The 110,274-nt window shown below is 66.9% G+C and carries 107 protein-coding genes, 6 tRNA genes and 1 pseudogene (2 of these 114 only partly in view); 41 read left to right on the forward strand and 73 right to left on the reverse strand.

Annotation, left to right across the window (positions count from 1 at the left end; translation table 11 throughout):
* From Q1A36_RS03140 to Q1A36_RS03150, 3 genes are all read right to left on the reverse strand, one after another.
* Positions 1 to 97 carry the beginning of a protease modulator HflC gene (locus Q1A36_RS03140; RefSeq protein WP_299839651.1) on the reverse strand. 1,118 nt of this gene lie to the left of the window's left edge, so 97 of the gene's 1,215 nt are visible here — the first part of the coding sequence; it begins with the start codon at positions 95 to 97; its stop codon lies off the left edge, out of view.
* Positions 97 to 1,350: an FtsH protease activity modulator HflK gene (gene hflK / locus Q1A36_RS03145; RefSeq protein ID WP_299839653.1), complete on the reverse strand. Its 1,254-nt coding sequence runs from the start codon at positions 1,348 to 1,350 to the stop codon at positions 97 to 99. Before hflK ends, Q1A36_RS03140 begins: the two co-directional genes overlap by 1 nt.
* A gap of 149 nt (positions 1,351 to 1,499) precedes the next feature.
* Entirely contained in the window at positions 1,500 to 2,765 is a 1,266-nt protein-coding gene (locus Q1A36_RS03150) for a glutamate-5-semialdehyde dehydrogenase (RefSeq protein ID WP_299839656.1), read from the reverse strand.
* A 95-nt stretch (positions 2,766 to 2,860) separates the two neighbouring features.
* On the opposite strand from Q1A36_RS03150, the gene Q1A36_RS03155 reads away from it, so the two are divergent.
* Positions 2,861 to 3,325, forward strand: coding sequence for a DUF1203 domain-containing protein (locus Q1A36_RS03155; protein WP_299839659.1), 465 nt, complete (start codon positions 2,861 to 2,863; stop codon positions 3,323 to 3,325).
* A gap of 95 nt (positions 3,326 to 3,420) precedes the next feature.
* Here the strand turns inward: Q1A36_RS03155 and Q1A36_RS03160 are convergent.
* The 4 genes from Q1A36_RS03160 to Q1A36_RS03175 all read right to left on the reverse strand — a co-directional run bounded on the left by Q1A36_RS03160 (position 3,421) and on the right by Q1A36_RS03175 (position 5,879).
* Positions 3,421 to 3,497, reverse strand: a tRNA-Asp gene (locus tag Q1A36_RS03160).
* Between the two features lie 27 nt (positions 3,498 to 3,524).
* Positions 3,525 to 3,601: transfer RNA gene (locus Q1A36_RS03165), tRNA-Asp, on the reverse strand.
* Between the two features lie 192 nt (positions 3,602 to 3,793).
* Entirely contained in the window at positions 3,794 to 4,633 is an 840-nt protein-coding gene (locus tag Q1A36_RS03170) for a hypothetical protein (protein WP_299839661.1), read from the reverse strand.
* Between the two features lie 148 nt (positions 4,634 to 4,781).
* Positions 4,782 to 5,879 carry an anhydro-N-acetylmuramic acid kinase gene (locus Q1A36_RS03175; RefSeq protein WP_299839664.1) on the reverse strand — a complete coding sequence of 366 codons (1,098 nt, stop codon included), beginning with the start codon at positions 5,877 to 5,879 and terminating at the stop codon, positions 4,782 to 4,784.
* Positions 5,880 to 5,940: 61 nt separating this feature from the next.
* Here Q1A36_RS03175 and tyrS point away from each other — a divergent pair, with 61 nt between their 5' ends.
* From tyrS to Q1A36_RS03195, 4 genes are all read left to right on the forward strand, one after another.
* Positions 5,941 to 7,185: a tyrosine--tRNA ligase gene (gene tyrS / locus Q1A36_RS03180; protein ID WP_299839667.1), complete on the forward strand. Its 1,245-nt coding sequence runs from the start codon at positions 5,941 to 5,943 to the stop codon at positions 7,183 to 7,185.
* 90 nt (positions 7,186 to 7,275) lie between these two features.
* Positions 7,276 to 7,494 carry a hypothetical protein gene (locus tag Q1A36_RS03185; protein WP_299839670.1) on the forward strand — a complete coding sequence of 73 codons (219 nt, stop codon included), beginning with the start codon at positions 7,276 to 7,278 and terminating at the stop codon, positions 7,492 to 7,494.
* A gap of 132 nt (positions 7,495 to 7,626) precedes the next feature.
* Positions 7,627 to 8,469, forward strand: coding sequence for a DUF1989 domain-containing protein (locus Q1A36_RS03190; protein WP_299839673.1), 843 nt, complete (start codon positions 7,627 to 7,629; stop codon positions 8,467 to 8,469).
* A gap of 70 nt (positions 8,470 to 8,539) precedes the next feature.
* The gene (locus tag Q1A36_RS03195) at positions 8,540 to 9,991 is read left to right on the forward strand and encodes a TrkH family potassium uptake protein (RefSeq protein ID WP_299839676.1); all 1,452 of its coding nucleotides are present in this window, start codon (positions 8,540 to 8,542) and stop codon (positions 9,989 to 9,991) included.
* An 18-nt stretch (positions 9,992 to 10,009) separates the two neighbouring features.
* Here Q1A36_RS03195 and Q1A36_RS03200 read toward each other — a convergent pair whose 3' ends face one another.
* Positions 10,010 to 10,987 (reverse strand): quinone oxidoreductase, encoded by a 978-nt coding sequence (locus tag Q1A36_RS03200; RefSeq protein WP_299839678.1) that lies wholly within the window; start codon positions 10,985 to 10,987, stop codon positions 10,010 to 10,012.
* A 63-nt stretch (positions 10,988 to 11,050) separates the two neighbouring features.
* A complete protein-coding gene (locus Q1A36_RS03205; protein ID WP_299839681.1) occupies positions 11,051 to 12,460 on the reverse strand; it encodes a peptidoglycan-binding domain-containing protein in 1,410 nt (469 codons plus the stop codon).
* 108 nt (positions 12,461 to 12,568) lie between these two features.
* On the opposite strand from Q1A36_RS03205, the gene Q1A36_RS03210 reads away from it, so the two are divergent.
* Positions 12,569 to 13,498 (forward strand): glycine--tRNA ligase subunit alpha, encoded by a 930-nt coding sequence (locus tag Q1A36_RS03210; protein WP_299839683.1) that lies wholly within the window; start codon positions 12,569 to 12,571, stop codon positions 13,496 to 13,498.
* Positions 13,499 to 13,518: 20 nt separating this feature from the next.
* Here the strand turns inward: Q1A36_RS03210 and Q1A36_RS03215 are convergent, their stop codons facing one another.
* Positions 13,519 to 14,181: a MarC family protein gene (locus Q1A36_RS03215; RefSeq protein WP_299839686.1), complete on the reverse strand. Its 663-nt coding sequence runs from the start codon at positions 14,179 to 14,181 to the stop codon at positions 13,519 to 13,521.
* A gap of 26 nt (positions 14,182 to 14,207) precedes the next feature.
* Between Q1A36_RS03215 and Q1A36_RS03220 the strand changes: the two genes are divergently transcribed.
* Together Q1A36_RS03220 and glyS are read left to right on the forward strand one after the other, a co-directional pair.
* On the forward strand, positions 14,208 to 14,693 hold the full coding sequence (locus tag Q1A36_RS03220) for a DUF6446 family protein (RefSeq protein WP_299839688.1): 486 nt from the start codon (positions 14,208 to 14,210) through the stop codon (positions 14,691 to 14,693).
* The gene (gene glyS, locus Q1A36_RS03225; RefSeq protein ID WP_299839690.1) at positions 14,693 to 16,987 is read left to right on the forward strand and encodes a glycine--tRNA ligase subunit beta; all 2,295 of its coding nucleotides are present in this window, start codon (positions 14,693 to 14,695) and stop codon (positions 16,985 to 16,987) included. Before Q1A36_RS03220 ends, glyS begins: the two co-directional genes overlap by 1 nt.
* A gap of 144 nt (positions 16,988 to 17,131) precedes the next feature.
* Here the strand turns inward: glyS and Q1A36_RS03230 are convergent, their stop codons facing one another.
* The 13 genes from Q1A36_RS03230 to Q1A36_RS03290 all read right to left on the reverse strand — a co-directional run bounded on the left by Q1A36_RS03230 (position 17,132) and on the right by Q1A36_RS03290 (position 27,429).
* Positions 17,132 to 18,439 carry a GH1 family beta-glucosidase gene (locus Q1A36_RS03230; protein ID WP_299839693.1) on the reverse strand — a complete coding sequence of 436 codons (1,308 nt, stop codon included), beginning with the start codon at positions 18,437 to 18,439 and terminating at the stop codon, positions 17,132 to 17,134.
* Between the two features lie 216 nt (positions 18,440 to 18,655).
* On the reverse strand, positions 18,656 to 19,435 hold the full coding sequence (locus Q1A36_RS03235) for a succinate dehydrogenase iron-sulfur subunit (RefSeq protein WP_299839696.1): 780 nt from the start codon (positions 19,433 to 19,435) through the stop codon (positions 18,656 to 18,658).
* 13 nt (positions 19,436 to 19,448) lie between these two features.
* Positions 19,449 to 20,291: a hypothetical protein gene (locus tag Q1A36_RS03240; RefSeq protein WP_299839699.1), complete on the reverse strand. Its 843-nt coding sequence runs from the start codon at positions 20,289 to 20,291 to the stop codon at positions 19,449 to 19,451.
* A 3-nt stretch (positions 20,292 to 20,294) separates the two neighbouring features.
* A complete protein-coding gene (locus Q1A36_RS03245; RefSeq protein WP_299839702.1) occupies positions 20,295 to 20,633 on the reverse strand; it encodes a hypothetical protein in 339 nt (112 codons plus the stop codon).
* A gap of 8 nt (positions 20,634 to 20,641) precedes the next feature.
* On the reverse strand, positions 20,642 to 21,019 hold the full coding sequence (locus tag Q1A36_RS03250; RefSeq protein WP_299839705.1) for a hypothetical protein: 378 nt from the start codon (positions 21,017 to 21,019) through the stop codon (positions 20,642 to 20,644).
* Complete coding sequence (gene sdhA, locus Q1A36_RS03255) at positions 21,019 to 22,821, reverse strand: succinate dehydrogenase flavoprotein subunit (protein ID WP_299839708.1); 1,803 nt, start codon at positions 22,819 to 22,821, stop codon at positions 21,019 to 21,021. Before sdhA ends, Q1A36_RS03250 begins: the two co-directional genes overlap by 1 nt.
* Before the next feature lie 14 nt (positions 22,822 to 22,835).
* The gene (locus Q1A36_RS03260; RefSeq protein WP_101751725.1) at positions 22,836 to 23,213 is read right to left on the reverse strand and encodes a succinate dehydrogenase, hydrophobic membrane anchor protein; all 378 of its coding nucleotides are present in this window, start codon (positions 23,211 to 23,213) and stop codon (positions 22,836 to 22,838) included.
* 14 nt (positions 23,214 to 23,227) lie between these two features.
* Positions 23,228 to 23,620 (reverse strand): succinate dehydrogenase, cytochrome b556 subunit, encoded by a 393-nt coding sequence (sdhC, locus tag Q1A36_RS03265; RefSeq protein WP_299839711.1) that lies wholly within the window; start codon positions 23,618 to 23,620, stop codon positions 23,228 to 23,230.
* A gap of 266 nt (positions 23,621 to 23,886) precedes the next feature.
* Entirely contained in the window at positions 23,887 to 24,921 is a 1,035-nt protein-coding gene (locus tag Q1A36_RS03270) for a MaoC family dehydratase (RefSeq protein ID WP_299839714.1), read from the reverse strand.
* Positions 24,918 to 25,124 (reverse strand): DUF1737 domain-containing protein, encoded by a 207-nt coding sequence (locus Q1A36_RS03275; RefSeq protein ID WP_299839717.1) that lies wholly within the window; start codon positions 25,122 to 25,124, stop codon positions 24,918 to 24,920. The genes Q1A36_RS03270 and Q1A36_RS03275 overlap by 4 nt, the downstream gene beginning before the upstream one ends.
* Position 25,125: 1 nt before the next feature.
* Positions 25,126 to 25,674 carry an NnrU family protein gene (locus Q1A36_RS03280; RefSeq protein ID WP_299839720.1) on the reverse strand — a complete coding sequence of 183 codons (549 nt, stop codon included), beginning with the start codon at positions 25,672 to 25,674 and terminating at the stop codon, positions 25,126 to 25,128.
* Between the two features lie 42 nt (positions 25,675 to 25,716).
* Positions 25,717 to 26,565 (reverse strand): CoA ester lyase, encoded by an 849-nt coding sequence (locus Q1A36_RS03285; RefSeq protein ID WP_299839723.1) that lies wholly within the window; start codon positions 26,563 to 26,565, stop codon positions 25,717 to 25,719.
* 102 nt (positions 26,566 to 26,667) lie between these two features.
* On the reverse strand, positions 26,668 to 27,429 hold the full coding sequence (locus tag Q1A36_RS03290) for a sulfite exporter TauE/SafE family protein (protein WP_299839725.1): 762 nt from the start codon (positions 27,427 to 27,429) through the stop codon (positions 26,668 to 26,670).
* A gap of 156 nt (positions 27,430 to 27,585) precedes the next feature.
* On the opposite strand from Q1A36_RS03290, the gene mdh reads away from it, so the two are divergent.
* The gene (gene mdh, locus Q1A36_RS03295) at positions 27,586 to 28,548 is read left to right on the forward strand and encodes a malate dehydrogenase (protein ID WP_101751731.1); all 963 of its coding nucleotides are present in this window, start codon (positions 27,586 to 27,588) and stop codon (positions 28,546 to 28,548) included.
* A gap of 109 nt (positions 28,549 to 28,657) precedes the next feature.
* On the opposite strand, the gene Q1A36_RS03300 is transcribed toward mdh, so the two are convergent.
* From Q1A36_RS03300 to Q1A36_RS03370, 15 genes are all read right to left on the reverse strand, one after another.
* Positions 28,658 to 29,440, reverse strand: coding sequence for a crotonase/enoyl-CoA hydratase family protein (locus tag Q1A36_RS03300; protein ID WP_299839729.1), 783 nt, complete (start codon positions 29,438 to 29,440; stop codon positions 28,658 to 28,660).
* Between the two features lie 9 nt (positions 29,441 to 29,449).
* Positions 29,450 to 29,998, reverse strand: coding sequence for a hypothetical protein (locus Q1A36_RS03305; RefSeq protein WP_299839731.1), 549 nt, complete (start codon positions 29,996 to 29,998; stop codon positions 29,450 to 29,452).
* Positions 29,995 to 30,852, reverse strand: coding sequence for a hydroxymethylglutaryl-CoA lyase (locus tag Q1A36_RS03310; protein WP_299839734.1), 858 nt, complete (start codon positions 30,850 to 30,852; stop codon positions 29,995 to 29,997). Before Q1A36_RS03310 ends, Q1A36_RS03305 begins: the two co-directional genes overlap by 4 nt.
* Complete coding sequence (locus Q1A36_RS03315) at positions 30,845 to 31,513, reverse strand: glutathione S-transferase family protein (protein ID WP_299839736.1); 669 nt, start codon at positions 31,511 to 31,513, stop codon at positions 30,845 to 30,847. Before Q1A36_RS03315 ends, Q1A36_RS03310 begins: the two co-directional genes overlap by 8 nt.
* Positions 31,510 to 33,450: an acetyl/propionyl/methylcrotonyl-CoA carboxylase subunit alpha gene (locus tag Q1A36_RS03320; RefSeq protein WP_299839739.1), complete on the reverse strand. Its 1,941-nt coding sequence runs from the start codon at positions 33,448 to 33,450 to the stop codon at positions 31,510 to 31,512. The genes Q1A36_RS03315 and Q1A36_RS03320 overlap by 4 nt, the downstream gene beginning before the upstream one ends.
* A 76-nt stretch (positions 33,451 to 33,526) precedes the next feature.
* A complete protein-coding gene (locus Q1A36_RS03325) occupies positions 33,527 to 34,012 on the reverse strand; it encodes an O-acetyl-ADP-ribose deacetylase (protein WP_299839741.1) in 486 nt (161 codons plus the stop codon).
* Complete coding sequence (locus tag Q1A36_RS03330) at positions 34,009 to 34,662, reverse strand: ankyrin repeat domain-containing protein (protein WP_299839742.1); 654 nt, start codon at positions 34,660 to 34,662, stop codon at positions 34,009 to 34,011. The genes Q1A36_RS03325 and Q1A36_RS03330 overlap by 4 nt, the downstream gene beginning before the upstream one ends.
* Positions 34,659 to 35,066: an ASCH domain-containing protein gene (locus Q1A36_RS03335; protein ID WP_299839743.1), complete on the reverse strand. Its 408-nt coding sequence runs from the start codon at positions 35,064 to 35,066 to the stop codon at positions 34,659 to 34,661. The genes Q1A36_RS03330 and Q1A36_RS03335 overlap by 4 nt, the downstream gene beginning before the upstream one ends.
* Before the next feature lie 9 nt (positions 35,067 to 35,075).
* The gene (locus tag Q1A36_RS03340; protein WP_299839744.1) at positions 35,076 to 36,680 is read right to left on the reverse strand and encodes a carboxyl transferase domain-containing protein; all 1,605 of its coding nucleotides are present in this window, start codon (positions 36,678 to 36,680) and stop codon (positions 35,076 to 35,078) included.
* A gap of 1 nt (position 36,681) precedes the next feature.
* Positions 36,682 to 37,146 (reverse strand): lysozyme inhibitor LprI family protein, encoded by a 465-nt coding sequence (locus Q1A36_RS03345; protein WP_299839745.1) that lies wholly within the window; start codon positions 37,144 to 37,146, stop codon positions 36,682 to 36,684.
* Positions 37,143 to 38,672 carry an AMP-binding protein gene (locus Q1A36_RS03350; RefSeq protein ID WP_299840484.1) on the reverse strand — a complete coding sequence of 510 codons (1,530 nt, stop codon included), beginning with the start codon at positions 38,670 to 38,672 and terminating at the stop codon, positions 37,143 to 37,145. Before Q1A36_RS03350 ends, Q1A36_RS03345 begins: the two co-directional genes overlap by 4 nt.
* 30 nt (positions 38,673 to 38,702) lie before the next feature.
* Entirely contained in the window at positions 38,703 to 39,197 is a 495-nt protein-coding gene (locus Q1A36_RS03355) for a lysozyme inhibitor LprI family protein (RefSeq protein ID WP_299839746.1), read from the reverse strand.
* Positions 39,197 to 39,703: a lysozyme inhibitor LprI family protein gene (locus Q1A36_RS03360; RefSeq protein WP_299839747.1), complete on the reverse strand. Its 507-nt coding sequence runs from the start codon at positions 39,701 to 39,703 to the stop codon at positions 39,197 to 39,199. The genes Q1A36_RS03355 and Q1A36_RS03360 overlap by 1 nt, the downstream gene beginning before the upstream one ends.
* Complete coding sequence (locus Q1A36_RS03365; RefSeq protein WP_299839748.1) at positions 39,703 to 40,863, reverse strand: isovaleryl-CoA dehydrogenase; 1,161 nt, start codon at positions 40,861 to 40,863, stop codon at positions 39,703 to 39,705. Before Q1A36_RS03365 ends, Q1A36_RS03360 begins: the two co-directional genes overlap by 1 nt.
* A 105-nt stretch (positions 40,864 to 40,968) precedes the next feature.
* The gene (locus tag Q1A36_RS03370; RefSeq protein WP_299839749.1) at positions 40,969 to 42,042 is read right to left on the reverse strand and encodes a CaiB/BaiF CoA-transferase family protein; all 1,074 of its coding nucleotides are present in this window, start codon (positions 42,040 to 42,042) and stop codon (positions 40,969 to 40,971) included.
* A 120-nt stretch (positions 42,043 to 42,162) separates the two neighbouring features.
* Between Q1A36_RS03370 and Q1A36_RS03375 the strand changes: the two genes are divergently transcribed.
* The 5 genes from Q1A36_RS03375 to cbiB are packed head-to-tail and all read left to right on the forward strand — an operon-like array spanning position 42,163 to position 46,484.
* Positions 42,163 to 43,143 carry a TRAP transporter substrate-binding protein gene (locus Q1A36_RS03375; RefSeq protein ID WP_299839750.1) on the forward strand — a complete coding sequence of 327 codons (981 nt, stop codon included), beginning with the start codon at positions 42,163 to 42,165 and terminating at the stop codon, positions 43,141 to 43,143.
* Positions 43,140 to 43,694, forward strand: a complete 555-nt coding sequence (locus tag Q1A36_RS03380; RefSeq protein ID WP_299839751.1) for a TRAP transporter small permease subunit — start codon at positions 43,140 to 43,142, stop codon at positions 43,692 to 43,694. Before Q1A36_RS03375 ends, Q1A36_RS03380 begins: the two co-directional genes overlap by 4 nt.
* Positions 43,695 to 44,999: a TRAP transporter large permease subunit gene (locus tag Q1A36_RS03385; RefSeq protein WP_299839752.1), complete on the forward strand. Its 1,305-nt coding sequence runs from the start codon at positions 43,695 to 43,697 to the stop codon at positions 44,997 to 44,999.
* A gap of 34 nt (positions 45,000 to 45,033) precedes the next feature.
* A complete protein-coding gene (locus tag Q1A36_RS03390) occupies positions 45,034 to 45,573 on the forward strand; it encodes a histidine phosphatase family protein (protein ID WP_299839753.1) in 540 nt (179 codons plus the stop codon).
* A complete protein-coding gene (cbiB, locus tag Q1A36_RS03395) occupies positions 45,570 to 46,484 on the forward strand; it encodes an adenosylcobinamide-phosphate synthase CbiB (protein WP_299839754.1) in 915 nt (304 codons plus the stop codon). The genes Q1A36_RS03390 and cbiB overlap by 4 nt, the downstream gene beginning before the upstream one ends.
* A gap of 24 nt (positions 46,485 to 46,508) precedes the next feature.
* Here the strand turns inward: cbiB and Q1A36_RS03400 are convergent.
* The 6 genes from Q1A36_RS03400 to Q1A36_RS03425 all read right to left on the reverse strand — a co-directional run bounded on the left by Q1A36_RS03400 (position 46,509) and on the right by Q1A36_RS03425 (position 52,075).
* Positions 46,509 to 46,584: transfer RNA gene (locus tag Q1A36_RS03400), tRNA-Val, on the reverse strand.
* Positions 46,585 to 46,633: 49 nt separating this feature from the next.
* Entirely contained in the window at positions 46,634 to 47,191 is a 558-nt protein-coding gene (locus tag Q1A36_RS03405; RefSeq protein WP_299839756.1) for a histidine phosphatase family protein, read from the reverse strand.
* 243 nt (positions 47,192 to 47,434) lie between these two features.
* A tRNA-Val gene (locus tag Q1A36_RS03410) sits at positions 47,435 to 47,509 on the reverse strand.
* Between the two features lie 97 nt (positions 47,510 to 47,606).
* Positions 47,607 to 47,927, reverse strand: a complete 321-nt coding sequence (locus Q1A36_RS03415; protein ID WP_299839758.1) for an HU family DNA-binding protein — start codon at positions 47,925 to 47,927, stop codon at positions 47,607 to 47,609.
* Positions 47,928 to 48,098: 171 nt separating this feature from the next.
* Entirely contained in the window at positions 48,099 to 50,522 is a 2,424-nt protein-coding gene (lon, locus tag Q1A36_RS03420) for an endopeptidase La (RefSeq protein WP_299839760.1), read from the reverse strand.
* Between the two features lie 197 nt (positions 50,523 to 50,719).
* Entirely contained in the window at positions 50,720 to 52,075 is a 1,356-nt protein-coding gene (locus Q1A36_RS03425) for an ATP-binding protein (protein WP_299839762.1), read from the reverse strand.
* Positions 52,076 to 52,109: 34 nt separating this feature from the next.
* Here Q1A36_RS03425 and Q1A36_RS03430 point away from each other — a divergent pair, with 34 nt between their 5' ends.
* The 3 genes from Q1A36_RS03430 (at position 52,110) to Q1A36_RS03440 (ending at position 53,814) form a co-directional block, all read left to right on the forward strand.
* Positions 52,110 to 53,042 carry an MBL fold metallo-hydrolase gene (locus Q1A36_RS03430; RefSeq protein WP_299839764.1) on the forward strand — a complete coding sequence of 311 codons (933 nt, stop codon included), beginning with the start codon at positions 52,110 to 52,112 and terminating at the stop codon, positions 53,040 to 53,042.
* Between the two features lie 59 nt (positions 53,043 to 53,101).
* Positions 53,102 to 53,176, forward strand: a tRNA-Asn gene (locus Q1A36_RS03435).
* A gap of 68 nt (positions 53,177 to 53,244) precedes the next feature.
* A complete protein-coding gene (locus tag Q1A36_RS03440) occupies positions 53,245 to 53,814 on the forward strand; it encodes a 3-keto-5-aminohexanoate cleavage protein (RefSeq protein WP_366141543.1) in 570 nt (189 codons plus the stop codon).
* Positions 53,815 to 54,290: 476 nt separating this feature from the next.
* On the opposite strand, the gene Q1A36_RS03445 is transcribed toward Q1A36_RS03440, so the two are convergent.
* The gene (locus Q1A36_RS03445) at positions 54,291 to 54,674 is read right to left on the reverse strand and encodes a hypothetical protein (RefSeq protein ID WP_299839766.1); all 384 of its coding nucleotides are present in this window, start codon (positions 54,672 to 54,674) and stop codon (positions 54,291 to 54,293) included.
* A gap of 75 nt (positions 54,675 to 54,749) precedes the next feature.
* Between Q1A36_RS03445 and Q1A36_RS03450 the strand changes: the two genes are divergently transcribed.
* From Q1A36_RS03450 to Q1A36_RS03465, 4 genes are read left to right on the forward strand one after another with little or no spacing between them, the layout of a single operon-like run.
* On the forward strand, positions 54,750 to 55,139 hold the full coding sequence (locus Q1A36_RS03450; RefSeq protein ID WP_299839768.1) for a hypothetical protein: 390 nt from the start codon (positions 54,750 to 54,752) through the stop codon (positions 55,137 to 55,139).
* A 2-nt stretch (positions 55,140 to 55,141) separates the two neighbouring features.
* Entirely contained in the window at positions 55,142 to 55,774 is a 633-nt protein-coding gene (locus Q1A36_RS03455; RefSeq protein WP_299839770.1) for a Mu-like prophage major head subunit gpT family protein, read from the forward strand.
* On the forward strand, positions 55,771 to 56,040 hold the full coding sequence (locus Q1A36_RS03460) for a Mu-like prophage major head subunit gpT family protein (RefSeq protein WP_299839772.1): 270 nt from the start codon (positions 55,771 to 55,773) through the stop codon (positions 56,038 to 56,040). Before Q1A36_RS03455 ends, Q1A36_RS03460 begins: the two co-directional genes overlap by 4 nt.
* Before the next feature lie 23 nt (positions 56,041 to 56,063).
* Positions 56,064 to 56,960 carry a phage protease gene (locus tag Q1A36_RS03465; protein WP_299839774.1) on the forward strand — a complete coding sequence of 299 codons (897 nt, stop codon included), beginning with the start codon at positions 56,064 to 56,066 and terminating at the stop codon, positions 56,958 to 56,960.
* A 9-nt stretch (positions 56,961 to 56,969) separates the two neighbouring features.
* Here Q1A36_RS03465 and Q1A36_RS21440 read toward each other — a convergent pair.
* Positions 56,970 to 57,230, reverse strand: a pseudogene (locus Q1A36_RS21440) (MarR family transcriptional regulator); the annotation flags it as partial.
* Positions 57,231 to 57,313: 83 nt separating this feature from the next.
* Here Q1A36_RS21440 and Q1A36_RS03470 point away from each other — a divergent pair.
* The gene (locus Q1A36_RS03470; RefSeq protein ID WP_299839776.1) at positions 57,314 to 58,207 is read left to right on the forward strand and encodes an alpha/beta fold hydrolase; all 894 of its coding nucleotides are present in this window, start codon (positions 57,314 to 57,316) and stop codon (positions 58,205 to 58,207) included.
* 39 nt (positions 58,208 to 58,246) lie between these two features.
* Here Q1A36_RS03470 and Q1A36_RS03475 read toward each other — a convergent pair whose 3' ends face one another.
* From Q1A36_RS03475 to Q1A36_RS03495, 5 genes are all read right to left on the reverse strand, one after another.
* On the reverse strand, positions 58,247 to 58,900 hold the full coding sequence (locus Q1A36_RS03475; RefSeq protein ID WP_299839778.1) for a 4-phosphopantetheinyl transferase: 654 nt from the start codon (positions 58,898 to 58,900) through the stop codon (positions 58,247 to 58,249).
* On the reverse strand, positions 58,897 to 63,489 hold the full coding sequence (locus Q1A36_RS03480) for a MupA/Atu3671 family FMN-dependent luciferase-like monooxygenase (RefSeq protein WP_299839780.1): 4,593 nt from the start codon (positions 63,487 to 63,489) through the stop codon (positions 58,897 to 58,899). Before Q1A36_RS03480 ends, Q1A36_RS03475 begins: the two co-directional genes overlap by 4 nt.
* Positions 63,486 to 64,463 carry a glycosyltransferase family 2 protein gene (locus Q1A36_RS03485; RefSeq protein ID WP_299839783.1) on the reverse strand — a complete coding sequence of 326 codons (978 nt, stop codon included), beginning with the start codon at positions 64,461 to 64,463 and terminating at the stop codon, positions 63,486 to 63,488. The genes Q1A36_RS03480 and Q1A36_RS03485 overlap by 4 nt, the downstream gene beginning before the upstream one ends.
* Before the next feature lie 5 nt (positions 64,464 to 64,468).
* Positions 64,469 to 70,852, reverse strand: a complete 6,384-nt coding sequence (locus Q1A36_RS03490) for a type I polyketide synthase (RefSeq protein ID WP_299839785.1) — start codon at positions 70,850 to 70,852, stop codon at positions 64,469 to 64,471.
* Positions 70,853 to 70,941: 89 nt separating this feature from the next.
* Complete coding sequence (locus tag Q1A36_RS03495; protein WP_299839788.1) at positions 70,942 to 72,456, reverse strand: hypothetical protein; 1,515 nt, start codon at positions 72,454 to 72,456, stop codon at positions 70,942 to 70,944.
* 36 nt (positions 72,457 to 72,492) lie between these two features.
* Between Q1A36_RS03495 and Q1A36_RS03500 the strand changes: the two genes are divergently transcribed.
* Positions 72,493 to 73,251, forward strand: coding sequence for a WecB/TagA/CpsF family glycosyltransferase (locus Q1A36_RS03500; protein WP_299839791.1), 759 nt, complete (start codon positions 72,493 to 72,495; stop codon positions 73,249 to 73,251).
* Between the two features lie 58 nt (positions 73,252 to 73,309).
* Here the strand turns inward: Q1A36_RS03500 and Q1A36_RS03505 are convergent.
* The 4 genes from Q1A36_RS03505 to pdxH form a co-directional block, all read right to left on the reverse strand.
* Positions 73,310 to 73,386 (reverse strand) — tRNA-Pro (locus Q1A36_RS03505).
* Between the two features lie 42 nt (positions 73,387 to 73,428).
* Positions 73,429 to 73,962, reverse strand: coding sequence for a DUF192 domain-containing protein (locus tag Q1A36_RS03510; protein WP_299839794.1), 534 nt, complete (start codon positions 73,960 to 73,962; stop codon positions 73,429 to 73,431).
* Positions 73,963 to 73,977: 15 nt separating this feature from the next.
* Positions 73,978 to 74,607 carry a cold-shock protein gene (locus tag Q1A36_RS03515; protein ID WP_299839797.1) on the reverse strand — a complete coding sequence of 210 codons (630 nt, stop codon included), beginning with the start codon at positions 74,605 to 74,607 and terminating at the stop codon, positions 73,978 to 73,980.
* Between the two features lie 176 nt (positions 74,608 to 74,783).
* Positions 74,784 to 75,389 (reverse strand): pyridoxamine 5'-phosphate oxidase, encoded by a 606-nt coding sequence (gene pdxH / locus Q1A36_RS03520; RefSeq protein ID WP_299839800.1) that lies wholly within the window; start codon positions 75,387 to 75,389, stop codon positions 74,784 to 74,786.
* Between the two features lie 81 nt (positions 75,390 to 75,470).
* Between pdxH and fabI the strand changes: the two genes are divergently transcribed.
* Genes fabI through Q1A36_RS03540 form a run of 4 tightly spaced genes read left to right on the forward strand, consistent with a single transcriptional unit; the run spans position 75,471 to position 77,953 of the window.
* Positions 75,471 to 76,301 (forward strand): enoyl-ACP reductase FabI, encoded by an 831-nt coding sequence (fabI, locus tag Q1A36_RS03525; RefSeq protein ID WP_299839802.1) that lies wholly within the window; start codon positions 75,471 to 75,473, stop codon positions 76,299 to 76,301.
* A gap of 52 nt (positions 76,302 to 76,353) precedes the next feature.
* Complete coding sequence (locus Q1A36_RS03530; protein ID WP_299839806.1) at positions 76,354 to 76,965, forward strand: LysE family transporter; 612 nt, start codon at positions 76,354 to 76,356, stop codon at positions 76,963 to 76,965.
* An 11-nt stretch (positions 76,966 to 76,976) separates the two neighbouring features.
* The gene (gene gpt / locus Q1A36_RS03535; RefSeq protein ID WP_299839809.1) at positions 76,977 to 77,477 is read left to right on the forward strand and encodes a xanthine phosphoribosyltransferase; all 501 of its coding nucleotides are present in this window, start codon (positions 76,977 to 76,979) and stop codon (positions 77,475 to 77,477) included.
* Positions 77,474 to 77,953, forward strand: a complete 480-nt coding sequence (locus Q1A36_RS03540; RefSeq protein ID WP_299839812.1) for a DUF2127 domain-containing protein — start codon at positions 77,474 to 77,476, stop codon at positions 77,951 to 77,953. Before gpt ends, Q1A36_RS03540 begins: the two co-directional genes overlap by 4 nt.
* On the opposite strand, the gene trpE is transcribed toward Q1A36_RS03540, so the two are convergent.
* The 4 genes from trpE to Q1A36_RS03560 all read right to left on the reverse strand — a co-directional run bounded on the left by trpE (position 77,950) and on the right by Q1A36_RS03560 (position 83,576).
* The gene (trpE, locus tag Q1A36_RS03545; protein ID WP_299839813.1) at positions 77,950 to 79,452 is read right to left on the reverse strand and encodes an anthranilate synthase component I; all 1,503 of its coding nucleotides are present in this window, start codon (positions 79,450 to 79,452) and stop codon (positions 77,950 to 77,952) included. The genes Q1A36_RS03540 and trpE overlap by 4 nt on opposite strands.
* A complete protein-coding gene (locus Q1A36_RS03550) occupies positions 79,452 to 81,413 on the reverse strand; it encodes a peptidylprolyl isomerase (RefSeq protein ID WP_299839816.1) in 1,962 nt (653 codons plus the stop codon). The genes trpE and Q1A36_RS03550 overlap by 1 nt, the downstream gene beginning before the upstream one ends.
* Positions 81,414 to 81,520: 107 nt before the next feature.
* Positions 81,521 to 82,699 (reverse strand): aminotransferase, encoded by a 1,179-nt coding sequence (locus tag Q1A36_RS03555; RefSeq protein WP_299839819.1) that lies wholly within the window; start codon positions 82,697 to 82,699, stop codon positions 81,521 to 81,523.
* A gap of 1 nt (position 82,700) precedes the next feature.
* Entirely contained in the window at positions 82,701 to 83,576 is an 876-nt protein-coding gene (locus tag Q1A36_RS03560) for a hypothetical protein (RefSeq protein WP_299839822.1), read from the reverse strand.
* A 113-nt stretch (positions 83,577 to 83,689) separates the two neighbouring features.
* On the opposite strand from Q1A36_RS03560, the gene Q1A36_RS03565 reads away from it, so the two are divergent.
* The 7 genes from Q1A36_RS03565 to lexA all read left to right on the forward strand — a co-directional run bounded on the left by Q1A36_RS03565 (position 83,690) and on the right by lexA (position 89,318).
* On the forward strand, positions 83,690 to 84,292 hold the full coding sequence (locus tag Q1A36_RS03565) for an aminodeoxychorismate/anthranilate synthase component II (protein WP_299839825.1): 603 nt from the start codon (positions 83,690 to 83,692) through the stop codon (positions 84,290 to 84,292).
* On the forward strand, positions 84,292 to 85,314 hold the full coding sequence (gene trpD / locus Q1A36_RS03570) for an anthranilate phosphoribosyltransferase (RefSeq protein WP_299840487.1): 1,023 nt from the start codon (positions 84,292 to 84,294) through the stop codon (positions 85,312 to 85,314). The genes Q1A36_RS03565 and trpD overlap by 1 nt, the downstream gene beginning before the upstream one ends.
* Positions 85,311 to 85,949: a uracil-DNA glycosylase gene (locus tag Q1A36_RS03575; RefSeq protein WP_299839828.1), complete on the forward strand. Its 639-nt coding sequence runs from the start codon at positions 85,311 to 85,313 to the stop codon at positions 85,947 to 85,949. Before trpD ends, Q1A36_RS03575 begins: the two co-directional genes overlap by 4 nt.
* Positions 85,950 to 86,043: 94 nt before the next feature.
* Positions 86,044 to 86,835, forward strand: a complete 792-nt coding sequence (gene trpC / locus Q1A36_RS03580; RefSeq protein WP_299839831.1) for an indole-3-glycerol phosphate synthase TrpC — start codon at positions 86,044 to 86,046, stop codon at positions 86,833 to 86,835.
* Positions 86,832 to 87,305 (forward strand): cyclic pyranopterin monophosphate synthase MoaC, encoded by a 474-nt coding sequence (moaC, locus tag Q1A36_RS03585; protein ID WP_299839870.1) that lies wholly within the window; start codon positions 86,832 to 86,834, stop codon positions 87,303 to 87,305. The genes trpC and moaC overlap by 4 nt, the downstream gene beginning before the upstream one ends.
* Complete coding sequence (gene glp, locus Q1A36_RS03590; RefSeq protein WP_299839873.1) at positions 87,302 to 88,480, forward strand: gephyrin-like molybdotransferase Glp; 1,179 nt, start codon at positions 87,302 to 87,304, stop codon at positions 88,478 to 88,480. The genes moaC and glp overlap by 4 nt, the downstream gene beginning before the upstream one ends.
* Positions 88,481 to 88,592: 112 nt before the next feature.
* Positions 88,593 to 89,318 carry a transcriptional repressor LexA gene (lexA, locus tag Q1A36_RS03595; protein WP_299839876.1) on the forward strand — a complete coding sequence of 242 codons (726 nt, stop codon included), beginning with the start codon at positions 88,593 to 88,595 and terminating at the stop codon, positions 89,316 to 89,318.
* 24 nt (positions 89,319 to 89,342) lie between these two features.
* On the opposite strand, the gene hemC is transcribed toward lexA, so the two are convergent.
* Positions 89,343 to 90,269 carry a hydroxymethylbilane synthase gene (hemC, locus tag Q1A36_RS03600; RefSeq protein WP_299840491.1) on the reverse strand — a complete coding sequence of 309 codons (927 nt, stop codon included), beginning with the start codon at positions 90,267 to 90,269 and terminating at the stop codon, positions 89,343 to 89,345.
* An 85-nt stretch (positions 90,270 to 90,354) separates the two neighbouring features.
* Between hemC and hemE the strand changes: the two genes are divergently transcribed.
* On the forward strand, positions 90,355 to 91,383 hold the full coding sequence (hemE, locus tag Q1A36_RS03605; RefSeq protein WP_299839879.1) for a uroporphyrinogen decarboxylase: 1,029 nt from the start codon (positions 90,355 to 90,357) through the stop codon (positions 91,381 to 91,383).
* Position 91,384: 1 nt separating this feature from the next.
* A complete protein-coding gene (locus Q1A36_RS03610; protein WP_299839881.1) occupies positions 91,385 to 92,260 on the forward strand; it encodes a DMT family transporter in 876 nt (291 codons plus the stop codon).
* A gap of 12 nt (positions 92,261 to 92,272) precedes the next feature.
* On the opposite strand, the gene Q1A36_RS03615 is transcribed toward Q1A36_RS03610, so the two are convergent.
* The gene (locus Q1A36_RS03615; RefSeq protein WP_299839884.1) at positions 92,273 to 92,863 is read right to left on the reverse strand and encodes a LysE family translocator; all 591 of its coding nucleotides are present in this window, start codon (positions 92,861 to 92,863) and stop codon (positions 92,273 to 92,275) included.
* A gap of 93 nt (positions 92,864 to 92,956) precedes the next feature.
* Between Q1A36_RS03615 and Q1A36_RS03620 the strand changes: the two genes are divergently transcribed.
* Positions 92,957 to 93,409, forward strand: a complete 453-nt coding sequence (locus Q1A36_RS03620; RefSeq protein WP_299839886.1) for an Lrp/AsnC family transcriptional regulator — start codon at positions 92,957 to 92,959, stop codon at positions 93,407 to 93,409.
* A gap of 21 nt (positions 93,410 to 93,430) precedes the next feature.
* Here the strand turns inward: Q1A36_RS03620 and Q1A36_RS03625 are convergent, their stop codons facing one another.
* From Q1A36_RS03625 to hutI, 8 genes are read right to left on the reverse strand one after another with little or no spacing between them, the layout of a single operon-like run.
* Complete coding sequence (locus Q1A36_RS03625) at positions 93,431 to 94,204, reverse strand: amino acid ABC transporter ATP-binding protein (RefSeq protein ID WP_299839889.1); 774 nt, start codon at positions 94,202 to 94,204, stop codon at positions 93,431 to 93,433.
* A 1-nt stretch (position 94,205) separates the two neighbouring features.
* A complete protein-coding gene (locus Q1A36_RS03630; protein WP_299839892.1) occupies positions 94,206 to 94,868 on the reverse strand; it encodes an amino acid ABC transporter permease in 663 nt (220 codons plus the stop codon).
* Positions 94,868 to 95,515, reverse strand: a complete 648-nt coding sequence (locus tag Q1A36_RS03635) for an amino acid ABC transporter permease (RefSeq protein ID WP_101751903.1) — start codon at positions 95,513 to 95,515, stop codon at positions 94,868 to 94,870. The genes Q1A36_RS03630 and Q1A36_RS03635 overlap by 1 nt, the downstream gene beginning before the upstream one ends.
* A 51-nt stretch (positions 95,516 to 95,566) precedes the next feature.
* Positions 95,567 to 96,382, reverse strand: coding sequence for a transporter substrate-binding domain-containing protein (locus Q1A36_RS03640; protein ID WP_299839899.1), 816 nt, complete (start codon positions 96,380 to 96,382; stop codon positions 95,567 to 95,569).
* Between the two features lie 38 nt (positions 96,383 to 96,420).
* Positions 96,421 to 98,109 (reverse strand): urocanate hydratase, encoded by a 1,689-nt coding sequence (gene hutU / locus Q1A36_RS03645; RefSeq protein WP_299839901.1) that lies wholly within the window; start codon positions 98,107 to 98,109, stop codon positions 96,421 to 96,423.
* 4 nt (positions 98,110 to 98,113) lie between these two features.
* A complete protein-coding gene (hutG, locus tag Q1A36_RS03650) occupies positions 98,114 to 98,905 on the reverse strand; it encodes an N-formylglutamate deformylase (RefSeq protein WP_299839904.1) in 792 nt (263 codons plus the stop codon).
* The gene (hutH, locus tag Q1A36_RS03655) at positions 98,902 to 100,467 is read right to left on the reverse strand and encodes a histidine ammonia-lyase (protein WP_299839907.1); all 1,566 of its coding nucleotides are present in this window, start codon (positions 100,465 to 100,467) and stop codon (positions 98,902 to 98,904) included. The genes hutG and hutH overlap by 4 nt, the downstream gene beginning before the upstream one ends.
* Positions 100,436 to 101,638: an imidazolonepropionase gene (gene hutI / locus Q1A36_RS03660; protein WP_299839910.1), complete on the reverse strand. Its 1,203-nt coding sequence runs from the start codon at positions 101,636 to 101,638 to the stop codon at positions 100,436 to 100,438. Before hutI ends, hutH begins: the two co-directional genes overlap by 32 nt.
* Positions 101,639 to 101,734: 96 nt before the next feature.
* On the opposite strand from hutI, the gene Q1A36_RS03665 reads away from it, so the two are divergent.
* Together Q1A36_RS03665 and Q1A36_RS03670 are read left to right on the forward strand one after the other, a co-directional pair.
* The gene (locus tag Q1A36_RS03665) at positions 101,735 to 103,099 is read left to right on the forward strand and encodes a formimidoylglutamate deiminase (RefSeq protein ID WP_299839912.1); all 1,365 of its coding nucleotides are present in this window, start codon (positions 101,735 to 101,737) and stop codon (positions 103,097 to 103,099) included.
* Positions 103,096 to 103,800, forward strand: a complete 705-nt coding sequence (locus Q1A36_RS03670) for a UTRA domain-containing protein (RefSeq protein WP_299839915.1) — start codon at positions 103,096 to 103,098, stop codon at positions 103,798 to 103,800. The genes Q1A36_RS03665 and Q1A36_RS03670 overlap by 4 nt, the downstream gene beginning before the upstream one ends.
* A gap of 6 nt (positions 103,801 to 103,806) precedes the next feature.
* Here Q1A36_RS03670 and Q1A36_RS03675 read toward each other — a convergent pair whose 3' ends face one another.
* Positions 103,807 to 104,739 carry a LysR family transcriptional regulator gene (locus Q1A36_RS03675; protein ID WP_299839919.1) on the reverse strand — a complete coding sequence of 311 codons (933 nt, stop codon included), beginning with the start codon at positions 104,737 to 104,739 and terminating at the stop codon, positions 103,807 to 103,809.
* Between the two features lie 89 nt (positions 104,740 to 104,828).
* Here Q1A36_RS03675 and Q1A36_RS03680 point away from each other — a divergent pair, with 89 nt between their 5' ends.
* Positions 104,829 to 105,833, forward strand: coding sequence for a class 1 fructose-bisphosphatase (locus Q1A36_RS03680; RefSeq protein WP_299839922.1), 1,005 nt, complete (start codon positions 104,829 to 104,831; stop codon positions 105,831 to 105,833).
* Between the two features lie 18 nt (positions 105,834 to 105,851).
* Complete coding sequence (locus tag Q1A36_RS03685; RefSeq protein WP_299839925.1) at positions 105,852 to 106,727, forward strand: phosphoribulokinase; 876 nt, start codon at positions 105,852 to 105,854, stop codon at positions 106,725 to 106,727.
* 6 nt (positions 106,728 to 106,733) lie between these two features.
* Here the strand turns inward: Q1A36_RS03685 and Q1A36_RS03690 are convergent, their stop codons facing one another.
* The 3 genes in view from Q1A36_RS03690 to Q1A36_RS03700 are tightly spaced (at most 11 nt apart) and all read right to left on the reverse strand, a layout consistent with a single transcriptional unit that may run on beyond the window.
* The gene (locus tag Q1A36_RS03690; RefSeq protein WP_299839928.1) at positions 106,734 to 108,128 is read right to left on the reverse strand and encodes a S8/S53 family peptidase; all 1,395 of its coding nucleotides are present in this window, start codon (positions 108,126 to 108,128) and stop codon (positions 106,734 to 106,736) included.
* Positions 108,128 to 109,018 carry a phosphatase PAP2 family protein gene (locus Q1A36_RS03695; protein ID WP_299839931.1) on the reverse strand — a complete coding sequence of 297 codons (891 nt, stop codon included), beginning with the start codon at positions 109,016 to 109,018 and terminating at the stop codon, positions 108,128 to 108,130. Before Q1A36_RS03695 ends, Q1A36_RS03690 begins: the two co-directional genes overlap by 1 nt.
* An 11-nt stretch (positions 109,019 to 109,029) precedes the next feature.
* A protein-coding gene (locus Q1A36_RS03700; RefSeq protein WP_299839934.1) for a transcriptional regulator crosses the window boundary here: on the reverse strand, positions 109,030 to 110,274 show its 3' portion. The gene runs 480 nt beyond the window's last position; the window shows 1,245 of its 1,725 coding nt (coding positions 481-1,725); the start codon falls outside the window, past its right edge — the gene reads right to left on this strand; the stop codon is at positions 109,030 to 109,032.

Here is a 110,274-nt window from a genome sequence, read left to right on the forward strand (position 1 = left end):
GCTCGTCCACGATGAACAGCGAGGACATGACCACCACGGCCACGACGATCAGCGCCGGAATGGCGATGACGGAGAGAAAGGATCTGGGCGTGGCCATCAGTTGGTCCCCCCGCTGGTCGTGGCATTGTTGGTTGCTGCGGTGTTCCCGCCGGTGTTGCTGGTGTTGCTGGCAGGCCGGTCACGGCGCAGCTGGTCCAGCGGCAGATAGGGCACCACGCCCTGCCCGCCAGCGGCCGACTGGTCGATGATGACCTTGTCCACGTCGCCCAGAACCTTTTCCATCGTTTCCAGATACATCCGGCGCCGGGTCACGTCGGGCGCCTTCACATATTCCTCGTAGACCGAGTTGAAGCGCGCGGCCTCACCCTCGGCGACGTTCACGGCCTGGGCGCGATAGGCCTCGGCCTGTTCCAGCTGCGATGCGGCCTCGCCTCGGGCATTCGCCAGCACGCGGTTGGCATAGGCATCGGCCTCTTTCTCCAGCCGGTCGCGTTCCTGCTGCGCGGCCTGCACCTCGCGGAAGGCGTCGATCACCTCTTGCGGCGGGTCGGCGCGGTCAAGGTTGACCCGGACCACGTTGATCCCCGATTCATAGGCGTTCAGGGTCTGCTGCACCTGGGTCTGCAGATCCTCGGCAATGGCACCCCGGTCGCGGTTCAGGATCGGCGCCAGTTCCGACCGCGCGATAATGTCGCGCATGGCGGATTCAGCCACGGCGCGGATGGTGTCGCGCGGATCGGCCAGGTTGAACAGGTACTTGGCCGGATCGTTGATGTTCCAGACCACCTGATATTCCATGTCCACGATGTTCTGGTCGCGGGTCAGCATCAGCCCGCTATCCATCGGCCCGGCACCGGTGCCGATCTCGGTCACGCGCTCGCCGGTGACCTGCACGATCTCGGCGGTGACGAACGGCCAGGGGGCAAAGTTCAGACCCGGCTCACCGACACCTACCGCGTCACCGAACAGGAACTCGACGCTGCGCTCTTCGGGCTTGACGGTGTAGAAGCTCATGAACCCCCAGAAGGCCAGCGCGCCAAGCGCGATCAGCCCGATGGTCGAGCGGTTCATGCTGAAATTCGGCCGGCGCGGCCCCGAGCCGCCACCGCCGCCATTGGGGCGATTGCCGCCACGGCCGCCGCCCATTAGCACGCGCAGCCGTTCCTGGCCCTTCTTCATCAGCTCCTCGATCTCGGGGATCTGGTCGCCGCCCTGACCGGGTCGCTCGGGACGTTGCGGGTCGCGCGGGGGGCGTTGATCCCCCCATGGACGGTTCGAGGGACGCTTGCCGTCCTCATCGTCGCCGCCATTATTGCCGCCTCCGCCGCCCCAGGGGCCCTGATTAGCCATGCAAATGCCCTTTTGCCTGTTGGTTTTCTTTGTCTGCAAACTGGGGCTGAGGGGGGGAATGTCAAGGCTTCGCCGCCCCTTTCCCCCGTGCCCCGCATCTGCGCTGCTCGGGGCCGCGACCGATCGTCGCAGCCCCTGCCCGGCCCCGATCAGGGCCGGACGGTGCCGTCGCCCGTCACCAGGTACTTGAAGCTGGTCAGCTGTTCCGCACCCACCGGCCCGCGCGCATGCAGCTTGCCGGTGGCGATGCCGATCTCGGCCCCCATGCCAAACTCGCCGCCATCGGCGAACTGGGTCGAGGCGTTGCGCATCAGGATGGCGCTGTCGAGCCCGTTGAAGAACCGTTGCGCGGTCGCATCGTTCTCGGTCAGGATCGATTCCGTGTGCTGGCTGCCATGGTGGCGGATATGCGCGATGGCCCCCTCGACGCCATCGACCAGTTTGGCGGCGATGATCATGTCGAGAAACTCATGGCCGAAATCATCGGGCGCGGCCTGAACCGTGCCCGCGATCTGCGCCAGTTCACCCTCGGCCCGGACCTCGACGCCGGCCTTGACCAGCGCGGTGATCAACTGCTCGCGCAGGGCGGGATCGGCGGCGCGGTCGATCAGCAGGCATTCCGCCGAACCGCAGATGCCGGTGCGCCGCGTCTTGGCGTTCAGCACGACCCGCAATGCCTTCTCCGCATCGGCGTCGCGGTCGGCATAGACATGGCAGATGCCCTCCAGATGGGCAAAGACCGGCACCCGCGCCTCGCGCTGCACCAGCCCGACCAAGCCCTTGCCGCCGCGCGGGATGATCACGTCGATCAACCCCTGCGCCTGCAGCATGGCCGAGACCGCCGCCCGGTCACGGGTCGGCACCAGCTGGATCGCCTCGGCCGGCAAACCCGCCGAAATCAAACCCTTGACCATGCAGTCATGAATGGCTTTCGAGGAGTGCAGGCTTTCCGATCCGCCGCGCAGGATCACCGCATTGCCGGATTTCAGCGCCAGCGCGCCGGCATCTGCGGTGACGTTCGGGCGGCTTTCATAGATCACCCCGATCACCCCGATGGGCGTGCGCACGCGCTGGATATGCAGCCCGTTCGGCCGGTCCCATTCGGTGATGACACTGCCCACCGGATCGGGCTGCTCGGCCACCGCGCGCAGCCCGTCCTCGATACCACGGATTCGGTCCTCGGTCAGCTTCAGCCGGTCCATCATCGCGTCCGACAGGCCCTTCTCGCGGCCGAAGTCGAGGTCAAGGGCATTGGCGGCAAGGATCTCTGGCACCGACAGCCGGATCGCCTCGGCCGCGCCGATCAGGGCCGCGTGCTTGCGTTCGGCGCTGGCCTCGCGCAGGGCCGCTGTGGCCTCCTGCGCGGCGGCGCCCATGCGCTGGATCAGCTGCTCGGCGTTGTCCATGTCCTTCATCCCCGGCCCCCTTGCGAATGAAACGCCCGAATTCTGCGCCCGTTCAACGGGCCTGCCCGTCATACCGGAGCGGAACCCAAAACAGGAGTCCCGAAATGATCATCCGTTTCCTGCCGATCAAGAGCGAGACCGCAAACGCCCTGAGGCACGGCACCGACAGCTATGGCCTGTTGCCCGAAATGGTCGCCGCCTCGACCGGCAGCGGCACACCCTGCCGCCACTGCCTGGGTCAAGTGCCCGAAGGCAGGCCCTACCTGATCGTCGCCTATCGGCCCTTCGACGACCTGAACCCCTATACCGAAACCGGCCCCGTCTTTCTGTGCTCGGACTATTGCGCCGCCGGCGGGCCGGATTTCCCCGCCGCGATGCTGACCAGCCCCGCCTATATCGTTCGGGGCTATTCGCGTGACGAGCGCATCATCTATGGCACCGGCGCGGTGGTCCCGACTGCTGAAATCGAGGCGCGTTGCGAGGAGTTGCTGACCCGACCCGAGATCGCCTTTCTCCACATCCGCAGCGCCAGCAACAACTGCTATCACTGCCGCGTCGAGCGCGGGTGAGGCGGGATGATCATGCCATGAGGATCGCGCACGGGCGACGATATCGCCCCTTTCGGGCAGAAACTCTCTGACGGATCGGGGGAAGGGCAAGACAATGGCGCGGTTGACGGGGCTCGAACCCGCGACCCCCGGCGTGACAGGCCGGTACTCTAACCAACTGAGCTACAACCGCGCATATCTTGTCGGGCGAAGGTGTGTGTGGCGCGGTTGACGGGGCTCGAACCCGCGACCCCCGGCGTGACAGGCCGGTACTCTAACCAACTGAGCTACAACCGCACACTCACCTCCCCGGTCGATCGCCCGCCGGGGTGAGGGGCGGTTTACGCAGAGCTTGCGCAGAGGTCAAGGGCGGATCGCGCGAAAATCCGACCTTCCGGACAACAAGTTCAGATCCATGGAAAAAGGGGCAGCCGAAGCTGCCCCTTGGAGCCGGCGCGGAACAGGCCGCGCCGGAAGGTCGTCAGACCCTTAGTTGCTGGCCGGAGCCGGCTCGCCTTCGGCCGGAGCCGCAGCCGGGTCCGCCGGGGCGGCAGCCGGGTCAGCCGGAGCCGCAGCCGCGTCGGCAGCCGGAGCCAGGGTGGCGGGCAGCATCATCGAATCGTCGAAGTCCGGCAGCGCGCCAAGCTCGTCGCGGGTGTAGTTGGTGGCGAAGATCACATCGTTGCCGAAGGTCGCCATCTTCATCGCGTCGGTGCTGATCAGCACTTCCTTGGCGCCAATGCCGAGGAAACCACCGATGTCGACCACATAGCCGGCGACGACATATTTGCCATCGACTTCGTCGATCACGATGTCGCCGATGTCAGCGATCGAATCCCACTCTTCGGGAACCGCGTCGCCTTCCAGCACGCTCCATTCGCTGTCCGAGGGCTGGTTCGTGGTGTAGACCTGCAGGCCTTCAACCCAGCTCCCGAGCATGCTCGGCGTGCTGGCGTCCAGCGTCGGCTGAGCCTCGGTCGGCGCAACCACGGTCTCTTCGGCAGCTTCTTCGGTCATTTCTTCGGTCGCAGCGGCGTCAGCAGCGGCATCGGCCTCGACTTCTGCCTCGGCAGCAGCACCGGCATCGGCAGCAGCGTCCGCAGCGGCATCGGCAGCCTCACCGGCCGCATCAGCAGCCTCGCCCGCTGCATCGGCAGCGGCATCGGCCGAAGCGTCGGCAGCGGCATCAGCCGCATCGGTCGCGGCGTCAGCAGCGTTCTCGGTGGCCTGCACGGCCTCTTCGGTGGCCGTCTCCGGCGTGTTGCCGTCCTGCGCAAAGGCCGGCACGGCCAGGGCAGCAATCGCAGCACTCATCAGCAAGCGTTTCATCGATGTTACTCCTCTTCGAAGCTATTGCTTGCGGGCGTCTTTTGCCCGTCACAGCCCCAACGCGACAACTTCGAAGCGCGTTCCGCAGAAGATCGCAACTGGCGGAAATCCGCCAATTGTTGCCAATAAACATTTGATAAGTCTTGCTTTAACGCGGGTGACTGATGCGGCCGCCGCAGACTGGACCGGGTGCGCCGGTGGTCGATGGCCCCGACGTGGGCAGACCGCGCATCACCCGCACGGCCAGCCAGCCAAAGGCCTGCGCTTCCAGCATGTCGCCATCTAGCCCTGCGGTTTCGACCGGCTGCACCGCGCAAGGCAGGACGGCCTGAAGCGCCGCCATGATGGTCGCATTGTGCCGGCCACCGCCGCAGACCAGCACCATTTCGGGCGGGCTCGGCAACCAGCGGAACCCTGCCGCGACCGAAGCGGCCAGCGCCCCCACCAGCGTCGCCGCCGCATCGGCATCGGGCAGAGGCTCGACAGCGGCAACCAGCCCGGCAAAGGCATCGCGGTCCAGCGATTTCGGCGGCACGCGCTCGAAATAGGGATGGGTAAGAAACGCCGAGACAATTGCGTCGTCCGCGCGACCCGAGGCCGCCAGCGCCCCGCCCTCATCCCGCATCTGCCGGAGGCGGCTGCGCACCAGGTCATTGATCGGGGCATTGGCCGGCCCGGTGTCGAAGGCGAGGCAGGCCCCCACGGCCTCGGGCGCGGCGGCGGCGGGATCGACCCAGGTGATATTGCCGACGCCGCCAAGGTTCAGGAAGGCGACGGGCCGGGGCGGCAGATGCCCCGCCGCAACCGCCCATTCGGCGCAGGCCCAGTGAAAGAAGGGCGCCAGCGGCGCGCCCTCGCCCCCTTGCCGCACATCCTCGCTGCGGAAATCCCAGACCACCGGCCGCCCGATCTTGCGGGCCAGTTGCCCGCCATCGCCGGCCTGATGCGTCCGACCGCCCGCCGGGTCATGCGCCAGCGTCTGGCCGTGATAGCCGACGATCTCGGCCTCGGGGAAACCTTCCGCCAGCGCCGCATGGCTCGCCACCGAAATCTCGGCCGCATCCTCCACGCCCTCGCCGCCCGGCCATTGCCCCAGCGCGCCATGCAGCGCCGAGGCCTCATTGTCCGAATAGGCGCGATAGGCGCTGCGCCCGAAGCCGCCGATCCTCTGGCCGTCGGTCTCGATCAGCGCCGCATCCACCCCGTCAAGCGAGGTGCCCGACATCATCCCCAAAGCCCGGATCATCGCGCCTTTTCCTTTGTTGCCGTGGCAGGTATATCCGCAGCACTGAGAAGGAAAAACCCCGATGACCTATCACGCCAAATCCGACTTCATGCGCATCATGATCGAGCGCGGCTTCATGGCCGACTGCACTGATTATCAGGCGCTGGACGATGCCCTCAGCGCGGGGCCGGTGACGGCGTATATCGGCTATGACGCCACTGCGGCCTCGCTGCATGTGGGACATTTGCTGAATGTGATGATGCTGCGCTGGTTCCAGAAGACCGGCAACCGCCCGATCACGCTGATGGGTGGCGGCACCACCAAGGTCGGCGACCCGAGCTTCCGCTCGGACGAACGCCCGCTTTTGGGGCCGGATCAGATCCAGGCCAATATCGACGGGATGCAGAAGGTTTTCGCGCGCTATATCGATTACAGCGATGACCGGGCGCTGATGCTGAACAACGCCGAATGGCTGGACGGGCTGAACTATCTCGACTTCCTGCGCGATATCGGGCGGCATTTCAGCGTCAACCGGATGCTCAGCTTTGAATCGGTGAAATCGCGGCTCGACCGCGAGCAGTCGCTGTCCTTCCTCGAATTCAACTACATGATCCTGCAGGCCTATGACTTCCTCGAGCTCTACCGGCGCTATGACTGCCGGCTGCAGATGGGCGGGTCGGACCAGTGGGGCAATATCATCAACGGCATCGACCTGACCCGCCGGGTGCTCGACCGCGAGATCTGGGGCCTTACCTCGCCGCTGTTGACCACCTCGGACGGGCGCAAGATGGGCAAGTCGCAGGGCGGTGCGGTCTGGCTGAACGGCGAGATGCTGTCGCCCTACGAGTTCTGGCAGTTCTGGCGCAACACCACCGATGCCGATGTGGGCCGGTTCCTGAAGCTTTATACCGAGCTGCCGCTGGAGGAATGCGACCGCCTTGGCGCGCTGGAGGGGGCCGAGATCAACGACGCCAAGATCAGGCTGGCCAACGAGGTGACGACGCTGCTGCACGGGGCCGAGGCAGCGGCTAGCGCCGAAGCGACCGCGCGCGAGGTCTTTGAGCAGGGCGGTGCCGGTGGCGATCTGGAAGTGGCGATCCTGCCGGCCTCGGCCTTCGAGGGCGGGCTGTCGGTGGCGCAGATGCTGGTCCAGACCGGCATCACCGGCAGCGGCAAGGAGGCCAAGCGCCTGATCGCCGAGGGCGGTCTCAGGCTGAACAACGACGCCGTGACCGACCCGCAGATGCCGGTCGATGCGGCGCTGGTGGGCGACGGGCTGAAGGTCTCGGTCGGCAAGAAGAAGCACCGCATGGTGCAGATCGGCTGATCTGACCCTGACGCATGGCAGCCATGCGGCGCGGCGGTGACGCCGCGTCGCAGCATTGAACGCCCCGGTTCAATTGCCTATTTCGCCGGCATGGGAGAACACCTCCACATGACCGGAGACAAGACCATGGCGAAACACATGACCGCCTCGCCCCGCACCGACCGCCTCGCCGACGAAGCGATCGACCAGATGTTCGGCTATTACAGCCGCGAGACCCAGTTCCTCCTGCGCGCCGCCAATGACGGCAACCGCGTCATCAGCGAGTTGGATGCCGCCGGCGCGATCCTCGCGGCCAAGCGCGCCGCCTGAGGCCGCGCCACATCACGAGTTTTCCAAGGGGACCATCCGGTCCCCTTTTTGTTTGCGACGGGCACAGAGGGCGCCACCGCCACCGCTGCATTTCCCCTTCCCAACGCCCCGCCTCCTGCGCATCATGCACCCATGAGCAGCCACCCCGCCCCCAAGGATGCCGAGCAGCGCCGGGCCGTCCGGCCGGTGATCTGCTATGACCCGGCCACCCTGCCCGATCCCGGCCTTGCCGCCCTGCGCGCGGCGCGGGCAAGCGCGCGGAAGGTTGGCGAGCTGCGGGTGCCGCCGCGCGAGGGGCGCTGTTTCGGGGTGCCGCAGGGCCAGTTCTTCCGCATCACCAGCATCGAGGGGCCGCAGGTCGGCGACCTGAACCTGTGGAGCGCCGTCGATCCCTCCGAACGCTTCTATTCCGGCAAGACCCGCGCGCTGCACGGCACGCATCTGGGCCCCGGCGACCGCATGTGGTCCTCGTTTCCGCATTTGCGTCCGATTGCCACCGTGACCGAGGATACGCTCGACTGGTACGGCATCGATGCCTTCGGCGGATCGGTCCATGACGTGATCGGCACGCGCTGCGATCCCTATACCCATCACCTGCTGTCGGGTGGTGACAATTATCACCATTGTTGCCATTCCAACCTGACGAATGCCCTTGCGAAACATCTGGGACAATCCCCAGGCGAGGCCGAGCCGCTGGTCCATGACGTGCTGAACGTCTTCATGTGCACCGGCTTCACCCGCGACACCGGCCAGTATTTCATGAAGGCAAGCCCGGTCCGCCCCGGCGATTACATCGAGTTCTTCGCCGAGATCGACCTGATCGGCGGACTGTCGGCCTGCCCCGGCGGCGATTGCAGCGATCAGCATTCCTCGGATGCGGCCGCCTGCCATCCGCTTCTGGTCGAGATTTTCGCCCCGACCGAGCCTGCCCCAAACCGCCCGCCACCCACGCCCAACGGCTATGCCTGGCCGTGAGCGGCGGGCGCTGCGCCTCGGCCGCGCCCGGTCTCTTGACGGGCCGGACGGCGCGCGGCAATCAGGGCGGATGATCGACTTTCGACCCGTCGTCCACACCATCGGCAGACTCGTCACCGTGATGGGCGTGGGCATGCTGTTCCCCATGCTCGTCGACTGGTGGCATGGCGACCCGCATTATCAGGTCTTCCTGCAAACCTCGCTCTTGACCGTTCTGGCCGGGCTGATGGCGACCATCGCCACGCGCGGCCAGATGGAGGGGTTGAACATCCAGCAGGCCTTCCTGCTGACCGCGGGGCTGTGGGCGGTGCTGCCGCTGTTCGGGGCCCTGCCCTTCATGCTGGGCGCACCGCATTCCAGCTTTACCGATGCCTATTTCGAGGCCATGTCGGGGGTCAGCACAACCGGCACCACCGCCTTTCCCGCGCTCGACGCGCTGCCCAAGGGCACGCATCTGTGGCGGGCGATCCTGCAATGGTCGGGCGGCCTGGGGATCGTGGTCGTGGCCATGGTGTTCCTGCCGGTGATGAAGGTCGGGGGCATGCAGTTCTTCCGCTCGGAAGGCTTCGACACGCTTGGCAAGATCCTGCCCCGCGCCGGCGAGATCGCGGCCGAGATGACCCGCGTCTATTTCATCCTGACCGGGGCCTGCATCCTGACCTATATCCTGCTGGGGATGACCGGCTTCGACGCGGTGATCCATGCGCTGACCACCATCTCGACCGGCGGGTTCTCGAATTACGATGCCAGTTTCGGCGCCTATCTGGGCGGGCCGGAATGGGCGGCCTCGGTCTTCATGGTGCTGGCTTCGGTGCCCTTCATCCGCATGGTGCAGGTGATGCGCGGCCAGTTCGTGCCCTTCTGGCAGGATGTGCAGATCCGCGCCTACCTGCGCTGGATCACCTATGCCTGCGGGCTGATCGTCGCCTATCGGCTGATGTACATGCAGCAGGATCAGCACCCGCTGGAGCTGGTGCGGGAAACCGTCTTCAACACCATCTCGACCTTTTCCGGTACCGGCTATGCCTCGACCAACATGCTGGAATGGGGGCATCTGCCCTTCAGCATCCTGATCATCGTCGGGCTGATCGGCGGCTGCACCGGCTCGACCGGCTGCTCGGTCAAGATCTTCCGCTATCTGGTGCTGTTGCAGGCGGTGCGGGTGCAGATCCGCCGGATGCACAGCCCGCACCGGATCTATCCGCTGCGGCTGGAGGGCCGGCCGCTGGACCAGGACGTGGTGAATTCGGTCATGGCCTTCTTCACCCTGTTCATGCTGACCTTCGGCCTGCTGATCGTCGGCTTGTCGCTGACCGGGCTGCATACGCGGACGGCCTTGACTGCCGCCTGGACCGCGATCGCCAATGTCGGCCCGGCCTGGGGGCCCGAGATCACCGCCAATGGTTCGGTCTCGAACTTCCCGGCCAGTGCGAAATGGTTGATGACGCTTGGCATGTATCTGGGCCGGCTCGAGCTGATCGCCGTGCTGGTCCTGTTGCTGCCGCGCTTCTGGCGGGCCTGAGGCCCGCCGTTCAGCAGATCAGGGGATCAGCACCGTCGCGCCAGTCGTCTCGCGGTTTTCCAGCGCGGTATGGGCGCGGCCGACCTCGGCCAGCGGCACACGCTGCGACACCTCGGCGCGGATGATCCCGGATTTCAGCGCCGCAAACATCTCTGCCGCGCGTTGCTGCAGTTCCGCCGGATCGGCGATGTGCTGGAACAGCGTTGGCCGGGTCAGGAACAGCGACTTCGCCCCCAGTTCCGACATCGGCACCGGCGGCACCATCCCCGAGGACTGCCCAAAGCTGACCATCATCCCGCGCACCGCCAGACTGTCCATCGAGCCGCGCCATGTCGCTTTACCCACGCCGTCATAGACCACGTTCACGCCCTTGCCGCCGGTGATCTCGGCCACCCGGGCGGCGACATCCTCGCTGTTGTAGTCGATGACATGGGCATAGCCGAGCGAGCGCGCCAGCGCGACCTTCCCGGCCCCGCCAGCCGTGCCGATGGCAGTCGCGCCCTTGGCGGCGATCCACGGCCCCAGCAATTGCCCGACACCGCCAGCCGCCGCCTGCACCAGCGCGACCATGCCCGGCTCGATGCGGAAGGTCGAATGGATCAGGTAATGCGCGGTCATGCCCTTCAGCATCAGCGTCGCCGCCTGCTCGCTGGTCACGCCCTCGGGCACCCGGACCAGCCGGTCGGCGGCAATGAGGCGCGCCGAGGCATAGGCGTTCAGGGGCTGGGTATAGGCCACCCGGTCGCCGGGCTGCCAATCGGTGACGCCCGGCCCCACCGCCTCGACCACGCCCGCCCCTTCCGAGCCCGGGACCAGATCGCGCTCGACCGCCCAAGGATAGGTGGCGTTGCGGTGATAGACATCCAGGAAGTTCAGCCCGATGGCATCCTGCCGGATCAGCACCTGCCCCGCACCCGGAACCGGCGTGGCGATCTCGCGCCGCTGGAACTCGTCGGCGGTGCCGGGTTTCGGCATGGACATGACATAATCGCTCATCGCGCATCCTCCGTTTTCGGGCAGTCTGGCGACAGTCCGGGGGAAGGGCAACCGCCTGCGCGATCAGTTCCCTGCGGGGGCTTCGGGTTCCGTTTCTGGCGCAACCGGCTGCGGGGTCATGTCGGGCAGTGCGGGCTGGGCCGGCGCGGCCACAGCCGCATCATTCGCCGCCGGGGCGAAGCGGGCAAAGCTGTCCGACAGTTCCGCCGCCAGCCGCTGCTGGTTCTCGGCATCGCTGACCGGCCAGATCAGCACAAAACCCTCGGCCCGGCCATCGCGCACCTGTCCCTCGGCATGGCCGATATGGGTGTCGTTGCGACCGTCAAGCGTGATCGACCCCGGCTGCACGTCGCGCACGGGCTGCGGCACCCAGCCAAGGGCGATGACCAGGCCCGAGAGATCCAGCAGGTCCTGCTGACCGCCCGGCTGCGAGAACAGGATCAGCGCCGCGCCCGAGCCGTCCTTCGGGCCATAGATCGCCAGCGCGCGTTCGTTGCGGTCAAAGGCCAGCTTGTCCATCGGCACCGTCGCCGACAGGCCGGTATGGGCATCCTGCAACTGCGACAGCCCCATCTCGCTGCGCCATGCGGCGCGACGCTCGATCAGCTTCTGCATGGCGGTGCCAGCGTCGGGCGACAGGCGCTCGGCCAGGATCTCGGCATTGATGGCGGCCTCGGTCTTGGGACCGCCCTTGCCGTCGATCTTGCCATCATAGAAGCCGGCCCACCGCAGCGCCCGCTGCACCTCGTCCAGAGGCGGCATTTCGGCGGCGGCCTCGGGTGGGGCGGGCAGATCGGGGGCAGCGCCGGCGACGACCTGCGTGCCCAGTTCCTCGCCGGTGGCAAGGAAGGCGTCGCGCGGGGCGGCGCCCGCGGATTTGAAGGCGGCGAGCCAGGCGTTTGCCGTCGCTTCCGTCAGCGGGCCAAGCGCCACGGCAAAGCGGTCATTCGGCAATTGCCAGAGGCCCGCATCGGCAAAATTCTCGCGCCATTTTTCCAGCGCGCCATCGGCATCGGTGCGGTCCGCCAGCGCCTCGAGGCGCAGGTAATGGTTCGGCGCATCGGGGGCGGGTGCCGGGGTCTCGGCGGGGGCGGGATCGGTTACGGCAACGGTCTCGGCGGTCAAAGCCTCAGCCGCAGGAGCCTCGGCGGGGGTCTCGGCCACGGGCGCAGCGGCAGCCGGCGTCACCGCCGTCAGCGTCACGTTCGATCCGGGTTCGGCCACAAAGCTGTCCGCCGGGATCTTGCCCTCGGCCTTCAGGCTCTCCAGCCGCGCCGCGGCCTCGGCAGGGGTCTGCGGGCCAAGGCCGATGGCGGTCCAGCCGCCCGGCACCCGGAAGGTCACGACATCGGGAAATTGCGCGCTCCAGCTGGCCGCTGCCTCGGCGGTCGCCGCCTCGCCGCGCTTGGCCTCGATACGGATCACCGCGCCGCCGTCCTGCGCCCAGACCGCGCCCGGCAGCCAGGCCGCCATCAGTAACCAGTGAAAGCGCCGCATCAGCCGACCCCGCAATTGACCCTGTCCCATCCCACGCCTAGAAGGCGCGGAGCTTCGCATGATCTATGCAAAAGGATGGCCCGGATGACCAGCCCCAACCGACCCCGCAGCTTTCAGGAGATCATCCTGCGCCTGCAAAACTACTGGGCCGCGACCGGCTGCGCCGTGCTGCAACCCTATGACATGGAGGTCGGCGCCGGCACCTTCCACCCGGCGACCACGCTGCGCAGCCTTGGCAGCCGTCCCTGGGCCGCCGCCTATGTCCAGCCCTCGCGCCGCCCGACCGATGGGCGTTACGGCGAGAACCCGAACCGGCTGCAGCACTATTATCAATATCAGGTGATCATCAAACCATCGCCCCCTGACCTGCAGGATCTCTATCTCGGCAGCCTCAAGGCCATCGGGCTTGACCCGCTGATCCACGATGTCCGTTTCGTCGAGGATGACTGGGAAAGCCCGACGCTTGGCGCCTGGGGTCTGGGCTGGGAGGTCTGGTGCGACGGCATGGAGGTGAGCCAGTTCACCTATTTCCAGCAGGTCGGCGGCCATGACTGCCGCCCGGTCTCGGGCGAGCTGACCTATGGGCTGGAACGTCTGGCCATGTATGTTCTGGGGATCGAGCATGTGATGGACATGCCGTTCAATGACCCGCAGAGCCCGATCCCGCTCAGCTATGGCGACATCTTCCGCCAGACCGAGCGCGAATATTCCCGCTGGAACTTCGATCAGGCCGATACGGCGATGCTGTTCCAGCACTTCAAGGATGCCGAGGAGGAATGCGCCCGCATCCTCGCCGCGCCCGAGAAAGACAGCGCCGGCCGCCGCATCCCGATGGCCCATCCCGCCTATGACCAGGCGATCAAGGCCAGCCATATATTCAACCTCTTGGACGCGCGCGGCGTGATCTCGGTCACTGAGCGGCAGGCCTATATCGGCCGGGTGCGGGCGCTGGCCAAGGCCTGTGCCGACCTGTTCCTGACGACCGATGCCGCGCGGGTGGACGAGACCGCCTGATGCAGCCCTGTCCGACGACCCTAGCCGGCCAGACCGGGCAAGATCGCTTTCAGCCCGGCGGCGATCATCTGCACGCCCATGGCCGCGACGATCATGCCCATCAGACGGGTCATGATCACGCGCAGGGTCTGGGACATGTGCCGACCGATGGTCGAGGCAAAGAACAGCACCACCGCCAGCACGGCGAGCACCAGACCGAAGGCCGCGGCCACCGCGCTCTTGTCGGCCATGGTGCTGGCCTGCCCCATATAGACGATGATCGCCGTGATCGTCCCCGGCCCCACCACCATCGGGAAGGCCAGTGGATAGAAGCTGACATCGGCGCGGGGCGGTTCCTGCACGGCCATGGCCTGAGCCTTGGCCGGGGCCTCGTGGGCGGGACTGCCCGAGCCGCTGAGCATCCCCATGGCAATGGTCATCAGGACCAGACCACCGGCCACGCGGAAATCATCGACGCTGATGCCGAAGAATTTCAGGATCGCCGCGCCGCTGACCGCCACGGTCGCGCACAGGACGGCGCTGAAGAAGGCCACGCGCAGGCCCGCGCGGCGTTGCAGCGCCGGGTCCATGCCATGAGTGACCGCCAGAAACAGCGGCAGCACCACGAAGGGGTTCATGATGGCGAAGGCGCCGCCCAGTGTGGTGATGAAAAACGCGTGGTCCACGGCCTGCCCCATATCCATCCGAATCAGCGCGTGAAGGTGACAGCATGAACGGCAAATGGCCAGCCATTGTCCTTGTCCTTGCCGGCCTCGGCACCGGGGGCGGCGTGTGGTACGCGCAGGAATACGGCTTCTATGACCGCATCGACCCCGCCGGTCCGGGGGCGGCTGTCACCGCCGTTTCTGCCGCCGATGGCGGTGCGCTGGACCTGCCCGTCGCCGATTTTCAGGGCATCGACGCCACATCCTCGCCGCTGCGCTGGCGCGCCTGCTTTCGCCTGACCGAGCCGCCGCTGCCCGACAGCCTGACGCCGTTCGAGGGTGCCACGCCGCTGAACGGACCGGGCTGGTTCGACTGCTATGACGCCGACCAGATCACCCATGACCTCGAATCCGGCGCGGCAGTGGCGGTGCTCGGCACCTCCGAGATCCGCCCCGATGTCGACCGGGTGCTGGCGATCTATCCCGATGGCCGCGCCTTTGGCTGGCACCAATATAATGACAAGACACCCGAACGCGGAGTGATGGACTGATGGCCGACCTGCTGATCGAACTCTTCTCGGAAGAAATCCCCGCCCGGATGCAGTCCCGCGCCCGCGAGGATCTGAAGAAGCTGGTCACCGACGGGCTGGTCGAGGCCGGGCTGACCTATGCCAGCGCCGGGGCCTTCTCGACCCCGCGCCGGCTGACCCTGGCGATCGAGGGCCTCAGCGCCCACAGCCCGACCACGCGCGAGGAACGCAAGGGCCCGCGCACCGACGCGCCCGAGGCGGCACTGCAGGGCTTCCTGCGCGCGACCGGGCTGACGAAGGACCAGCTTGAGGCCCGCGACGACAAGAAGGGCCAGGTCTGGTTCGCGACGCTGGAAAAACCCGGCCGACCGGCGGCCGAGATCGTGGCCGAGGTGCTGGAGACGACCATCCGCAACTTCCCCTGGCCCAAGTCGATGCGCTGGGGCGCGGGCAATCTGCGCTGGGTCCGGCCGCTGCATTCGATCCTTTGCCTCCTGACCGACGAGGCCGGGGCACAGATCGTGCCGCTGACAGTCGAGGGCATCGCCTCGGGCAACCAGACCCGCGGCCACCGCTTCCTGTCGCCCGAACCCTTCACGGTGACGGGTTTCGACGATTATGCCGCGAAACTGCGCCGCGCCCATGTCATCCTTGACGCCAGCGAGCGCGAAGCCGCCATCCGCCAGCAGGCCGACAACCTCGCCTTCGCCCGCAGCTGGGAGATCGTTGCCGATGCCGGGCTTCTGACCGAGGTGGCAGGCCTCGTCGAATGGCCGGTGCCGCTGATGGGGGTGATCGAGGACCGTTTTCTGGACCTGCCGCCCGAGGTGCTGCAAACCTCGATGAAGGAGCATCAGAAGTTCTTCTCGGCCCGGAACCCGAAGACCGGCCGGATCGAGGGTTTTGTCACCGTCGCCAATATCGAGACGCCCGACGATGGCGCGACCATTCTGGCGGGCAACCAGCGCGTGCTGGCCGCGCGGCTCTCGGACGCGGCCTTCTTCTACGAGAACGATCTGCGCGAAGCCAAGTCCGGCATGGGTCACTGGGCCGAAGGTCTCAAATCGGTGACCTTCCACAACAAGCTCGGCAGCCAGTCCGACCGCATCGCCCGCATCGCCGCACTGGCCCGCGAGATCGCGCCGCTGGTCAGCGCCGATGCCGATGAGGCCGGGGAAGCCGCGACGCTGGCCAAGCTCGACCTGCGTTCATCGATGGTCGGCGAATTCCCCGAATTGCAGGGGATCATGGGCCGCTATTACATCGCCGCCGCCGGCAAGCCGCAAGCCGTCGCCGACGCCGCCCGCGACCATTACTCGCCGCTCGGCCCGAGCGACGACGTGCCGACCGCGCCGGTCTCGGTCGCCGTGGCACTGGCCGACAAGATCGATACGCTGACCGGGTTCTGGGCGATCGATGAGAAGCCCACGGGGTCGAAGGATCCGTTTGCGCTGCGCCGGGCGGCGTTGGGGGTGATCAGGTTGGTGCTGGGGAATAAGCTGTCCGGGAAGCTACGTCCAATAATCGAAAGCAGCGCAGGTGAAGCATACTGGGCCCGCTACCAGCGCCCGTGGATGCTTGGCCATTTACTCAATATGGAAGATGGACGCTCGCGTTGGACCAGCGGATATATTTTGCACGCAGATGAAGCTGTTGGATTGCAGATGCCAAAGGATATATTTCTTCTCAAGCTCAACGATCATCGGATCGCACCCGAGTACGAGATAGATACCTCAATCGATCAGCTTGGCCGCGATCCTCAGGCGGTTCCGACGGTTAGCGAGCTAACAACCGAACTCCTCTCCTTCCTCCATGACCGCCTCAAAGTCTACCTCCGCGACCAAGGCATCCGTCACGACATCATCGATGCCGTGCTGGCGCAGCCCGGCAATGACGATCTCGTGCTGGTGGTGAACCGGGCCACGGCGCTGAATGACATGCTGAGGACCGAGGACGGGAAGAACCTCACTCAGGGTCTGAAACGCGCCGGGAATATCCTTGCGCAGGCCGAGGAGAAGGACGGGGTCGAATACAGCTTTGGCGCCGACGAGAAATTCGCCGAGACCGATCAGGAACGCGCGCTTTTCGCCGCGCTCGACACCGCCGAACCGGCGATCCGCCAGGCGACCAAGGCCGAGGATTTCCCCGCCGCCATGTCGGCCATCGCCGCGCTGCGCGCGCCCATCGACGCCTTCTTCGAGGCGGTTCAGGTGAACAGCGACAACCAGATCCTGCGCCGCAACCGGCTGAACCTCTTGAGCCGCATCCGCGAGGCCGGCCGCCAGATCGCGGATTTCACCAAGATCGAGGGGTGAGGCGCGCCCGGAAAAAGGTCCAGTGGACCTTTTTCAGCGCCGAACGCGCGGAGCGCCGGACTTAGAAGGGCCGGTCAACTCCGGCCCTTTCTTCTTCACGAAAAATATCCCGGGGGAGGCCCGCAGGGCCGGGGGCAGCGCCCCCTACCCGGCCAGCGCCTCGCGCAGCGCGTGCCAGCTGGCCTTGGGGGTGCGTTCCATCGTCGCGTAATCCACATGGACCAGCCCGAAGCGCGGCTGATAGCCAAGCGACCATTCGTAATTGTCCAGCAGCGACCAGTAGAAGAAGCTGCGCACGTCGACGCCCTCGGCCAGTGCCGCCTGCGCCGCCTGAAGATGCGCGGCGATATAGGCGATGCGGTTTTGGTCCTCGATCTCATCGGCAAAGGCCACGCCGCTTTCGGTGATGTAGAGCGGCAGATCGCCGGTATGGTCGCGCTTCAGCCGGACCAGGAACTCGGTCAGCCCTTCGGGACGGATTTCCCAATCGATCTGGGTCTTGGGCAAGGGGCCGGGAACCTCGGCCGTGTGCGGCCAGAGTCCCGGCGCAGGAGCGTAATTCTTCCGCGTGTAGTAATTCACCCCCAGCCAGTCCAGCGGCTGCGCGATCATGGCCAGATCGTCCTGCCAGCCCTTCGGCAGATGCGGTTCCAGCCCCTCCATCGCCTCGGCCGGATAGCCCTGCCCCATCGCCGCCTGCACGAACCAGCGGTTGTAGATCGCATCCTGCCGCGCCGCCGCCGCGCGGGCCTCGGCGCTGTCATCCGCCGGATGCGCGGTTTCGAAATTCAAGACCAGCCCCAGATGGTCGCGCGCACCGTCGGCCCGCAGCGCGGCAATGGCCGTACCATGGGCCAGCATCACGTGATGGATCGCGTGCCCCGTCGCCCGGATGTCGCGCAGGCCCGGCGCGTGAAAGCCCATGAAATGCGACAGCCACGAGATGCACCAGGGCTCGTTCAGCGTTGCCGCCGTCTCGACCCTATCGCCGATCCGCGCATAGACGGTCTGGCAGAAGCGGGCGAAGTGATCCACGATCTCGCGGTTCTGCCAGCCGCCGCGCGTGGCCAGTGCCGAGGGCATGTCCCAGTGGTGGAAGGTCAGGAAGGGTTTCAGCCCCCGCGCCAGCATGCCGTCGACCAGCCGGTCATAGAAATCGAGGCCCTCGGGATGGACGGTCTGCCCGTCCGGCAGCACCCGCGCCCAGGAGGTCGAGAAGCGATAGGCATCGAACCCCGCGTCCCTAAGCAGATCCAGATCGCTCTCCCACCGCAGATAATGCTCGCAGGCACGCGATCCATCCTGTCCCTGGAAGGTATTGCCCGGTGTTGCTGCAAAGGTGTCCCAATGCGAGGGTCCGGTGCCGCCGAAGCGCGTGCCCTCGATCTGATAGGCCGAGGTCGCGGCGCCGAAGAGGAATCCGGGCGGAAATGTGGAACGCTTGGGGATCATCTTGGGCCTCGAAGGAGAAGACGACTGTTAGCGGAAACACTGCCCGCTTCCTCGCCCCCCGTCAATCGGCCGGACTCGCGCCAAAAGAAAAAGGGCGACCCGGAGGCCGCCCTTTCACCTTGTCCAAATATCCTCGGGGGGGGGGCGCAGGCTGGTTCGCCACTGGTCCGAGGACCAGTCGGCAACGGGGGCGAAGCGCCCCCGGCGACCGCCCGATCAGACGATGCGCTCGACCATCATGTGCTTGATCTCGGCGATGGCCTTCGCCGGGTTCAACCCCTTGGGGCAGGTATTGGTGCAGTTCATGATGGTGTGGCAGCGATAGAGCTTGAACGGATCTTCGAGGTTGTCCAGCCGCTCGCCGGTGGCCTCGTCGCGCGAGTCGATGATCCAGCGATAGGCCGCCAGCAGCGCGGCCGGGCCCAGGTACTTGTCGCCGTTCCACCAATAGCTCGGGCAGGAGGTCGAGCAGGAGGCGCAGAGGATGCATTCGTAGAGGCCATCCAGCTTCTTGCGGTCCTCGATCGACTGCTTCCACTCGATGCCGGGCTCGGGCGACTTGGTGATCAGGTAGGGGTTGATGCTGGCGTGCTGGGCATAGAAATGCGTCAGGTCCGGCACCAGGTCCTTGACCACATGCATATGCGGCAGCGGATAGATCGAGATGTCGCCCTTGACCTCGTCGATGCCGTAGATGCAGGCCAGGTGATTGCCGCCGCCGATGTTCATCGCGCAGGAGCCGCAGATGCCCTCGCGGCAGGAGCGGCGGAAGGTCAGGGTCGGGTCGATCTCGTTCTTGATCTTGATCAGCGCGTCCAGAACCATCGGCCCGGTCTTGTCGAGATCCAGCGTATAGGTGTCCAGCCGCGGGTTCTCGCCGCTGTCGGGGTCCCACCGATAGATCTTGAACACCTTGGTCCGGGTCGCCCCCTGCGGCGCGGGCCAGGTCTTGCCGACCGTGATCTTGCTGTTCTTGGGAAGGGTGAACTGGACCATGGGGTGCCTCTTCTTACAGGGTGCCGTCGGGCCGGTGATCGGCGTCAAACAGGTTCTGGGTGCTGGCGACAAGATTGGCCACCTTGGCCCGCGCCTGCGGATTGAGCGGCAGGCCGTTGAGCTGCCGCAGGAATTCGGTTGCGCCCGCGTTCAGGCGCTGCATCGAGCTGCCGGTCAGCGGCTCAAGCGCGGCGTGTTCTTCGGCGCTGATGCCGGCCAGCGCCAGCAGCTGGCGGCCCGGACGCATCCGGTCGCGCTCGTCGACCAGCTCGAAGTGGTGCAGGCGACCGGGTGCCGCGTCCTCGAGCCGGTCCAGCAGATCGTCCCAGCCCGGCAGGTCGCGGGTCTCGGACAGGAATTCGTCATAGCTGCCGCCATAGCCATCGGTGCGCACCGCCTGCGCCCAGACACTGGCCTTCCACGCCTCCATCCGCCGGCTGTAGACGGCATAGACGGGGACCAGCGGCGCAAAGGCACGGTCCAAGAGCGCGATGATGCGCGGCAGCGCCGGGTAAAGCCGGGTCTCGCCGCCATTGCCCGGCATGGCGCCGGCCAGGTTCTCGTGGCTGATCAGGACGGTGCGCCCGTCCTGCGGCAAGCCCTCGCAGACCGTCGCCACCGCCTCCATCAACCGCGCCTCGTCGCCACGCTCGCCATCGAGGCTATAGGCGATGGCCGCGCGGCCTAGCGGACGCATGGGCGTTCCGGCCTCGGGCGTGCGGATCACCAGCCGGTCGGCCAGCGCCGCCGCGTTCTTTTGCAGGAAATGATGCAGCGAAGTGCTGCCGGTCTTCTGCACGCCCAGGTGAACGATCACCCGGGGGTCGCTGCCTGCGGCTGACGAGGATTCCGCCATGGTCTAGCCCTGCCAGCGCGGCTGGTCATAGAGCGACACGGTGGGCGGCTGGCCCGAGCGGCGCATGACGCATTGGGCAAAGACATCCGAGGGGTCGCGCCCCATCAGCCGGTCGCTGCTGATCTCGAAGGAGACCGAGCCATAGGGCCGAACGCCGCCATCGAAATCCGAGGCCACGCCGATGCCCACCTCGGTGCGCGGCGGCTGGTTCGCCGCCTGCACGTCGCGCAGGCAACTGCGCTCGGCCTGGTCGACCGGCACCGGCGCGCACGCCCCCAGCACTGCCGCCAGGGGCAGCAGCGCCAGAAGGGACAGGCGTGATCCGGTGCGGGTCAGGGTCATGGTCGGTCTCAGGCCGAGGCCGCAGCCGCGGCGATGCACTGGGTTGTGGCCGGACGCTTGACGATGGCCGCGACGCTGTCACCCGCGCCCGAGGCGCCGGCATTGGTCATCTGGGCGATGTCGATCAGCTCGGCCGTGGTGGCGTTGTTGACCACGCAATCCGTATAGGGCGCGGTATTCGCCCCCGGCAGACGCTTCGACATCTCGGCATTGATGGTGGTGCGGGCGATGGCGCGCGAGCTGGCGTCAAGCACGGTCGGCGTCGTTGCCACCGGCGGCGGGGCAGCGGTCACCGGCGGCTGCCCGGTCATCGGCGTGACGGGAACGCAGGCCGTCACCGCGACAGCGGCGGCGGCAAGCAGGATCGGAAGGCGGAAGGAACGCATCAATATACCCTTTTCTTCGGCGCGATCTTTTTCAGGTCGATCCCGCCCTCGTCCGCCTTGGTCAGCGGATCGAGATGGACGGGGCGATAGGCCAGTTTAACCGTGTTTCCGTCCACCCATGCAAGCGAGTGCTTGCGCCAGTTGGCGTCATCCCGCTCGGGCCAGTCCTCATGCGCATGGGCGCCGCGGCTTTCCTTGCGCGCCTCGGCGGCAACGATGGTCGCCATCGCGTTGGGCATGAGGTTTTCCAGTTCCAGCGTTTCCATCAGGTCGCTGTTCCAGATCAGACTGCGGTCGGTGACCTTTACATCGCGCAGCTTGCCGGCGATCGCTTCCATCTTCTCGACGCCCTCGGCCAGGGTCTTGTCGGTGCGGAACACCGCCGCATCGGCCTGCATGGTGCGCTGCATCTCGTCGCGCAGCACCGCCGTCGGCACCGAACCATTGGCATTCCGGAGGCTGTCGAAGCGGACCATGATCTTGTCCACGGCCTCGGTGTTCGTCGCCGGGATCGGCGCGGCGCGGTCGATGATCTCGCCCGCGCGAATGGCAGCGGCGCGGCCAAAGACCACGAGGTCGATGAGGCTGTTCGAGCCAAGCCGGTTCGCGCCATGCACCGAGGCACAGCCCGCCTCGCCCACCGCCATCAGGCCCGGAAAGATGCGGTCCGGGTGTTCCTCGGTCGGGTTCAGCACCTCGCCCCAGTAGTTCGTCGGAATGCCGCCCATGTTGTAATGCACCGTCGGCAGGATCGGGATCGGCTCGCGCGTCACGTCGACGCCGGCGAAGATCTTGGCCGATTCCGAGATGCCCGGCAGGCGCTCATGCAGGCTTTCCGGCGGCAGGTGCATGAGGTTCAGGAACATGTGGTCCTTCTTCTCGCCCACGCCGCGACCCTCGCGGATCTCGATGGTGATGCAGCGGGAAACCACGTCGCGGGACGCCAGATCCTTGTAGGTCGGTGCATAACGCTCCATGAAGCGTTCGCCCTCGCTGTTGGTCAGATACCCGCCCTCGCCGCGCGCGCCCTCGGTGATCAGACAGCCCGAGCCATAGATGCCGGTCGGGTGGAACTGCACGAATTCCATGTCCTGCAGCGGCAGGCCCGCACGCGCGACCATGCCGCCACCGTCGCCGGTGCAGGTATGGGCCGAGGTGGCGCTGAAATAGGCGCGGCCATAGCCGCCGGTCGCCAGCACCACCATCTTGGCGTTGAAGACGTGGATGGTGCCGTCGTCCAGCTTCCAGCAGACGACGCCAGTGCATTTGCCGTCGGTGATGATCAGGTCGAGGGCGAAATACTCGATGAAGAATTCCGCATTATGCTTGAGGCTCTGGCCGTAGAGCGTGTGCAGGATGGCGTGGCCGGTGCGGTCGGCGGCGGCGCAGGTGCGCTGAACCGGGGGGCCTTCGCCGAATTCGGTCGTGTGACCGCCGAAGGGACGCTGATAGATCTTGCCCTCTTCGGTGCGCGAGAACGGCACGCCGTAATGTTCCAGTTCGTAGACGGCCTTCGGCGCTTCGCGCGCGAGATATTCCATCGCATCGGTGTCGCCCAGCCAGTCAGAGCCCTTCACCGTGTCGTACATGTGCCATTGCCAGCTGTCCGGGCCCATATTGCCCAGAGAGGCGGCGATGCCGCCCTGCGCCGCAACCGTGTGCGAGCGGGTCGGGAAAACCTTGGTCACGCAGGCGGTGCGCAGCCCCTGCTCGGCCATGCCAAGCGTGGCGCGCAGGCCAGCGCCGCCGGCACCGACGACAACCACGTCGTAATCATGCGTGTGGATTTCGTATTGGTCCATTGTGCTCTCAGCCCTCAGCCCGTGAATGCCATTTTCGCCAAGGCGAAGACCGCGGCGGCGATGACGCCCCAGCCGAAGATGACGGAAAAGATGATCGCGACCTTGCGCTCGGTCTCGTCGAGGTAATCGTCGATCATGATCCGCGTGCCCTTGATGAAGTGGATCATGCCCACGACGATGAACAGCGCGGTAACGATGGCCGGATAGGGACGGCCGAAATAGGCGATGACGCCTTCGCGCGGCAGGCCGATGGCATTGCCGACGACCATCAGGAAGGCCGGCGTCAGGATGGCCAGCGCCACGGCGCTGACGGTCATGTGCCAGTGATGCAGCGTGCCGGTATGGCTGGCGCCCAGGCCTTCGGCTGCTTTCAAGGGGGTGATATAGCGCATCCGCTTGGCCTTTCTCAGAGGAAGAACAGGATCAGGCTGATCAGCGTCAGCACCACGGACCCGATGATGATCGCCCAGCTGGATTTCCTGGCGGTCTCGATCTCCATACCCTTGCCGGCATCGTAGAAGAGGTGCCGGATGCCCGCGAGCGTGTGGTACCACAGCGCCCAGGCCGAGCCGAGCATGACAAGGAAGCCGAACCAGCTGCGCAGGATGCCATCGACGAAGGCGAAATAGCCCGGGCTGGAGACGGCGGCGATCAGCCACCAGACCAACAGCAGGATGCCCGCGACCAGCGCATGGCCGGTGATCCGCGTCAGGATCGAGGTCACTGCCGCGATGGGCAGCTTATAGACCTGCAAATGCGGGGAAAGCGGGCGGTTGTTGCCCCGGTTCACATCAGCCATGCGTGGCCCTCCTGTGTCGCGTCTGGCGCGGGCCCACGACCGGTCCAGCACAACGGGCTGGCCGCGCGGGCTGGCGAATTGCGTTGCTTCTGTCGATCTTTCTGCCAAGTGTCACGGTCTTATGCCATACCCGATCACGATTTTCGCGGAATTTCGCCGCTTGTGATCACGCCCGCCCCGCTCGTGATCACAGAAGCCATCGCCACCTCGACCCTGCGGAATTACCGTCGGGCGGTCCGGGGGCGCGATGCCCCCGGAGCAGCGATTCACAGCGGCATCAGCGCCCAGTAATCCAGATCCAACAGCACCTCGGGCAGGTATTTCCCGTCCTCGCCCTTCAACGGGAAGCTGGCACTGTCGCTGGTTGTGGCAACAAGTCGCAGCCGGATCGCGCCGACGCCCGGCGCATCGGTCTCGGCCTTGTCAAGCACCTCGGACCAGGCGCGGATGGTCTTGCCGGCAAAACAGGGATTGGCATGGGCGCCGGCATTCAGCGCCACGATCATCTGCGCATTGGCCAGCCCGTTGAAGCTGAGCGCGCGTGCCATGCTGATGACATGGCCGCCATAGATCAGCCGCTTGCCATCCTCGCGGTTGGTGGCGTCGAAATGCACCTTGGCGGTGTTCTGCCACAGCCGCGTGGCCAGCATATGCTCGGCCTCCTCGACGGTGACGCCATCGACATGGTCGATTTTCTCGCCGATGGCATAATCGCCCCAGCGATGCGGCTCGCCGGCAAGCTCGAAATCATAATCGCTGAAATCCAGCCCCTCGGGAATCACCAGATCGGCAGGATCGACGACCTTGGCGAGGTCCGGCACAACGGGTTCAGGCGCGGGCGCGGCGGAGTCACGCTTCCGGACCATCACCCAACGCACGTATTCCAGCACCGGCTGGTCCATCTGGTTCAGCCCGCGGGTGCGGACATAGACGACGCCCGACTTGCCGTTGCTGTTTTCCTTCAGCCCGATCACCTCGGATTCCGAGCGCAGCGTATCGCCGGGCCAGACCGGCAGCAGCCAGCGCCCCTCGGCATAGCCCAGATTGGCGATGGCGTTCAGGCTGATATCGGGCACGGTCTTGCCGAAGATGGTGTGAAAGGCGATCAGGTCGTCCAGCGGACTGCTTTCCAGCCCGTTCGCGGCGGCGAACTCGTCGCTGGAATAAAGCGCGTGCCGGGCGGGATAGAGCGCGTGGTAGAGCGCCCTTTCCCCCTCGGCCACCGTGCGCGGCACCGCGTGGCGGATCACCTGCCCGATGGCATAGTCCTCGAAGAAGCGGCCCGGATTGGTCTTGCTCATTGTTGTCCCAGTTTCAGGTCGGGGGAATAGGCGACATCGACCTCTTTGGTGATGGGCTGCGCCATGCGCATCACCCCCTTGACCGGGTCGAAGGCCATCGAGGCGCCGCCATGCAGCGACCAGCCCTTTGACAGGGCCTCGCTGACACGGTGGCAGAATTGCGAGGTGTCGTCTTCGGTAATGCAGCGGTAGAGGGTCGTCATCTCAGGCTCCGAACGGGTTATAGCCAAGCCAGGCGTGGATCAGGCCGATCACGCCAAAGACCAGAACCGCGCCAAAGGCGGCCATGGCCTCCTTGCGGGCGGGAACGGGGGCGGGCGGGGTCCAGCTGGGCGTGGCGCGGTTGATCAGGGTGATCTCGACCAGCGCCCAGAGCAGCAGGCCGCCGAACAGGACGAAGGACGGCAGATCGCCGTTCACCAGAAGATGCGCGAAGGCCCAGACCGCAAAACCCACCAGCTGCGGATGGCGGATGCGGCGGGTGATGCCGGTCTTCATGCCCGAGGCGGCGAAGAGGTAGATGGCGAACAGCACCAGCAGGTTGTTGATGCCCTTCAGCATCGGCGACGGCCCCCACCAGACCGCGCCATCGGCGCTGCGATAGCCCCAGACCATCAGCACGACCGACAGGATCAACAGGCCGGAGACCAGCCCCCTGCCCTTGTCACCGACATGTGCCCGGTGTTCCGGTGCCGCGCGCTTCCACAGATGCGCGCCCCACCACAGCGCCACGCCCAGGATCAGGATCAACATCTGGCTTCCTTTCGCTTGATGTCTGTCCCGCCCTGTCTGCCATCAGCTGGCGAGGGCCGCAATCGCCTGTGCCTGTTCCAGCATCTTGCGCGCCGTCGCCACATGCAGGTTCTCGACGATCCGGCCATCGACCACCGCGACGCCCTTGCCTTCGGCGGTTGCCGCCTCGAAGGCCTCTATCTGACGGCGGGCAAGGCCCAGCTCGTCCTCGGTGGGCGCGAAGGCGGCATTGGCGATCTCGAGCTGCGCCGGGTGGATCAGGGTCTTGCCGTCAAAGCCCATGTCCCGGCCCTGTTCGCATTCGAACCGCAGCCCGTCCTCGTCCTTGAAGGCGTTGAAGACGCCGTCGATGATGATGATGCCATGCGCCTTGGCCGCCAAGAGGCACAGGCCCAGCCCGGCCTGCATCGGCAGCCGGTCGGGGCGGAAGCGCGAATTGATCTCCTTGGCCAGATCATTGGTCCCCATGACCATGCCGCCAAGGCGCGGATGGGCGGCGATGGCGCCCGCGTTCAGCATTCCCTGCGCCGTCTCCATCATCGCCCAGAGCGGCAGGTCGGGGACGATCGCGGCCACGCGGTCCAGATCGGCGGGGCTCGAGACCTTGGGGATCAGCACCGCATCGGCCAGCCCGGCCAGCGCGGCGCAGGCCTCGGCATCCGCCTGGCCCCATTCGGTATCCAGCCCGTTGATCCGCACGATCCGCGCCCGCCCGCCATAGTCGTTCTGCAATGCAGCGGCGAGCTGATCCCGCGCGAAGGGTTTTTCCGCCGGCGAGACCGCATCCTCGAGGTCAAAGATGATCGCGTCAGCCGCCAGCCCCCGCGCCTTTTCCATCGCACGGGCATTGGCGGCAGGGATATAGAGCACAGAGCGATAGGGACGGGTCATGGAATCCTCGCGGCAACAATCTTGCGTGAAACTGCCGCGTTGCGTCAGAAATGGCAAGGCCGAATTTGCTGCACCGCAGAATAGCCCTGCGGCATTGGCGGTTCAACCGGCAAGCAATCCGCCGCCCCCGTCCCAGATCAGCTTGATCGAGACCAGCAGCAAGGCCCAGGTGATGAACAGGTAAAAGGCGCGCGGCGGCATGATCTTGACCAGCCGCACACCGGCCCAGACCGCCGCCAGCGCCACCGGCGTCAGCATCGCGGCGATGCCCAGATTGCCGGGCGACAGCTGCCCCAACGCGGCATAAGGGATCAGCTTCACCGCATTGATGACCGCAAAGAACACCGTCACCGTCCCGGCATAGACCTGCGGCGCCAGACGCAGCGGCTGGACATAGATCTGGTAGGGCGCAGCGCCCGAATGGCTGACAAAGCTGGTATAGCCGGCAATGCCGCCCCAGAAACTGGCCGCCGACCAGCGCCCGGGGCGCGGCGGCCCCTCGGGCGCGCGTCGCAGCAGCGCGGTCAGGGCGAAGGCAAAGCCGATCAGCCCGACGATCAGTTCGACGCCCTCAACCGGCACCAGGCTCGCGGTCAGCCAGCCGATCCAGACGCCCAGCAACGCGCCGGGCCAGAGCATCTTCAGCACCCGCCAGTCGGCATGGCGCCAATAGGCGACCAGACCGCCGATATCCGAGACGATATAGACCGGCAGCAGGATCCCCGCCGCCTGAACCGGCGACATGACCAGCGACAGAAGCGGCACCGACAGCACCGCCACCATCGACAGCCCGCCCTTGGCCAGACCCACGGCAATCGCCGCGATCACCGCCAGAACCCAGCCCGTCACCGACAATTCGATCATCTCACCCCGTCAACCCGTTACCCGCGTCCGAAAAGAATCTTTCGCCAGTTGCCCGCTTTAACCGTGTTAGCGCAAGCCCTCCCCGCCCGCTCTTGCGGTTTCGATCCCGAAGGACTACGCAACCCGCGACTTGAACAGCCAAACCGGAGGTTTTCCATGGCCCGACCCAAGATCGCACTTATCGGTGCGGGGCAGATCGGCGGCACGCTGGCGCATCTGGCCGCGATGAAGGAACTGGGCGATGTCGTGATGTTCGACATTGCCGAGGGCACGCCGCAGGGCAAATCGCTCGACATCGCGGAATCGGGCCCCTCGGAAGGCTTCGATGCCGTCATGAAGGGCACGAATGACTATGCCGACATCGCCGGCGCCGATGTCTGCATCGTCACCGCAGGCGTGCCGCGCAAGCCGGGCATGAGCCGCGACGACCTGCTGGGCATCAACCTCAAGGTGATGAAATCGGTCGGCGAAGGCATCAAGCAGCACGCCCCGAACGCCTTCGTGATCTGCATCACCAACCCGCTCGACGCGATGGTCTGGGCGCTGCAGCAGTTCAGCGGCCTGCCCGCCGAGAAGGTCGTCGGCATGGCCGGCGTGCTGGATTCGGCCCGCTTCCGCCACTTCCTGTCGCTCGAATTCGGCGTGTCGATGCGCGACGTGACCGCCTTCGTGCTGGGCGGTCATGGCGACACCATGGTGCCGCTGGCCCGCTATTCGACCGTCGCCGGCATTCCGCTGCCGGACCTGGTCAAGATGGGCTGGACCACGCAGGAGAAACTGGACGCGATCGAACAGCGCACCCGTGACGGCGGCGCCGAGATCGTTGGCCTCTTGAAGACCGGCTCGGCCTTCTATGCGCCCGCCACCAGCGCCATTGAGATGGCCGAGGCCTATCTGAAGGACCAGAAGCGCGTCCTGCCCTGCGCCGCCTATGTGGATGGCGCTTACGGGCTGAACGGTCTCTATGTCGGCGTGCCGACGGTGATCGGCGCCAAGGGCATTGAGAAGATCATCGACATCAAGCTGGACAAGGCCGAGCAGGCCATGTTCGACAAGTCGGTCGATGCGGTGAAGGGCCTCGTGGCCGCCTGCAAGCAGATCGACCCGAGCCTCGCCTGAGCCTTCTTTTCGGTCAGCAGGTCTGGCCGGAAATCGACAGAAAATCAAACGCCTGCCGGATGATCTTCCGGCGGGCGTTTTACTTTTCCCGTCGTCCGGTTTGCGGGTTTTACGACTGCCAGCGCGGCTTGCGCTTGTCGAAGAAGGCGCCGATGCCCTCGGGCGCCTCGTCGCCCTCCCAGGCCGCGACCAGGCGGTCGATGCTGTCATTGATCCGCGCCTCGTCGATCACGGGACCATAGGCGCGGCATTGCGCCTTGGCCGCCGCGACGGCGCCGGGGGCGGCCTGCAGGAAGGGCGCGATCTCGGCCTCGACCGCCGCGTCCAGATCGGCCGGATCGACGGCGGCGGCGGCGAGGTTCAGCCGCACGGCCTCGTCAGCGTCGAAGAGCCGGGCCGAGAAGAACACCCGCCGCGCCTTGTCCTCGCCCATGCGGGCCAGAACATAGGGGCCGATGGTGGCGGGGATCAGCCCCAGCCGCACCTCGGTCAGCCCGAATTTCGCCCCGCGCGCGGCAATGGCGATGTCACAGACCGCCATCATGCCGATGCCGCCGCCGAAGGCATTGCCCTGCACCCGCGCGATCAGCGGCTTGGGCAAGAGGTTCAGCCCGTTCAGCATCATGGCGAGCTTGCGCGCGCCCTGCCGCCTTGTCTCGGCATCGGCCCCCATCTGCTGGCGCATCCAGCCGAGATCGCCCCCGGCGCAGAAGCTGGCCCCCTCGCCCGCCAGCACCACCACGCGCACCGCCGGATCGGCGCCCAGTTGCTGCGCGGCCTCGGTCAGCTCGGCGATCATCTCGGCCGAAAGCGCGTTGTGCTTCTCGGGTCGCGCCAGCCAGAGCGTGGCCACGCCGCGGGCGTCGGTGTCGATGCGGATGGTGTTGAACATGGGAACTCCTCAGGAGATGTCGAATTGCCAGACGGGGGTGATGGCGCAGGACGCCCCGCCCGCCCGCGTGGCGGAAAACTGGCCGAGCCAGGCGCGGTAATGGCCGGGATTCATCAGTTCGACGAAGCCCAGTTGCTGCGGCAGGGAGGCCGAAGCAATGGCACCCGAGGTCGAGCCGGTGACGCTTGACCCCGCCAGCGCGGAGTGGCGGGGAAGCTCCTGCCAGCCACCTGCCGTCTGCTGTTGCAGCCGCGGGGCCGCGCCCGGCAGGCTCAACCGGATCGGACCGCCGCCGCGATAGGCATAGCCGCGCAGGAACAGCGATTGCCCCGGCGCGCTGGCGGCGGAGATGCGGGCGGGCGCGAACAGCTCGATCGCGTAGCCGTCGCAATTGCGATAGCCGATGCGGCGCAGCCCGGCGCGCTGCGCGGCATAACCCGCCTGCGCCTGCCCCTGATCGGCCGAGGCGGGAGCGGTGGCGATCGGCGCAACCGTTGCGCCCGGTGCCGCCGCGCATCCCGCCAGCAGCAGCGCGGCGAGGACGACCCTCGCACTCATGGCCCCACCCGCATGGCCCGCGCCATGTTCGCGGCCTGATCGATGACGGTCATGTCCAGCCCGGTGTCAAAGCCCCCCGCCGCCAGATGGTTGGCCACCAGCTCGGTCGCCACATTGCCCTTGGCACCCGGCGCATAGGGGCAGCCGCCAAGCCCACCGACCGCCGCGTCAAAGACCCTGAGGCCCCGCGCGAGGCTGGCGTCGATGTTCTGCAACGCCCGGCCCGCCGTGTCGTGGTAATGCCCGGCCAGTTGCGCGGCGGGGATTTCCTCCAGCACCACGGCCAGCATCGCATCGATCTTCTCCGGTGTCGCCTGCCCGATCGTGTCGCCAAGCGACACCTCGTAACAGCCCATGTCGCGCAGCGCTGCGACCACCCGGGCGACGTCGGCGGGCGGCACGTCGCCCTCGAACGGGCTGTCCGTCACCATCGAAACATAGCCTCGGACCGGAATGCCATCCGCCCGCGCCGCCTCGGCCACCGGGGCGAAACGCGCGAGGCTTTCGGCAATGGTGGCGTTCAGGTTGGCCTTGCTGAAGGCTTCCGAGGCGCTGGCAAAGATGGCGATCTCGCTGGCCTTCGCGGACTTCGCACCCTCGTAACCCTTGATGTTCGGGGTCAGCACCGCATAGCTGATCCCCGGCGCGCGGGTGATGCCGGCCATGACCTCGGCGGCATCGCCCATCTGCGGCACCCATTTCGGGCTGACGAAGCTGGTGACCTCGATCCGCCGGAAACCGGCGGTGGACAGAAGGTCCACCAGCGCAATCTTTTCCGCCGTCGGGATCAGGCGCTTCTCGTTCTGCAGCCCGTCGCGCGGACCCATCTCGAAGATTTCGACCGTCTCAGACATCGGGCACCTCGTAGAAATCGTTGGTGTAAATCAGGGTCGAGCCGGCTTTCGGCAGCGCCGCCTGAAAGGCCGGGCGCGCGGCGCAGCGGGCGGCATAGGCGGCCAGCAAGGGGCGATCATCGAAGCGGACAAAGCGTTCGGCTACCCAGACCGTCCAGCCGACCTGGCAATCGACGCCCGAGAAGTCACCCAGCAGCCAGTCGCGGCCCTGCAGCCCGGCCTCGACCAGCCGCAGGGCGCGCGACAGCCGCGCCGCCTCGAGCTTCATCACTGTGGGCGAGCGTTGCCATTCTTCGCGCAAGACGATGTGATGCTGGCTGAGATTGGCGATATGCTGCCCCAGCGTCTCGCCGAAATGCACCCAGTCCAGCCATTGCGCGCGCTCGGGCGAACCCGGCGCGCGGCCCAGATGGGGGGCGCGGGTCTCGCAAAGCCATTCGGTGATGGCCCCGGATTCGTGCAGCGTGACGGCGCCATCCTGCAGCGTCGGCACGCGCCCGACGGGGGTGATCGCGGCATAGGGCGGCCGGCGCATCGAGCCGTCGAAGAAATCCAGTTCCTCGACGGCGAAGTCGCAGCCGATCTCGTGCAGGAGCCACAGCACCCGCATCGAGCGCGATTGCGGCGCATGCCAGAGGATCGGCTGCGGCGCCGGGCTCATGCCGCCGCCTCTGCCTCTTCCTCGAGACGGATCAGCGGCGCGCCGGCTTCGACCTGGTCGCCGGACTTCGCGAAGACCTCGGCCACCACGCCGTCACGGGCGGCGGTCAGGCTGTGTTCCATCTTCATCGCTTCCAGCACCGCCAGACGGTCGCCCGCCTTGACCGCCTGCCCGGCTTCGACATGGACCGATTTCACCAGCCCCGGCATCGGCGACAAGGTCAGCGCGCTGCCCCCGGCCCCTCCATCATCCCGCGCCAGCGGGTCGAGCGGCACCAGCGTCACGGTGCGGCCGCCGAAGACGCTGACCCCGGCATCATGGCTGACGATGCGGTTGCGGCGCAGGTGCTGGTCAACCCACCAGCGATCGCCCTGCCAGCGCACCTCATGGGCGCTGCCATCCTCGAGCGTCACCCGCGCGGCACCCGGCCCCTCGACCTCCAGCACCGCCTCGCCGCCGTCCCAGGCAATGGTGCGGCGCAAGGGCTGCCACAGGGTCATGCCGCCCTTGACCGCAGGATCGGCCAGACCCGCCAGCCCGACGACGCCAAGCGCCACGGCCGCCGGATCGGGCTGCGCGGCCCGGACCAGATCATCCAGATCGCGGCCGATCAGGCCGGTATCGACCTCGCCCTTGCGGAAGCCCTCGTGCCGGGTCAGGGCGATGAGGAAATCGACATTGGTGACGCTGCCCGCGACTTCGGTATCGACCAGCGCACGTTCCAGCGCACGCAGCGCAATGGCGCGGGTCGGGCCATAGGTCACGACCTTGGCGATCATCGGGTCATACCAGGGGCTGATCGTGTCGCCCTGCCGCACGCCGGTCTCGATCCGCGCGTGGTCGGGGAAGTGCAGATGCGCCAGCCGCCCGGTCGCCGGCAGGAAGCCCGCCGGCACGTCCTCGGCATAAAGCCGGGCCTCGAAGGCATGGCCGTGAATGTGCAGTTCCTCCTGCCGCGCCGGCAGCGGCTCGCCACTCGCGACGCGCAACTGCCATTCGACCAGATCGACCCCGGTGATCAGCTCGGTCACCGGATGCTCGACCTGCAACCGGGTGTTCATCTCCATGAACCAGAACCCGTCCTCGCGCAGACCCTTGCTGCCATCGACGATGAATTCGATGGTGCCAGCGCCCTTGTAGCCGATGGCCTCTGCGGCGCGGGTGGCGGCGGCGCCCATGACCTTGCGGATCTCGGGCGGCATGTCGGGGGCCGGGGCCTCCTCGATCACCTTCTGGTGGCGGCGCTGCAACGAGCAGTCGCGCTCGAACAGATGCACGGCGCGATGGCCGTCGCCAAAGACCTGCACCTCGATATGGCGCGGCTGCAGGATGTATTTCTCGATCAGCACATCGGGGTTGCCAAAGGCCTTCTGCGCCTCGGAGCGGGCGGATTCCAGCGCGTCGGCGAAACCCTTCGGTTCCTCGACCATGCGCATCCCCTTGCCGCCACCGCCGGCCACGGCCTTGATCAGCACCGGATAGCCGATCTTGCCTGCCTGCTGGGCGAGGTAGTCGGGGTCCTGATTGGCACCGTGATAGCCCGGCACCACCGGCACCCCGGCCTTTTCCATCAGCGCCTTGGCCGCGTCCTTCAGACCCATGGCCCGGATCGCCTTGGCCGAGGGGCCGATGAAGACCAGCCCCGCCGCCTCGACCGCATCGACGAATTCGGGGTTCTCGGACAGGAAGCCATAACCGGGATGGATCGCCTCGGCCCCGGTCTCTTTCGCGGCGGCGATGATCAGATCGCCCTTCAGATAGCTGTCGGCGGGCGCGGGACCGCCCAGGTAGACGGCCTCGTCGGCCATGGCCACGTGGCGCGCCCCGCGATCGGCGTCGGAATAGACGGCGACGGTGGCGACCCCCAGCTTGCGGCAGGTGTCGATGACGCGGCAGGCGATTTCGCCCCGGTTGGCGATCAGGATCTTCTGGAACATGTCGGCTCCTCGGCTTGGCGTTGGCCGGGGGCTTCGCGCCCCCGGACCCCCGCGGGATATTTGGACCAGGTGATGGTCATGACAGCGCCTCTGCAAGCAGTTGCGCCGCGGCGGAATCGAAGGCGACCAGCGTAACGGTCAGCCCGTCGCCATGGTCGCGGATGGTGGTGGCGGCAATCCGGGCGGCCTGATCAGCCGGGAAGCCGTAGATGCCGGTCGAGATGGCCGGGAAGGCGATGCTGGTCAGCCCATGCTCGCGGGCCAGCGCAAGGCTGTTGCGATAGGCCGAGGCCAGCAGCTCGGCCTCGCCCGCATCGCCGCCCTTCCAGACCGGCCCGACGGTGTGGATGACATGACGGGCTTTCAGCTTGTGGCCCCCGGTGATGCGCGCCTCGCCCGTCGGGCAGCCGCCAAGCGTGCGGCATTCGGCCAACAGCCCGGGACCGGCGGCGCGGTGAATGGCGCCATCGACCCCGCCCCCGCCCAAGAGCGAGGCATTCGCCGCGTTGACGATGGCATCCACCTCGAGCGTGGTGATGTCGCCCTGCCAGACCCGGATCATCGCCCGCCCTCCGCTGCGATCAGCGCAGCCATGGTGTCGAGCCGCATGCGCTCGGCATGTTGCCGGGGCGTGACCCCCTCGTGATCGGCGATGTTCGGATCGGCACCGGCCTGAAGCAGCAGCGCGACGATCTGTTGATGGCGCGGCCCGCCATCGGCCAGGATCACCGCCTCCATCAGCGCGGTCCAGCCGAGCTTGTTGACGTGGTTCACATCGACCCCGGCTGCGATCAGTTCGCGCACGGTCTCGACATGACCGCGCTCGGCCGCGGGGATCAGCGCAGTGCCGCCAAAGCGGTTGAGATCGGTCGGATCGGCGCCGTGATCCAGCGTAAGGCGCAGGATCTCCAGATGACCGCGCGCGCCGGCATAGAGATAGGGCGTATCCTCGATCCCGTCCTTCGCATTCACATCGGCACCCGCCTCGATCAGCGCGCGGGCGGCCTCGACATGGTTCAGGTGGGTGGCAATCATCAGGGCGGTCTCGCCCTTGGTGTTGCGGGTGTCGGTGGGAGTGCCCGTGGCCAGTTCGGACTGGACCCCGGCGGCATCACCGCTGGCGGCGGCGCGCAGCAGCGCCGCACCATCGGCTGCGGCGGGACCGGCGGCCAGCAGGGCGGGGATCAGCAGATGCCGCGCGAAGCCGGTCATGCCAGCACCTCGACCAGCCGGAAGCGTTCGCAGACCAGTTCCATCTCGGGATCGAAGCCGCCATTGCGGGTGAAGAAGGCGATATGGCCGGTTTTCCACGCCTCGAAATCGCCCTCGCCCTCGGCCAGAGCGAACTCCTCGGGCACGTCGCAGAAGCGGCGGATGGTGACCTCCACGGTCTCGATCCTCAGCGCGGGCTTGCCGTCCCAGTCAAGCGCGATGTCCTGCCGCCCAACCACCGGCATTGGCTCGCCGTCCGCCTGGAAATCCCGCAGCGCGCCGCAGGTCGCGGTTTTCGTCCCCGCGCGGACCAGCCCGAGAAGCCGTTGGTTCAGCGCGCGGGAATCCCCGAAGGTGAAGCCCACCGGGTTCTCGCTCGCAAAAATATCCCCGCCGGAGGCCATGATCCGCCCTTACATCCGGAAGACGCCGAAGCGCGTCGGCTCGATCGGCGCGTTCAGGCTCGCGCGCAGGGACAGCGACAGCACCTCGCGGGTCTTCCTCGGATCGACGATGCCATCGTCCCAAAGCCGGGCCGAGGCATAGAGCGGGTGGCTCTGACGTTCGAACATCTCGATGGTGGGGCGCTTGAACTCGGTCTCTTCCTCGGCCGACCAAGTGCCGCCCTTGCGCTCGATCCCGTCGCGGCGGACGGTCGCCAAGACGCCCGCCGCCTGCTCGCCGCCCATGACCGAGATTCGGCTGTTCGGCCAGGTCCAGAGGAAGCGGGGCGAATAGGCGCGGCCGGCCATGCCGTAATTGCCGGCGCCGAAGCTGCCGCCGACCAGCATGGTGATCTTCGGCACCGAGGTCGTCGCCACCGCCGTCACCATCTTCGCGCCGTGCCGCGCGATGCCCTCGTTCTCGTATTTGCGCCCGACCATGAAGCCGGTGATGTTCTGCAGGAACACCAGCGGGATGGAACGCTGGCTGCAAAGCTCGATGAAATGCGCGCCCTTGATCGCGCTTTCCGAGAAGAGCACGCCGTTATTGGCGACGATGCCGACCGGACAGCCCTCGATATGGGCAAAGCCGGTGACAAGCGTTTCGCCGAAGCGGGCCTTGAACTCGTCGAAACGCGAGCCATCGACAACGCGGGCAATGACCTCGCGGATGTCATAGGGGGTGCGCAGGTCGCCCGGCACCACGCCGAGGATCTCCTCGGGGTCATAGGCCGGGGCCTCAGGCGTCTGCCAGACCACGGTCTGCGGCAGGCGGCGGTTCAGCTGCGCCACCGCGCGGCGGGCAAGCGCCAGCGCATGGGCGTCATCCTCGGCCAGGTAATCGGCCACGCCCGACAGGCGCGTATGCACATCGCCGCCACCCAGATCTTCCGAGCTGACCACCTCGCCGGTGGCCGCGCGCACCAGCGGCGGGCCGGCAAGGAAGATGGTGCCCTGATTGCGCACGATGATCGAGACATCGCACATGGCCGGGACATAGGCCCCGCCCGCCGTGGACGAGCCCATCACCACCGCGATCTGCGGGATGCCACGCGCGGACATATTGGCCTGATTGTAGAAGATCCGGCCGAAATGCTCGCGGTCGGGAAAAACCTCGTCCTGATTGGGCAGGTTCGCCCCGCCGCTGTCGACCAGATAGACGCAGGGCAGGTTGCATTCTGCGGCGATCTCCTGCGCGCGCAGGTGCTTCTTCACCGTCATCGGGTAATAGGTGCCGCCCTTGACCGTCGCGTCATTGGCCACGACCATCACGTCCTGACCCTGAACCTTGCCGATCCCGGCAATCACCCCCGCGCCCGGCGCATCGCCGTCATACATGCCATGGGCGGCGGTGGCGCCGATCTCGAGGAAGGCGCTGCCGGGGTCCAGAAGGTTCGCCACCCGTTCGCGCGGCGGCATCTTGCCGCGCGAGGTGTGCCGCTCCATCGCCTTGGGTCCGCCACCGGCCAGCACGGCATCGGCCGCCTCGCGCGCTGTGGTGATCAGCGCCAGATGCGCCTCGCGATTGGCGCGGAACGTGTCGGAATTGGTCAGCGCCTGCGATTTCAGTTTCATCTCACGGCTCCCGCATGTGTTTCAGTTCCAGCGCCCGTCGCGCCGTGTATGTCAGCTTGCAATGTGTCGCGGCGATGTTGCGCATCGAGCCGCCGCCATATCGGTCATAGGCAATCGTGCAATCGGCATCGCGCAGCGCGATCCAGCCACGCTGCGCCGCCAGAAGCTGATCCCCGATCCCCTCGATATCCGCGAAATGGGCCCGCGTGGCCTTGTATTCCCGGTTCAGGAGCCTGTCCCAGACTTGGGTTTCGGCTTGGGTGCATTGCCAGATGTTCAGGGTGTTCGCACCGCCTGGTGTCGCTGCGATGCAGGCGGTCTGGGCCGCTCCGATGCAATCGGGCTGGGTCTCGCCGCCGGCCGTGCTGTCAAAACAGGCCTCGACCGTGGCGCTATCGACCGAGACCTCTTGCGCCAATGACGGCGTCGTGGCCAGCAGCGCGATCAGGAAACCTTGTCGGATCATCCTTCCGCCACCGCCAGCTTGCGCAATTCGCGGCGCATGACCTTGCCGGTCACGGTCATGGGTAGGGCGTCGAGAAAGGCGATCTCGCGCGGATAGGAATGGGCGGCAGAGAGGCGGCGGGCATGGGCCTGCAACTCGGCCGCAAGCTCGTCCGACGGCTCAACATCGGCGCGCAGGACGATGTAGGCCTTGACGATTTCGGTGCGCAGCGGATCGGGCTTGCCGATCACCCCGGCCTGCGCCACCGCCGGGTGTTTCAGCAGGCAATCCTCGATCTCCGAGGGGCCGATGCGATAGCCGGCGCTGGTGATCACGTCATCGTCGCGGCCGACGAAGCGGATATAACCGTCCTCGATCACGCCGCGATCGCCGGTCAGCATCCAGTCGCCACGAAATTTTTCGGCGGTGGCTTCGGGGCGGTTCCAGTAGGCCAGCATCATCGAACCGGCACCGCGGCGGATGGCGATGTCGCCCTCTCCCGTCGTCGGCTGGCCCGCGTCGTCGATCACCTGCACGTCAAAGCCCGGCACCGCCTTGCCGATGGCACCGGGACGGGCCGGGAACAGCGAGGCGGCGGAACTGGCGACCATGTTGCATTCGGTCTGGCCATAGAATTCGTTGATCGTCAGGCCGAAGGCGCGCTGGCCCCAGTCGAGCATCTCGGCCCCCAGCGTCTCGCCGCCCGAGGCGACGCTGCGCAGGCCCGGTATCGCCACATCCGCCGCCTTCAGCATCTTCAGCGCGGTGGGCGGGAAGAAGACATTCCGCACGCCGCAATCCGTGATCAGCCCGGTCACGGCGACGGGGTCGAATTTCGCCATCCTTGCGGCCACGACCGGCACGCCAAGCGCCAGCCCCGGCATCAGCACGTCGAACAGCCCGCCGATCCAGGCCCAGTCCGCCGGCGTCCAGAGGCAGTCGCCGGGCTGCCCCAGAAGGTCATGGCTCATCTCGACGCCGGGCAGATGGCCGGTCAGCACGCGGTGGCCATGCAGCGCCCCCTTGGGCGCGCCGGTGGTGCCCGAGGTATAGATGATGACGGCGGGATCCTCGGGGCCGGTCTCGCGGGTGGCGAAAGGCCCGGCTTCGGGCAGACCGTCCTCGGGCACGATGACGCGCAGTTCGGGAAAGCCCGCCAGCATCTCGCGGCCCTCGGGATCGGCGATCACGGTGCGGACGCCGGCATCATTCAGCCGCAGCGCCAGCGCCTCGGGGCCGAAGAGCTTGAAGAGCGGGATCGAGATGGCGGCGGATTTCCACGCGGCCAGATGGGCGGCGGCGGTCCAGGCGGATTGGGTGCGCAGGACGGCGATCCGTTCGCCACGCTCGGCGGTCAGCGCATGGGCCAAACGGTCGGTCATCGCGGCCAGATCGCCGAAGGTGACAGGGCGCGGGCTGCCGTCATAGTCGATAATCGCGGTCGCGTCAGCGAGATGGTCGAGGCATTGATCGGCCATGTTCAACCGCGCCGGAAAAGTCCAGCGAAAGGCCGCGCGCAGGTTATCGTAGCTGTCGCCGGCCAGCATACGCGCCGAAGGGGACCGCTTCGCCATCGACTACACCCCCCGGTCGCGCAGATAGGCGCCCAGCAGGACGAACTGCCTTGCGGTTTCCTGCATCCGGCACAGCGGCTCGGCCACAGCCCCGCCGGTGCCTCTGCCATTGGTCAGCCGGTCATAGGCGCAGCGGGCATCGCGGAAGCTGATCCAGTCGCGCTCCATCTGCTTCAACGCCTCGGCACGCTCGGCCCCCCGCGCCCGTTCGATCTTCCTCAGCCGGGCATAGCGCGTGTTCAGCTCGGCTTCCCACCACTGCGCCTCGGCATCGATGCACTGAAGCTGCCGGTCGACCGGGTGCAGGTCGGGCTGGGCTTTTTGCACGCGGGCAAGGCAGGAGGCCTGTACCGATCCGGCGCAATCGAGCCGCGTTCCGTCGGTCGCGGACCGGGACAGGCAATGCTCGATCTCGTTCGGATCGATGCCCGATGCCTCGCCCGCCGCCAGCGGCAGAGGCGCAAGGGCAAGAGCCAGCACTGCCAGCAGGCGGCCCATCAGCCGCCCTCGCGCAGCCGCGAGGCGAGGCGCAGATATTGCTCGGCGGTCAGGGTCATGGCGCATTGCGCGCTGGCGGGTCCGCCACCCGTGCCACCGCCCCACTTGCTGCGCTCCCAGTTGCAGGCGGCGTCGCGGAAGGCGATCCACTTGCGCTGCATCTCCTTCAGCAGCGGCGCTTCCGCCTCGGCGGCCGAGCCCAGCTGCTTCAGCTCGGCATCATTGGCCTCGGCTTTCTGCATCACCTCGGCATAGGCGCTGTTCAGAAGCCCGTCCCAATGCTGATACTCGCCCATGAGGCAGCCGGTCATGCCGACGGTGCTATCCCCAGCCGGCTGGTCGATGCAGGCATCGGCGGCGACACCGATGCAGCTTTGCAGCTGCCCATCCCGCCCCGATTGCTCGACAAGGCAGGCATCGATCAGCGCGCCGTCAAAGGCCGGCTCCTGCGCCTCGGCCAGCGGCGCGGCCAGCAGCAGGCAGGTTGTGGCCAGCGCCAGCCGCATCACGCGAGGCTCATCAGTTCGCGGCCGATCAGCATCCGGCGGATCTCGCTGGTGCCGGCGCCGATCTCCATCAGCTTGGCATCGCGGAAGAGGCGGCTGACCACGCTGTCATTCAGGAAGCCGGCGCCGCCCAATGCCTGAACCGCCTGATGCGCCTGCACCATGGCCTGTTCGCTGGCATAAAGCACCGCGCCCGCCGCATCCTGCCGCGTCACCTTGCCGGCATCGCAGGCCCGCGCCACCTCGTAGACATAGGCCCGCGCGGTGTTCAGCGCGACATACATATCGGCCAGCTTGCCCTGCATCAGCTGGAAGGACCCGATGGCCTGACCGAACTGCTTGCGGTCGCGCAGATAGGGGACCACCTCGTCAAGGCAGGCGGCCATGATGCCGGTGCCGATGCCCGACAGGACCAGACGCTCGTAATCGAGGCCCGACATCAGCACGCGCACGCCCCGGCCTTCCTCGCCCAGCACGTTCACGAACGGGATCTCGCAATTCTCGAAGATCAGCTCGCCGGTGTTCGAGCCACGCATCCCCAGCTTGTCGAAATGGGGCGAGGTCGAGAAGCCGGCCATGCCGCGCTCGACGATGAAGGCGGTGATGCCCTTGCTGCCCGCTTCCGGGTCGGTCTTGGCATAGACCACCAGCGTCTTGGCGTCGGGGGCGTTGGTGATCCAGTATTTGTTGCCGTTCAGCACATAGCGGTCGTTCTTCTTTTCCGCACGGAGCTTCATCGAGACGACATCGCTGCCGGCGCTCTCTTCCGACATGGCCAGCGCGCCCACCGCCGCACCCGAGCAGAGATCGGGCAGGTATTTCGCCTTCTGTTCGTCGGTGCCGTTCAGCTTGATCTGGTTCACGCAGAGGTTCGAATGCGCACCATAGGAGAGGCTGACCGAGGCCGAGGCCCGGGCGATTTCCTCGGTGGCGATGACATGGGCCAGATAGCCCATGCCCGAGCCGCCGTATTCTTCCGAGACGGTGATGCCGAGAAGGCCCAGATCGCCCATCTCGGTCCAGAGCTCGTTCGGGAACTCGTTGGTGCGATCGACCTCGGCGGCGATCGGCTTCACCCGATCCTGCGCCCAACGATGCACCATCTCGCGCAGCGCATTCACGTCCTCGCCCAGATCGAATTCCATGCCTTGGGTGAACATCGTCCGGCTCCTCCAGTTTATTGAACGCTCGTTCAGTTAACGCAGCTTATGCGTGAACCGCCCCCCTCGAGTCAAGCGGAAGCCTGCGCGACTGCGCGGATTCCGTCAACCACCGGCGGCAGCCTGCCAACGGGCCAGCGCCGCCCCGGGGGTGATCTGCTGGCCGGGCCGCAAGCTGCCGGGGGTGGCGGAAAGTTGCGGGGCCGGACTGGGTTCGGCTCCCGTGAAACTCGCGCGCACCTGCATGTGCGGATGGCGCGGGGCTTCGTCGATGGACAGGATCGGCGCGGCGCAGGCATCGGTTCCCTCCAGCAGTGCCGCCCAGTCATCGCGGCTGCGCGTGGCGATGACCTCTGCGAGGCGCGCGCGGATCGCCGGCCAGTTCGCCGGATCGGCGCGATCGGGCAGGCCGGCGGGGGCGATCCCCAGACGCTCCAGCAGTTCGGCCCAGAATTGCGGCTCGATGGCGCCGATGGCGAGATGGCGACCATCGGCACAGGCATAGGTGCCGTAATAGGGCGCGGCCCCGTCCAGCACATTCGCCGCGCGCCGGTCGGTCCACATCCCGGCGGCGCGCATCCCCGAGATCATCGCCATCAGATGCGCCACCCCGTCGCTGATCGCGGCATCGACCACCTGCCCCTGCCCGGTCGTCCGCGCGTGCAGGATGGCGGCCAGCATCCCCGACACCAGATACATCGAGCCGCCGGCGAAATCGCCCAGCAGGTTCAGCGGCGCCACCGGATGATCCGCCGGGCCGATGGCATGCAGCGCACCGGTGATCGCCAGGTAGGTGATGTCATGCCCGGCGGAATGCGCCAGCGGGCCCACCTGCCCCCAGCCGGTCATACGGCCATAGACGAGCCGGGGGTTCTCGGGGAAATCGCCGGGGCCAAGACCCAGACGCTCCATCACCCCCGGCCGCATCCCCTCGATCAGCGCATCGGCGCGGATGATGAGGGCGCGGGCGGCATCGCGCCCGGCTTCGGATTTCAGGTCCAGTTCGATCCAGTCGCGGCCCCGGTCCAGCACGTCGCGATCAAGCCCCAGCACATGCCGCGCGCCGGGGCGGGTGATGCGGATCACCTCGGCGCCGTGATCGGCGAGCCACATCGCCGAGAACGGCGTCGGCCCCAGCCCCGCGATCTCGACCACCCGCAACCCGTCCAATGCACCCATGACCATCCTCCCCGCCCGCGACCCAGCTTTGACCAGCCCTGCAGCAGGCACAAGGGCAGCATCGTTGACAGGGGCGCCCGGGACGGCCAACCTGCCCCGATCACAGGGAGAGAGAAAAAAATGACCAGACAGATCAGCCTGATCGCAGTCCTTGCCATGTCGGGCCTTGTCCTGACCGGCCCGGCGCTGGCCCAGACCAACTGGGACATGGCCACCCCCTATGCCGACAGCGATTTCCACACCCGCAACATCGCCCAGTTCGCCGACGAGGTCTCGACCGCGACCGGCGGCGGGCTGACCATCACCGTCCATTCGGCCGGCAGCCTGTTCGGCCATCCCGAGATCAAGGATTCGGTGCGCAAGGGCCTTGCCCCCATCGGCGAGGTGCTGATGAGCCGGCTGGCGAACGAGGACCCGGTCTTCGAGGTCGACTCGGTGCCCTTCCTCGCCAATGGCTATGATCAGGCGCTGAAACTGTGGCAGGCCAGCCGCGAGACGATCACCCAGAAGCTGGCCGATCAGGGGCTCACGCTGCTTTATGTCGTGCCATGGCCGGGCCAGGGCATCTATACCAAGGATGCGGTAAAAGACGCCGCCAGCTTCCAGGGCCAGAACATGCGCGCCTACAATGCCGCATCGGAACGGCTGGCGCAGCTTCTGGGCGCGGTCCCGACGCAGGTCGAGGCCGGAGACGTGCCCACGGCGTTCTCGACCGGAAGGGTCAGCGCCATGATCACCTCGCCCTCGACCGGCGTCACCTCGCAGGCCTGGGACTTCACCAGCTTCTACACCGATGCGCAGGCCTGGTTGCCCAAGAACATGGTGATCGTGAATACCGAGGCCTTCAACGCCCTGCCCGAGGATCAGCGCGCCGCCATCACCCAGGCCGCCGCCCAGGCCGAGACCCGTGGCTGGGACATGTCGGCGGTCGAGGCGACCGAGGCGACCGAGGCGCTGGCCAAGAACGGCATGACCGTCGCCAAGCCGTCCGAGGCCTTCCAGGCCGAGTTGCTGGCCATCGGCGAGACCATGACCAATGAATGGCTGGAGCGCGCGGGCGAACCCGGCAAGGCCATCATCGACGCCTATCGCGCCGAATGAGGACCGCGCTTGACCGTCTCTACGCGGCGGGTCTCTGGGCGGCCTGCGGGGCGATGGTGCTGATCGCGGTGCTGGTGCTGGTGCAGGTCGCTGGCCGGTTGATCGACCGGCTGGCGCTGCTGATCGGCGCGGCACCGCCGCAGATCACCGTGCCCTCGCTGGCCGAGATCGGCGGCTTCCTTCTGGTGGCCGCCGCCTGCCTCGCGCTGGCGGGCACGCTGCAATCGGGCGGGCATGTGCGGGTGACGATGATCGCGGGCGCCCTGCCCCCGCTTGCCGCCGGTGCGCTGACCATCCTCGCGACCGCCATCGCGGCGGGGCTGGCGATCTGGGCGGGCTGGCATTCCGCGCTGCAGGCGCTGGACAGCTGGCAGTTCAATTCGCTGAGCTATGGCATGATCAAGGTGCCGCTGTGGTTGCCGCAGGGGGCAATGACGCTGGGGATCGCGCTTCTGGCGCTGGCGCTGGTCGATGCGCTGCTGACGCTGCTGCGGGGGGGCACCCCGGCCTTTCTGGCCGCCGAGGCTGCGGCGACGGGTGAGGGCGAATAGATGGAGATCCTGCCGCTCTCGATCCTGCTGGTCGTGGTGCTGTTCGGTCTTCTGGCGACCGGCCTCTGGGTCGGCTTCGCGCTGATCGCCGTGGGTCTGGTCGCCATGGTCGCCGCCGCCCCGGCCCCGCCCGGCCCGGTCTTCGCCACCAAGGTCTGGGGCGCGCTGAATGTCTGGGACCTGACCGCGCTGCCGATGTTCATCTGGATGGGCGAAATCCTGTATCGATCGCGGCTGTCCTCGGACCTGTTCCGCGGCCTCGCGCCCTTTACCCGCCGGCTGCCCGGCGGCCTGCTGCATGTGAACGTGCTGGGCTGCGCGGTCTTTGCCGCCGTCAGCGGTTCCTCGGCGGCCACCACGGCGACGGTGGGGCGCATGTCGCTGCCCGAGTTGAAGGCGCGCGGCTATGACCCCGACATCTCGGTCGGCTCGCTGGCCGGGTCGGGCACGATGGGCTTCCTGATCCCGCCCTCGATCATCCTGATCGTGTATGGCGCCGCGACCGAGCAATCCATCGCCCGGCTGTTCCTCGCCGGCGTGCTGCCGGGGCTGATGCTGGCGCTGCTGTTTTCGGGCTGGATCGTGATCTGGGCGCTGATGAACCCGCAGCGCATGCCCGCAACTGAGCCCGCCACCACCGGGGCGGAAAAGCGCGCGGCCCTGCGCCTGCTCTTGCCGGTCGTCGGGCTGATCGTCGCCGTCATCGGCTCGATCTACGCCGGCATCGCCTCGCCGACCGAGGCGGCGGTGATCGGTGTTCTTGGCGCGCTGCTGATTGCCTGGGCCACCGGCGGGCTGGACCGGCAGGCGGCAGTTCAGGCACTTCTGGGCGCGGCGCGGACCAGCGCGATGATCTGCTTCATCCTCATGGGCGCGGCCTTCCTGACCGTCGCCATGGGCTATACCGGCATCCCGCGCGCGCTGGCGGCCTGGGTGGGCGAGCAAGGGTTTTCGCCAAACTGGCTGCTGGTCGCGCTGATGGGGCTGTTCATCGTGCTCGGCTGCTTTCTCGACGGCATCTCGATGGTGGTGCTGACCGTCTCGGTCATCCTGCCGATGGTGCTCGCGGCCGGGATCGACCCGATCTGGTTCGGGATCTTCCTCGTGCTGGTCGTGGAAATGAGCCAGATCACCCCGCCGGTCGGCTTCAACCTCTTCGTCCTGCAAGGCGTGACCGGGCGGAACATCTTTGACCTAGCCCGCTGCGCCCTGCCCTTCTTCCTCCTGCTGGTCGCGGCGGTGCTGATCCTGATGGCCTTCCCCGCTGTCGCGCTGTGGTTGCCCTCGACCATGATGGCGCGCTAGGGCTGGCGGCATCGCAATCCGGGGTGCCGCCGCCATGACCCGCCTTTACCTGATCCGCCACGCCCCGCCCCTGAACGGGGGGCGGCTGGCCGGTCGCCGCGACGTGGCCGCCGATTGCAGCGATGCCCCGGCCTTCGCCGCCCTCCGCGCCCGCATCACCCATGTGCCGTCGATCTGGGCCAGCCCCGCCCTACGCTGCCGCCAGACCGCCGAGGCGCTTGGCCTTGCCGCGGACCTGCATCCCGAGCTCTGGGAACAGGATTACGGGGCATGGGAGAACCTGCCCTTCGCTGACTTGCCCGATCTCGGCCCACTGTCGCCCGATGAGCTTGCCCGCCACCGGCCCGAAGGCGGCGAGAGCTTTGCCGAGATGGCGGCGCGGGTGCTGCCGCGTCTGGCCGAGGCTGAGGGGGACACCGTGATCGTCGCCCATGCCGGCACCGTGCGGGCCGCGCTGTCCATGGTCGTCGGCCCCGCCGCCCTGTCCTTCGCCGTCTCGCCTTTGTCGCTGACCATCCTGCGCCGCGCCGGGGCCGACTGGTCGGTCGAGGCGGTGAACTTGACCGCGCCATGATCGCCGCCCTTCTCGCCCTGATTGCCGATGCGCTGATCGGCTGGCCCGACCGGCTGTATCGCCGCATCGGCCACCCGGTCACCTGGCTCGGCGCGCTGATCGCCGGGCTGGAGACGCGACTGAACCGAGGCCCCCATCGCATCCTGAAGGGCGGGCTGGCGACGTTGCTGACCATCGCCGCCGCCACGCTACCGGCATGGGCCTTGGCCGAGATAACCGGCCCGCTGATCGCCGGACTGCTGGCCTGGCCGCTGATCGCCGCCCGCTCGCTGAACGACCACCTCGCCGCCGTCGCCCGGCCACTGGCGGCGGGCGATCTGGCGGGGGTGCGGCGGGCGACCGCGATGATCGTCGGCCGTGACGTGACCCGTGCCGATGATGCCGCCCTGTCCCGCGCCAGTCTGGAAAGCCTCGCCGAGAACGCCTCGGACGGGGTGATCGCACCGCTGTTCTGGCTGGCGGTGGCGGGGCTGCCCGGCGTGGCGGCCTACAAGGCGATCAACACCCTCGATTCCATGATCGGCCATCGTAACGCCCGCTACGAGCAGTTCGGCAAGATCGCCGCGCGGCTGGATGATGTGGCAAACCTGATCCCGGCGCGGTTGACGGCGCTCTTGTTCGCGCTGGCGGCGGGTTCGATGATGCCGCTGCGCGCCGCCTTTGCCGAGGCGCATCTGCACCGCTCGCCCAATGCCGGCTGGCCCGAGGCGGCCATGGCATCGGCGCTGGGGGTGCGACTTTCTGGTCCGCGTCAATACGGCGACCGGTTGTCGGACGAGCCCTGGCTGAACGGCAGTGCAGGCGATCCGGGGGCCGCTGACATCAACCGAGGCCTGCGGCTCTATCGGCGCGCACTGATGGTGATGGCAGGGATACTGGCAGTGGGTGGGCTGATGGCAGCGATCGGCTGAGAGATCACTGTGAATCATGGGAAATGGTGGGCGGTGAGGGGCTCGAACCCCCGACATTTTCGGTGTAAACGAAACGCTCTACCAACTGAGCTAACCGCCCCACGGGGGGCCTCTTAGCGCGGCGCGGACCGGTGGGCAAGGGCGAAGGCTCAGCCTTCGCGCCAGATCTCGTGGCAGCCGGCGCGGACGACCTGCACCGCGCCCTGATGCTGGGCCAATTCCTCGAAGCGCGTCATGTCCCAGCCCATGGCGATCAGCCGCAGCATCCGCAGCGTGATGCCATGGGTGATGATCAGCGACGGGCCGGTCAGGCTGTCCAGGAAGCTGCGGGCGCGGGTCATGAGGCCCGAGAACCCCTCGCCGCCCGGGGCGTGATCATACCAGCCAAAGCCATCCAGTTCGAACAGCGCCGGGTGCTCGGCGGCGAGATCGGGGTAGCGGCGGCCGCTGAATGTGCCGATGTCGATCTCGGCCAGACGGGCGTCGGTCTGGAAGGGCTGGCCGGCAAAGACGATGCGCGCGGTCTGCTGCGCCCGCCCCTGCGGGCTGGCAAAGCGCGCGGCTTCGACGCCTGCGACCAGCCGCGCCTGCGCCTTGGCCTGCGCGATGCCCAGGTCGGTCAGCGGCGAGTCGAGCTTGCCCTGCATCCGGCCTTCGGCATTCCACACGGTCTGGCCGTGGCGCATGAGATAGAGATCGGGATACATCGGCCTGTCCGCATGACGTGAGGGCATGGTCCGGTGCCATCCCGCCCGCCTGATTGCCGGATCGGTCGGCGCGGGTCAATCACCCGGAAAGCCTGCGGCGCTTCGGATTTTGGTGAAAGATAAGGGCATATCACGCGGTCAACGATAATCCCGACCATGCCCCGGTGATCCGACCGTTCCACCCGAATGCAAAAGGCCGGCCTTTCGGCCGGCCCGCGAAACAGTGACTGTTCCGTGAAAGAATGGTGGGTGATAACGGATTTGAACCGCTGACATCTTCGATGTGAACGAAGCGCTCTACCACTGAGCTAATCACCCGTGGGCGGCTATGTAGCGGCGCGGTCCCTCCGATGCAAGAGGCATTCGGACAGCTTTTCGTCCCGTTCCCTGCCCCGCGCCGACGGGCCGGCTGCGGTCAGTCCTCGTCGCTGTCGGCGCCGTCGCCGCGCCGGCGCAGGCGAAGGTTGATGACCTCGCTGCCCTTGCCATTGCTCTTGCGCATGCTGACGCGCGCGCGGCCGAAGGGATTGACCACCAGCGTCTCGCCCGAGGCGAAGGCGCGGCCCAGCTGGTCCAGCGTCGCCTCGACGATGGGCTTCACATCGCCCTTCTTGGCGCCGGTCGCCTCGACCACGCGATCCACGAATTCCCGCTTCTGCACCACCCGCGCAGCGCGGGGAGACTCCGCCCCGAATTGGGCGTCATCATCAGTGTCGGATTTCGGCGTTCTCGCCATATGTTCTATCCATTTCCTGCCGGTTTCGGTTGGAATGCCAAGCGATAATTTAATTATTTATCTACAAATCGGTACAGAACCTTCCAGTGGAAAGTTTATCAAAACATATATTCTGGACAACATAAAAAAGGGCCGCCCGAAGGCGGCCCCGTTACTTTGCCTAGTCCAGGATCAGTGAGCGACGGCAGAGCCAGAGGTGTCGCCACCCTCCTGGCGCGCGGCCAGGCGGGCGGCCTCGGCAGCCGCTTCTTCGGCGGCCTCGTCCCATTCGACCGGTTCGGGCATCCGCACCAGCGCGTGCTTCAGCACCTCGCGGACATTGCTGACCGGGATGATGGTCATGCCTTCCTTCACGTTGGCCGGGATCTCGGCCAGGTCCTTCTCGTTATCGGCCGGGATCAGCACGGTCTTGATGCCGCCCCGAAGCGCCGCCAGCAGCTTTTCCTTCAAGCCGCCGATGGCCAGCGCATTGCCGCGCAGCGTGACCTCGCCCGTCATCGCCACGTCCTTGCGGACCGGGATCTGGGTCAGGACCGAGACGATCGACGTGACCATGGCGAGACCAGCGGAAGGACCATCCTTGGGCGTCGCGCCTTCGGGAACGTGGACATGGATGTCCCGTTTCTCGAATTCCGGCGGACGGATGCCCAGTTCCGGCGAGATCGAGCGCACGAAGCTCGAAGCAGCGTCGATCGATTCCTTCATCACCTCGCCCAGTTTCCCGGTCGTCTTCATCCGGCCCTTGCCCGGCAGGCGCAGCGCCTCGATCTGCAACAGATCGCCGCCGACCTGCGTCCAGGCGAGACCCGTGACCACGCCGACCTGGTCCTCTTTCTCGGCCAGACCAAAGCGGTGACGGCGCACGCCCAGATATTCCTCGACCTTCGCGGGCGTCACCTCGACCGATTTGGTCTTGCCCTTGAGGATCTCGGTCACAGACTTGCGCGCCAGCTTGGCGATCTCGCGCTCGAGCGAGCGCACCCCGGCCTCCCGCGTGTAGTAGCGGATGACGTGGTTCAACGCCTCGTCGCTGACCGAGAACTCGCCCTTGCGCAGCCCGTTCGCCTTGATCTGCTTGGGCAGCAGGTGACGGCGCGCGATCTCGCGCTTTTCGTCCTCGGTATAGCCGGCCAGCGGGATGATCTCCATCCGGTCCAGCAGCGGCCCAGGCATGTTGTAGCTGTTGGCCGTGGTCACGAACATCACGTCCGACAGGTCGTATTCCACTTCGAGATAGTGGTCCACGAAGGTCGAGTTCTGTTCGGGGTCCAGAACCTCCAGCATTGCCGAAGCCGGGTCGCCGCGGAAATCCTGCCCCATCTTGTCGATCTCGTCGAACAGGATCAGCGGGTTCGTGGTCTTGGCCTTCTTCAGCGCCTGGATGATCTTGCCGGGCATCGAGCCGATATAGGTCCGCCGGTGGCCGCGGATCTCGGATTCGTCGCGCACACCGCCAAGCGAGATGCGGATGAATTCACGACCCGTCGCCTTGGCGAGCGAGCGACCCAGCGAGGTCTTGCCGACGCCCGGAGGGCCAACGAGGCTGAGGATCGGGCCTTTCAGCTTCTGGCTGCGATTCTGCACCGCCAGGTATTCGACGATCCGTTCCTTGACCTTTTCCAGACCATAGTGATCGGCGTCCAGCACCGCCTCGGCACGGGCCAGATCCTTCTTGGTGCGCGACTTCACGCCCCAGGGCAGGCTCAGAAGCCAGTCGAGGTAGTTGCGGCTGACCGTGGCCTCGGCCGACATCGGCGACATCGACTTCAGCTTCTTCAGCTCGGCATTGGCCTTGTCGCGGGCTTCCTTCGAGAATTTCGTGTTCTCGATCTTCTCTTCCAGTTCCGCGATCTCGTTCTGGCCGTCCTCGCCGTCGCCCAGCTCCTTCTGAATGGCCTTCATCTGCTCATTCAGATAATACTCGCGCTGGGTCTTCTCCATCTGGGTCTTGACGCGCGACTTGATCTTCTTCTCGACCTGCAGGACCGACATCTCGCCCTGCATCAGGCCATAGACCTTCTCGAGCTGCGCACCGACATCCAGCGTCTCCAGCAGGTCCTGCTTCTTGTCGATCTCGACGCCCATATGGCCACTGACCAGATCGGCCAGCCGCGCGGGTTCGCGTGCCTCGGCGACGGCGGTCACAACCTCTTCGGGAATGTTCTTGCGCACTTTCACATAACGCTCGAACTCGTCGGTCACGGCGCGGGTCAGGGCGGTCACCGTGTCGGCGTCGCCCGGAAGCTGTTCAAGCGGCTCGGCGGTGGCTTCGAAGTAATCGTCATTCGGCACAAAGCCGGTGATGCGCACGCGACTCCGGCCCTCGACCAGCACCTTCACGGTGCCATCCGGAAGTTTCAACAGTTGCAGCACATTGGCCAGAACGCCGGTGCGGTAGATGCCATCCTCGGCCGGCTCGTCGACCGAGGCATCTTTCTGCGCCGCCAGAAGGATCGGCCGGTCGGCCTCCATCACGGATTCCAGCGCCCGGACCGATTTCTCGCGCCCCACGAACAAGGGCACGATCATATGCGGAAACACCACGATATCGCGCAGCGGCAATACCGGATGAGTCTGTTGTGTGAATTCGTTCATGATCAGTCCTTTCCTGCCCGAGATCCCGGCCCCACGATTGGCGGCACACGATCCCTGCGACCCCTAATCTAGGGGCCGGTCGTATGGGGTTCAATATGCGCCATGCCGGCCCGGTCCCCAAGCGCGTTCTGCATCTGCGCCCTGCAACGATGCCGCACCCGGCACCGGCTGACGCGCAGCGTGGCAACGGCTTGCAGTCACCGCGGAATCACGATTTCGGCCCGCAGCCCGCCAAGCCGCGCCCCACGCACCAACCGCAATTGCCCGCCATGGGCACGCGCCACATCCGCCGCGATCGACAGGCCCAGCCCGACCCCCTGCCCCCGGTTCTGGTTCCGCGCCGGGTCCAGCCGGGTAAAGGGCCGCATCGCCTCGTCCATCTGCACTTCAGGAATGCCCGGCCCGTCATCCTCGACGCTGATGCGCAGGCTGCGCGGGGCCAGCGCGGCATCGACCTCGGCATGTTCGCCATAGCGCACCGCATTGCCGATCAGGTTCTCGATCGCCCGGCGCAGCATGTCGGGACGGAAGGTGACGCGGCCATCCTCGGGACCTTCGACCTCGGCAAGCCGCACCTTCTGCCCGGCGCGCTGCGCATCGGCCACCAGCCCACGCAGGAAGGGCAAGGCCTCGGTGGCGACCGGCGGCCCTTCCTGCGCCTCGTCGCGCGAGTAATCGAGGAAGGCCCCCACCATCCGGCTCATCTCGTCGACATCGGCGGTCATCGCGTCGATCTCGGGCTGGTCGGTCGGCAGGTCGGGCGACAGCATCGACAGCCCCAGCCTGAGCCGGGTCAGCGGCGTGCGCAGGTCATGGCTGATCCCCGACAGCATCAGCTTGCGCTGTTCGTTGCTGCGCTCGAGCCGGTTGCGCATGTCCAGGAAGGCGGCACCCGCGCTGCGCACCTCTATGGCACCGGCGGGACGATAGGGCACGATCCGGCCCTTGCCATAATCCTCGGCCGCCCGCGCCAGCCGCTTGATCGGCCTCAGCTGGTTGCGCAGGAAGATCGTGGCGATCCCCGACATCAGAAGCGAGGTGAACAGCATCAGCACCAGCAGCTGATGCGGGTTCGAGGCGCTGACCCGGCTGCGATCGAAGGCCAGGAGATAGGGCCCGAACGGGCCGTTCATGGTGATCCGCACCCGCTTCTCGTCGCTGGCCAGATCGATCCCCATCACCTGCGGCAGCGTCGCGCGCAGTTCCTCGATCACCACCCGCCCCGAGAAATCATAGAAGATCCGGTCATCATCGACGTTCGGCTCGGCCGGAAGCTCGACCGACAGCCCCAGCGGCACGGCCACCGCCCGGCCCGCCAGCAGCGCCGCCGGCCCGTTCACCGCCGGGTCCATCCGCGCCGCCACAAAACCCAGCTCGCGCGCCATGCTGGCGGTCATCTGCCGGGTCACGCCCTCGAAATGGCGCTGGAGGAAGGTGACGCTGACCACCAGCGTCACCACCACCACCGGCAGGAACAGGATCAGCGCCGCCCGGCCATAGAGCCCGCGCGGGAAGAAGCGTTTGAGCCAGCTGAAATCGGGGCCGAATGCCATGGAAACCCTGCCTGAACGCCGCTAGGCTAGCGTCATGAGCCAAGATGCGAAAGCCCCGCCCGCCGCAGACGCCGCGTCCCTGCCGCGGCCACCCCGGCCCGAAGATCTGCCCGAGGGGCTGCGGCTGGTTCTGGCGCCCAATCCCTCGCCCCTGACGGGCCCCGGGACCAACACCTTCCTTCTGGGCACCGACGAGATTGCCGTCATCGACCCCGGCCCCGATCTGCCCGCCCATCGCGCGGCGATTCTGGCGGCGGCCGGGCGTGGCCGCATCACCCATATCTTCGTCACCCATGCCCATCGCGACCATTCCGAGGGCGTGCCGGCGCTGGCCGAAGCGACCGGGGCGGAGGTGCTGGGCTTCGGCGATGCACTGGCTGGCCGTTCGGCGGTGATGCAGCGGCTGGCTGCCGAGGGCGGCGCCGGCGGCGGCGAGGGGCTGGACCTGAGCTTCCGCCCCGACCGGCAGCTGGCCGATGGCGAGACCATCACCCGCGACGAATGGAGCCTGACCGCCCATCACACCCCCGGCCATGCCGGCAATCATCTGTGCTTCGCTTGGGGCGATGTGACCTTCAGCGGCGACGTGGTCATGGGCTGGTCCACCACGCTGATCTCGCCCCCCGATGGCGACCTGGCCGATTATTTTCGCAGCCTCGACCGGCTGACCGCGCTGGCGCCCGCGCGTCTTTTCCCGGCCCATGGCCCGGCCATCGACGCGCCGCTGCCGCGCCTCGCCGAACTGGCCGCCCATCGCCGCCAGCGCACCGCCCAGATTCTCGCCGCCCTGCGCGACGGCGCCCCCGCCGATGCCGCCACACTGGCCGCGCGAATCTATGACGTGCCGCCCCAGCTTCTGCCCGCCGCGACCCGGAACGTCTTCGCCCATCTGGTCGCCCTGAGCACCCTCGGCGCCGCCCGCCCCGAGGGCGAAATCACCTGGCAGACGCGCTTTTCGGCAGACTGAAAATTTTGTCGCAATCCCTCTGGACGCCCCCTGACACCATTGCTATACGGCCCACGTGTTCCGGCGTAGCTCAGCGGTAGAGCAGTTGACTGTTAATCAATTGGTCGTAGGTTCGATCCCTACCGCCGGAGCCATAAAAACAAGGGCTTAGCCAAATCGGCTAGGCCCTGTTTTTTCTGCTTGTCACCGGATTCGTCACTGAATTTGCTTTGCCGCCACGCGCGCGCGCGCCGCGCAGGTGGCCTCGCTGGCAGTGGGATCAAACAACTTTCCGACCCGTGTCTATGAAAACAGTCCCGGACTTGTCGACTGGCTCGCCTCGGAGATGCTGAAATACGGTGTCAGGCCGGAAATCGAGGCTTTCGATTTGTCACACATCTTTCAGGCAGCCAGCATGGTTCGGGACGGACGACTGAAGGGGCCCCTTCACGTCCAGTTCGTCATGGGCGTCAAGAACGCGATGCCGGTCGATCGCGACGCCCTTGAGTTCATGATCAAGACGACAAAACGGCTGATGCCCGATGCAACATGGTGTGCGGCCGGCATCGGCCAGTATCAAGCGACGCTGAATGAGTGGTGTGCCGAGTTGGGCGGTCATTGCAGGACAGGGCTTGAGGACAATATGCGATTGGACAAGATGACCCTCGCGCCGTCCAATGCGGCGCTGGTCAGACAGTGCGCCGGCATCCTCGAAAGGCATGGCCGAAAGGTCGCTACGGTTGAAGAGGCGCGAACGCTCTTGAAGTTGCCATCGCCGGTCGAGAACGAATAGCGGCATACTTCTCATCAGGGTCAAGGCGAGGTAGCTCTGGACCGACCCCGTAAGCGCTGGCGCAACTATCCGCGTCAGAGCTGCGCCGAAAGTCAGAGACAAACTGCTGTTCTCCGAAAGCGGGCATCGAGCTATCGGTGAAAATGGGAACCCCTGAACTCCGATGTCGGTAGGGACGAAATCCGAGATCGGGGAACCGCGTCGTTCTCGTAGCCATCCAATACGATTAGGTTCGCTCCAGCTCGAAGCAGGCGCGTGCCCCTAGCGAGCAGCATGGGCGGGGCCTTATGCACCGCCCATGTCCTATAACTCGGAATGCCTCACCTGCGGCGGCCCCCCTTTGTCATTCCGCCCGGTTCCTCACCTCGAACGCAGCGCGCGGCACAGGTCGCGATCTGGATACCGTTCAAATCCTGCGGAGCGCGTTCAAAAGCGGCCTTCTCGTGTTTTTGGGCGGAAGCATAGCCGCCGCCACCCTACTGGCCGTCAGCGCGCGATTTTTCATGGTCGCCACCGAGGGCGCGGATATGCCCCTCGGCATACTCGATCACCGCATCACGGAAGCTACTTGGCTCGTCGCTCCGGTATTCTTCCAGATGAAGTTTCCATGCCTCGACATCGAACGGGTCCGGCTCCCCGCGCAGAACAATCACCGGGCCACGCTCGACAGGTTCAGGCTTCGGATTTCGCGCGGCAAGTTCGGCTACTTTGCCCAGGATCAGCTGACGAATGCTCTCCCAACGCGTTTGTGTTCCCTGATCGGCGGGAAAGGAACGCACTTTCCTGTTCGGACTGAACAGATGCACAGTCACATGACTGGCTTTGTCTCCGGGCCCAGACTGATTGTCATCGTCGGTCATTGCCGCCACCAGAAACCCCTTTCCAGGGCTAAACATCTTTCCCCCGGAATATGCTGCAAGCATCCCGTTCCAGAGGTGCTGATGCAAGCCTTATCTTGTTTCGAAATTCTGTCCTTGGTCCGCAGCTCCTGCGGGGATGAAGGTTGCGACAAGCTGCTTTCCTCATTTGGCGGAATGCGGATGCATATCCCCAAGAATGTGGGCGGACGCTTGCTGGAACCACTCGGCGCAGGGCTGCTTGCTGTCCTGGTGCGCTATTACGGCGATACCGCCATTGACGTGCCCTCGCGCGGCCATGCGGAGCGTATCATGCGCTCGGTCCGCCTGAAACACGATGTGGTCCACAGCGATCTCTCAGCCAACGAAATCGCCGCGAAGCACGGCGTGACCAACGTCTGGGTGCGGCGGCTGCGCAGAGACCTTCTGGAAAAACCTCAAAGCAAACTGACGAAAGCGAAAGCCTGACCATGGACATTAACGCCTCTTTGCTGAACGAGATGTTCAGCGGCTTCAATACCTTCTTCAACAAGGCCGTGGCGGCGACGCCGACCTATTGGAACAAGATCGCGATGGACGTGAAGTCCACCGGATCGGACGAAACCCATGGCTGGCTTTCCGGCGTGCCGCAGATGCGCGAATGGCTGGGTGAGCGTCATATCAAAGGCGTGATGGCCGCCCGTTACACGCTGGAAAACCGCAAGTTCGAGACCACGCTGCGGGTGCGGCGCGAAGATATCGAGGATGACCGTCTGGGCGTCTATGCGCCGCAGATCAGCATGATGGCGCATGCCGCCGCCTCGCATCCCGACGAGCTTGTCTTTGAGGTGCTGAAACGTGGCTTCGAGGCAGAAAGCTATGATGGTCAGACGTTCTTCGATACCGATCATACGATCTTGAAGGCGGATGGCACGGAAGGTTCGGTCTCGAACATGCAGGCGGGCACAGATGCACCGTGGTTCTTGCTGGATGTCAGCCGCCAGGTAAAGCCGCTCGTGTTCCAGACGCGCATCCCCTACCAGATGCAGAGGCTGAACAAGGACAGCGATAACAACGTCTTCATGCGCGACGAATATCTCTATGGGATCCGCGCGCGCGGGTGAACGCAGCCTACGGTCTCTGGCAATTCGCATTCGGCTCGAAGCAGCCCCTGACCGCCGAGAATTACGAGGTGGCGCGGGTCGCCATGCAGGCGATGCGCTATGATGGCGGGCGCATCATGGGCGTGGTGCCGAATATGCTGTTGGTTCCTCCGGCACATGAGGCGGCTGCACGCGAGCTGCTGACTGCGGATGAGCTGACCGGCGGTGGCACCAACGTCTGGCGCGGCTCGGCTGACCTGCTGGTCACACCTTATCTGCAGAAGTGATCGCCATGGCGGGACAAGAGCAGATGGCCACCGTGCCGCTGCCCGAGCTTGAACCGGGCAAGGCGGAAAGCTGGGTGCAGATCCTGCCTGCGGGCAAGTTCGACCTGACGGACAAGCGCGGGCCGTGGGTGGTCAAGGATATGGCGTCGGTCATCGCAGCATCACGCGCTGATGTGGAACGCGGGATGCCCGTGGACATGGATCACGCGCTGGACCGTCAAAACCGGGCCGAAGCGCCTGCGGCGGGCTGGATAGAGGAACTGGCTGCGCGGCAGGATGGCATCTGGGCGCGGATCGCCTGGACCCCGACCGGCAAGGCCAAGATCGAGGGGCGCGAATATCGCTTCATCAGCCCGGTTGTCATGGTCACGAAAGTCGGCGGCGAGGTGCTGGCGATCAAGCGTGCGGGACCGACCAACGATCCGGCCATTGCCATGAAGGCGCTTTGCTCGGTCGAGGGCGATTCCGAAGAGGAAGAGCCGACGGACGAAGCGGCGATTGTCGCCATGCTGCGCGAGACTCTGGGCGCACCTGCCGACATGCCGGTGCACCAATTGATCAAGCGCACCCGAGCAATCATCGCGGCGGCAGATACGACGCGCACCGATAACGCCCCGACCAGGGAACTCGCGACCAGCTACATGAGCCTGCTGGCCGAGGTGCACGAAGGCAAGATCGAAGCCGCGCTTGAACGCTGCCGCGATGCGGGCAAGGTGGTCCCCGCCAACGAGGGTTGGCGGGCGTGTGATACGCCCAGGTTAAGCCCCGTATCTGACGCGCACATTGTCCAACCAGCGCGCGACTACGGCGATTTCCGCGTCAGAGAACCCCTCGCAAAGCTGATCGTTCAATCTCCTTGTCCGCTCCAGTGCCTGTTGGCGCTGGACGCGCCCCTCGTTGAGCAACTCGACCAGCGATGACCGGCCGTCCTCCGGGTCAGGAATGCGCCGGACCAGCCCGGCTTTCGACATGCGATCGACGAGTCCGGTCAAGGCCGGCGCCCCCAGATCCAGCGCGCGGGCAAGGGCGGACATGGATACCCCGCCCTCGGCTGGCAGCGCCAGCAAGAGACCGATCCGCGCGGCGGTCATGCCTTCGGTTTCACGCTCGATCCAGGCCTCCAGCCGGCGCTGCGCCGTGGTCAGCAGATAGATCAGCCGGGGCGCGTGACGTGTGGTCAGGTGAGGCATGGGCAGGTCCGCTATTGATTTTACTTCAGATACGAAATAATTACTTCATATGCGAAATAAAACATGCAGAGGCACCGGGTCAAATGGAAAGCTTCATCACAGCTTGCGCCGATGGCGGCGAGATCGCCCTGACCCTGCATGGCGGCAAGGCCGGCACCAGTCCCGTGGTCGTCATCCACCCAGCGACGGCCGTGCGCGAGCGGATGTATCACCCCTTCGCCGGCTTTCTGGTCGAACAGGGTTTCCGCGTCATCACCTATAATTACCGCGGCGTCGGCGCAGGCGCAGGGCTGACCCGGAATCGCCACCTGACCATGCGCAACTGGATGCTCGATGACGCGCCGGCGGTCCAGGATTGGGCGGTTCGGACCCTGCCCGGCGCGCCGCTGCTGGCGATCGGTCACAGCCTTGGCGGCCACGCCATCGGCATGGGCGGCAAGGACAGCCCGCTGCAGGCGGCGGTGCTGATCGCCAGCCATGCCGGAGCGCTGCGGCTGGTGCGGCGCCGGGCCGAGCGGTTGCGCATCGGCTTCTTGTTCCGCGCGGTGGTGCCGGTTGCCGGGCGGCTCTCGGGATGCTTCCCCGGCAAGAGGCTGGGGGTCGGCGAGAACATCCCCAGCGTCGCCATGCGTGATTGGGGCCACTGGATTCTGATGCGGAATTACTTTTTCGATGATCCGACGCTGGACGCCGCAAAACGGTTTGCCAAGGTCAACTTCCCCCTGCTCAGCCTTGGCTTCGAGGACGATCCCTGGGCCACCCCGGCGGCGATCGATCTCCTGAACTGCCATTTCGCCACCTCGCCCCCCGCGCGCCGCCAGATCGATCCCGCCCGCGACGGCACCGGCCCGGTCGGCCATATGGGCTTTTTCCGCGACCACCACCGCAACGGGCTCTGGACCGAGGTTACGGACTGGCTGCGCCAGCAGGCCGAAGCTGCAAAGACCGGCCCGCAGCGGAGGGCGACGGGCGGCTGATCGGATCGATACAGGAGAGCAGTTGAGCATTGACGACGTTTACTGGCCCCATGGCCATCGCTCTGCCGTCGCGACCGACCCGATGCTGATGGCCAGATAGTAGCCCGAGACCTCCAGCCACTGCCCTTGCATCGACCCGACGCCGGCGACACAGGCGCGAAACCGGCCATCGGTGGACAGGACCAGCGCGAGGTCTGAAAACTCCAGCATCCGTCCGGTGACCGGATACTGCCGTTTGTAGAGCGCCTCCTTGGCGCAGAAGGCCGCCAGCGCATCTCCTGCCCCCCGAAAACGGAAGGGCTGGATCGTGTCCACGAACCCCTCGGGACGGGGCGCGTCCATCGACTCGATGTCAAGGCCCAGCAGCAGACCCGGACGGGTGCTGGCCAGCGCGATGCAGAGATCGCCGGCATGGGCGAGGCTGACGGCAAGACCGTCCGGCAGATCGGGCCTCCGATCCGAACGCGGGAGAATGGGGCGATCCTCGGGCAGGTCGAAGCCTGCTTCGGAAATGGCGCGGCGCAAAGCCAGTCGGCCGGTGGCGAACTCGGCCTGCCGCCGGGGCACGGCGCGCGCCAGTGCCTGCGCCTCCTCAGCCAGCAGCCGCCCCTCGCCGATCGGCACCACGGCGCAGCCGACATCGGCGGGCAGCAGCGCCCGCGCCGCGTGCAACAGCCGCTCGGCCGCGCTCACTCGCTGTTGCGCAACTGCGCCCGCATGGCCCGCCGCCGCGCCATGGGATCGTCCGCCGCGACCTGAGCCGTCGGCGGCGCCACCGCGCGCGGTGCGGCTTCAATCGGCTTGACCGCTGGCTTGCCAGCGCCCGCCAGACCCGCGACATGGCGCTGATAGTCGCCCAGCACCGGGAAGCGGAACACATCCGTCACCCCGATCGAGGCCAGCCCCAGCCGGTCGCGCAGTGTGCGGTGCAGTTGGATCGCCAAGAGCGAATGGCCGCCGATGGCGAAGAAATTGTCCCGCACCCCCACCGAGGGCAGGCCAAGCGTCTCGGCCCAGACCTGTTCGATCACCGGCGAGGGATCGGTGCCGTTCGCGGCAGGCGCCACCGGCGCGGCGCTGACCGCAGGTGGCGCCACCTGCACTGGCGCGGCCGGTTCGGGCAGCGCCTTGCGGTCGATCTTGCGGTTCGGGGTCAGCGGCATGGACTCGAGCCGAGTGATCCGGGCGGGCAGCATGTGTTGGGGCAGCACCTCCTGCAACGCCGCGCGCAGATGCGCCTCGTCCAGCCCGGCCTCGCCGGTCACATAGGCCAGCAAACGCCCCTGCCCCGAGGCGTCGGGTCGGAGGATCACCACCGCCTCGCGCACGCCCGGCAGGTCCGCCAGCCGCGCCTCGATCTCGCCCAGTTCGATGCGGAAACCCCGCAGCTTGATCTGGCCATCGGCCCGGCCGAGGAAATCCATCTGCCCGTCCGAGCGCCAGCGCACCAGGTCTCCGGTGCGATACATGCGCGCACCCCAAGGCGCGGCGTCGGCAGGCCGCACGAAGGGATCGGGGCGGAAGGCCGCGCCTGTCAGGTCGGCCCGGTTCCAGTAGCCGCGGGTGACGCCGTGGCCACCGATCCAGAGTTCCCCCTCTTCGCCGTCGTCCAGCGGCTGCCCAGCCTCGTCCAGCACGTAAAGCTGGGTATTGGCGATGGGCGGCCCCAGCGGCGTCGCGTCCTGATCGGGCGCCAGGCGCGCGACCGAGGACCAGATCGTCGTCTCGGTCGGGCCATACATGTTCAGGATCTCGGCCCCGCTGACCGCGCGCAGGTCGCGCACCAGCGAGGGCGGCAGCGCCTCGCCGCCGATCATGATGCAGCACAGGCCGGCCAGCGCCCCGGCCACCGCCGGATCGGTAACGAGGATGCGGGCCATGCTGGGGGTGCATTGCAGATGCGTGACGCGGTGCCGGCGGATCTGCGCGGCAATCGAGAAATCCCCGGCATCGGGTTCCTCGGCCCCGGCAAAGGCCGCGGCCACCTGCCCGAGCAGCGGGAAAGAGCCCTTCACCACATCGGGCGCGATGCCGTAATCGATCAGGCAGGCGATTTCGCCCACGCCGATCTTCTGCAAATGCTCGACACGGGCCACGGCTTCCTCGACGCTGCCGAAGAGGCCCGAATCCTCGAAATAGCGCAGGAAGGCAAATTCAAGGATGCCGTCCAATTCCTCTTCGCTGAGACTGCCAAGGTCGATGGCCATCGGGTTGGTCAGCCCGGCCGGGCGTTTGAAGGCCGGGAAGTCCCAGGCATATTGCTTGACCAGCGCGGCGGCGGCCCGCAGGTAATCCTTCATCGGACCCCGGGCGACCTCGCGCGCGGTCTCGCGGTCCGCGGCCAGGTAGCTGTGCAGCATCAGCGTGACGGTGAAGTCCTTCGGATCATGCCCGGCCTCGCGCAAGGCGGCGTGGTAATCCTTGATCCGTTCCTCGACCACATCGACGGACTGGCCCAGCAGATGGGTCAGCACATTGGCGCCGAGCCGCCCGGCCTCGCGCCAGGTTTCGGGGTTGCCGGCAACCGTGACCCAGATCGGCAGTTCCTTCTGAACCGGACGGGGCTGGGTGCGGACCTTGTGGGGCGTGCCATCCGCCTTGGGAAACTCGACCTCCTCGCCGCGCCACAGGCGCCGCAGCACATCGACGGCGGCGATCATCGCATCCTTGTTCTTCGGCGGGGCGTTTTCCGGGCGCAGCACGAAATCATCCGGCTGCCAGCCCGAGGCAACCGCGATGGCTGCCCGCCCGCCGGTCAGGTTGTCGATCACCGCCCATTCCTCGGCAATGCGCGCGGGATGGTGCAGCGGCACGACACAGCTGCCGGCGCGGATGCCAAGCCGTGTCGTCACCGCCGCCGCCGCCGCTCCGGTTACAGAGGGGTTCGGATAGGGTCCGCCAAAGGCGTGGAAATGGCGCTCGGGCGTCCAGAGGGCGGTAAAGCCGTTCTGGTCGGCAAAGCGCGCGCCATCCAGCAGCAGCTGGTATTTCTTCGGGCCGACGCCATCGTCATTGCCCCAGTAGAACAGGCTGAAATCCATCGCCGCGCGGGATTTGCCCGGTGCCGAGCCTGACACCGCCAGCCGCGATTCCTCGCCTGCGATCACCAGTTTCAGCCCGCGCGCCAGCGTCCAGAAGATCTCCAGCACCGAGATGTCGAAGCTGAGGCTCGTCACCGCCAGCCAGGCATCGCCGGGCCGGTGCGGGATCACCGCATCCATGCCGGTGAAGAAATTCGCCACGTTGCGATGCTCGACCATCACCCCCTTGGGCTTGCCGGTCGAGCCCGAGGTATAGATCAGATAGGCCAGATGTTCGGGTCCGACCGTGGTTTTCGGCGCACCGGGGTCCTCTGCCGGGGGGGTTGCGGGGATGGACATCAGGCTGGCACCGTGCCCCTCGGGCAGTCCCGCCAGCCCCGGTTGGGTCAGTACGATCCGCGCGCCGCTGTCGGCGAGGTAATGGCTCAGCCGGTCCTGCGGATAGTCGGGATCAAGCGGCAGATAGGCGCCGCCCGCCTTGAGGATCGCCAGCGCGCCGATCACCAGTTCCGGGCCGCGCTTGGCAAAAAGGCCGACCGGCTGATCCGGGGAGACGCCCTGCGCCACCAGATCGCGGGCCAAGGCATTGGCGGCAGCTTCAAGCTGGGCGCGGGTCAGGCTCTGATCCTCGAAGGCCAGCGCCGTTGCGCCGCCGTCCTGCGCCGCCGTCGCGGCGATCAGCTCATGGATGCAGGCCGCGCGGACATCCGTGGCGGTGGCGTTGCGGGCATGAAGCACCTCATCCAGCCGCGCGGGGTCCAGCGCGCCGATGGCGGCGACGGGGGTTTCCGGCCCGGCCTGCAGCGCACGCGAGAGGCGCTCGGCCAGTCGCTGCGCCTCCTCGGCGTCGATCCGGGCGCTGTCATGGTGCAGCGTGATGCCACCTGCGCCAAGGCTCAGCGTCAGGGCGGTGCCGGGAATCGGGCCGCGACCGGCCAGGTCCAGCCCGGTTTCGGGCGCGCTGGCCCCGCGCAGTTCCGGCGCGCGGTGCAAGAGGTCAGCCGCAAAGGGGCCGCGCTTCTGCAGTTCGGCGATGACGCCCGAAAGCGTGGCCGAGAACTCCGCCAGCCGCCCCTCGGGCGTCACGGTCAGCGGCAGCCAGTCGGCCAGAACGCCACCGGTTGCCGGATGGCCCTCGGGCCGCAGCGCGACCGAGATCGCCCCACCCGCCCCGCGCCGCGCCAGAAGTGCCAGCGCGGCCGCAGCGGCTTGCGGCGCGGCGGTGCCGGCGACCGGCAGGCTCGACCAGTCGCCAGTGGCGGCATCGGCCCGGCCCAAGGCCGTCTGCGCCAACTGCCTGCGCCAAAACCCGTCGTTCTTGGCAGCCGGCCCCGCGAGATTCCCCAGCGCCGCCTGCGCCGCGTCATCGGGCAGCGGCAGGACCGAACCCACTTCGGGCAGATCTCCCTGCCCCGGCACCAGCGCCAGCCGCAACGCGCCGGAACCTGTGGCCACCGTCAGGCTGTCACCGTCGCGCGCCAGCACAGTTCCCGGTTCACCCGACCCCTCAACCACCTCAGCCGAGGCAACAAGGGCAAGGCGATCCGACCCCAGCGCCAGCTTCGGCACCTCGAGAGGGTTCCAGTAATCGCCGTGATCCAGCGCCCGGACCAGCCGCGCCAGATCGGCGGCGGGCTGGCGCAGGTCCAGCACTGCCGCCGCTTCGGGCCGCTGGTCACGGGCGAAATAGCTGCGCGCGCCGGCAGGCTGGAGTTGCGGAGACAGACCGCCGGATTCAATCGCCGAAACGATCTCGCCAAAGCTCTCCGCCCCATGTGCAAAACATTTTGCATTCAACGTGAGCGCGGTTTCATCCGGCGCGATGTCAAACGCCCGCACCGCCAGCACATCACCCGTATCGATGCCGCCATCGATCAGATGCCAGGTGATCGCATGGCGGGAATTGCCCTGAAGGATCGCCCAGACCGGCACATTCACCCCCGCCATCGCAGGCAGCGGGCCGTCGTGGAAATTGATCGCGCCACGGCTGGCACGGGCTAGGATTTCCGGCTTCAGGATCGACAGGTTCGCCACGCTGAAGAGCCAGTCGGCACCCGGCGCATCGGCCGGCATCGGCGCATCCTGATCCTCGACCCTCAGCCCCTCACCCTCGGCCCAGTGCCGCAGGTCGGGATTGCGGGTGACGATGGCGGCGACGCTGTGGCCCCGGTCCAGCAGGGTCTGGGTCGCATGGCGCATCAGCGCCTCGTTGCCCACAAGGATGGCGCTGAAACGGGTCATGTGCTGCCTTTCCGATCGTGACGTTTACCAAGGGCGCGGCCGAGCATCTGGCGATAATGGCCCGGTGGCGTGCGGTGTTCCCGGCGCTGGATCAGGCAGCGCAGCCGCCATAACCCGTTGCCGGCAAGCGAGGCCAGTGTCGCCATCAGCGCGCCCGTGCGGCCGTGATGTTTCTGGAAGTAGTGCTGGCGCGAGTCGTACCAGTAATCAGGGACTTTCGCCCATTCCTTCATCCCGGTCGAGACCGAACCGATATGGGTGACGACACTGTCCCAGACATAATGCGTCTGCCAGCCGGCCTTGGCGGCACGGCGGCAGAGATCCGTTTCCTCGAAGTAGAGAAAGAAGGTTTCATCGAAGAGGCCGACCTGATCCAGCACCTCCGCCCGGATCATCATCGAGGCGCCTGCCGACCAGTCGACCGGCAGGTTGGCATCGGGCTGCGGCAGGGCCACGATCTTGTTGCGCAGCAGCCGGGAAATCGGGCCGGTCTGCGCTGCATTCTCGAACTCGCCGCCCGCCGAGGGAAAGCGGAAGGCGGTCTCATGAGGGACATCATCGGCACCGCGCAGGCGCGAACAGGCGATGCCAGCCTCGGGATGGGTGGCCAGATGATCGATCAGGCAGGCGACGGCACCGGGTCGGGGAAAGGCGTCGGAGTTCAGGAGATAGACAAGATCGGCCCGTCCCCCGCCGGGCATCCCCACGCGGATGCCGACATTGACGCCCGAGCCGAAGCCGCCATTCCAGCCGCTGTCGATCAGTGCCACGCGCCGGCCGTCGAGCCAACCCCGCGCCGCGCCCTCGGCCCTGATGAGGTCATAGGACCCGTCTTCCGAGCCGTTCTCGACCACGGTGATGGCGGCGGTGATCCCGGCCTTCAGCGCCGCGATTTCGTCCAGCGCGGTTTCGACGCATTTGACCGTCATGTCGGGCGTGCGGAAGTTCAGGATGACGATCTGCAGGTTGGTCATCGCGCCTATTCCGCCGCTGCCGATTGCTGGCTGGCCGGGTCATGCCGGCGCAGGATCTCGCGCAGAAGCAGGCCAAGCCGCCGGACATTGGGTTCCAGCACCATGGAATCGTGGTCGCCCGGCACCTCATGCACCTCAAGTCGCGGCATCCATCGGCCCCAGCCATTGTCGGGGATCAGGTATTCGCGCCCCGCGGTAACAAACTGCCCGTCCGAGACCTTGTAGCGGTAATCCAGCGGCGGCCGGAACAGCGTCACCGGGCCGGGCCATTCGGTCAGCCCCACCTTGGGCAGTGCGCCACGGAAGGCCGCCTCGATCGCCAGATCGTGGAAACCCTCGGCCTCCTCGGATTCATGTGCCGCATCGCGTTCCTTGCGCCGTTTGGACAACTCGTAGGCCAGCTTGGTCTTCGCCCAGTCCGACCAGAAACTGAGGCCCTGTTCGCGCATTTCCTGCGCCCGGATCAGCACCTTGTCGCGGCGGCTCAGCGCCGGGCGCATTGGCAGGGGCGTGTCGAGCATGACGAGCATCGCCGTCTCTTCGCCCTCAGCCGCCAGCAGCCGCGCCATTTCCAGCGCGATCAGCCCGCCGCCCGAGAAACCGCCCAGGAGATAGGGGCCTTCGGGCTGGATCTGCCGGACCTCGGCCAGATAGTCCTGCGCGGCTTCGGCGAAACTCTCATGCGGCTTGTCATCACCGAAGAGGCCGCGCGCCTGCAACCCGTAGAAGCGGCGATCCTGACCCACGCGCTGCGCCATCTGGTGCAGGTTCATCACGTTGCCGAACATGCCGGCGACGATGAAGAAGGGCGTGCCGCCCTCGCGCCCGCCCATGTCCACGACATAGCGCCGGGCCGGGCCGGGATCGGCCAGCGCCGCCCCGCCCTCGACCCCTGCCGCCGCCGGGGTGCTGGCGCGCGGGCCGACCCGCGACTCGATCAGCGCCGCCAGCTTGCCGACATTCGGCGCCTCGAAGAGGGTCGAGATCGGGAAATCGACGCCAAAGACCTTGCGCACCTGCCCGAACATCCGCACCGCGACCAGCGAATGCCCACCCAGATCAAAGAAGCTGTCGCCCGCGCCGATCTGGCGCACGCCCAAAAGTTCGGACCAGATCGAGGCCAGTTCGCTTTCGGTGCCCGCTGCCGGGGCGATGAATTCGGCATCGAGATCGGGCCGCTCGAAGGCGGCATCCGAGGTCGGGGCGCTGACCGCCGGTGCCGCGGCTTCCGCCACCAGACCGGGCAGGTCCAGCGACGAGACATAGACCTGCGGCAGCCCAAGGGCCATGGCGCGGCGCAGCACATCGGGGCCAAGCGCGCCGGGGATGCCCTGCGACACGTTATGGCGCAGCCGCTTCTCGCCCGGACTTTCCTGCCCTCGGGCCGGCTTTGCCGTCGTCGCGGCACTCAGCCCCGCCTCCATCCGGCGCAGGGTGAACCCCTCGATCTCGGCGGCGACGGTGCCGTCAGGCAAAGCCAGCGTCACGTCGAACCGGGCCGAGCCTTCGGCGGTGCCGGTCTGCAACCGGATATGGCTGAGAAGATGCGGCCCGAGCGGGCGCAGCAGGGTAAAGCGTTCATAGCCCACAGGCACCCACAGCCGCGCGCCGCCCCAGCCTGGGATCAGCTTCATCGCCCAACCCGTGGCAATGTCGAGAAGCGCCGGGTGCATCTGGTGCTGCGCTGCCTCGCCCGCAAAGGCATCAGGCAGGCGCAGCTCGGCCCAGCCCTCGACCTGCCCCAGCTTCACCGCGCGCAGCACCCGCCAGCGCGGGCCGAAACGCATCACCCGGTCCTGCGCGGACGGCAGCGCGGCCTCGCCCGTCGCCTCTTCGTCCCAATCGGTCGGCGGCGTGATGCGGCGATCCTGCGGCGCACTGCGTTCGGCCATGGCGGTGGCATAGCTGTCGCCGCCATCGGGATCGGCGATGGTGATGCGTGAAGCCCCCTCGACCGTCTCGATCTGCACCGAGACCGCCGTGGGCTCGGCATCCGAGACATAGAGCGGGCGCAGGAACAGCGTGTCACTCAGCGTCAGCGGCAGCGGCGTGCCGGTGGCGACCAGCGCCTGCACGAAAAGCTCCAGATTGCCGGTGCCGGGCATCAGCGCCTGACCCTGTGCGGTGCGGTGCCCGCCGATGACCCAGTCGGCAGTCGAGAAGAGGCGGTGGAATTCCCGCACCCCGCGCCCGCCCGCGACCTCGGTTCCCAGCATCGGCCTGCTATCGGCCTCGGCTGCGGGGTCCTGCGGGGCGGGATCGGGCACGGCCTCGGTCCCCATCGCCCGCGCCGCCATGCCGGTATCGGCCCAGACCCCCCAGTTGACCGCGACCACCCGGCCAAGCGCCGGGGGCGCGGCACGGGCAACGGCGTTCAGGAATTCGTTCGCGGCGACGTAATCCACCTGCCCCGCCGGAGCCGAGGCGGTGCTGGTCGAGGCGAAAAGAACGGTCTGGCGCGGCGGATGCCCCTCCAGCGCCGCGATCAGCGCCTTGGTGCCATGGACCTTGGGCGCCAGCACATCCCAGGCCTCGCCATCGGCCTTGCCGGCCATCAGCGCGTCATTGATGATCCCTGCCGCATGGATGACGGTATCGACCGAGCCGAAGCGGGCGCGGGTCTCGGCAAGGGCGCGGGTCATGTCCTCGGGGCTGGTGACATCGCCGGTGACGGCAATGACCTCGGCATCCGCCGCCTGCAATTCGCGCAGGAAGGCCGCCATCTGCCGGGCCTTGGCCGAGAAGGGCACGGTGCCGTCCTGCCCCAGCGCCTCGCGCGACAGAAGCGCCAGTTTCGCCCCGCCCCGCGCCGCCAGATCCCGCGCGACGGCCTGACCCAACCCGCCGAATCCGCCGGTGATGAAGGTGACGCCCTCGGGTGCTGCCCCATCCTGTGGTTCCAGCCGGACCGGTGCCAGACGCTGCACGAAACGCCGGCCATCGCGCCATGCAGCGACCTCGGTGCCGGTGTCGCCGGAAGCTGCCAGCAATTCCTGCGCCATCTGCAGCGCCAGCTGATCCAGCGCAGTCTGATCGCCGCGCCCGCCGAAAAGGCCGCGCCGGGCCGGTGGCGGCAGGCGCAGGTCGACCAGCCGGGTCGAGAGCATCGGATATTCGCGCGGCATCACCCTGAGCGGCCCCAGAACCGTGGCCTTTTCCGGCGTCGGCGCAGGCTCATCCGCAACCCGCAGCGCATCATTGCTGAAGGCGGTGAGCGTCAGCGGCTGATCGGCCATCTCGTCGCCAAGGGCCTGCGCCAGATGCAAGAGGCTGAAGAAGCCGCGGGTCATCTGGTCCTGAAACAGGCTCGACCCGGCCCGCGCCTCGGCCCCGGTCGTGACCGACCAGAAATGGCCGATCCGGGTAATGGGGATCTCGTCCTGTTGCAGCGCCGCCAGCAGCACCTCGTAACCGTCGCGCTGTTCCTCGGGCGGCAGGCGGTATTCGCCGCGCTTCACCCGCTCGAAGCGGTCGCCGCTGCGGACGGTGGCGACGGGTTGCCCCGCCTTGCGCAAGAGGTCCGCCACGCGATCGGCCAGCCCGGCCTCGTCAGCAAAGATCAGCACGCCCTGCCCGGCCTCGGCTTGCGGCAACCCGCCGGCGGCCAGTTCCACATCCGGCGCGGACAGCCGCCACGACGGTCGCCAGCCCCAGCCCTCGGGTTCCTCGATCCGCATCAGCGCGGTGTCCGTGACCTGCGCCCCCGCCGTGGGTTCAACGAAATAGCGTTTGCGCTGGAAGGCATAGCCGGGCAGCGACAGGGCCTTGCGCCGTGCCTCGCCCCAGATCTGCGACCAGTCGATCCGGCCGCCGGCCGCCCAGAACCGGGCCAGCGCGGTCATGAAGTAAAGGTCATCCTCGACCTGATGCTTCGGGTGGCGCAGGCTGGAAATCACCTGATGCGCCTTCACCCCCGGATTGGCCTGCGCCAAGGCCGACATGGCCCGGCCCGGCCCGACCTCGAGGAAGATCTTCGGATCGCCCCCAGCCAAGGTCTCGATACCGGCGGCAAACTCGACCGTGCCGCGCAGGTGGCGCACCCAGTATTCGGGGTCCATCGCATCGGCATCGGGCAGCACCTGCCCGTCACGGTTCGAGATGATCGGGATTTGCGGGGCGGAAAGCGGGATGGAGCGCAGATAGGCGCCGAAATCGGGCAGGATCGGTTCCAGCATCCGCGAATGGGCAGCGATGCTGATCGGGATGACCTGAACCTCAACACCCTGACCGGCCAGCGTGGCGGCAAAGGCTTCCAGCGGCGCTTTCGGGCCGGAGACGACGCAGAGATCGCCGGCATTGACCGCGCCAAGGTCCAGCTCCGCCGGCAGGATCGCCCGCAACTGATCCGCCGGCATCGGCACCGACAGCATCCCGCCCTCGGGCACGCTGTCGAACAGCCGCCCGCGCAGATGCACCAGCCCGATGCAATCCTCGAAGCGCATGACGCCGGCGACGGCGGCGGCGGTATTCTCGCCCATGCTGTGTCCGATCAGCGCCGAGGGCATGACGCCCCATGCCATCCACTGCTGGGCCAGCGCATATTCGGTGATCATCAGCAGCGGCAATTGCACCGAGGGCTGCAACAGACGCGCATCCGCCCCGGCGACATCGCCATCCTCGGCCAGCCAGATGTCGCGGATCGGGTGATCCGAGATCGTCGCCAGATGGTCGAGGCCGCGATCCATCCAGTCGCGGAAGACCGGCTCGGTCTGATAGAGGTCGCGCGCCATGCGGGCATATTGCGAGCCACCGCCGGGCAGCATGAACACCACTTCGGGCGCCTCGCCAAGCGGCTGATGGTCGAAGACGCGATAGGGGTCGTTGCTGGCCAGAAGCTGCGCCGCCTCGGTGGCGTCCTTGGCGACCAGCACGCGGCGACGCTCGAAGGCGCGGCGGCGGTTGATCAGGGTGTGGCTGATATCGGCCGGGTCGGTCTCGGGATTGGCACTCAGCCATCCCGCCAGCTTCTCGGCATTGCCGTCCAGCGCCGCCTTGCTGCGGCCCGAAACGGCGAAGATCTGGAACGGCCAGTCGGCCTCCTCGGAGGGCACGGCCGCAGGCGGCTGTTCCAGCACCACATGCGCATTCGTGCCGCCGACGCCAAGCGAGTTGATCCCGGCGCGGCGAGGGCCGTGAGCCGGGCGCCAGTCGATCAGCCGGTCCGCAACGGCAAAGGGGCCGGCGTCGAAATCGATGGCCGGATTCGGCGCCTCGAAACCAAGCGTCGGCGGGATCACCCCTTCCTCCAGCGCGCGGATGGTCTTGATCAGCCCCGCCGCGCCAGCCGCCGTATCCAGATGGCCGATATTGGTCTTGACCGATCCGACATAGCAGGGCGCGGTGCGGCTGCCCTCGGACGGTACGCGGGAAAAGGCTTGGTTCAGCGCCGCGATCTCGATCGGGTCGCCAAGCGCGGTGCCGGTGCCGTGGCATTCGATATAGCCGATGCTGTCGGGTGCGCAGCCGGACATGACCAGCGCCTCGGCCACCGCCTGCGCCTGCCCCTCGACGCTGGGGGCCAGATAGCCGGCCTTGGACGAGCCGTCATTGTTGATGGCGCTGCCCCGGATGATCGCCCGGATATTGTCGCCATCGGCCAGCGCATCGGCCAGCCGCCTGAGCACGACCACCGCCGAACCGCTGCCGAAGACCGTGCCCTCGGCGCGATGGTCGAAAGCGTGGCAATGGCCATCGGGCGACAGGATCTCGTTCTCTTTGAACAGATAACCGCGGCCATGCGGCATCTCGATCGTCACGCCCCCGGCCAGCGCCATGTCGCATTCGCCCGAGGCGAGCGACTGGCAGGCCATGTGCAGCGCCACCAGCGAGGTCGAGCAGGCGGTCTGCACGTTCACGCTCGGCCCGGTCAGGTTGAAGATATGGCTGACCCGGGTGGACAGAAAATCCTTGTCATTCCCGGTATGGCGCAAAAGAAAATGGCCGACATTCTCGACCAGTTCCCGATTGGCGCAGATATTGAAATAGAAATAACTGCCCATGCCGCAACCGGCATAAACCCCGATCGGCGCATCGAAGTGTTCGGGCATCTGGCCGGCATCCTCGAGGCCGTGCCAGCAGGTCTCGAGGAACTTGCGATGCTGCGGGTCCATGATCGCCGCATCCTTGGGGCTGAGACCGAAGAACTCGGCATCGAACCCGTCGAACTGGTCAAGGATTGCTGCCGCAGGAACGTAATTCGGGTCTGACAGTACCGAGGGAGATTCGCCCCGTGCCAACAGGTCTTCGCGGCTGACCGGCTGGATGGATTCGACGCCCGCACAGAGATTGCGCCAGAAGGACGCGACATCATCGGCCCCCGGCAATTGCGCCGCCATGCCGATGACCGCAATATCGCTCGGGCCAATTTGCAGGTCACGATGATCGTTCATGCCGCTACCATTTCCATTCGATCCAACCTGCATATTCAGAACATACTCGTAATTTTTGCCCGATGCCTAGGCGCATTTCAGTCCCTGCATCAAAGCGCCGGGCGCAATCCAGCCTTTTTGGCCAGCGCTTCGCTGTCCTCGCGCTGCCACCGTCGGCGCAAAGCGCGCGAATATTGCAGCCGCGCGGCATGGCCGAGAATCGCTCCATTCAGCAGCCAGGTCAGCGGCGTCAGCGTGGCATTGGGGATAAGCTCGATCAGGTTGATCGCCATCATCAGCACCAGCGTCGTGATCATCAACAGATCCGTATGGTCGAACCGCCGGAACAGCGCAAACCTTCGCTGCCACAGGATGATGATCGGACTGATCAGAAGACCGAACTGGGCGATATAGCCCAGAATGCCCCGCGATCCCATGGTGATCACCCAGGCGCCGTCCGCAATCGCCCCATAGCGACCGGACACCGGATCCACCGGGAAATTGCGCCCCCAGGATCCCCATCCAAACATGGGCCGCTCCAGCGCGCGGGCCATAAGGATGACTTCATTGTCAAACCTGACCTGAAGCGAATCGGCGCGTTCGGGCTGCGACGAACCGATGAGGCCTAGGATGTCTTCGGTCGGCACGAGATCGGTCAGCCGCAGGACAGGATAGACAAAAACAGCAATGGCGACCACCGCACTGATTGTAAGCACAGCCCGAGGGGAGGCCACCAACACAAGTGGCATCGCCAGCACCGCCATGAGGATTGCGGTCATGGTCTTGCACAGGATCAGCAGCACGATGAGATAGCAGATGACCAGCATCATCCGGACATTGACCTGATAAGTCCGCGTCAGACACAGGGTCGCGATGAATCCCATGGTTGCGAAGGACGCGACCCAGATCGGATGATACATGAAGACGATGGGCCGGAAGCCGCCATAGCGCATGGCCTGGGCAAATTCATGCTGGAAGTATCCATAGATCCACGTGTTCAGCTGTGGGCTCAGCCGGACCTCGAGCAGCATCGGGATCGAATAGATCAGCACCGCCAGCATCAGGGCCACCAGCAACTTGCGGGTCTGCTGCGGCGTCGAGAGCAACCGGAAACCGATGAAGAAGGGGATCAGCTCGATCAGCTGCAGGATGGCGTTGGCGACCGCATCCGAGAGCTGCATGCCGGGCCGATAGGAAATACCGCTCACCAGCGCATCGTCATTGTTCAACACCGTAAGCACGGCCGAGACCAGCAGAAGGAATACCAGAAACTTGGTCCAGACGGGCATCACCGGGCGCGTATCATCGGCCATCGGATCCCGCACGCCCCCCTTTCGGCCCAGTCTAAGCCACAGCATCACTGCGGTCGCGACCGAAGCGATCTCGTATTTGCCAAGCGCTGGAACAACCGGCAGGTCGATGTAGTACGAGGGCGGCAGGAACATGTAGGCCAGCAGAATCGACCAGATCGCCGCGTTCACCCGCTCCATGCGCATGAAGATCAGCGCCGCGAAAAGCGGCCAACTGAGCAGCATGATCGTGGCAAGGGAGTTCGCGTGCATCGGATAACCAACTGAGAAACGACTACCGAATATGCTGGAAGGCATACCGCCCCGACCATACAAGTAAAGATCACCAGTTCCAACGACCGGGTCGTTCAGATGCTATTTACCTATCCAGATGGTCAAGTGGTCCGGGTCAATTGCCCCGACCGCGAGGCGCTGCTGTCTGGAGTCGCGGCGCGGATGGCGGCGAACCGGGGATTCGCGCTGGCGACGCTGAATGTCGACCACCTGGAACAACTGGCGCGGGACGAGGCCTTTCGCCGCGCCTATGCGGCCCATGACCTGATCTGCGCCGACGGCAATCCGATCGTCTGGCTGTCGCAGATTGCAGGCCAGCCGGTCGAACTGGTGCCGGGTTCGGAACTGGTGCATCCGCTGGCGGAACTGGCCGCCCGGCACGAGGCTCCGGTGGCGTTGATCGGGGGCAGCGAGGCCTCGGTCCGGCTGGCGGCCGAGCGGCTGATGGCCGCGCATCCGGGGCTCGAGGTGGTGATGCAGGCGGTGCCCGGCTTCCCCTTCGACCCCGACGCCTCCGAGGCGGCGCGGCTGATCGGGCAGATCGCCAATTCCGGTGCGCAGCTGTGCCTCTTGGGTCTTGGCGCGCCCCGGCAGGAACGTTTCGCCATCCGCGCCCGCAACGCCCTGCCCGGCGTCGGCTTCGCGTCGATCGGCGCCGGCATCGACTTCATCTCGGGCCAGCAGCAACGCGCGCCGGTCTTCATGCGCAAGGCCAAGATGGAGTGGCTGTGGCGGATGCTGTCCAATCCGCGCCGGCTGGCGGCCCGCTATGGTCGCGGCTTCCTGATCCTGCCCGGCCATGTCCGCCGGGCCTGGGCGCAGCGCGGCAAGGTCTGAACCAGAGCAAAACGCTTAGGTGCAGTGTAAAATGGAGTGCCTGATTTCAGCCAAGTGCTGGTCGGGGCGAGAGGATTCGAACCTCCGGCCTACGGTACCCAAAACCGTCGCGCTACCAGGCTGCGCTACGCCCCGAACCTGCGCCTTCTAGCGTGGCGGGCGGCGCGGGGAAAGGGGTCACTCGCAGGAAATCGCCGCCTGCGCCGGATCGATCGCCGGATACGCCATGACCTGACCCGTGTAGATGCCCAGCCTCTCGGCCTCGCCGCCACCGATCTCGAGCACGAAGAGACGCAGCGGATCGGGATCGCCCACCGCCGCGCCGGGGATCGGCGTTTCGTCCAGCGGGCGGGCGTTCGGCTGGATATGGCGCACCTTGCCGGTCGCATCCATGAAGATGATGTCCAGCGGAATCAGCGTGTTGCGCATCCAGAAACTGGCGGGCTGCGGCGTCTCGTAGATGAACAGCATCCCGTGCTGGGGTTCCAGAGCGCGGCGGAACATCAGCCCCTGCGCGCGCTCGGCCGGATCATCGGCGACCTCGACGGTGATCGGCAATTGCCCGTTGTCCGAGACAAGGATGGCCTTGCCCGGATCGCATTGAACCGAAGCAAGTTTCGGCGACCGCGCCACCGCACCCGCCGGCACCAGCGCGGTCCCTAAGGCCAGCAGCACTGCGGCAAGACTGGTGATGCCCATCCGATCCTTCATCCGCGCGCCCGGCCCTCAGCCGACCGCGAGATGCGAGGTCACACCGCTCGGCGTGTCATCGCCCGAGGCCGGTTGATCCGAGCCGGCGGTCGATCCTTCGGCTTCAGACATCGCACCATGTTGATGCAGGACATCGTCCCAGCTGGCGACCTGCGCGGCCATCAGGCCCCGCGGCCCCTCGACCACGCGCAGCGATACCGCTTCGCCCACGGTCAGATCGGCAAGGCCGGAATGGCGCAGCACCTCGATATGCAGGAAAACGTCATCGGCCCGACCGAAAATATTGGCAAAGCCGAACCCCTTGGCCTTGTCGAACCATTTGACCCGGGCGGGCTGCAGCGGCAGGGCATGAAGATTGTCGATGACGGATTGCGGCAGATCGGCGATCGGCGGCACGCCGTGGCTTTCCGGCGGGTTGATCGCGTAGACCTCGACGGCCTGAAGGCCGCGCGTTGTGGTCAGCACACGGACCGTCACCTGGGAATTATCGGCAACCGACCCTTGGCCGAAATTGCGCAGCACATTGGCGTGCAGCAAGATGTCGGGACCACCTTCGTCATTGTAGATGAACCCATAGCCCTTGGCCGGGTCGAACCACTTGATCAGTCCCGTGACAGTCTTCTCATCAGGGTTGTCCCCGGTCATTCTGCGATACTCTTCCTTGCCGCACCTTCTACACGCGTCCATACGAAACTACGCCCACCAGCGGCCACCATCAACATCCGTCAGCAAGATTGCCGTAGGGTAAATTTCTACGCATTCCTAACCATTTCGGCAGCTTGACGGAGTCAATTAACAATAAGTGAACCGGTCCGTCAAGTTTATGGAGCCAAACGCTCGATCTTCCAAGGCCTTTCGTCACCCTCCCGATTCCACCTGAACCGGTCATGCAACCGGAAGGCGCCATCGGCCCAGAATTCGATCTGCACGGGCCGGATGCGATAACCACCCCAGAACGGAGGCCGCGCCGGATTGAGTCCGTGCCGCAAACCCTGCCGCGCCACCTCGGCCAGCAGCGTCTCGCGGCTGGCGATGGGCCGCGACTGCGGCGAGGACCAGGCACCGATGCGACTTTGCAACGCCCGGCTGGCGAAATAGGCATCTGCCTGCGGCCCTTCCTCCCGGCTGACACGGCCCCGCACGCGGATCTGACGACGTAGCGATTTCCAGTGTATCACGAAAGCGGCCTTGCCTGTCAGATTTAGTTGCCGGCCCTTATCACTTTCGTAATTCGTATAGAAAACAAAAGCCTGCGCCTCGATTTCCTTCAGCAGAACCATCCGGACATCGGGCATCCCGTCGCCATCGACCGTGGCCAGCGCCATGGCGCTGGGGTCATTGGGTTCGGTCGCCTCGGCCTCGGCCAGCCAGCGCCGCGCGATGATGAAGGGGTCGTCGCCCGCAAAGATGCCGTCCCGTCCTGCCATCACCTCTCCCCCGGGCGCTTGATGCGCCCCGACCTTTGGCCTAATCACATCCCAAAAGGTTGAAAGCGCGAGGAACCCCCCATGTCAAGCGAGCAGAATACCGGATTGATGGCCGGCAAGCGCGGTCTGATCATGGGCCTAGCCAATGACAAGTCGATCGCCTGGGGCATTGCCCAGGCCGTCGCGGCGCAAGGCGCCGAGCTGGCCTTCTCCTACCAGGGCGATGCGCTGAAGAAGCGGGTGGACCCGCTGGCGGCCGAGGTCGGTTCCTCGCTGGTCCTTCCCTGCGATGTCGGTGACGAGGCCTCGATCGATGCGCTTTTCGCGGCGCTGAAGGCCGAATGGGGCACGCTCGATTTCGTCGTTCATGCCATCGGCTTTTCCGACAAGGAACAGCTGCGCGGGCGCTATGTCGATACCACGCGCGACAACTTCACCATGACCATGGACATCTCGGTCTTCTCCTTCACCGCCATCTGCCAGCGTGCGGCGGCGATGATGCCCGAGGGCGGCAGCCTGCTGACGCTCACCTATTACGGTGCCGAGCGGGTAATGCCGCATTACAACGTCATGGGCGTGGCCAAGGCCGCGCTGGAGGCCTCCGTGCGCTACCTGGCCGAGGATCTGGGCAAGGACGGCATCCGGGTGAACGCGATCTCGGCCGGCCCGATCAAGACGCTGGCCGCCAGCGGTATCGGCGATTTCCGCTATATCATGAAGTGGAACGAGCTGAATTCGCCCCTGCGCCGCAACGTGACGCAGGCCGATGTCGGCAAGTCGGCGCTATATCTCTTGTCCGATCTCGGTTCCGGCGTCACCGGCGAGACCCACCATGTCGATGCCGGCTACCACGTCGTCGGCATGAAGGCGGTGGATGCGCCCGATATCGCCACCGTGGTGAAGAATCACTGAGGCCGCGACAGGCGGCACCGTCCCATGGATATTTGAGCGAGAAAGAAGCCCGATGGTGGTGAGCCTGGCGCAGCTGGCGGTGTTTGTCGGCACGCTGGCCGTGGCGATCCTGTCGCCCGGCCCCGGCGTCATTGCCGTTAGCCAGAGCGCCTTTGCGCTCGGTCGCACCCGCGCCCTGCCCTATGGCTGGGGTCTGGCGGTGGGCGCCTCGCTCTGGTGCCTCTTTGCGCTGCTGGGGCTGACGGTCCTGTTCCGGGTGCTGCCCTGGACTTTCGTGGCGCTGAAGGTGCTGGGCGGGGCCTACCTTGTCTGGATCGCCTGGAAGATGTGGCGCCATGCCGCCGACCCGCTGCCCGACCCGGCCGAGAAACGCTATGGCGCCGGCTTCTCGGGCGGCCTGATCCTGAACCTCTCGAACCCGAAACCGGCGCTGTTCTACTCCGCCGTGCTGCTGTCGATCTTCCCGGCGGCGCTCACGGCGGCGGACAAGATCGCCATCTATGCCACCGCGTTGACGGTGGAGCTGGGTTTTTATACCGCGCTTGCGACGCTGATGGCTTTGCCTTTGCTGCGGCGGCGCTATTATGCGGCGAAATTCTGGATCGACCGGGTGGCGGCGGGGCTGATCGGCCTCTTGGGCCTCTCGCTGATCCTGCGCCATTGAAGGAGAAGACCATGATGGACCGTCTGCCCCACGAAAAGGGTTTCCATGTCAGCTGGGAACAGCTGCACCGCGACGCGCGCGCCTTGTCCTGGCGGCTGGATGGCACCGACTGGCGCGCCGTGGTGGCGGTGACGCGGGGCGGGCTGGTGCCGGCGATGATCGTCGCCCGTGAACTCGACATCCGCACCATCGACACGATCTCGATCCGCTCCTACAAGGGCGTCGGCACCGAGGCCGGCCAGGGCCAGCTCGAGGTGCTGAAAAAGCCCGATGACGCGTTGATGGGCGATGGCGAGGGCATTCTGGTCGTCGATGACCTGGTCGATTCCGGCCGCACGCTGGAACTGATCCGCGAGATGTATCCCAAGGCGCATTTCGCCACCGTCTATGCCAAGCCCAAGGGCAAGCCGATGGTGCAGAGCTATATCACCGAGGTCAGCCAGGACACCTGGATCTTCTTCCCCTGGGATATGGCGCTGCAATATGTCCAGCCCTACCGGGGCGAGGATTGATCCAGCATCTCGCGGCCCGTCGCGGCCCGCTACACAATCTCTTCGAGGCCAGCCTTGCGCTGAAGGGATTCTTTGCGGCGCTGGAAAGCCTGGCCGGGGCGGCGCTTCTGTTCATCACCCATGGCGCCATCCTTGGCGCCGTGGACTGGCTGACGCGGAACGAGCTGATCGAGGACCCTTCGGACCCTCTGGCCGCGCGCGCGGTGCGGATGGCCGATCGTTTCAGCGCCGACAGCCAGCATTTCTATGCCATCTACCTTTTGACCCATGGGCTGGTGAAGCTGGTGGTGGTGCTGATGCTGCAACGCCGGATCACCATGGCCTATCCGCTGGCCATGGCGGTCTTTGCCGGCTTCATCGCCTACCAGCTGCACCGCTGGAGCGTGACCGGCTCGCCGATGATGCTGGCGCTGTCGGCATTCGACGCGCTGGTGATCTTTCTCACATGGCGGGAATGGCGGACGGGGAAAACCTAGCCATTCCCCCGCACAAACCGCGCCGCATCCTCGGCGGCACGCTGCAAGGCCCGGCTCTTGTTCACCGTCTCCATGAACTCGGCCTCGGGGTCGCTGTCATAAACGACGCCGCCGCCGGCCTGGATGTAGAGCTTCTGGTCCTTGATCACCCCGGTGCGCAGCGCGATGCACATGTCCATCTCGCCATTGGCGGCGAAATAGCCGACGGCGCCGGCATAGACGCCGCGTTTTTCGGGTTCCAACTCGTCGATGATTTCCATCGCCCGGACCTTCGGCGCGCCCGAGACGGTGCCGGCGGGCATTCCGGCCAGCAGCGCCGACAGCGCATCCTCGCCCTCGCGCAGCTCGCCCACCACGTTCGAGACGATGTGCATGACATGGCTGTAGCGTTCGACGATGAATTGCTCGGTGGGCGTCACGCTGCCGATCTTCGCCACCCGGCCCACATCGTTGCGGCCCAGATCCAGAAGCATCAGATGCTCGGCCAGTTCCTTTTTGTCGCCGAGAAGATCGGCCTCGAGCGCCCGGTCCTCGGCCTCATCGGCCCCGCGCGGGCGGGTGCCGGCGATCGGGCGGACGGTCACTTCGCCATCGCGCAACCGCACGAGGATCTCGGGGCTGGCGCCGACGATCTGGAAGCCGCCGAAATTCAGGTAGAACATGAAGGGCGACGGGTTGGTGCGCCGCAGGCTGCGATAGAGGGCAAAGGGCGGCAGCGGGAAATCCATCGACCAGCGCTGGCTGGGGACGACCTGGAAGATGTCGCCGGCGCGGATGTAATCCTTGGCCTTCTCGACAGCCGCCAGGTAGTCGGATTTTGAGAAATTCGAACGCGGCTCGCCCACCACGGCGGCCTCGCCCAAGGCGCGCGGCTCGGCCGGCTGACGGTCGAGCGAACGAAGCGCCTCCATCACGCGCTCGGCGGCCTGCGCGTAGGCGGCGCGGGCCGGAACGGCAGTGTCGAACCATGCGGGGGCACAGAGCGTCACCTCGCCCTTCACCCCGTCCAGCACGGCGACGACCGAGGGGCGCAGCAGCACCGCATCGGGCAGGCCCATCGGATCGGGATTCACGTTGGGCAGACGCTCGACCAGCCGGATCATGTCATAGCCGAGATAACCGAAAAGACCCGCCGCCACCGGCGGCACGCCGGCAGGCATCTCGATCCGGCTTTCCTCGATCAACGCCCGCAGGCTGTCCAGCGCCGGCCGATCCTCGGCCACGAACTCGGTCGAGAAGCGCGCCTGACGGTTGATCCGGGCCTTGCCGTCGCGGCAATCCCAGATCAGGTCGGGCTTCATGCCGACGACCGAGAACCGGCCACGGACCTCGCCCCCCGTCACCGATTCCAGCATGAAGCTGTTCGGCGCGGCCTCGGCCAGTTTCAGCATCAGGCTGACCGGCGTATCCAGATCGGCGGCCAGCCGGATCGTGACCAGCTGGTTGCGGCCCTCGGCCCAGCCCTGCTCGAAGGCGGCAAAATCCGGCGACAGCTCCATTACTGGACCATGGTCTGGGCGGCATTGATGGCCGACTGGTTCAACTGGATGCTGCTTTCGGCCTGCACGCTGCGGACGTAGTAGTCAAACAGGTCGTTCTGCAGCGACTGTTCCAGCCGCTGGCGGACGGTATCGGCCACCTCGGTTGCGGCTTCGCCGGTCATGTCGGCCTCGTGGATGGCGTCGAGGGTCACGAGGAACACCCGGTCCTTCGCATTGACCACATGGGTCAGGCCCGGCTCGGTCATGGCAAAGGCCTGCGCAACCAGCTCGGCCGGGGTGCCGTCGATCCAGCCGTCGCGGGTCAGCGCCTCGACTGTCTGGCCGACCGGCGCGGCGGCTTCGGGTTCTTCGGGTGCCGCAGCAGTCTCGGTCCCCTCGCCCTCGGTTGCCTCACCTTCCGTCGCGGCCTCGGCTGCGGGTTCGGTCTCGGGCGCAGGCGCATGGGACGCAGCCGGCTCGGTCGACATGGCCTCTTCCTCGGCCAGCGCCAGAAGCATCCCGTGCGTTTCCGAGGCGATCCAGTCTTCGGCCACCGCATCGGCAACCTCGTCGAAGGGCTTCAGCGTCGGCGGCACGATCTCGTCGAGACGCAGGGCAAAGACGCCGCCATCATCCAGTTGATAAAGCTGAGGGAAATCGCCCTCGGTAATGGCGGCAGCGCGTTCGCGGAAGGACTGGTAGCCATCGATCCCGGTATGCTGGGGCGCGGCAGCCGCGTCGAAATCGATCTGGCCCAGTTCCATCGGGGTTTCCTCGGCCACGTCTTCCAGCGAGGCGCCAGAGGCCAGCATGTCCTCGAAATCGCCGCTCTGGTCCTCGATCATCCGGGCGGCGCGATCCGCCGCCGCCTCGCCGCGCAATTCGTCCTGCGCCGCGTCGAAGGAAATATCCACCGGCTCGAGAATGGCGTTCATCGAGAAGAGCGCCGGGCCCAGATCCGACTGGAACGGACCGACCACGCCGGGCTGTTCAAGCGCAAAGACGGCCTCGCCGGTCTCGCCGCCCAGGTCCTCCTGCGACAATTCGCCCAGTTCGATATCATCCAGCGTCAGCCCGCGTTCCAGCACCACCGCCGCGAAGGGCACCTCGCCCGCGTCGATCCGTTTCTTGGCCGCCTCGGCGTCCTCGATCGTCGGGAAAACCAGCCGGCCGATCATGCGGCGCTCGGGCTGCTGGAATTCGGCGATGCGGCGGTCGTATTCGGCGCGCAGCGCAGTCTCGTCCAGCTCGACCTCGCCCTCGAGCATGTCGGGGGTCAGCCAGACATAGGTGATCTTGCGCAGTTCCGGCGCGGTGAACCGTTCGGCATTGGCCTGGTGCCAGGCCTTCAGCGTCTCGTCGTTCGGACGCTCGACCGGCCCGGCAAGCTGGTCGGCGGTGATCTCGCGCCAGGTCACATCGCGGCTTTCCAGCATCCAGCGCACGGTCTGGTCGATGGCTGGCTGCGGTGCGGGGGCACCGGTCGCCACGGCGCGCTGCAGGATCAGCCGGGCCTCGTCTTCGCGGATCTGGGCTTCGAACTCGCCCTCGTCCATGCCCTGGCGGCGCAGCATCTCGCCATAGGCGGTGCGGTCGAACTGGCCGTTAGGGCCGCGGAAATTCGGCGCCTGCAGGATGGTGTCGGCGACCTTCTGGTCCCCCACCGAAACGCCGATCTTGCGCGCCTCTTCCGACAGGGCGGCGGCGGTGAACAGCTGCGACTGCACCTGCTGCGTGAGGCCAATGGATTCCGCCTGCTGCACGGTGAAGGGCTGGCCGGTCTGCTGGCTATAGGCGTTGATCTGGTTCTGCAGCGCGCGGGCATATTCGCCCGCCGTGATCTTGGTGTCACCGACCCGGCCGACCTCGGTCTGGCCGCCGCCGAAATTGGTGACGCCAAAGCCGCCCAGCCCCAGCACGAGCATCCCCATCAACACCCAGACGATGGTCGATTTGCCCTTGGTCCGCAGATTAGCCATTGCGCGCGTCTCATCCTGTCAAGTTCTGCTGTCTGGGCGTCTTTAGGCCCCGCCCGGCGGGACGACAAGGCCCTGCGGCCCCGCGCCCACGGCATCGTCAGCCCCGGCTAGGCCGTAAAGGCCGCCAGCCGCTGCCCCAGTTCGGCAATGCCCGCCGCATCGGCATTGGCGAAGGCGATGCGGAAATGCGCCGCGCCGATCGCATCGCCCTCGGGCATGAACATGGTCCCGGGCAGTGCCAGCACGCCCGCCTCGCGAACCAGTCGCGGCGCGAGATCGGCCGAGGAGGCGGCAAAGGGATGACGCAGCCAGGCGAAATAGGCGCCGCAGCTGCGCAACTCCCATCCCGGCAATTGCGACAGGACCCGCGTGGCGGCGGCACGGCGGATCAGGATCTCGGCCCGTTCGCCCGCCAGCCAGTGGCGCAGGTTCTGCATCCCCCAGAGCGCACCGATCTGGCCCAGCTGCGAGGTCGAGATGGCGACGGTATCGAGAAACTTCTCGGCCTCGATCATGCGATCCTGCCCCGCGATCATCGCGCCGACGCGATGCCCGGTCAGGCGATAGGCCTTGGAGAAGGAGTAGAGCTGGATCAGCGTTTCCCCGGCCCCCTCGCGGGTCAGCAGGTCATGGGGTGCGCCCTCGCGCGCATCGAAATCGCGATAGGTCTCGTCCAGCACCAGCGCAATGCCATGCGCACGGCAGAGGTCATAGAAGCGCGTCAGCAGCCCCTCGGGATATTCCGCCCCGGTCGGGTTGTTCGGCGTGACCAGCACGATGGCGCGGGTGCGCGGCGTGATCAGCGCCGCCGCAGCCTCGGGGTCGGGCAGCATGGCGGCGTCGCAGGCCAAGGGCCGGGTGACGATGCCCATCATGTCGAGCCACATCTTGTGGTTGAAATACCACGGCACCGGCAGGATCACCTCATCCCCCGCCGCCGCCAGCATGGTCATGGCGGTGCAGAAGGCCTGGTTGCAGCCCTGGGTGATCGCCACCTGCGCGGGCGCGACAGTCGCGCCATAGGAGCGCGAAAACTCCTCGGCCACCGCCTGCCGCAGATCGGCATTGCCCAGCACCGGCCCGTAAAGATGCGCGTCCGCCCGGTTCAGCGCCGCCTCGGCAATGGCACGGCGCAGCCCTTCGGGGGGCGGATCGACCGGCGCGGCCTGGCTCACGTTGATCAGCGGCCGATCGGGCGGGAAGGTCACACCGTTCAACCAGCGCCGCGCCTCCATCACCGGGGGGCTGAAGGTGGCGGCAATGGCGGGATTGGTCGGTGCGGACATGTCAGTTCCGTTCAAGGAGATTGAGTTCGGTAAGGTCGGGCGGCGTCGAAAGGTCGAGCGCGGGAGCGGCGCTGGTTTGCGACGGGGCTTCGGTCGGGGCTTCCGCGACGGGTGCGGGTTCCTCTGCGGGCTCGACCGCCACCGGTTCGGGCGCGGGTTCCGGTTCCGGCTGCGGTTCCGGTTCAACCGGCGCTGGCTCGACGGCCTCTGGCTCTGTCGGCGCGGCGTCGGCCTGCACCTCGGGCAGCGGGGCGACCGGGTCGGGCAGGTCATCCGGCACGGCGGCATCGGCCAGACCCGCCGGGGCGGCGGCCAGCGACGGCGCCCCGCGCGACAGAACGCCCGACAGGTCCGGCGCCTCCTCGGCCTCGGGCGCGCTCAACCGGCTGACCGAGATGCGGTCGGCGGCAGGATCGGGCATCTGGACCGGGGCGGCCGAGGAAACCGGCGCAGGCTCGGCGGCGGGGGCCGCGACGGCCGGGGCCTCGGTCAGGCTGGCACTGGCGGCGGGAGCGGCAGGAATGGCCGGAACCGGCGGGGCCAGATCGGCGCTGCGGGCAAATTCCGATCCGACCGGCAGGTTGACCGATCCGGCCTGCGGCGCAGGATCGGCAGGGCCGTCAACCGGGGTCTCGGCGGGCGACAGCGCCGCAGGTTCGGGCGCGGGTTCGGGGACAGGAGCGGGCACGACCGCAGATTCGGGTGCCGCCTCGACGGGTTCGAGCGGCGATGCGGCCTCTGCCGGCGCTTCGACCGGTACCTCTGCCGGCTGTTCCGGCACAGGCTCGGATACCGGCACCGCCAGCGCCAGCGCCAGCAGCCCCGCCGCACCGGCAAGCCCGCCATGGATCAGCCCGGTCCCGAATCCCTTTGCCATCCGCCTCGTTTCCCTGCTGGCCGGGCTTGACCCCCCGGCGCGCTTTGGCCCATCTATAGCGGGTCCGAAATCCGGGGGAAACCGCCCCCGACCCCAAGCGCGAAGGTCCGGCCATGACAGCCCCCCGTATCCTGCTGATCGACAATTACGACAGCTTTACCTGGAACCTCGTGCATTATCTGGGCGAGGCCGGGGCCGAGGTGACCGTTCACCGCAACGACGTGCTGACCGTGGAGCAGGCGCTGGCGCTCAACCCTGACGGCATCGTGATCTCGCCCGGCCCCTGCGATCCGGCGCAGGCGGGCATCTGCCTGCCGCTGATCCGCGCCGTGGCAGAGACGCGCATCCCGCTTCTGGGTGTCTGCCTTGGTCATCAGGCCATCGGCGAGGCCTTCGGCGGCAAGATCGTCCGCGCCAACCGCATCCTGCATGGCAAGGTTGACCAGATCCTGCATGACGGCACCGGCGTGTTCGAGGGCCTACCCTCGCCGCTGAAAGCCACCCGCTATCATTCGCTGACGGTCGAGCCGGAAAGCCTGCCCAACTCGCTGCGCGTCACCGCACGCTCGGATGACGACACGATCATGGGGCTGGTCCACGAGGCGCTGCCGATCGAGGGCGTGCAGTTCCACCCCGAATCCATCGCCTCGGAACATGGGCACGAGATGATCCGAACCTTCCTTGGGCGCTGCACCCCGCGTCGCGAGGCCGCATGATTACCGATGACATCCGCCCGCTGATCGGCCTTGCCGCCAGCCGCCCGCTGACCGGCCCCGAGGCCGAGGCCGCCTTTTCCGCGCTGTTCGAGGGCCATGCGACACCCGCCCAGATCGGCGGCCTCCTCATGGCGCTGCGCGTGCGCGGCGAGACGGTGGACGAGATCGCCGCCGCCGCCCGCGCCATGCGCGCCCGGATGAACCGCATCCACGCCCCGGACGGCGCCATCGACATCGTCGGCACCGGCGGCGACGGCAAGGGCACGCTGAACATCTCGACCGCCACCGCCTTTGTCGTGGCCGGGGCGGGCGTGCCGGTGGCCAAGCATGGCAACCGCAATCTCAGCTCGAAATCCGGTTCCGCCGATGCGCTGAGTCAGATGGGCATCAATGTGCTGGGCGGTCCCAAGGTGGCACAGGAGGCGCTGGACCGCGCCGGCATCTGCTTCATGATGGCGACGATGCACCACCCGGCGATGCGCCATGTCGGCGCGCCGCGCACGGAGCTTGGCACGCGCACGATCTTCAACCTCCTGGGTCCGCTGACCAACCCGGCCTCGGTGCGCCGCCAGCTGACCGGCGCCTTCTCGCGCGACTGGATCCGGCCCATGGCCGAGGTGCTGCGCGATCTGGGTTCGGATGCCGCATGGCTGGTTCATGGCGGCGATGGCACCGACGAGATCAGCATCGCCGGCACCAGCTATGTCGCGGCGCTGAAGGACGGCCAGATCACCGAGATCGAGGTGACGCCCGAGGATGCGGGCCTGACCCGCCACCCGTTCGAGGCGATCATCGGCGGCGAACCGGCCCATAACGCCGCCGCCTTCCGGTCGCTCTTGGAGGGCGAGGCCAGCGCCTATCGCGATGCGGTTCTGCTGAACGCCGCCGCCGCTTTGGTCATCGCCGACCGCGCCAGCGACCTGCGCCAAGGCGCCGAGATTGCCCGCAAGTCGATCGACAGCGGCGCCGCCAAGGCCCGGCTTGTCGCGCTCTCCGAGGTCACCGGCCCGCCCGAGGCATGATCCCTCCCTCCGCTTGGGCGCATCTGCCCTTCTTCCGCGAGGACTGGCCCACGATCCGCGACCGGCTGGCCGATGCCCCGGACTGGCTGCCCGGCCCCGACCGCCTTTTCGCCGCGCTCAGCGCCACGCCGCCCGAACGGGTGCGCGTGGTGATTCTGGGCCAGGACCCCTATCCGACCCCCGGCCATGCCAATGGCCTCGCCTTCTCGGTCGCCCCCGACATCGCCCTGCCCCGGTCGCTGAAGAACATCTTTGCGGAACTCCGCGAGGATCTCGGCAACGCCCCGGCCACCGGCGACCTGACCCCCTGGGCCGAACAGGGCGTGCTCCTTTTGAACACCTCGCTCTCGGTTCTGCCCGGTCAGGCGGGCGTTCATGCCAGGTGGGGCTGGGACCGCCTCGCCCGGCAAGCCGTGACGGAGGCGCAGCGCCATGGCCCGCTGGCCTTCCTCCTCTGGGGCAACCACGCGCAGAAGGCGCTGGCCGGCCTGCCCCGGCCGCAGGATCTGCTGCTCGAAACCGCCCATCCTTCCCCGCTCTCGGCCCGGCGCGGCTTCTTCGGCTCGCGCCCCTTCAGCCGGATCAATGACTGGCTGGCGGCGCAGAACCGCGCCCCGATCCTCTGGACCCGGTAGCTTCTTTCCCGCCGAGATATCCCGGGGGAGTCCGCGCAGAGGACGGGGGCAGCGCCCCCTTCCTTTGCCGCCGCAGCAAGGGTAGAACCAGACCATGCATATTCTCGACAAGATCAAGGCCTACAAGCTGGACGAGATCGCGGCCGCCAAGGCCGCGCGTCCGCTGGCCGATGTGGAGGCCGCCGCCCGCGCCGCCGATGCCCCGCGCGGCTTTGCCGCCGCCCTGACGGCCAAGGCCGCCCAAGGCCCGGCGCTGATTGCCGAAATCAAGAAGGCCAGCCCCTCGAAAGGGCTGATCCGGCCCGATTTCGACCCGCCGGCGCTGGCGCGCGCCTATCAGGCCGGTGGTGCCGCCTGCCTGTCGGTGCTGACCGACGGCCCGAGCTTTCAGGGCGCGCCCGGGTTCCTGACGGCCGCGCGCGCCGCCTGCGACCTGCCGGTGCTGCGCAAGGATTTCCTCTATGACCCCTACCAGGTGGCCGAGGCGCGCAGCTGGGGCGCCGATTGCATCCTGATCATCATGGCCTCGGTCGATGATGCGCTGGCTGCGGAACTCGAGGATGCGGCCTTCCACTGGGGCATGGATGCGCTGATCGAGGTGCATGACGGCGAGGAACTGGACCGCGCGCTGCGGCTGAAATCGCCATTGATTGGTATAAACAACCGCAATCTCAAGACCTTCGACCTGTCCCTTGATGTAACGCGCGAGCTTGCGCCGCGCGTTCCGGCGGATCGCGACCTGGTCTGCGAAAGCGGGCTATTCACCCCCGCCGACCTCGCCGCGATGATGGCCGTCGGCGCACGCCGCTTCCTCATCGGCGAAAGCCTGATGCGGCAGGCCGACGTCACAGCCGCCACCCGCGACATCCTCAAGGTGGCCGCATGAGCCTGACGCATTTCGACGCCGCCGGTCAGGCGCATATGGTCGATGTATCCGGCAAGGAAACGACCGCGCGCGAGGCCGTGGCCGAGGGCTGCGTGGTGATGACGCCCGAGACGCTGGCCTTGGCGCAGGGAGGGGCGAAGAAGGGCGATGTCATGGGCGTGGCCCGTCTGGCCGGGATCATGGGCGCGAAACGCACCGCCGATCTGATCCCGCTCTGCCATCCGCTGCCGATCACCAAGGTGGCGCTGGACCTGACCCCGGATGCCTCCCTTCCCGGCATCCGCGTCACCGCCACCGTCCGCACCGCCGGCCAGACCGGGGTCGAGATGGAGGCGCTGACCGCCGTCTCGGTCGCCTGCCTGACCATCTATGACATGCTGAAAGCCGCCGAGAAGGGCATGCGGATCGAGCATATCCGCCTTCTGCGCAAATCCGGCGGCAAGTCCGGCACCTACGAGGCCGAGGCATGATCTCCGTCGACGAGGCGCTGCAGCGCGTTCTGGCGCTGGCCCGTCAGCCCGAGGGCGAAGAGATCGCCATTGCCGATGCCGTGGGCCGCGCGCTGCTGGCCCCGGTCGCGGCACGGCTGACCCAGCCCCCCTTCGATGCCGCCGCGATGGATGGCTATGCGCTGCGTGAAGCCGATCTGGCAAAGCCGCTGCGGGTCATTGGCGAATCCGCCGCCGGGCATCCGTGGCAAGGCGAGGCCCGGCCCGGCACCGCCATCCGCATCTTCACCGGCGCCGCCGTGCCCGCGGGCTATGACCGCGTGGTCATGCAGGAAAACACCGCGCGCGAAGGTGATGTTCTCACTGTCACCGATGCCTCGGGTGGCAGCCATATCCGCCCGCGTGGCAATGATTTTTCCGACGGCGACCGCTTCGATCCGCAGCGTCCGCTGACACCGTCGGACATTGGCCTTCTGGCCGGGATGAACATTCCCCGCGTCACCGTCGCCCGCCGCCCGCGTGTCGCGGTGCTGGCCACGGGCGACGAGTTGCTGCGCCCCGGCGAAATCCCCGGACCGGGCCAGATCATCTGCTCGAACGACATCGCCGTGGCCGCGCTGGCCCGTGCCGTCGGGGCGGATGCCGAGGTCCTGCCCATCGCGCGCGACACCGAAGCCAGCCTGCGCGACAGCTTTGCCCGCGCGTCGGGCGCCGATCTTCTGGTGACGATCGGCGGCGCCTCGGTCGGCGATCACGATCTGGTCGGCAAGGTCGCCGGCGAGCTGGGCATGGATCGCGCCTTCTACAAGATCGCCATGCGCCCGGGCAAGCCGCTGATGGCCGGAACCATCGGCCACACCGCCATGCTGGGCCTGCCGGGTAATCCCGTATCGTCAATAGTTTGCGCAATTATTTTCATGCAACCTCTCATCCTGCGGATGCAGGGTTTGCCTGGCCTCGTGCCGACCTTCAAGGGTCGGTTGGCCAATGACCTGCGCCCCGAGGGACCGCGCCAGCATTACCTGCGCGCGACGCTGAGCACGGGCGATGACCTTCCCCGCGTCACCGCCTTCGGCGATCAGGATTCGGCCCGGCTCGCCCTGATTTCGCAGGCCGATGCGCTGATGATCCGCCCGGCAAACGATCCCGCCCGCAAGGCCGGCGAAGTGGTCGAGTTCATCCCGCTTCGTTCCTGAAGGTTAACCTTTTGTTCACGGCTGGCGGTGCAGATTGTTGACGTGATTCGTCAATCAGGTTAGAACATTCATCGAACACTGCCCGAACGGGCCTTGCCGGGGATCGACGCAGATGCTGACCAAAAAGCAGATCGAACTGCTGGACTTCATCCAGAAACGCATGGCGCGGGACGGCGTGCCGCCCTCGTTCGACGAGATGAAGGATGCGCTGGACCTGCGCTCGAAATCCGGCATCCACCGGCTGGTCACGGCGCTGGAGGAACGTGGCTTCATCCGCCGCCTGCCGCACCGGGCGCGGGCGCTGGAAATCATCCGCCTGCCCGACAGCATGGGCGGCGCCGCTGCCATTCCCGGCGCGGCCCCGGCCGAACCAGCACCGGGCTTCGCGCCCCGCGTCATCACCAACAACCGCCCGCCGCAGCCGCGCGGAGCCATCGGCGTCGTTGACAGCCCGGCGGTTGAACTGCCGCTGATGGGCCGCATCGCCGCCGGTGTGCCGATCGAGGCGATCTCGGAAATCTCGCATCACATCGCGGTTCCGGGCAGCATGCTGCGCGGGCGCGAGAACCATTACGCGCTCGAGGTGCGGGGTGATTCGATGATCGAGGCCGGGATCAACGATGGCGATGTCGTGGTGATCCGCGAACAGGACACGGCCGAGAATGGGGATATCATCGTGGCGCTGGTCGAAGGCCATGAGGCGACGCTGAAACGCTATCGCCGCCGCGGCGCGATGATCGCGCTCGAGGCGGCGAACCCGGCCTATGAAACCCGGGTGCTGCCTGAATCCGCCGTGCGGGTGCAGGGCCGTCTGGTCGGGCTGATCCGCAGCTATTGACAGGTGGCGGCGCGAAACACGCCCTCAGCCAAAGAAGCCCGGCCCCGCCTTCCCCAGCAACTCCTCGGCCAGATCGTGGCCCATCGCCGTGCCTTCGGCCACGCTGCCCTCGCGCCGTCCGGCAATGACCAGCAATCCATCGGGCGACAGGATCTCGCCGCGCAGAACAAGCCGCGTCCCGTCCAGCTCGGCCAGCCCGGCAATCGGCGTCTGGCAGGAGCCGTCGAGCCGCGTCAGGAAGGCCCGCTCGGCGAAGATGCGCTGGCCGGTCTCGACATCGTTGATGCGGTGCAGCAGCGCGGCGGCGCGGTCATCGGCTGCGCGCCGCTCGACCCCTATGGCACCTTGGGCCACGGCGGGCAGCATCTCCTCGGGATCGATGGCACTGCGCGCCACATGTGCCATGTCCAGCCGGCGCAGGCCGGCCATGGCCAGAAACGTCGCGGCGGCTACGCCCTCATCGAGCTTCTTCAGCCGGGTCTGCACGTTACCGCGAAACTCGACCAGTTGCAGATCGGGCCGGCGATGGGCCAGCTGCGCCCGCCGCCGCAGGCTCGAAGACCCCACCACCGTCCCGGAGGGCAGGTCTGCGATCGAGGCGAAATGCGGGCTGACAAAGGCGTCGCGCACATCCTCACGCGGCAGGTAACAGTCGATCAGCAGCCCCTCGGGCTGCAGCGTCGGCATGTCTTTCATCGAATGCACGGCGACGTCGATGGCGCCCTCGCTCAGCGCCTCCTCGATCTCGCGGGTGAACAGGCCCTTGCCGCCGATCTCCTTCAGCGGTCGGTCGGTGACGCGGTCGCCGGTGGTCTTGATCACCACGATCTCGAAGGCCAGGGCGGGCAGGTCATGGGCGGCCATCAGCCGGGCGCGGGTCTCGTGCGCCTGCGCCAGCGCCAGTGCCGAGCCGCGGGTGCCGATGCGAAGCGGCGATTGGGAAGTGGGCATATCCATCATGCCCTTGCCATAGCGTCGGGTCGCGCGCTTGACAACGCCTCGCTGGACCCCTTGAAGGGGCGGGACTGGAGGCCCCATGACCAAGCTGCTGCTGCGCGCCCTCGCGGGTGAGACCCTGCCCACCCCGCCGATCTGGATGATGCGCCAGGCCGGGCGCTATCTGCCCGAATATCGCGCCACCCGCGCCGAGGCCGGCGATTTCCTGTCGCTCTGCTATAACCCCGAACTGGCCGCCGAGGTGACGCTGCAGCCGATCCGCCGTTTCGGCTTCGACGCGGCGATCCTGTTTGCCGATATCCTCCTGGTGCCGCAGGCGCTTGGCGCGGACCTGTGGTTCGTGACCGGCGAGGGGCCGCGCCTCTCGACCCTGACCGATGCCGCGGGGGTGGCGGCGCTGCGTCCGGCGGCGGACATTCACGAGACGCTGGCCCCGGTTTATGAAACCGTCCGTATCCTGTCGCGCGAACTGCCGCGCGAAACCGCCCTCATCGGCTTTGCCGGCGCGCCCTGGACGGTGGCGACCTATATGGTCGCCGGTCGCGGCACGCCCGATCAGGGTCCGGCCCATGCGATGATCGCCGCCGACCGCGCCGCCTTCACCGCGCTGATCGAGCGGATCACCGAGGCGACGATCCTTTACCTCTCCGCCCAGATCGAGGCCGGGGCCGAGGTGGTGAAACTCTTCGACAGCTGGGCCGGCAGTCTGAAGGGCCAAGATTTCGACGATTTCGCCCTTGCGCCCGCGCGCCAGATCATCGCCGCGCTGAAGGCGCGTCACCCCGGCGTGCCGGTCATCGCCTTCCCGCGTCAGGCGGGTGATCGCTATATCGGCTTTGGCCGGGCGGTCGGGGCCGATTGCGTGGCGCTGGACAATTCGGTCACAGCCGAATGGGCGGCGGCCAATGTGCAGGTCGATGGCTGCGTGCAGGGCAACATGGACCCGCGCCACATGGTCACGGGCGGGCCGGAACTGGTGGCCGAGGCGCAGCGGATCACCCGCGCCTTCCGTGGCGGGCCGCATGTCTTCAACCTCGGGCACGGCATCACCCCGGATGCCGATCCCGACAACGTGGCGCGGATGATCGACGCGGTGCGCAGCGCCTGAGATGCTGTGGATCGCAACCACGCTGATCGCGGCGCTGGCCCAGACCGGCCGGAACGCCGCGCAGGCGGGCCTGACCGGGCGCATCGGCACCGCGGGCGCGACGGCGGTGCGCTTCATCTTCGGCCTGCCTTTCGCGGCGCTGGCGCTGGCAATCACGGCCTTCGTGACCACCCTGCCCACACCGGGCACGGCCTCGATAGGCTGGGCGGTGATGGGCGCCGTGGCACAGATGCTGGCGACCGGCTTCCTGCTGATGGCGATGCAGGGACGCGGCTTCGGAGTCGCCACCGCGCTCAGCAAGACTGAACCCGTGACGCTGGCGCTGATCGGCGCGCTGATCCTGGCCGAGCCACTGGGCTGGGGCCGTATCGGTGCCATTGCCACCGCTGTTCTGGGCGTGCTGCTGGTCTCGGGCGCCGACTGGAGCCGCGCCGGGCTGCGCAGCATCTTTGACGGTGTGATGGCGGGGGCGCTGTTCGGCCTCTCGGCCATCGGCTTTCGCGGCGCCATTCTGGCCCTGCCCGAGGGTGGCTTTGTCCTGCGCGCGCTGACCATCCTGACGCTGACGCTCGCCGTGCAGACGGTTCTGGCGCTGCTCTGGCTCACGCTTTTCGACCGCAAGGCTCTGGCCGGGATCGTCCGCGAATGGCGCGGATCGCTGGCCGCCGGGGCGCTTGGCGCCTTTGCGTCCCTTTTCTGGTTCACCGGCTTTGCCCTGACCTCGGCCGCCAATGTCCGCACGCTGGCATTGATCGAGGTGCCTTTTGCGCAAGTGGTCTCGGGCCGGGTTTTCCGCCAGCGCGTCTCGGCGCGTCAGCTGGCCGGGATGGCGCTGATCGTCGCCGGGGTCGGCTGGCTCTTGTGGGTGGCGATCTGAGGCAGCAGCGCCTCAGTGGAACAGCACCGGCAGCATCGACAGCACCAACCCCGCCGCCATGGTCCAGTTGAAGGCCCGAAGCCGCCCGGGTGCCGCCAGCAACCGCCGCAGCCCCTGCCCCATCGCCGCCCAGAGCGAGACCGAGGGCAGGTTCACCAGCGCAAAGACCAGCCCCACGACCAGCGCCCCGCCGACGCCCGCCGCATAGGCCGAGAGCGCGCCAAGCGCCATCGCCCAGGCCTTGGGGTTCACCCATTGGAACGCCGCCGCTTGCAGGAAGGTCATCGGCCGTGCGCTGGCGGCCCTATCCTCGGAGGGGCGCGAGGAATGGGCGATCTTCCACGCCAGCCACAGCATATAGGCAAGGCTGGCCCATTTCAGCAGCTCGGACAGGAGCGGCGAGCCGGTGATCAGCCGGTCGAAACCCAGCCCCAGCACCATGACCATCGCGCCAAAGCCAAGCGAGACGCCCAGCATATGCGGCACGGTGCGGCGCAGGCCGAAATTCGCGCCCGAGGCCATCAGCATCATGTTGTTCGGCCCCGGCGTGACCGAGGTGATGAAGGCAAAGCCGATCAGGGCAATGAGGATGTCGGGCTGCATGGCGGACCTCTGTGATTTCTTGCGCAATATTTGCGCTATCTCGCGCGCAATTGTCTTGCTTTTTGCGTCTTCATTCCGTCATTCTTGCAATTCATGAGCGATATTGACCAGATTTCCGACCGGATATTGCGCGCCTTGCAGGCGGACGGCCGCATCTCGAACATCGACCTCGCCGCCAAGGTCGGGCTGTCGCCCTCGGCCTGCCTGCGCCGGGTGCAGGAGATGGAGCGGCGCGGGATCATTGCCGGCTATCGCGCCGTCATCAGCGCCGAGGCGCGGGATGTGGGCTTCGTGGCCTATGTGATGATCGGCCTCTCGCGCCATTCGACCGAGGCGCAGCAGGCATTCGAGCGCACCTGCCGCGCCGCGCCGCAGGTGCGGGAGTGCCACAACATCACCGGCACGGTGGAATACCTGCTGCGCGTCGAATGCCGCGACCTGGCCGCCTACAAGCAGTTCCACACCGACGTGCTGGGCGATTTCACCCATATCGCCACGATCACCACCCATGTGGTCATGGGCAGCCCCAAGGACGAGCGCGCGTAAGCCAGCCCTCGGAATGCGCGCTCAGAAGGCGTTGCGCTCGTGATAGGTGCGCAGGAAGGACTGGATGCGGGCATCCTCGGGCTGGTGCAGGATGCGTGAGGGCGCATCGACGGCGACCAGTTCCCCTGCCTCCATGAAGGCCACCTGATCGGCGACATGGGCGGCAAAGCCCATCTCGTGGGTGACGACCACCATGGTCATGCCCTCGCTGGCCAGCGTCTTCATCACCGTCAGCACCTCGCCCACCAGTTCCGGGTCAAGCGCACTGGTCGGTTCATCGAACAGCATCAGCTTTGGCTCCATGGCGATGGCGCGGGCGATGGCGACGCGCTGCTGTTGCCCGCCCGAGAGGCGCGCGGGGTGGTTCGCCATCCGGTCGGCCAGACCGACCTTGCGCAAAGCCTCGGCGGCGCGGCTCGCGGCCTCGGCCTTGGGCAGCCCGCGCACGCGGATCAACCCCTCGGCCACGTTTTCCTGCGCGGTCATGTGGGGCCAGAGGTTGAACTGCTGGAACACCATGCCGATCCCACGCCGCATCTCGCGCAGCTTGCGTCCGGACATCTTCTTGCCCGGCGCGTCATAGCCGATCATCTGCCCGTCGATCAGCACCTCGCCCGAGTCGTATTCCTCGAGGAAGTTGATGCAGCGCAAAAGGGTCGACTTGCCCGAGCCCGACGGCCCGATCAGGCAGGTGACCTTGCCCGGCGGGATCGACAGGTCGATATCGGTCAACGCCTGGAACGGGCCGTAGAACTTGTTGACCTTGCGGATCTCGACGCTGGATGCCTGAACCATCTCAGACCCTTTCGATCAGATGTTGGGTGATGCGCGTCTCGAAGCGGCGGCCAAGGCGCGAGATCGCCTCGACCAGCCCCCAGAAGAACAGCGCCAGCACGAAATTCGCTTCCAGGTAGCGGAAGGTTTCGGTGGACATGCGGCTGACCTGATACATCAGCTCGGGCACGGTGATGATCGACAGGATCACCGTCTCCTTTGTCAGGATGATCGAGAAATTGACCAGTGCCGGCAGGGCCGAGACCAGTCCCAGCGGCAGAAGGATACGGCGAATGATCGACACCTCGGCCATGCCGATGGCGCGCGCGGCCTCGATCTGGCCCTTCGGCACGGCATTGAAGCCCGAGCGGAAGATCTCGGCGAAATAGGGGCTGCCATAGATGGTCAGGCCCAGAAGTCCGGCGGGCAGCGCATCCAGCCGGAGCCCGACCAGCGGGCCACCGTAATAGAGAACGAAGAGTTGCACGAGGAAGGGCGTACCGCGGATCACCTCGATATAGGCCTGGAGGAGCCAGCGCAGCGGGCGCGGGCCATAGCGTTGCGCCAGCGCGATCATCAGGCCAAGCGCCATGCCGAGGATGGTGCCCATGATCCAGCAGAAGATGGTGATGCCGAAGCCGCGCAGCAGCATCGGGCCGTATTGCTGAAAGACGCTCCATTCCATCAGACGGCCGCCTTGTGTTCCAGCCAGCGGCCGATCCCGGCGAGGCAGAGGTTGATGGCCAGGTAGATGCAGGCGGCGGCGAGATAGACCTCGAGCGGGCGGAAGGTGGTGGCGGCCTGCGCCTGGCTGGCGCGCGTCACCTCCATGATGCCGACCATCGAGACCAGCGACGAAGCCTTGACCAGCAGGATCAGTTCGTTGACCAGCGCCGGCAGCGACATGACCACGGCCTGCGGCAGCACGATCCGGGTCCAGATGGTGCCCGGCGCCATGCCGATCGCCTCGGCCGCCTCGGACTGACCGGGGGGCAGCGCGCCGATCGCGCCGCGCCAGATCTCGCTGATATAGGCGCTGGCGCAGATGCCGACGGTGATGACGGCGGCGGCCAGTGCGGGAATGCTGATGCCGACGACGGGCAGCAGGTAATACATCAGCAGCAGTTGCACCAACAGCGGCACACCGCGCAGGAAGCTGACCCAGATGGCGGCGAACCGGCGCAGCCCGCGTGATTTCGACAGGGCACAGGCGCAGACCAGCGCGCCGATCACCAGCCCCAGCGCAATGCCAAGGCCCGAGACCAGCAGCGTGAAGCGCGCGGCCATGGCCAAAGGGCCAAAGCTTTCAAGGAAGGTCGGAATGGAAAACATCGCCGCTTTCTCTGGCAGATGCGGGCGGGGGTGGCCCCGCCCGCGATGCGATCACTCGGTCGGGACTTCGCGCGGCAGATCGGGCGCCACGCCCAGCCATTTCTCCTGGATCGCGGCCATGCGGCCATCGTCATGCATCTTCAGGATCGCGGCATTCACCGCCTCGACCAGCGACGCCGAATCCTCGTCCTTCTGCATCGCCCAGGCAAAATACTTCGGCTCGCCAAAGGTCGCGGGATCGGTCTGCACGAAGGTCTCGGGGCGGTTCTTCACAAGGTAGGCGAGGTTCGGCGAGGAGCCAGCCACCGCGTCCAGACGTCCGGCGGCCAGGTCGGCATAGGCCTCGTCGGTGGTGCCGTATTCCTTGATCGACACATCGCCAAGGCTGGCGCCATAGGCCTCGAGCTGCTTGAACTGCGCCGTGCCCTGCTGAACGCCGACGGTCTTGCCGGCAATGTCTTCGGGCTTCTGCACCGCATCGCTGCTGACCGCGCGGACAAGGCCCACGGTGGCATCGGCGATGGGCAGGCCAAAGGCGTAACGCTCGATCCGCTCGGGCGTGACGGTCACCGGGGCGATGATGATGTCGAACTTGCCAACCTCGAGGCCCGGCAGCTCGGCCGGCCAGGGGATGTCCTGATAGACCGGCTCGACGCCCAGTTCCTTCGAGACCTCGTCGAACAGGTCCTTGGTCATGCCCTCGTAGGTGCCGTTGTTCAGCATGTCGAAGGGCGCGTAATGCATGTCGGTCGCGGTGACGATTTTGCCCGCCGCCTTGATGTCGGCCAGCTGGTCGGCCAGAGCCGGGGTGGCAAGGCCAAGGATGGTCATCCCCAGAAGGGCGCCTTTCAGGGTGGTCAATGTCATGGGTCTCTCCTTGTTGGTCGTCTTTTGGTTTACCGGCATCACAGGATGCCGGGCAGGTTCAACTGGTGCTCGCGGGCGCAGTCCAGCGCGATGTCGTAACCGGCATCGGCATGGCGCATGACGCCCGTGGCCGGGTCGTTCCACAGCACCCGCGCGATCCGGGCATCGGCATCCTGCGTCCCGTCGCAGCAGATGACCATACCCGAATGCTGCGAGAAGCCCATGCCGACCCCGCCGCCGTGATGCAGGCTGACCCAGGTGGCGCCCGAGGCGGTGTTCAGCAGCGCATTCAAGAGCGGCCAGTCGCTGACCGCATCGCTGCCGTCCTGCATCGCCTCGGTCTCGCGGTTGGGGCTGGCGACCGAGCCACTATCCAGATGGTCGCGGCCGATGACGATGGGGGCGGAAAGTTCGCCATTCCGCACCATCTCGTTGAAGGCCAGGCCCAGCTTGTGCCGAAGGCCAAGGCCGACCCAGCAGATCCGCGCCGGCAGGCCCTGAAAGCTGATCCGGTCGCGCGCCATGTCGAGCCAGTTGTGCAGATGCGGATCGTCGATCAGCTCTTTCACCTTCTGGTCGGTCTTGTAGATGTCTTCCGGATCGCCCGACAGCGCCGCCCACCGGAACGGGCCGATGCCCCGGCAGAACAGCGGGCGGATATAGGCGGGGACAAAGCCGGGGAAGGCAAAGGCATTTTCCAGCCCCTCTTCCAGCGCCACCTGGCGGATGTTGTTGCCGTAATCCAGCGTCGGCACGCCGGCATTCCAGAAATCGACCATGGCGGCCACGTGCTGCTTCATGCTGGCCCGTGCTGCGGCCTCGACCGCCTTGGGCTCGCTTTCCTGTTTCGCGCGCCATTCCGCGACGGTCCAGCCAAGCGGCAGATAGCCATGCACCGGATCATGGGCCGAGGTCTGGTCGGTGACGATATCGGGGCGCGCGCCGCCTGCTTTCATGCGGCGGACGAGTTCGGGGAAGACCTCGGCGGCATTGCCGATCAGCGCCACCGATTTCGCCTCGCCGGCCCTGGTCCACTGATCGATCATCGCCAGCGCCTCGTCCAGATCATGGGTCTTGGCATCGACATAGCGGGTGCGCAGGCGGAAATCGGCGCGGGTCTCGTCGCATTCGACGGCAAGGCAGCAGGCCCCGGCCATCACCGCCGCCAAGGGCTGCGCGCCGCCCATGCCGCCAAGACCGCCGGTCAGGATCCACTTGCCCTTCAGGCTTCCGCCGTAATGCTGCCGGCCCGCCTCGACGAAGGTTTCATAGGTGCCCTGAACGATCCCTTGGCTGCCGATATAGATCCACGACCCGGCGGTCATCTGGCCATACATGGCCAGGCCCTTCTTATCCAACTCGTTGAAATGGTCCCAGGTGGCCCAATGCGGCACGAGGTTCGAATTGGCGATCAACACGCGCGGCGCGTCCTTGTGGGTCTTGAAGACGCCCACCGGCTTCCCGGACTGCACCAGCAGCGTTTCGTCGGCCTCGAGATCCGTCAGGCTTTTGACGATCAGGTCGAAATCCTTCCAGGTCCGAGCCGCCCGACCGATGCCGCCATAGACGACCAGCTCGTGCGGGTTCTCGGCCACGTCGGGATGCAGGTTGTTCATCAGCATCCGCATCGGCGCCTCGGTCAGCCAGCTTTTCGCGGTCAGCGTGTTGCCGGTGGCGGGATAGATGTCGCGGGTATTGTGACGGGGGTTGTGGCGGGGATTGTTCATCGCTTCATGCCTTCAGTTCGGCGGCCAGCGCCGCGAGGTCGTTGAGGATCTTGCCGAGGGTGGGGCGCAGGGCTGCGGCCTTGGCCTCGTCATAGGCGAAGGGGGCGGTCTCGGTGGCGAGGTGTGTCGACTGCGCGAGTTCCATCTGGATGGCGTGGACACCCTGCCCCGGCTGGCCGTAATGCCGCGTCGTCCAGCCGCCCTTGAAGCGGCCGTTCAGCACATGGGTCCGACCCGTGGCGGCGCAGGCGTCAAGGGTCGCCGCCTCGATCCGGGGATCGCAGGTCGCGCCCATGTTGGTGCCGATGTTGAAATCCGGCAGGGTGCCCTCGAAGAGGAACGGGATATGGCTGCGGATCGAGTGGCAGTCATAGAGGATCGCCACCCCATGCCGCGCCTTCACCCGTTCGATCTGCGCCTCCAGAGCTGCGTGATAGGGGGCGTGGAAGCGGGCCTTGCGCTCGGCAATCTCCTCGGCTGTCGGCTCCTCGGTCCAGATCGGCGCGCCGTCGAAATCGGTCAGCGGCACCAGACCCGTGGTGTTCTGGCCGGGATAGAGGCTCGCGTCATCCGGCCCGCGATTGGCGTCGATGACATAGCGGTGGAAGGTCGCCCGCACCGTGGTCGCGCCGGGCAGAAGCTCGTCATAGAGCCGGTGGATATGCCAGTCGGTATCGGCCAGCTCCTGCCCGCGCGGGTTCAGCCGGGCGAAGATCGCATCCGGCAGGAAGGTGCCGGTATGCGGCAGGCCGAGGATGACCGGGCTGTCCCCTTCGTGGATTTCGACCGGGGTCACGGGTGAACCTCGGCCAGGGCCTCGGCGGGCACGGCGGCGACCAGCGCGCCGCTGCTGACCAGCCGGGCCGATTCCACCAGATCGGGGGCGAGGTAGCGATCCTCGACCACCGCTGGCACCGTCGCGCGCAGCCGCTCGATCACCGCCCGCAGCGGCGCCGAGGTCGCCAGCGGCGCGCGGAACTCCACGCCCGCCGCCGCGCACATGGCCTCGATGCCGATGATCTGGCCAAGGTTCGCGTTCATCCGCTTCAACCGCCGCGCGCCATGGGCGGCCATGCTGACATGGTCCTCCTGATTGGCGCTCGTCGGAGTGGAATCCGTGCTGCACGGCGTTGCCAGATGCTTGTTCTCGCTCATCAGCGCGGCGCTGGTGACTTCCGCAATCATCAGCCCGCTGTTCAGACCCGGATCGGGCGTCAGGAAGGGCGGCAGGTCATGGCTCAGCGTCGGGTCGACCATCAGCGCGATGCGGCGCTGCGCGATGGCGCCGATCTCGGCAATGGCCAGCGCGATCTGGTCGGCGGCAAAGGCCACCGGCTCGGCATGGAAGTTGCCGCCCGAGACGATCTGGTCGGCCTCTGTCAGCACCAGCGGGTTGTCGGTCGCGGCGTTCGATTCAATCTCCAGCGTCCGGCCCGCCTGCCACAACAGGTCGATGCAGGCGCCCGTCACCTGCGGCTGGCAGCGGATGCAATAGGGGTCCTGCACCCGGGTATCGCCCTCGCGGTGGCTTTCGCGGATCTCCGATCCCGCCATCAGGTCGCGGATCGCCTGCGCCGCGACGATCTGGCCGCGATGGCCGCGTAAGGAATGGATTTCGGCGAGGAAGGGCGCAGTCGAGCCCATGATCGCATCGGTCGACAGCGCCGAGACGACCAGCGCCGCCCGGGCCGAAGCGAAGGCATTGAAAAGTCCCGCCAGCGCGAAGGCGGTCGAGACCTGCGTGCCGTTGATCAGCGCCAGCCCCTCCTTGGCCGCCAGCACGACGGGCGTCAGCCCCGCCGCCGCCAGCGCCTCGGCGGACGCCATCTCGCGGCCCCCAAAGGTCGCGCGCCCCTCGCCCAGCAGCGTCGCCGCCATATGCGCCAAGGGCGCCAGATCGCCCGAGGCACCGACCGAGCCTTGCGCCGGAATGACCGGCAGCACGCCCTTGGCCAGCATGTCCTCGATGAGCGCAATCACCTCGGGGCGCAAGCCAGAGGCCCCGCGCCCCAGCGACAGCAGTTTCAACACCATGATCAGCCGCACCGTTTCCGGCTCGACCGCCTCGCCCACGCCGCAGCAATGCGACAGGATCAGGTTCCGCTGAAGGGTGGCCGTGTCCTTCGCCGCGATCTTGATCGAGGCCAGCTTGCCGAAGCCGGTATTGACGCCATAGACGGCGGCATCGCCCTCGACCGCGGCCTGAATGCGGGCGGCGGCGGCGGCGATGCCGGGCCGGGCGCTGTCGGCCAGCCGCACGGCCAGCCCCTCGCGCCAGACCTGTTCAAGCTGCGCCAGCGTGGTGTCGCCGGGGGTAAGGATGAGTTCAGACAAATTCGCCTCCGACGATGCGGGCATGAAGGGGGTTGAAGCCGATGCGATAGGAAAGCTCGGCCAGATCTTTAATGTCCCAGACCGCCAGATCGGCGCGCTGGCCGACGGCGATGCTGCCGCGATCGCTCAGTCCAAGCGCGCGGGCCGCATGGGTGGTGACGCCCGCCAGGCATTCCGAGGGCGTCATGCGAAACAGCGTCGCCCCCATGTTCAGGGTCAGCAGGATCGAGGTCAGCGGCGATGTGCCGGGGTTGCAGTCGGTCGCCAGCGCCATCGGCACGCCGGCATCGCGCAGCGCCTGGATCGGCGGCAGCTTGGTCTCGCGCAGGGTATAGAAGGCGCCGGGCAGCAGCACCGCGACGGTGCCCGACTTGGCCATCGCCGCGATGCCGTCGGCACCGAGATATTCCAGATGATCGGCCGACAGCGCGCCATGTTCCGCCGCCATCGCCGCCCCGCCGAGATCCGACAGCTGCTCGGCATGCAGCTTGACCGGCAGGCCCAGTTCTGCGGCGGCGTCGAACACCATCGCCATCTCGTCGCGGGAAAAGGCGATGCCCTCGCAGAACCCGTCCACCGCGTCGATCAGATCCTCGTCATGGCCCTGTTTCATCCCGGCGATGACCACCTCGCGCAGATAGCCGGCGCGGTCGTCCCTGTATTCCGGCGGCAGGGCATGGGCAGCCAGCCAGGTGGTGCGCACCGAAACCTCGCGCCGCGCCTCGATCAGCCGGGCGACGCGCAGCATCTTCAGCTCGCTTTCGACATCCAGACCGTAACCGGATTTCACCTCGATCGTCGTCACCCCCTCGGCCAGCAGCGCATCGACCCGCCGCAAAGCCTGCGCCAAGAGCACCGCCTCATCCCCCGCGCGCGTGGCGTTGACGCTGGAAAGGATGCCGCCCCCGGCCCGCGCGATCTCCTCATAGCCGGCACCCTCCAGCCGCATCTCGAATTCGCGCGCGCGGTCACCGCCGAAGACGATATGCGTGTGGCAGTCGATCAACCCGGGCGTCACCACCCGCCCCGCCAGATCCTCGCGTTCGGCATGGGCATAGCGCTCGGGCAGCTGGGCCGGGTCACCGATCCATGAAATCCGGTCATCCTCGAGCAGAATCGCGGTGGCGGCGGAGAGGCCATATTGCCCGGTATCCGCGTCCCGTTCGGCAATCCGGACATTGCTGAGAAGATGCATGGGGCCGCCTTTCGTGACTTTCTATGTCTAGACTTATTGCTGTTCTATGTCTAAACTTAATCGCAGTCAATCACCGGATGGCAGATAGAGGGCAAGATGGTCGAGCTATGGGCGGAACGGGCGCTTTTGCCCGAGGGTTGGGCAGAGGCGGTGCGGGTCGAGCTGACCCCCGAGGGCCGCATCGGCGCGGTCACGCCCGGCGCGGCGCCCGCGGGCCAGCGGGTCGAACTGCTGCTGCCCGCCATGGCGAACCTTCACTCCCATGCCTTCCAGCGGGCGATGGCCGGCCTCAGCGAAGCGCGCGGGCCCGAGCCGCGCGACACCTTCTGGACCTGGCGGCAGATCATGTACCGCTTTCTCGACCACCTGACGCCCGAGGATGTCGAGGCGATCGCTGCGCTGGTGCAGATGGAGATGCTGGAAGCCGGCTATGCCACCAATGTCGAGTTTCACTATCTGCATCACCGCCCCGGCGGCGGCGCCTATGACAATCTGGGCGAAATGTCCGAACGCATCGCGGCGGCGGCATCGCAGACGGGTATCGGCCTGACCCTTCTGCCGGTGCATTACCAGTTCGGCGGCGTCGACCGCCGCCCGCTTGGCCCCGGTCAGGCGCGCTTCGGCACCGATCCGGACGGCTTCGCCCGGCTGATGGACGCCGCCGAGGCGGCCCTTGCCCCCCTGCCCGCTGATACCGGCATCGGCGTCGCGCCGCATTCGCTGCGCGCGGTCAGCCCCGAGGCGCTGTCGCTCTGCACGACCCTGCGCCCCGGCCGCCCGCTGCACATGCATCTGGCCGAGCAGGTCCCCGAGATCGAGGAAATTCAGGCCGCCTATGGCCGCCGCCCGGTCGAATGGCTGCTGGATCATCACGCGCCCGACCCGAACTGGACACTGATCCACCTCACCCACATGACTGAGGACGAAACCCGCCGCCTTGCCGCCACCGGCGCGGTTGCCGGCCTGTGTCCGCTGACCGAATCGAGCCTCGGTGACGGCATCTTCAACGGCACCATCTGGCGCGAGGCCGGCGGGCGCTTGGGCTTAGGTTCGGACAGCAATATCCGCATCTCGCTGGTCGAGGAATTGCGCACGCTGGAATACAGCCAGCGCCTGCGCGACCGGGCGCGCGCGATCCTCGCCACGCCCGAGCGATCGACCGGGCGGGTGCTCTACGAGGCCGGGCTGGACGGCGGTGCCACGGCGGCAGGGCGCGAGACCGGGGCGATCCGCCCGGGTCTCTGGGCCGATCTCTGCGCCGTCTCGCTGCAGAACCCGGTCATGGCGGGCCGCGCGGGCGATCAGATGCTGGACAGCCTGATCTTTGCCGGCGGCGACGGGCTGATCCGCGATGTCTGGGCCGCTGGCCGCCATATGGTCCGGGATGGCCGTCATATCCGGCGCGAGGCGATCACCTCGGCCTATCTGCGGACCATGGCCAGCCTGTCGGAGCGGATGTGACAGCGGGCCCCACAGCCCCCAAGGCGCAGCTGATCGCCGCCGAGGTGCGCCGCCGTATCGTCGAGCGCGAATGGCTGCAGGGCGACCGCATCCCCGACGAGGCCGATCTGGCGGTGGAATTCGGCGCGGCGCGGGCGACGGTGAACAAGGCGCTGCAACTGCTGGCGGATGAGGGCCTCTTGGACCGCAAGCGGCGTGCGGGCACCCGCATCGCCGTCAACCCGGTGCGCAAGGCCACCTTCTCGATCCCCATTGTGCGCGAGCAGATCGAGGCCGAGGGCATGGCCTATAGTCACCGGGTCATCGCCCAACGCGACAGCCCGATCCCCGGGGACGTGGCGGCGCGGACCGGCCTGCCCGAAGGCAGCCTCCTGACCCATCTGCGCGCCGTCCATTACGGCGACGGCAAGCCTTTCCAGTTCGAGGATCGCTGGATCAACCGCACCGCCCTGCCGCAGGTGGCGGGTGCCGATTTTCGCGCGCTGAACGCCAATGAATGGCTGGTGCAGAACGCCCCCTATCTTCATGCCGATGTCGAGTTCTCTGCCGCCAATGCCGATGCCCGCGATGCGCGGATGTTGCAGGTCCGGCGCGGTCAGGCGCTGTTGATCCTGCACCGCACGACATGGAACGACCTCGGCCCGATCACCACCGTCCGGCTGGCCTGCCATCCGGGCTACGTGATGAGCGCGGCAAGCTGAACGGACCTAACCGGCGAGGTGTGGAAAATAGCTGCCGGCCAGATCCTCGATCGCCTGCGCCACGCGCAGCGTCGCGGCATCGGGCTTGGCGGCGGCGGGACGGACCAGGTACCATTGCCGCATCAACGGCAGCCCGCTGCCCCTGAGCGCCACCAGCCGGCCCATCTGCAATTCCTCGCTGCAAGTATGCAGCGACAAGAGCGCGATCCCCATGCCGGCCATGACCGCCTGCTTGATCGTCTCGTTCGAATCCATGGTGATCAGCTGCGGCTCGATCCCCTCACCCAGACGGTCGAAGTAGCGCATCATCAGGTCACGCGTGCCCGAGCCGCTTTCGCGTGCCAGAAAGGTCTCCTCCATCAGCATCGCCGGGTCGAACCCATCGGTTGCCGCCAGCCGGTGGCCGGGCGGCAGGATGATGCCATGAGGATGTGCGCCCAAGGGCACCGAGACGACCTTCGGCTCGCTTGGCGGGCGGCCCATCACCGCCAGATCGGTCGTGCCCTGGTCCAGATCGGCGATCACCTGCTGGCGGTTGCCGACCCGCAGGCTGACCTCGACCTCGGGCGCCTGCTGGCGCAGCGCCAAGACCAGCCGCGGGGCGAAATACTTGCCGGTCGAAACCACGCTCAGCCGCACATGGCCGTTATAGCCGCGGGTCATCGCCGCGATCTCGGCGCCAACCTGCGACAGGTTGCCCTCGATCCGCCGCGCCACCCGCTCCATCGCCACGCCTGCCGCCGTCAGGCTGAACCCGTCCGCTGCCCCACCCCGGACCAGCAGCGCCTGCCCCACCGCCTCTTCCAGCTTGCGGATCTGGCTGTGGATCGCCGGCGTCGTCTGGTTCAGCACCCCTGCCGCGCCGGTCAGCGACCCCTGTTCGGCCACCGCGATCAGCGCCCGAAGCTGTTTCAGGGTGATGGCAGAGATCTGCGACATTAATTTCTTTCTAATTTGGCTATCATCTTTTTAAATTTCATGGAATTGAGGCCCGTGCAAGCACTGTTGCGGTGAGGGGAGGACGCATCATGCCACGCCATCTGGATCACCTGCCCGCTGCGACGCCTGACGACTTGGCCGAGGTGCTGGACCGGCTGGCCGGGCTGGGCATCGCCCTTGCCGCCCGCATCGCCCGCAATGGCCTGTCCGAAGACCTCGGCGCGGCTGACGGCGGGGTCAATGCCAGCGGCGACCGGCAGACGGCGCTGGACCTGATCGCCGATGGCATGGCGCAGGTGGTGCTTGCGGGATCGGCGGTGCGCTTCTTTGCCTCGGAGGAGCAGGCAAAGCTGGTCGAGATCAACCCGGATGGCACACTTGCGCTGGTCATCGACCCGCTGGACGGCGCGCTGAACATCGACGGCAACGCCCCGCTCGGCACGATCTTCGGGATCTACCCGGCAGAAGCAACGGGTGACGCCAGCGTGCTGCGCCCGGCGCGCGAGCTTCTGGTCTCGGGCTATGTCATCTATGGCCCGCAATGCGGGATGATGCTGCGCATCGGCGACGGCAAGACCCGCAAATATGTGCTGGACAGCGGCACCGAGCAGTTCCGCGACCTCGGCTCCCTGCCCGACATGCCGCTGGAGATGCCGGAATACGCCATCAATGCCGCCAATTACCGCCACTGGCCCGCGCCGATCCGCAGCTTCATCGACGACCGGCTGGCCGGCAACGAGGGCCCGCTTGGCCATGATTTCAACATGCGCTGGATCGCCGCGCTGGTGGCCGAGACCCATCGCATCCTGACCCGCGGCGGCATCTACCTTTACCCGGGCGACAGTCGCAAGGGATACGAGGCAGGCCGATTGCGGCTGGTCTATGAATGCGGCCCCATCGCCCACCTGGTCGAGGGTGCCGGCGGGCGCGCCAGCGATGGCGTCCGGCCGATCCTCGACCTCGAGCCCACCTCACTGCACCAGCGCACGCCCTTTGTCTTCGGCAGCGCCAACCAGGTTGCGCGGGTGGCCACGCATCACGACCTGCCCGAAGATGAAAGTGCGCTGTTCGGGCGGCGCGGCCTGTTTCGCTGAGCTGACCGGAGACCAGACATGAGCAAGAAATTCCCCATCATCTCGGTCATCGGCGCCTCGGGCTCGGGCACCTCGACGGTCAAGGGCACCTTCGACCAGATCTTCCGGCGCGAGGGGGTCAAGGCGATCTCGGTCGAGGGCGATTCCTTCCACCGCTATTCCCGCACCGAGATGAAGGCCGAATTGCGCCGCCGCTTCGAGGCGGGCGATCACACCTTCAGCCATTTCTCTTACGAGGCCAACGAACTCGAGGAACTGGAACGGACCTTCCGCGAATTCGGCGAGACCGGCACCGGCCGCACCCGGCATTATGTCCATGACGCCAAGGAAGCCGACCGCCATGGCGTGCCGCCGGGCGAGTTCACTGCCTGGACACCCTTCGACAGCGATGCGGACCTGTTGTTCTACGAGGGGCTGCATGGCTGCGTCTCGAATGGCGAGGTCGACCTGCCGCCGCTCTGCGATCTGAAGATCGGCGTGGTGCCGGTGATGAACCTCGAATGGATCCAGAAGATCCACCGCGACCGCGAAAGCCGGGGCTATTCGACCGAGGCCGTGACCGACACGATCCTGCGCCGGATGCATGCCTATGTGCATTGCGTCTGCCCGCAATTCACCGCCACCGACATCAATTTCCAACGCGTGCCGGTGGTCGATACCTCGAACCCGTTCATCGCGCGCTGGATACCCACCTCGGATGAAAGTCTCGTGGTGATCCGTTTCCGCAGCCCGCGCGGGATCGACTTTCCCTACCTGGTGTCGATGATCCACGGCTCGTGGATGAGCCGCGCCAATTCCATCGTCATCCCCGGCAACAAGCAGGATCTGGCGATGCAGCTGATCCTGACCCCGCTGATCGAGCGCCTGGTCTCGACCGCCCGACGACTGCGATGAGCCCGCTCAGACCTTCAGGTCGGGAAAGCTGACCGCGCCGTTCCACGAGAGATAGTGGAACGAGCCGTTCTCCTCGGTATCGACCTGAACCGTCCGCGACATGAGCCAGGTCTTGACCCCGAGGCCGCCATCGCCCGCGCGCGGGATCTGGCCAAGCGAGACCCCCAGCGAAACGAAGCCCGCAACGATGGCCGAGGCGGCCGAGGTGCCGCCGAAACGGCAGAAATACGAGCCGAATTCGCGCAGCCCGTCGGCCGGTTCGGCGCTGGAGAAGGGACCGTGGGAATAGCCGTGGCGCCCCGGCACATCGGTCGAGACGATCTCGAAATGCGAGAAGCTGCCATTCTCGTTCTCGGCCGGGCTGCGCCGGTCGGGGAAATCGGCATCCTGTTCATCCAGCCGCACCGAAACCCGGTCATAGGTCTCGCCATCATTGCTGGGGGCCATGACGGTGATGCCCTGAGAGGTCGAATAACCGGCGACCAGGCCCTTGGCGTTCACCGCGCCAACCGAGATGATGCCGTTATAATCACTGGCCAGGTTGGCCGGATAGATGCCACCGACCTCCTGGAAATTTCCGGCGGCGCAGATGATCGGGCGGCGCATCGACACCGCGACCAGCAGCTGCGCCAACTCCTCCCACAGCGCGCGTTCCCGCGCGGTGGGCCGCGCCGGCAGCGCCGCTTCCAGCAGGTCGAGATCGACCGGGATGGCGCCAAGCGTGCGGAACGGATCGGGGAACGAGCGCGGGATCAGGATGACCGAGGCATCGATGACCTCGGCATAAAGCAGCGCGAGGATCAGCGCCTCGGGATCGGTGTCGAAATTGGTCGAGATCGGCACCAGCTCGCAGAAGGGATCGGTGCCGCAATAGGGCAGCGGCACGTCGATCTCGGCGGGGTCCTGACCTTGATAGTCTGGCGCGATCTGCATGATCGCCGGACGCGCGCCGACCAGCCCGGCAATGGCCGTGCCGTGGTTCGAGAAATCGGCCGAGGTGGTGGGCGCGACGCCGTTCACATGCGCCGCCGCGCCGGGCGACAGCCGGTCGATCAGCTCGCGCAGCAGGGCAAGGCTGCCCGGCAGGTCATCGGCAATGTCGGTTTCAAGGTTGCTCGGGATCGAGGGAGCGGCCAGCGCCTCGCCCAGATAGGGAAAGGCCCCCAGCCGGTTCGAGAAGAAGTCGATGGCCAGTTTGTCGTTCACCGCCCCTTTCAGGCAGGGATGGTTCACCGCGACCGAGGTGTCGATGATGGCCACCCGGCTGACCTTGGCATCCGCCGGCGGGCGGGCGCCGTCGCGCAGCGCATCCAGCACGCCGATGCTTTCCAGATGCCAGAGCGCAGCATATTCGGGATAGATCTCGGACCCCTGCGGCATGGGCTTGGCAACGGGGATCATCATATCCATTCCTTCTGGGCGGCAAGCATCTGGTCGCGGCAGACCACCTCGAGCACCGGCATCAGCATCCGCGCCAGATCATGGCCGGCGCGGGTGTCGGCGGCGTAATGCAGCCCCGCCCATTCCCGGTTCTCGGCCACGCGGCGGGCGCGCAGGAACAGTTCCGAACTGGCCGGATGCTCGGGAATGATCCGCGACAGGGTGAAGGCCACGGCGAAGGACTGGAAGGAATGGTTGCTGGGATAGGAGGAATGCGGCGGATTGGGCAGGAAGGGTCGCAGGCGCGGCTCGACATTGTTCGGGCGCGGCGCGTTGAAGCGGTTCTTGTAGCGCAAACCTATCTCGTCGCAGAGCAAGACCACCAGATAGACCAGCGCCACCGTCGCCTCGTAGCCGGCCACCTCCTCGATCCCGAGGGGGCGCAGATAGGCCGACAACTCAAGCTGGCTCTGGGTGATGATCTCGTCGCGCCGCATCGCCTCGGCCGGCCCGTGCAGCAGCACCTGCTTGCGCAGCATCTCGATCGCCTCGGCCTGCAGTTGCGCGGGCGCGGGCGGCAGGTCGATCGGCAGGTTGACCCAGTCCCTTTCCCGCGCATAGAGCGCCGCGCGCTCCTGCCACGGCTCCAGCGCCAGCCCGCCCTGGTTGGTCGCGGCGGCGGCGTTGCGATTGCGGTTCCGGTTGCGATTGCGGTTGCGGTTCAGGCTCGACCGGGCCGAGCGGTTCATCGACAAGAGCGTCCCCAGCGATCCGCCGGCGGTAGTGCCGCGCGTCTCCAGCGTCGGGAAGCCGGCATCGCCAAGGGACAGCGCGACGCCGCGCAGGATCAGCCCGGTCGAGGTGACGACCAGCTCTGTCCGCTTCAACAAATCCAGGTCCGTGGACACCACCGGAACCTCCCTCATAATCCTGCCCTCGCAATCCCGTTCAGCACATGGCCACGCGCCTCCTTCAGCGGCAGCCGGAAGCGCATTTCCTGCGTGTCGCGATTGGCGAAGGACGGATCGATCCCCAGAAGCTGGTCACGCAGCGCCACCGCGCGCTCGCCATCGCCCAGATGCCCCAGCGCCGAAAGCGTGTAGCGCATGGCTGCATGGAAGCGCGGCTGCTTCATCAGGCTGCGGCTGCCGATCTCGACAGCGCGGTGATGATCGCCCTGCAGCGCCGAGATCATGCAGGCCGTCGTCTCGTAGGTATAGCTGATCGGGCTGTAGCGGCCCAGCATCACCGCCCGGTCCGACGCCGCCCGCGCCCCATTGAGATCGCCGTTGTAAAGCCGGTGCAGCGCCAGATGATCCCAGACAAAGGCCTGCATCGGGTTCAGCTTTACCGCGCGCGCGAAGATCTCGGCGGCGATGTCATGGCGGTTCAGCACGAAGCCCATCGTATGGCCGATGCAAGCCAGCGAGATCGAGTTGAACGGGTTCGCCTGCATCACGTCGCGGGCGAATTTCTCGGTCTGCTCCAGCCGGGCCTGATCCCAGCCCCCGATATTCTCGCCAAGCGAGAAGGAACTGGCATAGGCACCAAGGCTGTGGAACAGGCTCGATTCCTCGCGGTCCTGCACCCGTTCCAGCATCGACTGGCTCTGCTGGATGCGGCCGGCATCCAGGTCGAACATGCTGGCCAAGATGCGATAGCCGATCAGCGTGCCCTGATCATGCGGCACGCCGGCGCGCCTTGGCCCCGGTTGCAGGATGATCTTGGCCAGATGATCGACGTTCTGCGAGACAAACTGGTTGGCCAGCATGAAATCGTCATTGACCAGATCCTGCTGCGGGATCTGCACCGACTGGCTGAGCGCCAGCGACCGGTTGCTGGCCTCGTAGATGAGGAAGGTCAGCGAGACCTTGCTGCCGACCACCAGCGCCCGGGTGCGGATCAGGTAATCCGGGTCGGGCGACAGCGCGTCACCCGCATCGCCCCCGAAGCGGTCGCCCAGGTTGACGATCTGCACCGGCTGGTATTCGGCCAGGGTGCAGGCGACGGATTCGGTGACGTAATCGCCGACATAGCGAGCCAGCTGGTCGCTGCCATGGACGATGCTCGGCAGAAGGCCGATGACAATCAGATGCGGATAGATCGGGCGCTGGCCGAAGCCGCCTTCGGGCGCCGCCGGGGCAATCGCGGGCAGCGCAACGCTGTC

This window comes from uncultured Paracoccus sp., assembly GCF_947487305.1.
Lineage (GTDB): Bacteria > Pseudomonadota > Alphaproteobacteria > Rhodobacterales > Rhodobacteraceae > Paracoccus.

What these genes read in the sequence shown, in the direction of transcription:
- Q1A36_RS03415 (WP_299839758.1), bottom strand. Translation starts at nt 47,927, where the DNA reads ATGGCGAGAACGCCGAAATCCGACACTGATGATGACGCCCAATTCGGG.
- Q1A36_RS03170 (WP_299839661.1), bottom strand. Translation starts at nt 4,633, where the DNA reads ATGAAACGCTTGCTGATGAGTGCTGCGATTGCTGCCCTGGCCGTGCCG.
- Q1A36_RS03155 (WP_299839659.1), top strand. Translation starts at nt 2,861, where the DNA reads ATGATCATCCGTTTCCTGCCGATCAAGAGCGAGACCGCAAACGCCCTG.
- Q1A36_RS03310 (WP_299839734.1), bottom strand. Translation starts at nt 30,852, where the DNA reads ATGTCTGAGACGGTCGAAATCTTCGAGATGGGTCCGCGCGACGGGCTG.
- pdxH (WP_299839800.1), bottom strand. Translation starts at nt 75,389, where the DNA reads ATGGCAGGACGGGACGGCATCTTTGCGGGCGACGACCCCTTCATCATC.
- Q1A36_RS03680 (WP_299839922.1), top strand. Translation starts at nt 104,829, where the DNA reads ATGCCACGCCATCTGGATCACCTGCCCGCTGCGACGCCTGACGACTTG.
- moaC (WP_299839870.1), top strand. Translation starts at nt 86,832, where the DNA reads ATGAGCCTGACGCATTTCGACGCCGCCGGTCAGGCGCATATGGTCGAT.
- Q1A36_RS03315 (WP_299839736.1), bottom strand. Translation starts at nt 31,513, where the DNA reads ATGAGCCCGGCGCCGCAGCCGATCCTCTGGCATGCGCCGCAATCGCGC.
- Q1A36_RS03175 (WP_299839664.1), bottom strand. Translation starts at nt 5,879, where the DNA reads ATGATCCGGGCTTTGGGGATGATGTCGGGCACCTCGCTTGACGGGGTG.
- Q1A36_RS03620 (WP_299839886.1), top strand. Translation starts at nt 92,957, where the DNA reads ATGAGCGATATTGACCAGATTTCCGACCGGATATTGCGCGCCTTGCAG.
- Q1A36_RS03480 (WP_299839780.1), bottom strand. Translation starts at nt 63,489, where the DNA reads ATGACCCGTTTCAGCGCCATCCTTGTGGGCAACGAGGCGCTGATGCGC.
- Q1A36_RS03340 (WP_299839744.1), bottom strand. Translation starts at nt 36,680, where the DNA reads ATGAAACTGAAATCGCAGGCGCTGACCAATTCCGACACGTTCCGCGCC.
- Q1A36_RS03200 (WP_299839678.1), bottom strand. Translation starts at nt 10,987, where the DNA reads ATGAGCGATTATGTCATGTCCATGCCGAAACCCGGCACCGCCGACGAG.
- fabI (WP_299839802.1), top strand. Translation starts at nt 75,471, where the DNA reads ATGTCAAGCGAGCAGAATACCGGATTGATGGCCGGCAAGCGCGGTCTG.
- sdhC (WP_299839711.1), bottom strand. Translation starts at nt 23,620, where the DNA reads ATGGCTGATGTGAACCGGGGCAACAACCGCCCGCTTTCCCCGCATTTG.
- Q1A36_RS03530 (WP_299839806.1), top strand. Translation starts at nt 76,354, where the DNA reads ATGGTGGTGAGCCTGGCGCAGCTGGCGGTGTTTGTCGGCACGCTGGCC.
- Q1A36_RS03210 (WP_299839683.1), top strand. Translation starts at nt 12,569, where the DNA reads ATGACCAGCCCCAACCGACCCCGCAGCTTTCAGGAGATCATCCTGCGC.
- Q1A36_RS03345 (WP_299839745.1), bottom strand. Translation starts at nt 37,146, where the DNA reads ATGATCCGACAAGGTTTCCTGATCGCGCTGCTGGCCACGACGCCGTCA.
- Q1A36_RS03515 (WP_299839797.1), bottom strand. Translation starts at nt 74,607, where the DNA reads ATGACCGGGGACAACCCTGATGAGAAGACTGTCACGGGACTGATCAAG.
- sdhA (WP_299839708.1), bottom strand. Translation starts at nt 22,821, where the DNA reads ATGGACCAATACGAAATCCACACGCATGATTACGACGTGGTTGTCGTC.
- Q1A36_RS03190 (WP_299839673.1), top strand. Translation starts at nt 7,627, where the DNA reads ATGAGCAGCCACCCCGCCCCCAAGGATGCCGAGCAGCGCCGGGCCGTC.
- Q1A36_RS03275 (WP_299839717.1), bottom strand. Translation starts at nt 25,124, where the DNA reads ATGACGACCCTCTACCGCTGCATTACCGAAGACGACACCTCGCAATTC.
- cbiB (WP_299839754.1), top strand. Translation starts at nt 45,570, where the DNA reads ATGATCGCCGCCCTTCTCGCCCTGATTGCCGATGCGCTGATCGGCTGG.
- hflK (WP_299839653.1), bottom strand. Translation starts at nt 1,350, where the DNA reads ATGGCTAATCAGGGCCCCTGGGGCGGCGGAGGCGGCAATAATGGCGGC.
- Q1A36_RS03220 (WP_299839688.1), top strand. Translation starts at nt 14,208, where the DNA reads ATGAACGGCAAATGGCCAGCCATTGTCCTTGTCCTTGCCGGCCTCGGC.
- Q1A36_RS03485 (WP_299839783.1), bottom strand. Translation starts at nt 64,463, where the DNA reads ATGACCAACCTGCAGATCGTCATCCTGAACTTCCGCACGCCCGACATG.
- Q1A36_RS03430 (WP_299839764.1), top strand. Translation starts at nt 52,110, where the DNA reads ATGAGCCAAGATGCGAAAGCCCCGCCCGCCGCAGACGCCGCGTCCCTG.
- trpE (WP_299839813.1), bottom strand. Translation starts at nt 79,452, where the DNA reads ATGGAGCTGTCGCCGGATTTTGCCGCCTTCGAGCAGGGCTGGGCCGAG.
- Q1A36_RS03250 (WP_299839705.1), bottom strand. Translation starts at nt 21,019, where the DNA reads ATGCGTTCCTTCCGCCTTCCGATCCTGCTTGCCGCCGCCGCTGTCGCG.
- Q1A36_RS03195 (WP_299839676.1), top strand. Translation starts at nt 8,540, where the DNA reads ATGATCGACTTTCGACCCGTCGTCCACACCATCGGCAGACTCGTCACC.
- glp (WP_299839873.1), top strand. Translation starts at nt 87,302, where the DNA reads ATGATCTCCGTCGACGAGGCGCTGCAGCGCGTTCTGGCGCTGGCCCGT.
- Q1A36_RS03300 (WP_299839729.1), bottom strand. Translation starts at nt 29,440, where the DNA reads ATGTTCAACACCATCCGCATCGACACCGACGCCCGCGGCGTGGCCACG.
- Q1A36_RS03390 (WP_299839753.1), top strand. Translation starts at nt 45,034, where the DNA reads ATGACCCGCCTTTACCTGATCCGCCACGCCCCGCCCCTGAACGGGGGG.
- Q1A36_RS03470 (WP_299839776.1), top strand. Translation starts at nt 57,314, where the DNA reads ATGGAAAGCTTCATCACAGCTTGCGCCGATGGCGGCGAGATCGCCCTG.
- Q1A36_RS03630 (WP_299839892.1), bottom strand. Translation starts at nt 94,868, where the DNA reads ATGGAATGGAGCGTCTTTCAGCAATACGGCCCGATGCTGCTGCGCGGC.
- Q1A36_RS03465 (WP_299839774.1), top strand. Translation starts at nt 56,064, where the DNA reads ATGGCCACCGTGCCGCTGCCCGAGCTTGAACCGGGCAAGGCGGAAAGC.
- Q1A36_RS03490 (WP_299839785.1), bottom strand. Translation starts at nt 70,852, where the DNA reads ATGAACGATCATCGTGACCTGCAAATTGGCCCGAGCGATATTGCGGTC.
- Q1A36_RS03690 (WP_299839928.1), bottom strand. Translation starts at nt 108,128, where the DNA reads ATGATCCCCGTTGCCAAGCCCATGCCGCAGGGGTCCGAGATCTATCCC.
- Q1A36_RS03355 (WP_299839746.1), bottom strand. Translation starts at nt 39,197, where the DNA reads ATGGGCCGCCTGCTGGCAGTGCTGGCTCTTGCCCTTGCGCCTCTGCCG.
- Q1A36_RS03445 (WP_299839766.1), bottom strand. Translation starts at nt 54,674, where the DNA reads ATGACCGACGATGACAATCAGTCTGGGCCCGGAGACAAAGCCAGTCAT.
- Q1A36_RS03555 (WP_299839819.1), bottom strand. Translation starts at nt 82,699, where the DNA reads ATGTCCGCACCGACCAATCCCGCCATTGCCGCCACCTTCAGCCCCCCG.
- Q1A36_RS03320 (WP_299839739.1), bottom strand. Translation starts at nt 33,450, where the DNA reads ATGTTCCAGAAGATCCTGATCGCCAACCGGGGCGAAATCGCCTGCCGC.
- Q1A36_RS03150 (WP_299839656.1), bottom strand. Translation starts at nt 2,765, where the DNA reads ATGAAGGACATGGACAACGCCGAGCAGCTGATCCAGCGCATGGGCGCC.
- Q1A36_RS03675 (WP_299839919.1), bottom strand. Translation starts at nt 104,739, where the DNA reads ATGTCGCAGATCTCTGCCATCACCCTGAAACAGCTTCGGGCGCTGATC.
- Q1A36_RS03640 (WP_299839899.1), bottom strand. Translation starts at nt 96,382, where the DNA reads ATGACATTGACCACCCTGAAAGGCGCCCTTCTGGGGATGACCATCCTT.
- hutI (WP_299839910.1), bottom strand. Translation starts at nt 101,638, where the DNA reads ATGCATCTTCTCAGCAATGTCCGGATTGCCGAACGGGACGCGGATACC.
- Q1A36_RS03405 (WP_299839756.1), bottom strand. Translation starts at nt 47,191, where the DNA reads ATGTATCCCGATCTCTATCTCATGCGCCACGGCCAGACCGTGTGGAAT.
- Q1A36_RS03280 (WP_299839720.1), bottom strand. Translation starts at nt 25,674, where the DNA reads ATGTTGATCCTGATCCTGGGCGTGGCGCTGTGGTGGGGCGCGCATCTG.
- Q1A36_RS03235 (WP_299839696.1), bottom strand. Translation starts at nt 19,435, where the DNA reads ATGGTCCAGTTCACCCTTCCCAAGAACAGCAAGATCACGGTCGGCAAG.
- hemC (WP_299840491.1), bottom strand. Translation starts at nt 90,269, where the DNA reads ATGCCCACTTCCCAATCGCCGCTTCGCATCGGCACCCGCGGCTCGGCA.
- lexA (WP_299839876.1), top strand. Translation starts at nt 88,593, where the DNA reads ATGCTGACCAAAAAGCAGATCGAACTGCTGGACTTCATCCAGAAACGC.
- lon (WP_299839760.1), bottom strand. Translation starts at nt 50,522, where the DNA reads ATGAACGAATTCACACAACAGACTCATCCGGTATTGCCGCTGCGCGAT.
- mdh (WP_101751731.1), top strand. Translation starts at nt 27,586, where the DNA reads ATGGCCCGACCCAAGATCGCACTTATCGGTGCGGGGCAGATCGGCGGC.
- Q1A36_RS03335 (WP_299839743.1), bottom strand. Translation starts at nt 35,066, where the DNA reads ATGGCCTCCGGCGGGGATATTTTTGCGAGCGAGAACCCGGTGGGCTTC.
- Q1A36_RS03575 (WP_299839828.1), top strand. Translation starts at nt 85,311, where the DNA reads ATGATCCCTCCCTCCGCTTGGGCGCATCTGCCCTTCTTCCGCGAGGAC.
- Q1A36_RS03185 (WP_299839670.1), top strand. Translation starts at nt 7,276, where the DNA reads ATGGGAGAACACCTCCACATGACCGGAGACAAGACCATGGCGAAACAC.
- Q1A36_RS03270 (WP_299839714.1), bottom strand. Translation starts at nt 24,921, where the DNA reads ATGAGCAAGACCAATCCGGGCCGCTTCTTCGAGGACTATGCCATCGGG.
- Q1A36_RS03305 (WP_299839731.1), bottom strand. Translation starts at nt 29,998, where the DNA reads ATGAGTGCGAGGGTCGTCCTCGCCGCGCTGCTGCTGGCGGGATGCGCG.
- Q1A36_RS03245 (WP_299839702.1), bottom strand. Translation starts at nt 20,633, where the DNA reads ATGACCCTGACCCGCACCGGATCACGCCTGTCCCTTCTGGCGCTGCTG.
- Q1A36_RS03685 (WP_299839925.1), top strand. Translation starts at nt 105,852, where the DNA reads ATGAGCAAGAAATTCCCCATCATCTCGGTCATCGGCGCCTCGGGCTCG.
- Q1A36_RS03455 (WP_299839770.1), top strand. Translation starts at nt 55,142, where the DNA reads ATGGACATTAACGCCTCTTTGCTGAACGAGATGTTCAGCGGCTTCAAT.
- Q1A36_RS03500 (WP_299839791.1), top strand. Translation starts at nt 72,493, where the DNA reads ATGCTATTTACCTATCCAGATGGTCAAGTGGTCCGGGTCAATTGCCCC.
- hutU (WP_299839901.1), bottom strand. Translation starts at nt 98,109, where the DNA reads ATGAACAATCCCCGCCACAACCCCCGTCACAATACCCGCGACATCTAT.
- tyrS (WP_299839667.1), top strand. Translation starts at nt 5,941, where the DNA reads ATGACCTATCACGCCAAATCCGACTTCATGCGCATCATGATCGAGCGC.
- Q1A36_RS03215 (WP_299839686.1), bottom strand. Translation starts at nt 14,181, where the DNA reads ATGGATATGGGGCAGGCCGTGGACCACGCGTTTTTCATCACCACACTG.
- hemE (WP_299839879.1), top strand. Translation starts at nt 90,355, where the DNA reads ATGACCAAGCTGCTGCTGCGCGCCCTCGCGGGTGAGACCCTGCCCACC.
- Q1A36_RS03565 (WP_299839825.1), top strand. Translation starts at nt 83,690, where the DNA reads ATGACAGCCCCCCGTATCCTGCTGATCGACAATTACGACAGCTTTACC.
- Q1A36_RS03625 (WP_299839889.1), bottom strand. Translation starts at nt 94,204, where the DNA reads ATGGTTCAGGCATCCAGCGTCGAGATCCGCAAGGTCAACAAGTTCTAC.
- Q1A36_RS03360 (WP_299839747.1), bottom strand. Translation starts at nt 39,703, where the DNA reads ATGCGGCTGGCGCTGGCCACAACCTGCCTGCTGCTGGCCGCGCCGCTG.
- Q1A36_RS03635 (WP_101751903.1), bottom strand. Translation starts at nt 95,515, where the DNA reads ATGTTTTCCATTCCGACCTTCCTTGAAAGCTTTGGCCCTTTGGCCATG.
- Q1A36_RS03290 (WP_299839725.1), bottom strand. Translation starts at nt 27,429, where the DNA reads ATGATCGAATTGTCGGTGACGGGCTGGGTTCTGGCGGTGATCGCGGCG.
- Q1A36_RS03550 (WP_299839816.1), bottom strand. Translation starts at nt 81,413, where the DNA reads ATGGCTAATCTGCGGACCAAGGGCAAATCGACCATCGTCTGGGTGTTG.
- Q1A36_RS03370 (WP_299839749.1), bottom strand. Translation starts at nt 42,042, where the DNA reads ATGGGTGCATTGGACGGGTTGCGGGTGGTCGAGATCGCGGGGCTGGGG.
- Q1A36_RS03350 (WP_299840484.1), bottom strand. Translation starts at nt 38,672, where the DNA reads ATGCTGGCCGGCGACAGCTACGATAACCTGCGCGCGGCCTTTCGCTGG.
- Q1A36_RS03375 (WP_299839750.1), top strand. Translation starts at nt 42,163, where the DNA reads ATGACCAGACAGATCAGCCTGATCGCAGTCCTTGCCATGTCGGGCCTT.
- Q1A36_RS03380 (WP_299839751.1), top strand. Translation starts at nt 43,140, where the DNA reads ATGAGGACCGCGCTTGACCGTCTCTACGCGGCGGGTCTCTGGGCGGCC.
- Q1A36_RS03385 (WP_299839752.1), top strand. Translation starts at nt 43,695, where the DNA reads ATGGAGATCCTGCCGCTCTCGATCCTGCTGGTCGTGGTGCTGTTCGGT.
- Q1A36_RS03610 (WP_299839881.1), top strand. Translation starts at nt 91,385, where the DNA reads ATGCTGTGGATCGCAACCACGCTGATCGCGGCGCTGGCCCAGACCGGC.
- Q1A36_RS03285 (WP_299839723.1), bottom strand. Translation starts at nt 26,565, where the DNA reads ATGACCCGTCCCTATCGCTCTGTGCTCTATATCCCTGCCGCCAATGCC.
- Q1A36_RS03665 (WP_299839912.1), top strand. Translation starts at nt 101,735, where the DNA reads ATGGTCGAGCTATGGGCGGAACGGGCGCTTTTGCCCGAGGGTTGGGCA.
- Q1A36_RS03615 (WP_299839884.1), bottom strand. Translation starts at nt 92,863, where the DNA reads ATGCAGCCCGACATCCTCATTGCCCTGATCGGCTTTGCCTTCATCACC.
- Q1A36_RS03260 (WP_101751725.1), bottom strand. Translation starts at nt 23,213, where the DNA reads ATGCGCTATATCACCCCCTTGAAAGCAGCCGAAGGCCTGGGCGCCAGC.
- Q1A36_RS03560 (WP_299839822.1), bottom strand. Translation starts at nt 83,576, where the DNA reads ATGGCAAAGGGATTCGGGACCGGGCTGATCCATGGCGGGCTTGCCGGT.
- Q1A36_RS03425 (WP_299839762.1), bottom strand. Translation starts at nt 52,075, where the DNA reads ATGGCATTCGGCCCCGATTTCAGCTGGCTCAAACGCTTCTTCCCGCGC.
- Q1A36_RS03365 (WP_299839748.1), bottom strand. Translation starts at nt 40,863, where the DNA reads ATGTTCACCCAAGGCATGGAATTCGATCTGGGCGAGGACGTGAATGCG.
- gpt (WP_299839809.1), top strand. Translation starts at nt 76,977, where the DNA reads ATGATGGACCGTCTGCCCCACGAAAAGGGTTTCCATGTCAGCTGGGAA.
- hutH (WP_299839907.1), bottom strand. Translation starts at nt 100,467, where the DNA reads ATGCCCGCATCGTCGGAGGCGAATTTGTCTGAACTCATCCTTACCCCC.
- trpC (WP_299839831.1), top strand. Translation starts at nt 86,044, where the DNA reads ATGCATATTCTCGACAAGATCAAGGCCTACAAGCTGGACGAGATCGCG.
- Q1A36_RS03325 (WP_299839741.1), bottom strand. Translation starts at nt 34,012, where the DNA reads ATGATCCGGGTCTGGCAGGGCGACATCACCACGCTCGAGGTGGATGCC.
- Q1A36_RS03205 (WP_299839681.1), bottom strand. Translation starts at nt 12,460, where the DNA reads ATGGCGGCCTGGCTGCCGGGCGCGGTCTGGGCGCAGGACGGCGGCGCG.
- Q1A36_RS03510 (WP_299839794.1), bottom strand. Translation starts at nt 73,962, where the DNA reads ATGAAGGATCGGATGGGCATCACCAGTCTTGCCGCAGTGCTGCTGGCC.
- Q1A36_RS03230 (WP_299839693.1), bottom strand. Translation starts at nt 18,439, where the DNA reads ATGATCCCCAAGCGTTCCACATTTCCGCCCGGATTCCTCTTCGGCGCC.
- glyS (WP_299839690.1), top strand. Translation starts at nt 14,693, where the DNA reads ATGGCCGACCTGCTGATCGAACTCTTCTCGGAAGAAATCCCCGCCCGG.
- Q1A36_RS03240 (WP_299839699.1), bottom strand. Translation starts at nt 20,291, where the DNA reads ATGGCGGAATCCTCGTCAGCCGCAGGCAGCGACCCCCGGGTGATCGTT.
- Q1A36_RS03330 (WP_299839742.1), bottom strand. Translation starts at nt 34,662, where the DNA reads ATGACCGGCTTCGCGCGGCATCTGCTGATCCCCGCCCTGCTGGCCGCC.